Annotated in this window: 101 protein-coding genes, 2 tRNA genes, 1 pseudogene and 1 other annotated feature (2 of these 105 only partly in view); of the genes and pseudogenes, 62 read left to right on the forward strand and 42 right to left on the reverse strand. The window is 67.1% G+C overall.

Translation table 11 applies throughout. The features are described 5' to 3' along the window. On the reverse strand, positions 1-760 hold the 5' end (the start) of the coding sequence (locus JHW45_RS05005; protein ID WP_272859843.1) for a glycosyltransferase. 1364 nt of this gene lie to the left of the window's left edge; only the first 760 of its 2124 coding nucleotides appear in the window; the start codon lies at positions 758-760; the stop codon falls past the left edge of the window. Positions 761-837: 77 nt separating this feature from the next. Further along, complete coding sequence (gene carA, locus JHW45_RS05010) at positions 838-1986, reverse strand: glutamine-hydrolyzing carbamoyl-phosphate synthase small subunit (RefSeq protein WP_272859844.1); 1149 nt, start codon at positions 1984-1986, stop codon at positions 838-840. Between the two features lie 171 nt (positions 1987-2157). On the opposite strand from carA, the gene JHW45_RS05015 reads away from it, so the two are divergent. Further along, complete coding sequence (locus JHW45_RS05015) at positions 2158-2622, forward strand: GatB/YqeY domain-containing protein (RefSeq protein WP_272859845.1); 465 nt, start codon at positions 2158-2160, stop codon at positions 2620-2622. Between the two features lie 47 nt (positions 2623-2669). Beyond that, on the forward strand, positions 2670-2861 hold the full coding sequence (locus tag JHW45_RS05020; protein ID WP_272859846.1) for a DUF3008 family protein: 192 nt from the start codon (positions 2670-2672) through the stop codon (positions 2859-2861). Between the two features lie 97 nt (positions 2862-2958). Here JHW45_RS05020 and JHW45_RS05025 read toward each other — a convergent pair whose 3' ends face one another. From JHW45_RS05025 to lipB, 4 genes are all read right to left on the reverse strand, one after another. Further along, the gene (locus tag JHW45_RS05025; protein WP_272859847.1) at positions 2959-3453 is read right to left on the reverse strand and encodes a DUF2244 domain-containing protein; all 495 of its coding nucleotides are present in this window, start codon (positions 3451-3453) and stop codon (positions 2959-2961) included. Beyond that, entirely contained in the window at positions 3453-5129 is a 1677-nt protein-coding gene (locus JHW45_RS05030) for a cytochrome c oxidase subunit I (RefSeq protein WP_272859848.1), read from the reverse strand. Before JHW45_RS05030 ends, JHW45_RS05025 begins: the two co-directional genes overlap by 1 nt. A 195-nt stretch (positions 5130-5324) precedes the next feature. Further along, positions 5325-5759 (reverse strand): c-type cytochrome, encoded by a 435-nt coding sequence (locus JHW45_RS05035; RefSeq protein ID WP_272859849.1) that lies wholly within the window; start codon positions 5757-5759, stop codon positions 5325-5327. Positions 5760-5884: 125 nt separating this feature from the next. After that, positions 5885-6538 carry a lipoyl(octanoyl) transferase LipB gene (gene lipB, locus JHW45_RS05040; RefSeq protein ID WP_272860545.1) on the reverse strand — a complete coding sequence of 218 codons (654 nt, stop codon included), beginning with the start codon at positions 6536-6538 and terminating at the stop codon, positions 5885-5887. A 108-nt stretch (positions 6539-6646) separates the two neighbouring features. On the opposite strand from lipB, the gene JHW45_RS05045 reads away from it, so the two are divergent. Beyond that, positions 6647-6733: transfer RNA gene (locus tag JHW45_RS05045), tRNA-Leu, on the forward strand. Positions 6734-6811: 78 nt separating this feature from the next. On the opposite strand, the gene JHW45_RS05050 is transcribed toward JHW45_RS05045, so the two are convergent. Continuing rightward, positions 6812-7738, reverse strand: coding sequence for an isoaspartyl peptidase/L-asparaginase family protein (locus JHW45_RS05050; RefSeq protein WP_272859850.1), 927 nt, complete (start codon positions 7736-7738; stop codon positions 6812-6814). 178 nt (positions 7739-7916) lie between these two features. Between JHW45_RS05050 and JHW45_RS05055 the strand changes: the two genes are divergently transcribed. The 4 genes from JHW45_RS05055 (at position 7917) to JHW45_RS05070 (ending at position 14886) form a co-directional block, all read left to right on the forward strand. After that, positions 7917-8777 carry a cyanophycinase gene (locus JHW45_RS05055; protein WP_272859851.1) on the forward strand — a complete coding sequence of 287 codons (861 nt, stop codon included), beginning with the start codon at positions 7917-7919 and terminating at the stop codon, positions 8775-8777. Continuing rightward, positions 8764-11406, forward strand: a complete 2643-nt coding sequence (gene cphA / locus JHW45_RS05060; protein ID WP_272859852.1) for a cyanophycin synthetase — start codon at positions 8764-8766, stop codon at positions 11404-11406. The genes JHW45_RS05055 and cphA overlap by 14 nt, the downstream gene beginning before the upstream one ends. Positions 11407-11487: 81 nt before the next feature. Beyond that, positions 11488-12786 (forward strand): ATP-grasp domain-containing protein, encoded by a 1299-nt coding sequence (locus JHW45_RS05065; protein ID WP_272859853.1) that lies wholly within the window; start codon positions 11488-11490, stop codon positions 12784-12786. A gap of 81 nt (positions 12787-12867) precedes the next feature. Beyond that, positions 12868-14886: a CocE/NonD family hydrolase gene (locus JHW45_RS05070; RefSeq protein ID WP_272859854.1), complete on the forward strand. Its 2019-nt coding sequence runs from the start codon at positions 12868-12870 to the stop codon at positions 14884-14886. A gap of 47 nt (positions 14887-14933) precedes the next feature. Here the strand turns inward: JHW45_RS05070 and murJ are convergent, their stop codons facing one another. The 3 genes from murJ to JHW45_RS05085 are packed head-to-tail and all read right to left on the reverse strand — an operon-like array spanning position 14934 to position 20459. Continuing rightward, positions 14934-16460, reverse strand: a complete 1527-nt coding sequence (gene murJ / locus JHW45_RS05075) for a murein biosynthesis integral membrane protein MurJ (protein WP_272859855.1) — start codon at positions 16458-16460, stop codon at positions 14934-14936. A 4-nt stretch (positions 16461-16464) separates the two neighbouring features. Continuing rightward, entirely contained in the window at positions 16465-19221 is a 2757-nt protein-coding gene (locus JHW45_RS05080; protein WP_419181834.1) for a [protein-PII] uridylyltransferase, read from the reverse strand. A gap of 29 nt (positions 19222-19250) precedes the next feature. Continuing rightward, positions 19251-20459: a penicillin-binding protein activator gene (locus JHW45_RS05085; protein ID WP_272859856.1), complete on the reverse strand. Its 1209-nt coding sequence runs from the start codon at positions 20457-20459 to the stop codon at positions 19251-19253. 110 nt (positions 20460-20569) lie between these two features. On the opposite strand from JHW45_RS05085, the gene rsmI reads away from it, so the two are divergent. The 3 genes from rsmI (at position 20570) to gshB (ending at position 22961) form a co-directional block, all read left to right on the forward strand. Next, entirely contained in the window at positions 20570-21469 is a 900-nt protein-coding gene (gene rsmI, locus JHW45_RS05090) for a 16S rRNA (cytidine(1402)-2'-O)-methyltransferase (protein WP_272859857.1), read from the forward strand. Between the two features lie 158 nt (positions 21470-21627). Continuing rightward, on the forward strand, positions 21628-21951 hold the full coding sequence (locus tag JHW45_RS05095; protein ID WP_272860547.1) for a YraN family protein: 324 nt from the start codon (positions 21628-21630) through the stop codon (positions 21949-21951). Positions 21952-22013: 62 nt separating this feature from the next. Further along, positions 22014-22961, forward strand: coding sequence for a glutathione synthase (gshB, locus tag JHW45_RS05100; protein WP_272859858.1), 948 nt, complete (start codon positions 22014-22016; stop codon positions 22959-22961). A gap of 40 nt (positions 22962-23001) precedes the next feature. On the opposite strand, the gene JHW45_RS05105 is transcribed toward gshB, so the two are convergent. After that, entirely contained in the window at positions 23002-24516 is a 1515-nt protein-coding gene (locus JHW45_RS05105; protein ID WP_272859859.1) for a YifB family Mg chelatase-like AAA ATPase, read from the reverse strand. A gap of 125 nt (positions 24517-24641) precedes the next feature. On the opposite strand from JHW45_RS05105, the gene coaBC reads away from it, so the two are divergent. The 11 genes from coaBC (at position 24642) to uvrB (ending at position 36912) form a co-directional block, all read left to right on the forward strand. Next, on the forward strand, positions 24642-25874 hold the full coding sequence (coaBC, locus tag JHW45_RS05110; protein ID WP_272859860.1) for a bifunctional phosphopantothenoylcysteine decarboxylase/phosphopantothenate--cysteine ligase CoaBC: 1233 nt from the start codon (positions 24642-24644) through the stop codon (positions 25872-25874). Next, entirely contained in the window at positions 25871-26968 is a 1098-nt protein-coding gene (locus JHW45_RS05115; RefSeq protein ID WP_272859861.1) for a cysteine desulfurase family protein, read from the forward strand. Before coaBC ends, JHW45_RS05115 begins: the two co-directional genes overlap by 4 nt. Next, positions 26946-28466: a Fe-S cluster assembly protein SufB gene (sufB, locus tag JHW45_RS05120; protein WP_272859862.1), complete on the forward strand. Its 1521-nt coding sequence runs from the start codon at positions 26946-26948 to the stop codon at positions 28464-28466. The genes JHW45_RS05115 and sufB overlap by 23 nt, the downstream gene beginning before the upstream one ends. Further along, positions 28463-28798, forward strand: coding sequence for a response regulator (locus tag JHW45_RS05125; protein ID WP_272859863.1), 336 nt, complete (start codon positions 28463-28465; stop codon positions 28796-28798). Before sufB ends, JHW45_RS05125 begins: the two co-directional genes overlap by 4 nt. 97 nt (positions 28799-28895) lie before the next feature. Further along, entirely contained in the window at positions 28896-29651 is a 756-nt protein-coding gene (gene sufC, locus JHW45_RS05130) for a Fe-S cluster assembly ATPase SufC (protein WP_272859864.1), read from the forward strand. Continuing rightward, positions 29651-30991: a SufB/SufD family protein gene (locus JHW45_RS05135; protein ID WP_272859865.1), complete on the forward strand. Its 1341-nt coding sequence runs from the start codon at positions 29651-29653 to the stop codon at positions 30989-30991. The genes sufC and JHW45_RS05135 overlap by 1 nt, the downstream gene beginning before the upstream one ends. A 14-nt stretch (positions 30992-31005) precedes the next feature. Continuing rightward, positions 31006-31476 carry a hypothetical protein gene (locus JHW45_RS05140; protein WP_272859866.1) on the forward strand — a complete coding sequence of 157 codons (471 nt, stop codon included), beginning with the start codon at positions 31006-31008 and terminating at the stop codon, positions 31474-31476. Next, positions 31473-32066, forward strand: a complete 594-nt coding sequence (locus JHW45_RS05145) for a YIP1 family protein (RefSeq protein WP_272859867.1) — start codon at positions 31473-31475, stop codon at positions 32064-32066. Before JHW45_RS05140 ends, JHW45_RS05145 begins: the two co-directional genes overlap by 4 nt. Continuing rightward, on the forward strand, positions 32063-33274 hold the full coding sequence (locus JHW45_RS05150) for a cysteine desulfurase (RefSeq protein WP_272859868.1): 1212 nt from the start codon (positions 32063-32065) through the stop codon (positions 33272-33274). Before JHW45_RS05145 ends, JHW45_RS05150 begins: the two co-directional genes overlap by 4 nt. Positions 33275-33386: 112 nt before the next feature. Continuing rightward, complete coding sequence (locus tag JHW45_RS05155; RefSeq protein ID WP_272859869.1) at positions 33387-34610, forward strand: NAD(P)/FAD-dependent oxidoreductase; 1224 nt, start codon at positions 33387-33389, stop codon at positions 34608-34610. A gap of 115 nt (positions 34611-34725) precedes the next feature. After that, the gene (gene uvrB / locus JHW45_RS05160; RefSeq protein WP_272859870.1) at positions 34726-36912 is read left to right on the forward strand and encodes an excinuclease ABC subunit UvrB; all 2187 of its coding nucleotides are present in this window, start codon (positions 34726-34728) and stop codon (positions 36910-36912) included. 24 nt (positions 36913-36936) lie between these two features. On the opposite strand, the gene JHW45_RS05165 is transcribed toward uvrB, so the two are convergent. Next, entirely contained in the window at positions 36937-37179 is a 243-nt protein-coding gene (locus JHW45_RS05165; protein WP_272859871.1) for an I78 family peptidase inhibitor, read from the reverse strand. 201 nt (positions 37180-37380) lie between these two features. Next, positions 37381-40152, reverse strand: coding sequence for an aconitate hydratase AcnA (gene acnA, locus JHW45_RS05170; RefSeq protein ID WP_272859872.1), 2772 nt, complete (start codon positions 40150-40152; stop codon positions 37381-37383). A 254-nt stretch (positions 40153-40406) separates the two neighbouring features. Between acnA and JHW45_RS05175 the strand changes: the two genes are divergently transcribed. From JHW45_RS05175 to JHW45_RS05185, 3 genes are all read left to right on the forward strand, one after another. Continuing rightward, positions 40407-41372 (forward strand): DUF1223 domain-containing protein, encoded by a 966-nt coding sequence (locus JHW45_RS05175; RefSeq protein ID WP_272859873.1) that lies wholly within the window; start codon positions 40407-40409, stop codon positions 41370-41372. Positions 41373-41494: 122 nt separating this feature from the next. After that, the gene (locus JHW45_RS05180) at positions 41495-42394 is read left to right on the forward strand and encodes a DMT family transporter (RefSeq protein ID WP_272860548.1); all 900 of its coding nucleotides are present in this window, start codon (positions 41495-41497) and stop codon (positions 42392-42394) included. An 18-nt stretch (positions 42395-42412) separates the two neighbouring features. Further along, complete coding sequence (locus JHW45_RS05185; RefSeq protein WP_272859874.1) at positions 42413-43021, forward strand: inner membrane-spanning protein YciB; 609 nt, start codon at positions 42413-42415, stop codon at positions 43019-43021. Between the two features lie 36 nt (positions 43022-43057). On the opposite strand, the gene JHW45_RS05190 is transcribed toward JHW45_RS05185, so the two are convergent. Next, positions 43058-43951, reverse strand: a complete 894-nt coding sequence (locus JHW45_RS05190) for a DUF726 domain-containing protein (RefSeq protein WP_272859875.1) — start codon at positions 43949-43951, stop codon at positions 43058-43060. Positions 43952-44639: 688 nt separating this feature from the next. Between JHW45_RS05190 and JHW45_RS05195 the strand changes: the two genes are divergently transcribed. The 7 genes from JHW45_RS05195 (at position 44640) to JHW45_RS05225 (ending at position 52909) form a co-directional block, all read left to right on the forward strand. Next, positions 44640-47438, forward strand: a complete 2799-nt coding sequence (locus JHW45_RS05195; protein WP_272859876.1) for an Rne/Rng family ribonuclease — start codon at positions 44640-44642, stop codon at positions 47436-47438. Between the two features lie 109 nt (positions 47439-47547). Then, on the forward strand, positions 47548-48291 hold the full coding sequence (locus JHW45_RS05200; RefSeq protein WP_272859877.1) for a cytochrome c biogenesis CcdA family protein: 744 nt from the start codon (positions 47548-47550) through the stop codon (positions 48289-48291). Positions 48292-48441: 150 nt separating this feature from the next. After that, on the forward strand, positions 48442-49605 hold the full coding sequence (gene ftsW / locus JHW45_RS05205) for a putative lipid II flippase FtsW (RefSeq protein ID WP_272859878.1): 1164 nt from the start codon (positions 48442-48444) through the stop codon (positions 49603-49605). Continuing rightward, positions 49605-50690 carry a UDP-N-acetylglucosamine--N-acetylmuramyl-(pentapeptide) pyrophosphoryl-undecaprenol N-acetylglucosamine transferase gene (locus JHW45_RS05210; protein WP_272859879.1) on the forward strand — a complete coding sequence of 362 codons (1086 nt, stop codon included), beginning with the start codon at positions 49605-49607 and terminating at the stop codon, positions 50688-50690. The genes ftsW and JHW45_RS05210 overlap by 1 nt, the downstream gene beginning before the upstream one ends. Further along, on the forward strand, positions 50687-52114 hold the full coding sequence (gene murC / locus JHW45_RS05215; protein WP_272859880.1) for a UDP-N-acetylmuramate--L-alanine ligase: 1428 nt from the start codon (positions 50687-50689) through the stop codon (positions 52112-52114). The genes JHW45_RS05210 and murC overlap by 4 nt, the downstream gene beginning before the upstream one ends. Further along, positions 52111-52368: a DUF2484 family protein gene (locus tag JHW45_RS05220; RefSeq protein ID WP_272859881.1), complete on the forward strand. Its 258-nt coding sequence runs from the start codon at positions 52111-52113 to the stop codon at positions 52366-52368. Before murC ends, JHW45_RS05220 begins: the two co-directional genes overlap by 4 nt. A gap of 118 nt (positions 52369-52486) precedes the next feature. Continuing rightward, positions 52487-52909 (forward strand): DUF4177 domain-containing protein, encoded by a 423-nt coding sequence (locus tag JHW45_RS05225; RefSeq protein WP_272859882.1) that lies wholly within the window; start codon positions 52487-52489, stop codon positions 52907-52909. Between the two features lie 46 nt (positions 52910-52955). On the opposite strand, the gene JHW45_RS05230 is transcribed toward JHW45_RS05225, so the two are convergent. Beyond that, the gene (locus tag JHW45_RS05230; RefSeq protein WP_272859883.1) at positions 52956-54029 is read right to left on the reverse strand and encodes a hypothetical protein; all 1074 of its coding nucleotides are present in this window, start codon (positions 54027-54029) and stop codon (positions 52956-52958) included. 164 nt (positions 54030-54193) lie between these two features. On the opposite strand from JHW45_RS05230, the gene JHW45_RS05235 reads away from it, so the two are divergent. Both JHW45_RS05235 and JHW45_RS05240 read left to right on the forward strand, forming a co-directional pair. Then, entirely contained in the window at positions 54194-55819 is a 1626-nt protein-coding gene (locus JHW45_RS05235) for a glycosyltransferase (RefSeq protein ID WP_272859884.1), read from the forward strand. A gap of 3 nt (positions 55820-55822) precedes the next feature. Further along, the gene (locus tag JHW45_RS05240) at positions 55823-56725 is read left to right on the forward strand and encodes a glycosyltransferase family 2 protein (protein WP_272859885.1); all 903 of its coding nucleotides are present in this window, start codon (positions 55823-55825) and stop codon (positions 56723-56725) included. A gap of 16 nt (positions 56726-56741) precedes the next feature. Here the strand turns inward: JHW45_RS05240 and JHW45_RS05245 are convergent, their stop codons facing one another. Then, entirely contained in the window at positions 56742-57878 is a 1137-nt protein-coding gene (locus JHW45_RS05245; RefSeq protein WP_272859886.1) for a UDP-galactopyranose/dTDP-fucopyranose mutase family protein, read from the reverse strand. A gap of 346 nt (positions 57879-58224) precedes the next feature. Here JHW45_RS05245 and murB point away from each other — a divergent pair, with 346 nt between their 5' ends. The 8 genes from murB (at position 58225) to recN (ending at position 68295) form a co-directional block, all read left to right on the forward strand. After that, entirely contained in the window at positions 58225-59169 is a 945-nt protein-coding gene (gene murB / locus JHW45_RS05250) for a UDP-N-acetylmuramate dehydrogenase (protein WP_272859887.1), read from the forward strand. A gap of 191 nt (positions 59170-59360) precedes the next feature. After that, positions 59361-60251 (forward strand): D-alanine--D-alanine ligase, encoded by an 891-nt coding sequence (locus JHW45_RS05255; protein WP_272859888.1) that lies wholly within the window; start codon positions 59361-59363, stop codon positions 60249-60251. Continuing rightward, a complete protein-coding gene (locus JHW45_RS05260; RefSeq protein ID WP_272859889.1) occupies positions 60239-61204 on the forward strand; it encodes a cell division protein FtsQ/DivIB in 966 nt (321 codons plus the stop codon). The genes JHW45_RS05255 and JHW45_RS05260 overlap by 13 nt, the downstream gene beginning before the upstream one ends. A gap of 7 nt (positions 61205-61211) precedes the next feature. Further along, the gene (gene ftsA, locus JHW45_RS05265) at positions 61212-62546 is read left to right on the forward strand and encodes a cell division protein FtsA (protein WP_272859890.1); all 1335 of its coding nucleotides are present in this window, start codon (positions 61212-61214) and stop codon (positions 62544-62546) included. 223 nt (positions 62547-62769) lie between these two features. Next, positions 62770-64404, forward strand: a complete 1635-nt coding sequence (ftsZ, locus tag JHW45_RS05270; protein ID WP_272859891.1) for a cell division protein FtsZ — start codon at positions 62770-62772, stop codon at positions 64402-64404. A gap of 229 nt (positions 64405-64633) precedes the next feature. After that, positions 64634-65566, forward strand: coding sequence for a UDP-3-O-acyl-N-acetylglucosamine deacetylase (lpxC, locus tag JHW45_RS05275; protein ID WP_272859892.1), 933 nt, complete (start codon positions 64634-64636; stop codon positions 65564-65566). Positions 65567-65803: 237 nt separating this feature from the next. After that, positions 65804-66604 (forward strand): outer membrane protein assembly factor BamD, encoded by an 801-nt coding sequence (locus JHW45_RS05280; protein WP_272860549.1) that lies wholly within the window; start codon positions 65804-65806, stop codon positions 66602-66604. Positions 66605-66648: 44 nt separating this feature from the next. Then, the gene (gene recN, locus JHW45_RS05285) at positions 66649-68295 is read left to right on the forward strand and encodes a DNA repair protein RecN (protein WP_272859893.1); all 1647 of its coding nucleotides are present in this window, start codon (positions 66649-66651) and stop codon (positions 68293-68295) included. 8 nt (positions 68296-68303) lie between these two features. Here recN and JHW45_RS05290 read toward each other — a convergent pair whose 3' ends face one another. The 6 genes from JHW45_RS05290 to JHW45_RS05315 all read right to left on the reverse strand — a co-directional run bounded on the left by JHW45_RS05290 (position 68304) and on the right by JHW45_RS05315 (position 74683). Continuing rightward, positions 68304-68663, reverse strand: a complete 360-nt coding sequence (locus tag JHW45_RS05290; RefSeq protein ID WP_272859894.1) for an RcnB family protein — start codon at positions 68661-68663, stop codon at positions 68304-68306. 143 nt (positions 68664-68806) lie between these two features. After that, positions 68807-69694 (reverse strand): 3-hydroxyisobutyrate dehydrogenase, encoded by an 888-nt coding sequence (gene mmsB, locus JHW45_RS05295; protein WP_419181854.1) that lies wholly within the window; start codon positions 69692-69694, stop codon positions 68807-68809. Beyond that, positions 69676-70683: an enoyl-CoA hydratase/isomerase family protein gene (locus tag JHW45_RS05300; protein ID WP_272859896.1), complete on the reverse strand. Its 1008-nt coding sequence runs from the start codon at positions 70681-70683 to the stop codon at positions 69676-69678. The genes mmsB and JHW45_RS05300 overlap by 19 nt, the downstream gene beginning before the upstream one ends. 17 nt (positions 70684-70700) lie before the next feature. Next, positions 70701-71846 (reverse strand): acyl-CoA dehydrogenase family protein, encoded by a 1146-nt coding sequence (locus JHW45_RS05305; RefSeq protein ID WP_272859897.1) that lies wholly within the window; start codon positions 71844-71846, stop codon positions 70701-70703. A gap of 86 nt (positions 71847-71932) precedes the next feature. Beyond that, the gene (locus tag JHW45_RS05310; RefSeq protein ID WP_272859898.1) at positions 71933-73063 is read right to left on the reverse strand and encodes a carboxylate-amine ligase; all 1131 of its coding nucleotides are present in this window, start codon (positions 73061-73063) and stop codon (positions 71933-71935) included. Positions 73064-73180: 117 nt separating this feature from the next. Further along, entirely contained in the window at positions 73181-74683 is a 1503-nt protein-coding gene (locus JHW45_RS05315; RefSeq protein WP_272859899.1) for a CoA-acylating methylmalonate-semialdehyde dehydrogenase, read from the reverse strand. A 100-nt stretch (positions 74684-74783) separates the two neighbouring features. On the opposite strand from JHW45_RS05315, the gene JHW45_RS05320 reads away from it, so the two are divergent. The 4 genes from JHW45_RS05320 to JHW45_RS05335 all read left to right on the forward strand — a co-directional run bounded on the left by JHW45_RS05320 (position 74784) and on the right by JHW45_RS05335 (position 77723). Then, positions 74784-75695, forward strand: coding sequence for a LysR family transcriptional regulator (locus tag JHW45_RS05320; RefSeq protein ID WP_272859900.1), 912 nt, complete (start codon positions 74784-74786; stop codon positions 75693-75695). A gap of 55 nt (positions 75696-75750) precedes the next feature. Further along, positions 75751-76212, forward strand: a complete 462-nt coding sequence (locus JHW45_RS05325) for a CBS domain-containing protein (protein WP_272859901.1) — start codon at positions 75751-75753, stop codon at positions 76210-76212. A gap of 99 nt (positions 76213-76311) precedes the next feature. Then, a complete protein-coding gene (gene coaD, locus JHW45_RS05330; RefSeq protein ID WP_272859902.1) occupies positions 76312-76803 on the forward strand; it encodes a pantetheine-phosphate adenylyltransferase in 492 nt (163 codons plus the stop codon). 194 nt (positions 76804-76997) lie between these two features. Further along, complete coding sequence (locus JHW45_RS05335; RefSeq protein ID WP_419181855.1) at positions 76998-77723, forward strand: DUF2189 domain-containing protein; 726 nt, start codon at positions 76998-77000, stop codon at positions 77721-77723. Positions 77724-77728: 5 nt separating this feature from the next. Here the strand turns inward: JHW45_RS05335 and JHW45_RS05340 are convergent, their stop codons facing one another. From JHW45_RS05340 to pyrC, 9 genes are all read right to left on the reverse strand, one after another. Further along, a complete protein-coding gene (locus JHW45_RS05340) occupies positions 77729-78448 on the reverse strand; it encodes an SDR family oxidoreductase (RefSeq protein ID WP_272859904.1) in 720 nt (239 codons plus the stop codon). Positions 78449-78459: 11 nt separating this feature from the next. Further along, positions 78460-79311 (reverse strand): fumarylacetoacetate hydrolase family protein, encoded by an 852-nt coding sequence (locus JHW45_RS05345; protein ID WP_272859905.1) that lies wholly within the window; start codon positions 79309-79311, stop codon positions 78460-78462. A gap of 238 nt (positions 79312-79549) precedes the next feature. Further along, a complete protein-coding gene (locus tag JHW45_RS05350) occupies positions 79550-80056 on the reverse strand; it encodes a bactofilin family protein (RefSeq protein WP_272859906.1) in 507 nt (168 codons plus the stop codon). Then, complete coding sequence (locus JHW45_RS05355; protein ID WP_272859907.1) at positions 80046-81335, reverse strand: DUF5930 domain-containing protein; 1290 nt, start codon at positions 81333-81335, stop codon at positions 80046-80048. The genes JHW45_RS05350 and JHW45_RS05355 overlap by 11 nt, the downstream gene beginning before the upstream one ends. A gap of 196 nt (positions 81336-81531) precedes the next feature. After that, positions 81532-82929, reverse strand: coding sequence for a helix-turn-helix domain-containing protein (locus JHW45_RS05360; RefSeq protein ID WP_272859908.1), 1398 nt, complete (start codon positions 82927-82929; stop codon positions 81532-81534). Positions 82930-83099: 170 nt separating this feature from the next. Then, positions 83100-84242, reverse strand: coding sequence for a multidrug effflux MFS transporter (locus tag JHW45_RS05365; RefSeq protein ID WP_272860550.1), 1143 nt, complete (start codon positions 84240-84242; stop codon positions 83100-83102). Positions 84243-84371: 129 nt separating this feature from the next. Then, complete coding sequence (locus JHW45_RS05370; RefSeq protein WP_272859909.1) at positions 84372-85859, reverse strand: replicative DNA helicase; 1488 nt, start codon at positions 85857-85859, stop codon at positions 84372-84374. Positions 85860-85978: 119 nt separating this feature from the next. Beyond that, positions 85979-86650, reverse strand: coding sequence for an orotate phosphoribosyltransferase (locus JHW45_RS05375; RefSeq protein ID WP_272859910.1), 672 nt, complete (start codon positions 86648-86650; stop codon positions 85979-85981). Then, positions 86647-87690 carry a dihydroorotase gene (gene pyrC, locus JHW45_RS05380; RefSeq protein WP_272859911.1) on the reverse strand — a complete coding sequence of 348 codons (1044 nt, stop codon included), beginning with the start codon at positions 87688-87690 and terminating at the stop codon, positions 86647-86649. Before pyrC ends, JHW45_RS05375 begins: the two co-directional genes overlap by 4 nt. Before the next feature lie 146 nt (positions 87691-87836). Here pyrC and JHW45_RS05385 point away from each other — a divergent pair, with 146 nt between their 5' ends. Beyond that, positions 87837-88151, forward strand: a complete 315-nt coding sequence (locus tag JHW45_RS05385) for an antibiotic ABC transporter (RefSeq protein WP_272859912.1) — start codon at positions 87837-87839, stop codon at positions 88149-88151. A gap of 26 nt (positions 88152-88177) precedes the next feature. Here the strand turns inward: JHW45_RS05385 and JHW45_RS05390 are convergent, their stop codons facing one another. From JHW45_RS05390 to trpS, 3 genes are all read right to left on the reverse strand, one after another. Continuing rightward, complete coding sequence (locus JHW45_RS05390; protein ID WP_272859913.1) at positions 88178-89035, reverse strand: universal stress protein; 858 nt, start codon at positions 89033-89035, stop codon at positions 88178-88180. Between the two features lie 14 nt (positions 89036-89049). After that, positions 89050-90540 carry a SulP family inorganic anion transporter gene (locus tag JHW45_RS05395; RefSeq protein WP_272859914.1) on the reverse strand — a complete coding sequence of 497 codons (1491 nt, stop codon included), beginning with the start codon at positions 90538-90540 and terminating at the stop codon, positions 89050-89052. 70 nt (positions 90541-90610) lie between these two features. Beyond that, positions 90611-90666, reverse strand: a sequence feature (sul1 is cis-regulatory element that is thought to sense ions involved in sulfur or methionine metabolism; They are found in Alphaproteobacteria). An 86-nt stretch (positions 90667-90752) separates the two neighbouring features. Beyond that, on the reverse strand, positions 90753-91787 hold the full coding sequence (trpS, locus tag JHW45_RS05400; RefSeq protein WP_272859915.1) for a tryptophan--tRNA ligase: 1035 nt from the start codon (positions 91785-91787) through the stop codon (positions 90753-90755). 75 nt (positions 91788-91862) lie between these two features. Between trpS and JHW45_RS05405 the strand changes: the two genes are divergently transcribed. Continuing rightward, the gene (locus tag JHW45_RS05405) at positions 91863-92564 is read left to right on the forward strand and encodes a rhomboid family intramembrane serine protease (RefSeq protein ID WP_272859916.1); all 702 of its coding nucleotides are present in this window, start codon (positions 91863-91865) and stop codon (positions 92562-92564) included. Positions 92565-92739: 175 nt separating this feature from the next. Here the strand turns inward: JHW45_RS05405 and JHW45_RS05410 are convergent, their stop codons facing one another. Further along, positions 92740-93612: a hypothetical protein gene (locus tag JHW45_RS05410; protein WP_272859917.1), complete on the reverse strand. Its 873-nt coding sequence runs from the start codon at positions 93610-93612 to the stop codon at positions 92740-92742. Positions 93613-93836: 224 nt separating this feature from the next. Between JHW45_RS05410 and JHW45_RS05415 the strand changes: the two genes are divergently transcribed. The 4 genes from JHW45_RS05415 (at position 93837) to JHW45_RS05430 (ending at position 98386) form a co-directional block, all read left to right on the forward strand. Then, entirely contained in the window at positions 93837-95414 is a 1578-nt protein-coding gene (locus JHW45_RS05415) for an ABC transporter permease (RefSeq protein WP_272860551.1), read from the forward strand. 79 nt (positions 95415-95493) lie between these two features. Further along, positions 95494-95568 (forward strand) — tRNA-Thr (locus JHW45_RS05420). A gap of 103 nt (positions 95569-95671) precedes the next feature. After that, the gene (locus JHW45_RS05425) at positions 95672-96505 is read left to right on the forward strand and encodes a TIGR00282 family metallophosphoesterase (RefSeq protein ID WP_272859918.1); all 834 of its coding nucleotides are present in this window, start codon (positions 95672-95674) and stop codon (positions 96503-96505) included. Between the two features lie 93 nt (positions 96506-96598). Then, positions 96599-98386 (forward strand): SLC13 family permease, encoded by a 1788-nt coding sequence (locus JHW45_RS05430; RefSeq protein ID WP_272859919.1) that lies wholly within the window; start codon positions 96599-96601, stop codon positions 98384-98386. Between the two features lie 10 nt (positions 98387-98396). On the opposite strand, the gene JHW45_RS05435 is transcribed toward JHW45_RS05430, so the two are convergent. Then, positions 98397-100190 carry an SLC13 family permease gene (locus JHW45_RS05435; RefSeq protein WP_272859920.1) on the reverse strand — a complete coding sequence of 598 codons (1794 nt, stop codon included), beginning with the start codon at positions 100188-100190 and terminating at the stop codon, positions 98397-98399. Between the two features lie 119 nt (positions 100191-100309). On the opposite strand from JHW45_RS05435, the gene JHW45_RS05440 reads away from it, so the two are divergent. Further along, positions 100310-101053 (forward strand): YebC/PmpR family DNA-binding transcriptional regulator, encoded by a 744-nt coding sequence (locus JHW45_RS05440; RefSeq protein WP_272859921.1) that lies wholly within the window; start codon positions 100310-100312, stop codon positions 101051-101053. 104 nt (positions 101054-101157) lie between these two features. Here JHW45_RS05440 and JHW45_RS05445 read toward each other — a convergent pair. After that, a pseudogene (locus JHW45_RS05445) lies at positions 101158-102042 on the reverse strand (LysR family transcriptional regulator ArgP). Between the two features lie 81 nt (positions 102043-102123). On the opposite strand from JHW45_RS05445, the gene JHW45_RS05450 reads away from it, so the two are divergent. Both JHW45_RS05450 and JHW45_RS05455 read left to right on the forward strand, forming a co-directional pair. Next, on the forward strand, positions 102124-102717 hold the full coding sequence (locus JHW45_RS05450; protein WP_272859922.1) for a LysE/ArgO family amino acid transporter: 594 nt from the start codon (positions 102124-102126) through the stop codon (positions 102715-102717). Positions 102718-102755: 38 nt separating this feature from the next. Beyond that, positions 102756-103667: a DMT family transporter gene (locus tag JHW45_RS05455; RefSeq protein WP_272859923.1), complete on the forward strand. Its 912-nt coding sequence runs from the start codon at positions 102756-102758 to the stop codon at positions 103665-103667. 111 nt (positions 103668-103778) lie between these two features. On the opposite strand, the gene JHW45_RS05460 is transcribed toward JHW45_RS05455, so the two are convergent. Then, entirely contained in the window at positions 103779-104096 is a 318-nt protein-coding gene (locus tag JHW45_RS05460) for a DUF1476 domain-containing protein (protein ID WP_272859924.1), read from the reverse strand. Between the two features lie 127 nt (positions 104097-104223). On the opposite strand from JHW45_RS05460, the gene purC reads away from it, so the two are divergent. The 7 genes from purC (at position 104224) to JHW45_RS05495 (ending at position 110007) form a co-directional block, all read left to right on the forward strand. Further along, the gene (purC, locus tag JHW45_RS05465) at positions 104224-104985 is read left to right on the forward strand and encodes a phosphoribosylaminoimidazolesuccinocarboxamide synthase (RefSeq protein ID WP_272859925.1); all 762 of its coding nucleotides are present in this window, start codon (positions 104224-104226) and stop codon (positions 104983-104985) included. Positions 104986-105002: 17 nt separating this feature from the next. Next, complete coding sequence (gene purS, locus JHW45_RS05470) at positions 105003-105242, forward strand: phosphoribosylformylglycinamidine synthase subunit PurS (RefSeq protein ID WP_272860552.1); 240 nt, start codon at positions 105003-105005, stop codon at positions 105240-105242. Between the two features lie 83 nt (positions 105243-105325). After that, a complete protein-coding gene (locus JHW45_RS05475; RefSeq protein ID WP_272859926.1) occupies positions 105326-106126 on the forward strand; it encodes an ABC transporter ATP-binding protein in 801 nt (266 codons plus the stop codon). 65 nt (positions 106127-106191) lie between these two features. Beyond that, the gene (locus JHW45_RS05480) at positions 106192-106914 is read left to right on the forward strand and encodes a transporter substrate-binding domain-containing protein (protein WP_272859927.1); all 723 of its coding nucleotides are present in this window, start codon (positions 106192-106194) and stop codon (positions 106912-106914) included. Between the two features lie 62 nt (positions 106915-106976). Beyond that, a complete protein-coding gene (locus JHW45_RS05485; protein WP_272859928.1) occupies positions 106977-107855 on the forward strand; it encodes an ABC transporter permease in 879 nt (292 codons plus the stop codon). Next, complete coding sequence (locus JHW45_RS05490) at positions 107852-108676, forward strand: ABC transporter permease (RefSeq protein ID WP_272859929.1); 825 nt, start codon at positions 107852-107854, stop codon at positions 108674-108676. Before JHW45_RS05485 ends, JHW45_RS05490 begins: the two co-directional genes overlap by 4 nt. After that, on the forward strand, positions 108676-110007 hold the full coding sequence (locus JHW45_RS05495) for a glutamine synthetase family protein (protein ID WP_272859930.1): 1332 nt from the start codon (positions 108676-108678) through the stop codon (positions 110005-110007). Before JHW45_RS05490 ends, JHW45_RS05495 begins: the two co-directional genes overlap by 1 nt. Before the next feature lie 54 nt (positions 110008-110061). Here the strand turns inward: JHW45_RS05495 and JHW45_RS05500 are convergent, their stop codons facing one another. The 3 genes from JHW45_RS05500 to ssb form a co-directional block, all read right to left on the reverse strand. Continuing rightward, the gene (locus JHW45_RS05500) at positions 110062-111459 is read right to left on the reverse strand and encodes a dihydrolipoyl dehydrogenase (RefSeq protein ID WP_272859931.1); all 1398 of its coding nucleotides are present in this window, start codon (positions 111457-111459) and stop codon (positions 110062-110064) included. Positions 111460-111520: 61 nt separating this feature from the next. Next, positions 111521-113545 (reverse strand): DEAD/DEAH box helicase, encoded by a 2025-nt coding sequence (locus JHW45_RS05505; protein ID WP_272859932.1) that lies wholly within the window; start codon positions 113543-113545, stop codon positions 111521-111523. A gap of 189 nt (positions 113546-113734) precedes the next feature. Beyond that, positions 113735-114226, reverse strand: a complete 492-nt coding sequence (ssb, locus tag JHW45_RS05510; RefSeq protein WP_272859933.1) for a single-stranded DNA-binding protein — start codon at positions 114224-114226, stop codon at positions 113735-113737. Between the two features lie 280 nt (positions 114227-114506). Here ssb and JHW45_RS05515 point away from each other — a divergent pair, with 280 nt between their 5' ends. Then, positions 114507-115130 (forward strand): lytic transglycosylase domain-containing protein, encoded by a 624-nt coding sequence (locus JHW45_RS05515; RefSeq protein WP_419181835.1) that lies wholly within the window; start codon positions 114507-114509, stop codon positions 115128-115130. Between the two features lie 6 nt (positions 115131-115136). Here JHW45_RS05515 and JHW45_RS05520 read toward each other — a convergent pair whose 3' ends face one another. After that, a protein-coding gene (locus JHW45_RS05520) for a DUF6665 family protein (protein WP_272859934.1) crosses the window boundary here: on the reverse strand, positions 115137-115343 show its 3' portion. It continues 129 nt past the right edge of the window; the window shows 207 of its 336 coding nt (coding positions 130-336); its start codon lies beyond the right edge, outside the window; its stop codon occupies positions 115137-115139.

Below are 115343 nucleotides of genomic sequence, written 5' to 3' on the forward strand. Positions count from 1 at the left end.
TCCGGCGACTTTCGGCCCGGATGCGCAGCGCCGCGCAGAAGGCGCCCAGCTTCAGCCCGGTCTGCGCCACCAGCGTCAGCGCGGCCCAGCCGGTCAGCACCGACAGCACCCAGATCGGAACCAGCCACATGCCCAGCGCGACCGTCGCCATCAGCGCCAGTGCCACCTCACCGCTCCAGCGTTCGTTGCGGGTGCGGCAGCTTTCGCTTTCGGGGACGCGCAGTTCGGCCATGCGGATCATCGCGCTGCGCCGGGTGGCAAGGATCGCGTCCTGCACCTGCGCCTCGCTGCACAGCAACATGCGGATTTGGCCGAACCCGTCGGGCAGGGCGGGGCGCAGCGCCGCGAAATCCTCGGGGCGGGCGGTGGCGATCCAGGTGACGCCGCCAATCCGGCGCCAGGGCAGGATGCCGTTGGCGAGGCAGAAACCCGCGCCTGCGGCGTCGATCAGCCGGGGATCGGCGGGCGTGGCCGAGGGATCGACCGCAGTCGTGCGCCATTGCCGCGACAGGGCGCGCATCAGCGCGTCCTGCGTGACCCATCCCTGCGACAGAAGGATCTGGCCCAGCCGCGTCTTCTGCCGCTGCCGCATGACCACGGCCTTCAGCAGATGCCCGGGTTCGACCGCCCCATCCTCAAGCAGGATCTGACCCAGAGGCTGCGGATTGCGCGCCGCCAGCGCCACGGCCGCAGAATCCGGCGCAGAATCGGGCGCGGGGTGCGGGGGCGGGGTCGGGGTCGGCAATGCGGCTTTCAGCATGGGCGATTCCTTTCGGGAACGCCCAGTCTTGTCATGGCCGCAGTTAAGAAGAGGTTAAACGGAAAGAAACCGCCCGATCAGTCGCGGCGGGCGCGCATCGCGTCGGCGAAACGGTCGAACAGATAGCCGCTGTCCTGCGGGCCGGGCGCGGCCTCGGGATGATACTGCACGGAAAAGACCGGCTTGTCCGTGACCCGCAAACCGCAATTGCTGCCGTCGAACAGGCTGACATGGGTTTCCACGACGCCATCGGGCAGGGTCTGGCCGTCCACCGCAAAGCCGTGATTCATCGACGTGATCTCGACTTTGCCGGTATCGTTGTCGCGGACCGGGTGGTTCGCGCCGTGATGGCCATGGCTCATCTTGACGGTGCGGCCGCCAAGGGCCAGCGCCAGCATCTGATGGCCCAGACAGATACCGAAGATCGGCAGGTCGCGGCCCAGCAGGTCGCGAATCATCGGCACCGCGTATTCGCCCGTCGCCGCAGGATCGCCCGGCCCGTTCGACAGGAACACACCTTCGGGCTCGTGGGCCATCACCTCATCGGCGGTCGCGGTGGCGGGCAGCACGGTGACGTCGGCGCCATGCGCGACCAGCGAGCGCAGGATGTTGCGCTTGGCTCCGTAATCCAGCGCCACGACCTTGAACGGCCGGTCCTTGGTCAGGGTGCCGAACCCCTCGCCCCATTCCCAGGCGCCTTCCTGCCAGCGATAGCTTTGGGCGCAGCTAACCTCGCGCGCCAGATCCATGCCGACCAGACCCGGCCAGTCGCGGGCGCGCGCGATCATCGCCTCGATGTCGAAATTCCCGTCCGGATCGTGGGCCAGCACGACATGGGGGGCGCCCTGCCGGCGGATGGCGCGGGTCAGACGCCGGGTATCCACCCCGCCGATGCCGATCCGGCCGCGCCGCGCCATCCAGTCGGGCAGGTTTCCCGCCGCGCGCCAGTTCGACGGCTGCGTCGGGTCCCACCGCACCACGATGCCGCTGGCGACGGGATCGGCGGCCTCGTCATCCTCGGCGGTGACGCCGGTATTCCCGATATGGGGAAAGGTGAAGGTCACGATCTGGCCCGCATAGGACGGGTCGGTCATGATCTCCTGATAGCCGGTCATGGCGGTGTTGAAGACCAGTTCCGCCACCACCTCGCCCGTGGCGCCGAAACCGTGGCCGTGAAAGACGGTTCCGTCGGCAAGCGCAAGGCAGGCGGTCGGTTTCGTGGCCATGTCGGCACCTCTGGACTGAAATCAGCCGGTGAATAGGGGCGGCGGGGCGGAAGGTCAAGGCGGACGGGCGGCGCCTGCCGGCTTGATTTCGCGGCGCGTCGAGCTTAGATGGCCTGCTTTCCGGCGTGCGGGACCCTTCGTTGCGCCGCGGAACCTTCGGGAGAGTGTCTGATGGACCTGCGAGCCAGACTGCAAGCCGCCACAAAGGAAGCCATGAAAGCCAGGGACAGCACAAGGCTATCCACGCTGCGGCTGATCGGCGCGGCGGTAAAGGACCGCGAGATCGCGCTGCGCGGCGGCGACGGCGAGGGCGGAGAGATGACCGAAGCCGATCTGGTCGCGATCATGTCGAGGATGGTCAAGCAGCGCCAGGAATCGGCCAAGGCGTATGAAGAGGGCGGGCGGTTGGAACTGGCCGCGCAGGAAGAACAGGAAATCGCCATCATCCAGGAATTCCTGCCCCGGCAGCTGTCCGAGGCGGAATCCGCCGCCGCCATCGACGCCGCCATCGGCGATCTGGGCGCGACCGGCGTGCGCGACATGGGGCGGGTGATGGCGGAACTGCGCAGCCGCCATGCCGGGCAGATGGATCTTGGCGTCGTCGGCCCGATGGTCAAGCAGCGCCTGCTGCACTGAGGCAACCGGCCGCGCCCTGCCGGCGTTACAGCGGCAGGAGGTGCAACATGCCAGCAAAATCCAAAGCCCAGCAACGCGCCGCGGGCGCGGCCCTGTCCGCCAAGCGCGGCGACACCAAGGTCAGCGAATTGCAGGGCGCGTCGCGGCAGATGTATGACAGCATGTCCGAGGACGAGTTGGAGGATTTCGCCTCGACCGACCTCGATGGTCTGCCCGAACATGTCGACGGCGACGACTGAGTGTCCGAGGGCGCGGCGAAACGGATGAACGGCTTGCCCGCCTGACAGGGTGGACAGCCTCCTTCTGTTTTTGCTCAACCGGACGCGCCCACCCGGCCTATCGCAGACCGGCCAGCCTTTTCTGCACCTGATCGCACAGATTGCGGCGTTCTTCGGGGGTGAGGAACGCGCCCAACTCCACCTCGCGCTGCCCGTCGGTCAGGGTCAGGTAAGCCTCGACCGGGCCGTCGCGCAGGGCGGCGCGCACCCAGTAGGGGTTCGTCACCCACACCCGATCCGGGCTGCCCACATCCTGTCTTCGCAGGGCCAGCCGGTCGCGCGTGATGATCAGGTGTTCATGCGTCCTGCCGCTGCGATAGCTGCGTTGCAGGGCGAACCACAGCCCCCCGACGGAAAGCGCCATGAAGGGCAGCAACCCCCACAGGATCGTCGTGCCCAGCACCGCCAGCAACGGCAGCGCCAGCAGGCCGGCGGTCACGGCGATGAACCAGACAAAGCCTTTCACCGGCAGCGACCGATAGGGCCAGACATGCAGCTCATGTGAAACGGCCCCGGAATCGTCCGGGGCCGTATCGTGCCATTCATAAGGCATCAGTGGGCGTGGCCGCGATCCCAGTCGGACCGCTTCGGCAGCTGCTCGAACGTGTGTTCGGGCGGGGGCGAGGGCAGGGTCCATTCCAGGGTATCGGCATACTCGTTCCAGTAGTTCGGCACGTTGACGCGCTGTCCGGCGCGCAGCGTGTAGAACACCACGCCGATGAAGAACAGGAACGAGGCAAAGCTGATATAGGCCCCGATCGAGCTGACATTGTTCCAGAACGCGAACTCGACCGGATAGTCGATATAGCGGCGCGGCATGCCCTGACGGCCCAGGAAATGCTGCGGGAAGAAGATCAGGTTCGACCCGATGAACATGGCCCAGAAATGCAGCTTTCCGGCCCATTCGGGATATTGCCGGCCCGACATCTTGCCGATCCAGTAATAGATCCCCGCGAAGATCGCAAAGATCGCGCCAAGCGACATAACATAGTGGAAATGCGCCACGATGTAATAGGTGTCGTGATAGACGCGGTCCAGCGGCGCCTGGGCGATGACGACGCCGGTGACGCCGCCGACGGTGAACAGGAACAGGAACCCGAAGGCCCACAGCATCGGCGTCTTGAACTCGACGCTGCCGCCCCACATCGTCGCGATCCAGCTGAACACCTTGATGCCGGTGGGCACCGCGATGGTCATCGTCGCCAGCATGAAATAGCTTTGCTGCGTCAGCGACATGCCGACCGTGTACATGTGGTGCGCCCAGACGATGAAGCCCAGCAACCCGATCGCCGCCATCGCCAGAACCATGGGCAGATAGCCGAAGATCGGCTTTTTCGAGAAGGTGGCGATTACGTGGCTGATGATGCCGAAGCCCGGCACGATGATGATATAGACTTCCGGGTGGCCGAAGAACCACAGGATGTGCTGATACAGAATCGGATCGCCGCCGCCGGCCGGGTTGAAGAAGTTGGTGCCGAAATTGCGGTCCATCAGCAGCATGGTGATGGCGCCGGCCAGCACCGGCAGGGCCAGCAGGATCATCCAGGCGGTGATGAACACCGACCAGGCGAACAGCGGCACCTTGAACAGCGTCATGCCGGGCGCGCGCATGTTCAGGAAGGTGGTGATGATGTTGATCGAGCCCAGGATCGACGACGCACCCGAGACGTGGACGGCGAAGATCGCCAGATCCATCGAATATCCGCCCTCGGTCGTGGACAGCGGCGGGTACAGCACCCAGCCCACGCCCGACCCCATCTGCTGGCTGCCGCCCGGCGCCAGCAACGAGGCGATGCCCAGGCAGACGCCGACGACATACATCCAGTAGCTGAGGTTGTTCAGCCGCGGAAAGCTCATGTCCGGGGCGCCGATATGCAGCGGCATGAAATAGTTGCCGAAACCGCCGAACAGGGCCGGGATCACGACGAAGAACATCATCAGCACACCGTGATAGGTGATCATGACGTTCCACAGATGGCCGTTCGGCGTACACTCGGCGGTCGAATCGGCAATGAAGCGCGCGCCTTCAAGGCACATGTACTGCACGCCGGGATGCTGCAGTTCCATCCGCATGTAGACGGTGAAGCAGACCGAGATCAGACCGACCACACCGGCCGTGAAAAGATAAAGGATACCAATGTCTTTGTGATTGGTAGACATGAACCAGCGGGTAAAGAACCCGCGTTGGTCGTGATGGTCTTCGTGGCCATGAGCGGCTGCGTCTGCCATACCCGAACTCCCCTGTATGTCGTCGAGCCGGTCTGGCAGACCGGCGGTGTTCCGCGCTTCTTTTAGACCAGCGACGCGCACCGGGCAATGTGTCGCGCTGTCGCAAATTTGAACGCCTCCGCAAGAATATCAGATTCCGCGGAGGCGCCATCGTCACATGAATGCGGCCGATCGCCGCACCCGGTCGCGCGAGGATCAGTCCGCGGCCGGCGCGTCGGGCGAATGGCTGGCCAGGAACGCCGCGACGTCTTCCTGATTCTTGTTCAGCTTGAAGGTCATCTTGGTCCGGGCCGAATCGTCGCCAGTCTTTTCCTGAACGAACATGTTCGGATCGGTCATGTAGCCGACCAGATCCTCGGGCGTCCAGACCTCTCCTGCCTCTCTCAGCTCGATCAGCGCGTCGGAATATTTGAATCCTTCCTCGCTGGCGGCCTCGCGGCCGACGATCCCGTAAAGATTCGGACCGGTCCGGCCGCCTTTCACGATGTCCTCGCCGTCAGGCGACTGGATCATGTGACAGGCCTTGCATTTGCGGAATTCCTTTTCGCCGTTTGCGGCATCGCCATCCTGCGCAAGCGCCGGCATGGCCAGGGCGGCACCAAGAAGCGTGCCGATGATCGCGATTTTCATTCGTGTATCCTCGCTTGTTCAAAGACTGGATCTCTGACGACCTGTATATGGCGTGGACCCTCGAACTCCCAGACGCCTCAAGGTCGCACCGCAGATGTGACCATGTCCGGAACGCGGGCGCCAGATCAAATTTCGTCGTCGAATATCCGAGGGAAACAGTTCCTCAGCGCCGCATCCAGATCAGTCATCCCGACCGGAAGACCCAGATCGACCAGGCTGGTCACGCCGTGCCCGCTGATGCCGCAGGGCACGATGCCGCCGTAATGCGACAGATCGGGTTCTACATTGATCGCCATGCCGTGAAAGCTGATCCAGCGGCGCAGCTTGACGCCGATGGCGGCGATCTTGTCCTCGCGCGGGCTGCCGTCGGCCAGGGGCGGCTTTTCGGGCCGCGTCACCCACACGCCCACGCGCCCTTCGCGGATTTCGCCGGTCACGCCGAATTCCGCCAATGCGGCGATGATCCAGCGTTCAAGCCGCGCCACGAAGTCCCGCACGTCGCGCCCGCGCCGGTTCAGATCCAGCATCACATAGACGATCCGCTGGCCGGGTCCGTGATAGGTATACTGCCCGCCGCGCCCTGCCGCATGGACCGGGAACCGCGCGTCAAGCAGATCCGCGTCGCGCGCGCTGGTGCCTGCGGTATAAAGGGGCGGATGTTCGACCAGCCAGATCAGCTCATCCGCGGTGCCTGCGTGAATGGCGGCCACGCGCGCCTCCATGAACGCCACCGCATGCTCGTAATCGGTCAGGCCCTCGCTGATGATCCACTCTGCCATGGGCGCGATCTGACCGGAACCGGGGCTGCCGTCAAGCGGCGCGCGCGCCCCAAGAAAGGTCTTTTCATCCATCCCCGCCTCGGATAATAGCCGGCCTACTGCCCGGATGCGGTCGTGGCGGAATTGGTAGACGCGCAGCGTTGAGGTCGCTGTTCCTTAACCGGAGTGGAAGTTCGAGTCTTCTCGACCGCACCATCATCTTCCCGAAAATCAGGCGCGATGACGCCCTCTGACAGGCTCGCGTCTGGCGGGCCGGAACGGCCTGATGCGCCGTCAATAGATCGCGGTCTGCCGGTCGTGGCCTTCGACGATCCAGCCGCGATACATCCCCTCGCAGTTGAAGGGCATGGCAACGGTGCCGTCACGATCCACCGCAATCAGCCCGCCCGAGCCGCCGATGGCCGTCAGGTCGGTCAGCACGACCCGCTCGGCGGCGTGTTCCATCGACACGCCGGCAAGGCGGATGCGGGCGTCGATCTCGTGGGCCACGCACAGCCGCAGAAACATCTCTCCGTCGCCGGTGGCCGATATCGCGCAGGTCGCGTTGTCGGCGAAAGTGCCCGCGCCGATGATCGGGCTGTCGCCGACGCGGCCCGAGCGTTTCGCCGTCATCCCGCCGGTCGAGGTTGCCGCCGCAAGCGCACCGTGACGATCCCGCGCCACTGCGCCGACCGTGCCGTGGCGGCGTGCCGGATCGTCGTCCAGCGTGCCGGCCTGCTCCATGCGCAACGTTTCTTGCAGGGCGTCCCAACGCTCTGGCGTGCGGAAATAGTCGGCGTCGCGGAACGCCAGCCCCGCCTCGCGCGCGATGGACAGGGCGCCGTCGCCGATCATCAGCACGTGGCTGGTCCGTTCCAGCACGGCGCGGGCGGCCAGGATCGGGTTCTTCGGCCCGAACAGGCCGGCGACGGCGCCTGCGCTGCGGTCGCGGCCGTCCATCAGCGCGGCGTCCATTTCCTGCCGGCCGTCGCGGGTGAAGACGGCGCCGCGGCCGGCATTGTAAAGCGGCTCGTCCTCAAGCGCGCAGACCGCCGCCGTCACAGCATCCAGCGCCGTGCCGTCCTGCGACAGCACCGCCTCGCCCGCGTCCAGCACGCGGGACAGGGCGGCGTGATGCTGTGCCTCGCGCTGCGGGGTCATGCGGTCGCGCGGCATCACGCCGGCGCCGCCATGGATCGCAAGGCTGAAACCCTGTGTCATCCTGTCTCCGATCTGACGGCGCGTGACGACGCGGTGTCGTGAAAGTTGCGCCGATGACCCTGATGTGACCGATCGGCGGGGCGGCGTCAAACCCGAGCGCCGATTCCGGTCGATTGGCAGGGTGGCGATAGCCGGACATACCATATAACGTCCCCGCATGAGGAACGGAGCGCAGAAGATGAGCCTGCCCACCAAGTCTGGCACCAAGGGACCGCTTGTCGCGATCGGGGGGGCCGAGGACAAGACGTCCCGTGCCGACATCCTGCGCCGCGTTCTGGCGATGTCGGGAAAAGAGGCGCCGGTGGTCGGCGTCATCACCACCGCCAGCAGCATCCCCGGCGATGTCTATGAATCCTATCGCACCGTCTTTTCCGCCATCAGCGAAGCCGAGGTGCTGGATATCCGCATCCGCCAGCGCGAGGAGGCGGCGTCCGACGCCATCGTCGACATGATCCGGCGTTCGGATGTCATCTTCATCTCGGGCGGGGACCAGATGCGGCTGACCAACATTCTGGGCGCGACCGCCGCGATGGACGCGATCCGCGCGCGCCATGCCGAGGGCGCGGTGATCGCCGGCACCAGCGCGGGGGCGGCCTGCCAGTCGCAGACGATGGTTTATGGCGGGGCGGCAAACGATTCCCTGCGCAAGGGCGCGGTCCGGATGACCGCCGGGTTCGGGCTGGTGCCCGGCGTCATCATCGACACGCATTTTCTGGAACGCGGACGATTCTCGCGGCTGATGGAAATCGGCGCGACCAATCCCGAATATCTGGGCATCGGTCTGGGCGAGGATGCGGCCGTCCTGTTCGAGGACGACGTGATGCGCGTCTTCGGTCCGGGGCATGTGATCGTCGTTGACAGTTCGCAGGTTACCGGTTCGAATGTCTTCGATCTCGCAGACGGTGAGGCGGTCAGCGTCAACAACGTCATCATGCATGCGCTGGTCGATGGCTGTGGATACAGCCTGACGGACCGGCGAGTCCTGGGACCGGAAGAGCTCAGGGCCAAGAGCCTGGAGCATAAGATTGAATATTCTTGAACATCGCGCCCTGCGCGGCCCGAACTATTACAGCCGTTATCCGGCCATCTACATGCGGCTGGACATCGAGGAACTTGAGGACCGGCCCAGCGACAAGGTGCCGGGTATCGCCGAAAAGCTTCGCGACCTGATCCCCGGCATCTACGATCACCGCTGTTCGGTCGGAGAGCCGGGCGGTTTTCTGCAACGCGTCCGCAGCGGCACATGGGCCGGCCACATGGTCGAGCACGTGGCCATCGAGTTGCAGAATCTTGTCGGGTTCTCGGTCGGTTACGGCAAGACCGTCGACAGCTATGACCCCGGCATCTACAACGTCGTCTATCGTTACCGCGACGAGGCCAGCGGCATCGCCGCGGGCGAGGCTGCGGTGCAGGTGGTTCAGGATCTTTACGACGGAAAGGATGTCGATCTGGCGCCGATCATCGACCGCCTGAAACAGATCCGCGACGCCAATGCGCTTGGCCCCTCGACCGGGGCCATCGTCAACGCGGCGAAGGAGCGCAACATCCCCGCCTACAACCTGACTGAGGGCACCAGCTATACCCAGCTGGGCCACGGCATCAAACAGCGCCGGTTCCAGGCCACGGTCACCGATGCCTCGGGGATCATCGGCCACTCGATCGCGGACGACAAGGAATGGACCAAGCAGATCCTGGCCGATGCCGGCGTGCCGGTGCCGCGCGGGCAGGTGTGCCATTCGTTCGAGGACGCGCAGGCGGCCGCCGAGTGGATCGGCTGGCCCGTCGTCACCAAGCCGCTGTCGGGCAATCACGGGCGCGGCGTGACCACCGACATCGCCTCGGTCGAAGATCTCAGATCGGGCTATGACGCCGCCGTCGCGCGGGCGCGGGACGATTACGGCGGGGTCATCGTCGAAAGCTATATCAGGGGCGAGGATCACCGGATGCTGGTGATCGGCGGCAAACTGGTGGCCGCCGCGCGCCGCCGTCCCGCCCATGTGACGGGCGACGGAAAAAGCACGATCCAGCAGCTGATCGACGTCGAGAACAGCGATCCGCGCCGGGGCGTCGGCCACGAAAACCTGCTGACCCAGATCCATGTGGACGAACAGACCCACCGGATGCTGGAACAGGCCGGCCACGGGCTGGACACCGTGCTGCCCAAGGGCGAGATCGCGTTTCTGAAATCCACGGCCAATATCTCGACCGGCGGCACCGCGGCCGATCTGACCGACGAGGTGCACCCCGAGGTGAAATTCGCGATGGAACGGATCGCGCGGCTGGTCGGGCTGGACATCATCGGCATCGATCTGCTGGCCGAAAACCTGCATCTGCCGCTGGACCGGCAATCGGCCGGCGTGGTCGAGGTGAACGCGGGCCCCGGCTTTCGGATGCACATGTCGCCCACCCACGGCACGCCGCGCCCGGTGGGCCAGCACGTGGTCGAGATGCTGTTTCCCGATCCCACCGACGACGGCCGCATCCCCATCACCGCGATCACCGGCACCAACGGCAAGACCACGACCACGCGGCTGACCGCACATATCCTGCGGCAGGCCGGATGGTCGGTCGGCATGGGCTGCACCGGCACGGTCGAGATCGACAACAACGTGATCCTGCGCGGCGATTATTCCGGCCCGGCGGCGGCGCAGGCGGTGCTGCGCGAACCCACGGTCGAACATGCCGTGCTGGAGGTGGCGCGCGGCGGCATCATGCGCCGGGGGCTGGGCTTTGACGAATGCGATGTCGGCGTGCTGCTGAACATCGCCTCCGACCACCTGGGAGAGCGGGACATCCACACGCTGGACGAACTGGCCCGCTGCAAGACGGTCGTGGTCGATGCGGTCAAGCGCGAGGGCGGCTATTGCGTGCTGAACGCCGACGATCCGCTGGTGATGGAACACGGCACCCATTGGGCGCGCGGCGAGATCATCTATTTCACCATGGACCCCCAGAACCCGGCGCTGACGGAACATCTGGAAAATCTGGGCATGGTCCTGACCGTCAGGAACGGCAAAATCGTGCTCTTGCGCGGCAAGGTCACGGTCGAGATCGTCGAGGTCAACGATGTCCCCATCGCGTTCGAGGGTCATGCGCCCTTCAACGTGCAGAACGCCATGGCCGCCGCCGCCGCGGCCGTGGCCCACGGGATCGAGATCGACGATATCCGCGCCGGGCTGCGGACCTTCCATCCGACGCCGGCCCAGATGCCGGGCCGCACCAATTATTTCGAGGCGGACGGGGTCAAGTGCCTGATCGACTATGGCCACAACGTGCCGGCGCTGATCGCGCTGGAACCGTTGGTGAACGGGCTGGCCACGCAGCGCAAGATCGCGGTGGCGACCGCGCCGGGCAATCGCCGGGACGAGGATCTGGCAGCCCTGGGCGCGCAGCTGGCGCGGATGTGCGACACGATCTATGTCTATGAAACCGATGCGCGCGGACGCGCGCGTGGCGAGACCGCAAGGGTGATCCACGACGGCGCGGCGAATGCCGGCACCTCGGCGCAGGTGGAAACGATCATGGACGAACACGACGCGGTGGCGCAGGCCATCGGTCAGGCAGAGGCGGGCGATTTCCTGTTGCTGCTGGTCGACGACATCGAGGGCACGACCGAACGGCTGAAGGGGCGCAGCTTTCCCCGGCAGGCCGAACTGGCGCAGGCCTGACCACGCCACGACTGACGGTGCGGGGGCAGGGCGTGCGCCGCCGCCGCCGCGGCGATTGCCACGCGACAGGAAGGACAGTGAATGACCAGAAACGTGTTCGTCATCGGCCTGAACGAATTGAACGCCGACCGCCTCAGACGGCTGCGCGGGGTAGACGATGTGCAGTTCCACCCGCTGCTGACGCCGGCGCAGGTGTCGGAAACGCAGGAATTCGACATTCCCGCGATGCTGAAAGAGGCCGAAGACACGCTGGATGCCTTTGACGGGTCGATCGACGCCATCGTCGGCTATATCGATTTTCCCGTCTCGACCATGCTGCCGCTGCTGTGCCGCAAATACGGGGTGCGCAATTCATCGCTGGAAAGCATGTTGAAATGCGAACATAAATACTGGTCGCGCAAGGTCATGGCCGAGGCCATTCCCGACCACGTGCCCAAATTCACCGCCTTCGACCCCTTCGACGACGACGCCTTGTCAAAGATCGGCGAGGCGGATCTGCGTTTCCCCTTTTTCGTGAAACCGATCAAGTCGTCGGGCTCGCGTCTGGGCTTTCGCATCGACAGCCCCGAGGATTTCGACTACGCCACCGAAAAGCTGCGCGCCGAGATCGGCCAGATTTCCGAGCCGTTTAACTATGTCATGGAACAGGCGGATCTGCCCGACGACATCCGGGCGGTCGAGGGCCATTACTGCATGGCCGAGCAGGTGATCGGCGGGCGGCAATGCACGGTCGAGGGCTATGTTTACGAAGGCGAGGTCGTGCCCTACGGCACCGTCGATTCGATCCGCTATCCGCAGGTTCTCAGCTTCTTCTACTATCTCTATCCTTCCACGCTGCCCAGACGCGTGCAGGACAAGATGCACGAGATTACCCGCACGATCATGGGCCATATCGGCTATGACAACGCGGGCTTCAATATCGAGTATTACTGGGACGAGGTGCAGAACAAGATCTGGCTGCTGGAGATCAACACCCGCATCGCCCAGTCGCATTGCGATCTGTTCGAGATGGTGGACGGCGTCAGCCACCAGCAGGTGACCATCGACCTGGGTCTTGGGCGCAGACCGGACATGCCGCGGGGCGAAGGCCCGCAAGAGGTCGCGGCCGAGTTCTTTTACCGCGTGTTCTTCACCGACGCGACCGTGGCCCGCGTGCCGTCGCGCGCCGAAATCGAGGTCGCGGCCGAACAGGTGCCGGGGACGCGCATCACCTCTTACGTGTCGCGCAACATGAAGCTGTCGGAACTGCCCGAACAGGACGCCTACAGCTTTGCCGTCGCCTCGGTCTGGATGGGGGCGCACAAGACCTCGAAACTGCTGTGGAATTACGAGCAGGTGATGAAGCGGCTGAATTACGAGTTCACCGACATCGCGGAATAGTCCGGCGGGCCGGTGGACTTCGCCCGTTCCCGCGGCGATAAGCGGGCAGACAGCCATGTCCCCAAAGCATCGAGAGCCTGAATGAAGGTCGATACCGAACTGCCCCGCGATGTGCGGGAGATCGAGCATGTCGAAATCGCGATGCCCGATGGCACGCGGCTTGCCGCCCGCATCTGGATGCCCGAGGGCGCCGAGGCGCGGCCCGTGCCCGCGATCCTTGAATACATCCCCTATCGCAAGAACGACAAGACGCTGGAACGCGACCACGCCCGCGCGCCGTGGCTGGCCGCGCAGGGCTACGCCTATGTCCGCGTCGATCTGCGCGGCACCGGCGAATCCGAGGGCGTGATGGAGGACGAATACACCCCTATCGAATTGCAGGATGGCTGCGACGTGATCGCGTGGATCGCCGATCAGCCCTGGTGCGATGGCGGCGTCGGCATCGTGGGAATTTCCTGGGGCGGGTTCAACGGGCTGCAGATCGCGGCGCTGCGCCCGCCGGCGTTGAAGGCCGTGGTGACCATCTGTTCCACCGACGACCGCTATGCCGACGACATCCATTACATGGGCGGCACGCTGTTGTGCGAACAGCTGTCCTGGGCATCGGTGATGTTCGGCATCAACACGCTGCCCCCCGATCCCGCGCATGTCGGCGACCGCTGGCGCGACATGTGGACGGCGCGGCTTGACGGATCGGGCCTGTGGCTGGAAACTTGGCTTGCGCACCAGACCCGCGACGAATTCTGGCAACACGGCTCGGTCTGCGAGGATTTTTCCGCCATCGAGGTGCCGGTCTATGCCGTCAGCGGGTGGGCGGACGGATATTGCCGGTCGGTGTTCCGGCTTGTCCAGAACCTGAAAGGCCCGGTCAAGGGGCTCGTCGGTCCGTGGGCGCACAAATACCCCCATCTGGGCGAGCCCGGACCGGCCATCGACTGGCTGACCGAAGAGACGCGCTGGTGGGATCACTGGCTGAAGGGTCGCGAGACCGGCATCATGGACGAGCCGCCCCTGCGGCTGTATCTGCAGGATCACGCCGCGCCCCGCAGCCATTACGCGCACCGGGACGGACGCTGGATCACCGAACCCGCCTGGCCCTCGCCCCACGTGACCCGCACCGGCTTTGCCCTGGGATCGGACGGGCGTATGGCGGCCGAGGGTGCCGCCTTGCCGGACGCGGCCATGACCATCCGATCGCCGTTCTGGGTCGGCGTGCAGGGCGGCAAATGGTGTTCCTATGCCTTGCCCGGCGACCAGCCCGGCGATCAGCGGCGCGACGATGCCGGCAGCCTTGTCTTTGACACCGCGCCGTTGGACGCGGATGTGGACATTGCCGGCGATGCGTGCCTGACCCTGACGCTGCGGTCGGACCGGCCGGTGGCGCAGGTCGCGGCGCGGCTGGTCGATGTGGCGCCCGACGGGGCGGCCACGCGGGTCAGCTATGGGCTTCTGAACCTGACCCACCGGGACGGCCACGAAGATCCCGCGCCGCTGGAACCCGGTCGCGATTACGAAATCCGGGTTCCGCTGAAACACGTGGCGCAGACTTTCCGCGCGGGCCACCGGATTCGCCTCGCGGTCTCCAGCAGCTATTTCCCGCTGGCCTGGCCCACGCCGGAACCGGCGACGCTGACCGTGCTGCCGGGCCGGTCCCGGCTTGATCTGCCGATCCGTGCGGATGACGGCATCCGGGTGCCGGACTTTGCCCCGCCCCGCGCCGCCGCGCCGCTGGACGCCACCTATCACGTCACGCCGGCGGCGGAGTGGACGGTGGAAGAGGATCGCGACACCGGGCGGGTGACGGTCCTGATCCGCAATCACGAGGGGGCGGCCCTTATCGACGCGCATGATCTGTATCATTCGTCCGAGGGGCGCGAACGGTATTCCGTGCTTCCCGACGACCCCGTTTCGGCCGAGGGAGAGGTCGTCTGGACGCACGAGATGCGCCGCAACGATTGGTCGGTGAAGACGGTCACGACCACCCGCCTGACCGGCGACCGGAACACGTTTCGCATCGTCGCCCGGCTGCGGGCGTGGGAGGGTGAGGTGCTGGTGCGGGACCAAAGCTGGGACACGCCGATCCCCCGGCATCTGGTCTGATCCGCCCTTTCGGCGGACGCCCCGCTGCTGCGCGGGTGCCGCGCCCTTCAGCGTTTCACGGCTGCGCGCAATTCCGACAGCCGATAGGCGCCGGTGGCGAAGCTGAGCGTGAAATAGATCGCGGCCCCGCCGAAAACCAGGATGGCAAGGGCCGGAACGTCGCCAAGCCCGGTGGTGGCCAGCCAGCGCCGGATGAACCACAGCGCGACGGCCATCAGCGCCGCGTTCAGCACGATGCGCGGCCCGGCCCGGCGCAGCCTTGCATCGGCGCGCGCGGCCTGACCCATGGCGCGCGTGCCCCACCACAGCTGCGCGACCATGACCCAGGCGGCGACGGTGGTGCCGATGGCGGCCGCCAGAAAGCCGATCGCGCCCATCACACCGAACGCCACCGCTGCGTTCACCACCATCGACATGGCGGCAAAGCGGAACGGCGATTTCGTGTCCTCGCGCGCGAAATACAACGGTTGCAGGATCTTCTGAAGAACGAATGCGGGCAGGCCGAACGCATAGACGACAAGGGCCGCCGCCGTCTGGGCGGTGTCGTGGGCGGTGAACTGGCCGCGTTCGAACAGGGTCGCGACCATAGGCTGGGCGATCACGGCGATGGCGAAGGCGGCGGGCAGGGTCAGGAACAGCCCGAACTCGGTCGCGCGGGAATAGGCCGACTGGCCGCCGGCGTGATCCTCGGCCCGCAGCCGGCGGGCAAGTTCGGGCAGCAGAACGACGGCCACGGCGGCGCCCACGACACCAAGCGGAAGCTGATAAAGACGGTCGGAATAGGACAGCCAGGCAATCGCCCCCTCGAACCGCGATCCGACCTGCCGCCCGATCAGCAGGTTCAGCTGCACCACGCCGCCGGCAAAGGCCGCGGGCAGCGCGACGGCCAGCAGCCGGCGCATGTCGGGGGTCAGGCGCGGGCGGCGCGGCCAGAACGTCCAGCCGGTCCGATGCGCGTCCCACCAGACCAGCGCCAGCTGCGAGATGCCGGTAAGGGGCGTGGCCCAGGCCAGCGTCAGCCCCAGATCCCAACCGCGCCAGCGCCCCATCCCCATCGCGACGATGAACAGCAGGTTCAGCAGGACCGGGGCGGCGGCGGCGGCGGTGAAGCGGCCATTGGCGTTCAGCACCCCCGAGATCATCGAGGCCAGCGAGATCAGCAGGATATAGGGAAAGGTGATGCGGCCGTATTCGACCGCCAGCGCGAACCGCTCATCCCCCTGAAACCCTGCGGCCATCAGCCAGACCAGCCCCGGCATGAAGATCATCGCGACCGCCGACAGGATCAGCACCGCCATGAACAGTCCCGAAAACGCCTGAGCCGCAAAATTTTCCGCATCGCGCCGGTCTTCCAGCTTCTTGGAAAAGATCGGCACGAACGCGGTATTGAACGCGCCTTCGGCGAAAAAGCGGCGGAACATGTTGGGCAGCGACAGCGCGATCAGGAACGCCTCGGCCACGGGGCCCGTGCCCAGCCACGCCGCCATCAGGATGTCGCGCACAAAGCCCGACACGCGCGAGATGAACGTCCAGATTCCCACCGACAGGAATCCGCGCACCAGTCCCGATTTCATGGATCTATGCCTCTGCCCGTTTTGCCCCGTCGGCGATCGCCGCGCGCAGCTTTTTCTCAAGCGCCTCGCGCCTTGCATCGCTGTGCAGCTTCAGCCCGAACATGTCCTTGACGTAAAAGCTGTCGACGACCTGCGCGCCGAACGTGGCGATGACGGCGCTGACGATCTGGATATGGTTGGCGGCCATCGTGCGGGTCAGGTCGTAAAGCAGGCCGGGCCGGTCGCGCGTGTCCACCTCGATGATGGTATAGATGTCGCTGCCTTCGTTATCGAAGGTGATATGGGTGGGAAAGCGGAATTCTCGGTTGCGCTTTTTCGGCTTGTCGCGGCTGGCGAACGCCTCGCGCGCGACGATTTCGCCGTTCAGCGTGCGCAGGATGGTCTGGCGCAGCCGCGGCAGCCGATCCTCGCTGAACGGGCGGCCCTCGGCGTCCTGGATCCAGAACACCGCCGTCGCATAGCCGTCGCGGGTGGTATAGGTCCGCGCATCGACCACATTCGCGCCCATCAGCGTCAGCGCCCCGCACAGCCGCGAAAAGATGCCCGGATGATCGGCCAGCACGAAGGCCGCGCGCGTCGCGTCGCGATCCGTGTCGGCGCGCAGGTCGATGCGGATGTCGTCGGCCGCGATCTGGTGCAGCAGCGTGGCAAACACCGCCTGCGTCTCGGTGGGCAGGCTGGGCCAGTAGCTGTCATAGTGACGGCCCAGCTCGGCCCGGATTTCCTTCGCGTCCCATCCCTTGGCGATCAGCAGATGGCGCAGCGCGCGCTTGGCCTCGTTCTGGCGCTTGTCGCGGTTCAGCTCCTCAAGCCCGTTTTCCAGCGCGGCGGCGGTTTCCTGGTGCAGCTTGCGCAGCAGCGCCGCCTTCCAGTTGTTCCAGACGCCGGGGCCGACGCCGCGAATGTCGCAGACCGTCAGCACCAGCAGCAGATCCAGCCGCTTGCGGGTTTTCACTGCCTTGGCAAAATCGCGCAGCGTGCGCGGGTCCGAGATGTCGCGCTTCTGCGCCACGTCGGACATCAGCAGATGGTTGCGGACCAGCCATTCGACCGTCTCGACATCGTCCTGGCTGAAGCCGAAGCGGGTGGCGATGCGGCGGGCGATGCGGGCGCCCAGGATCGAATGATCCTCGGGGCGGCCCTTGCCGATATCGTGCAGCAGCGTCGCCAGATACAGCACCCGCCGATTGATCCCCGACCCCATGATGCCGTGCGACAGCGGCAGATCGTCGGAATGTTCGCCGCGCTCGATCTCGGCCAAGGCGGCGACGCACTGGATCGAATGTTCGTCCACGGTATAGTGGTGATAGACGTTGAACTGCATCATCGCGACGACCGGCTGGAATTCGGGGATGAAGGCGGCCAGCACGCCCAACTCATTCATGCGGCGCAGGCTGCGTTCAGGATTTCCGTGTTTCAGCAGCAGGCCCATGAAGATGCGGATCGCCTCGGGGTCGTGGCGCATCCGGTCGTCGATCAGGTCCAGATTGGCGGCGACCAGCCGCATCGCGTCGGGGTGGATCAGGATGCCCGTGCGCAGCGCCTCGGCGAACAGGCGCAGGATGTTCAGCGGGTCTTGCAGGAAAACGGCCTCGTCCCTGATCCCCAGCCTGCCGTGCTGATCGACGAATCCGTCCCTCAGCTTGCGGCGCCGGCGAAAGAAGCGGCCGAAAAACGGCGCGCTGCGGACATGGCGCGATTCCAGTTCGGTCAGGAACACGCGGGTCAGTTCGCCCACGCGGGTCGCGTGGCGGAAATAGTCCTGCATGAAATATTCGACCCCGCGCCGGGCGTCGCTGTCGGCATAGCCCATGCGCCGCGCAACCTCGACCTGCATGTCGAAGGTCAGCGCATCGACCAGCCTTCCCGCGATCAGGTGCAGATGGCAGCGCACCGCCCACAGGAAATCCTCGGCTTGCCAGAAGGCCAGATGTTCCTCGCGGCTGAACACGCCCAGATCGACCAGCTCGACCGCGCGTTCCACGCGGTGGATGTATTTCGCGATCCAGTACAGCGTCTGAAGATCGCGCAGCCCGCCCTTGCCTTCCTTGACGTTGGGTTCCAGCACGTAACGCTGGCCGCCCTGGCGCTGATGCCGGGCGCTGCGTTCCTCCAGCTTGGCCTCGATGAATTCGGGAACGGTGCGGTCGAACAGTTCGGACCACAGCCGGTCGCGCAACTCTTGCGCCAGCGGCGCGTGGCCGGTGACCAGTCGATGTTCGACCAGCGAGGTGCGGATGGTCATGTCGCCCTCGCCCAGACGCAGACAGTCGTCCACCGTGCGGATGGAATGGCCGATCTTCAGCTTCAGGTCCCACATCATGTACAGCATGGATTCGACCACGCTTTCGGCCCAGGGCGTGATCTTCCACGGGGTCAGGAACAGCAGGTCCACATCGGATGCGGGCGCCATCTCGGCCCGGCCGTAGCCGCCGACCGCCAGCACCGCCAGCTTTTCGCCGTCTGCGGCGCTGTGCTGGGGATGCAGCTTGACCGTGGCCACATGGTGCACCGCCGTCACGATGCCGTCGGTCAGCGCGGCGATGGCGCGCACCGTCTCGCGCGCGGCGCGGGGATGGCTGGCAAACCCGGCCTCGACATCGGCCATCGCGTCCTGCCGGGCGGTGGACAGGAACGCGACCGTCGCCGCGCGGATGTCGCGCGGATCGTCAAGCCCCTCCAGCCGCCGGTCCAGCGTCGCCAGAATGCTGTAGGGGTCGAACAATTCATGCGCCCCGGGCAGGGCCGGGGCGCTTTGCACGGTCGGCTCCGGCGGGCTTGCGGCCAAGATCAGAACCCGACGCCGCCAAACCCACGCGGCGCAGGATCAAGGATCACGACCTGATTGCCGCGGATCGTGGCGACGGCCAGCCCGCGCTGGATGGTGCCGTCGGGCCGCAGCCGGAAGACGCCGCCGACGCCCGAGAAGCCCGACCGCTGCGTCAGCCCCGATGTGGTCAGCGCGTTGCGCTTGCCCGCGCGCACCAGCGAGGCAATCGCCGCGACGCCGTCATAGGCCAGGCTGGCTAGTTCGTGCGGCTGCTCGCCATAGGCCGACCGATAGCGGGATTCGAACTGGCGTTGCAGGCTCTGGTCGGGAATCGCGAACCAGCCGTTCTGCAACTGCGGCAGCGACAGCCGCGACGCGGGCTGATCCCACCGCGTCAGCCCCATGAACTGCGTCACCTGCGAGGTGACCCCGGCCGCGGCCAGTTTTTCGGTCAGATAGGGCAGGACGGCCTGGTTGTTGGCGGTCATGAACACGGCGTCCACCCGGCCCGACTGCGCCGCCGCGACGATCTGCGGCGTGACCGCATCGACGCCGCTGACCGAGACGGGGTGGTTGCTGCGCCCGACCAGACGCGCGCCGTTGCGGGCGATGGCGGTCTCGATCGCGCGGCCGCCGATCTGGCCGGCCACGTCGTTTTCGGCCACGACATAGATGTTGCGCTTGCGGTTCCTGACGCCGAAGCCGACCAGCCGGTCGGCGACATTGGCAAAGCTGTTGCCAAGGATGAAGACGTTGCCGCCGGCGATCTCGGCGTTGTTCGAGAATGACAGCACGTTGATCTCGCGCGGGCGCATGGCGTGGCCGACGGCGTTGGCGGCCTCGGCGAACAGCGGCCCGATGATGATCTGCGCGCCGGCATCGGCGGCCGCATTGGCCTGCGCCACGGCCTGTTCGGTGCTGCCGCCGCTGTCATAGATGCGCAGGTCGATATTCGCACCCTGCGCGTCCGAGGCCGCCATGCGGGCGGCGTTCTTCAGGCTGCGGGCCAGCCATTCCAGGTTGGCCGAACCGCTGCCCCCCGGCGCCAGAAGCGCGACCTGCACCGGCTGGCCGGGGTCGATCAGCCGGCCGATGCTGGGCCCGGTGGCCTGCTCGCCCATCCCGACCGTGTCGCAGGCTGCAAGAAACAGGGCCGTGACCACCGCGCCGGTGCGGCAGATCGTGCGACGCAGCCTTGCGAAGGGCCGGGTTGTGGCAGATGCAAACATGTGAAACTTCCCTGCAGGATGATCGGATGGCGGCAAACTGGCCGCAGCCTATGAGCATCATGGCGGATTGGCAATCGGCGGCACCGCCGCCCACGGCAGGAGAACGCCCGATGAGCGAAAAAACGACCGCACCGCCGCAGCGCCTGCAGGCCCATGTCGCCGCCGACCGGCTGGAACCGGGCCTGTATCTGGTTGCAACCCCCATCGGGACGGCGCGCGACATCACGCTGCGGGCGCTGGACGTGCTGAATGCGGCCGATCTGCTGGCGGCCGAGGATACGCGGGTGATGCGCCATCTGATGGACATTCACGGCATTCCGCTGCGCGGGCGTCGGGTCGTGTCCTATCACGACCACAACGCCCCGCGCACCGGCCCGAAGCTGATGGAAGCGCTGGCCGAGGGGGCCAGCGTGGCCTATGCGTCGGACGCCGGCACGCCGCTGATCGCCGATCCCGGTTACCGTCTGGCGCGCGAGGCGGCGCAGGCGGGGGCGCGGGTGCATGTCGTGCCCGGCCCTTCGGCCGCGCTGGCGGCGCTGAGCCTGTCGGGCCTTCCCACCGACCGTTTCCTGTTCGCAGGCTTTCCGCCCGCGACAGCCTCCGCCCGCGCGACATGGCTGCGGCACTGGGCGCAGACGGATGCCACGCTGATCCTGTTCGAAAGCCCCAGGCGCGTTAACCAGACATTGAAGGAGTTGTGCGAGATTGATCCGAATCGCGTTACCGTGGTGGCACGCGAACTGACCAAGAAATTCGAGGAGGTGATTCGGGGCACGGCACAGGAACTGGCGCGCGATCCGCGCATCTCGTCGCTGAAGGGCGAGGTGGTTCTGCTGCTGGACCGCCCTTCGGCGGCCCGGGTCGAGCCGAGGGACGTGGAACACGCCTTGCGCGCCCGGATGGGCGCGATGTCGGTGAAGGACGCCGTGCGCGAGGTGTCCGGGGAACTGGGCCAAAAGCGGCGCGATGTGTATCAGATCGCGCTGTCGCTGACGAAACAGGACGATTGAGGGGCGCGGTCGGCCGGATGCCGGTCTGCGACCCCGGGCGAGGGACCATGACGTTTCACATCGACAGAGGAAATTGGCGCGCCGATCCGGTGAACGCGGTGGCGGGAAGTGCGACGATCCGCGCAAATCGCGGTCGGCGTGCCTGTCTTGCCGGCGCGATGGCCGAAGACGGCGTCGCCCGTCATCTGGAGGCGCGGGGCATGCGCGTGATCGCCCGGCGCTGGCGCGGCCGGGCAGGCGAGATCGACCTGATCCTTCGCGACGGCGCCTGCGTCGTGTTCGTCGAGGTCAAGCAGGCCGCCACCCATGCCGAGGCGGGTCTGCGTCTGCGGCGACCGCAGATGGATCGAATCTGCGCCGCCGCATCCGAATATTGCGGCACCCTGCCGCAGGGCCTGCTGACCGAGATGCGCCTTGACGTGGCACTGGTGGACGCGGCGGGGCGGATCGAGATGATCGACAATGCCTTTGCCGAAGCCTAGGCGCGGCACTTGCATCGCTGCCGGCGACGGGTAACAACCGGGCAAGCCTTCAGGAGTGCCCCATGAGCCTTTACGTCGCCCTGCAGATGGACCCGATCGAGGATGTCGCAATAAAAGCCGACAGCAGCTTCCGCATCGCGCTTGAGGCCGAGGCGCGCGGACATCGCCTGTTCCAGTATACCGTCGATCGGCTTCGCTATGACGAAGGAAAGGTGATCGCGCGGGGCCGCCCGGTCAGCGTGCAGGCGGTCGAGGGCGATCATGTCCGGTTCGGCGACTGGGCCGAGGTCGAGTTGACCGAATTCGACGTGGTCTGGCTGCGCCAGGATCCGCCGTTCGACATGGCCTATGTCACCTCGACCCATCTTCTGGATCGCGTTCACCCTGCCACGCTGGTCGTCAACGATCCGTTCTGGGTGCGGAACTTTCCCGAAAAGCTGATGGTGCTGGATTTTCCCGATCTGACGCCGCCCACGATGATCGCGCGCGATCTGTCGGCGTTCCGGCGGTTCCGCGAACGCCACGGCGAGATCATCGTGAAGCCGCTTTATGGCAATGGCGGGGCGGGCGTGTTTCATCTGCGGCCGGACGATCCGAATCTGTCGGCGCTTCTGGAAACCTTCGCCGACATCAACCGCGAGCCGATGATCGCGCAGAAATATCTGGCCGGGGTGACGCGCGGCGACAAGCGCATCATCCTGGTCGATGGCGACCCGGTCGGCGCGATCAACCGCGTTCCGCTGGAGGGAGAGGCGCGGTCGAACATGCATGTGGGCGGTCGCGCCGAGAAGATCGGACTGACCGAGCGTGAACACGAAATCTGCCGCCGGATCGGTCCGGTCCTGCGCGACAAGGGGCTGATCTTCACCGGGATCGACGTGATCGACGGCTGGTTGACGGAAATCAACGTCACCTCGCCCACCGGCATTCAGGAGCTTGAGCGTTTCGACGGCGTCAACGCCGCCGCGCTGATCTGGGATGCCATCGAACGCAGGCTGGCCGCGCGCTGAGACGCGCCAGCGGCCGGCCCGGCCGGGGGCAGGTCGGGCCTCAGCCGCCGGCGACGAAGGGCAGGCGATAGCTGATCGCCTCGGCCAGATGCGGTGCGCGCACATCCTCGGATCCGTCCAGATCGGCGATCGTGCGGGCGGTGCGCAGGATCCGGTGATAGCCGCGCGCGGTCAGCCCCAGCCGCTCGGCTGCCTTCACGATCAGCGCCCGCCCCTGACTGTCGGGCGCCGCGATCCGGTCCAGAACCGCGCCGGATGCGTCGGCATTGGCGCGGATGCGGGGCAGATCGCGGAAGCGCCGGGTCTGGATCTGGCGCGCCTCGGCGACGCGCTGGCCGATCAGGTCTGACGTTTCGCCGGTCCCCGGCAGTTCCAGATCGTGAAAGCTGACCGCCGGCACCTCGAACCGCAGATCGAACCGGTCCATCAGCGGCCCCGAGATCTTGCCCATATAGTCCGAGCCGCAGATCGGCGCGCGCGGACAGGCCTGGGCGGCATCGGCCAGATGGCCGCAGCGGCAGGGATTGGCGGCGGCGACCAGCAGGAAGCGGCAGGGATAGCGGATATGGGCGTTGGCGCGGGCCACCACGACCTCGCCCGTCTCGATGGGCTGGCGCAGCGTTTCCAGCACCTGACGCGAGAATTCGGGAAATTCGTCCATGAACAGCACGCCGTTATGGGCCAGGCTGATCTCGCCCGGCTTGGCGCCGCGGCCGCCGCCGACGATGGCCGCCATCGAGGCGGTGTGGTGAGGTTCGCGGAACGGCGCGCGGCGCGAGATGCCGCCATCCTCAAGCGTGCCGGCCAGCGAATGGATCATCGAGGTTTCCAGCGCCTCGACCGGGGTCAGCGGCGGCATCAGGCCGGCAAGCCGCGCGGCCAGCATGGATTTTCCCGCGCCGGGCGGCCCGACCATCAGCAGATGATGGCGCCCGGCGGCGGCGATTTCCAGCGCGCGCTTGGCACGCTCCTGCCCCTTCACGTCGGACAGGCAGCCGGCGGGCGGGGCCGCGCCGATGGTTCCGGGGCGGGCGCGCGCCAGCGGCTGGCGGTCGGTCAGGTGATCGACCACCTCGCGCAGGGTGGCGGGCGCGATCACCGGCACCGCCTCGACCCAGGCCGCCTCGGGGCCGCATTGCTGCGGGCAGATCAGCGCCCGATCGTCCTCGGACGCGGCCATGGCGGCGGGCAGGGCGCCCGTCACCGCGACCAGCCGCCCGTCCAGCGCCAGTTCGCCCAGGCAGACGCAGCGGGCGAGTTCGTCGGCCGGAACGATGTCCAGCGCCGCAAGCACGGCAAGCGCGATGGGCAGGTCGAAATGCGACCCCTCTTTCGGCAGGTCGGCGGGCGAGAGGTTGACGGTCAGCCGCTTGTTCGGCATCGCCACCGACAGCGCGCCAAAGGCCGCGCGCACGCGTTCGCGCGCCTCGCTGACCGCCTTGTCGGGCAGGCCGACGATGCCGAAGGTGGGCAGGCCGACCGAGACGGAGCACTGCACCTCGACCAGCCGCGCCTCGACCCCCTCGAAAGCGACCGAATATGCGATCGCGACCATTTGTCCCCCTTCGCCATCCCTGCCGATGGGTTAGCGTGCAAGGGCTTAAGGTTTGGTTAACGGCGCAATTCCTTGCGACAGGCGGTGTGCGCGTCTATCTGTCATGCAGGGTTTTCGGGGGCGACATGGACGGCAAGCGCATCCTTTTGATCGTCGGCGGCGGCATTGCCGCCTTCAAGGCGCCGGCGCTGATCCGGCTGCTGCGCGCCGAGGGGGCGGCCGTGACGCCGGTGCTGACCGCCGCCGGCGCGCAGTTCACCACGGCGATGACGCTGTCGGTGCTGGGCGGCGAGGCCGCGCATGAAGGTCTGTTCGACATCTCGACCGAGGCCGAGATCGGGCATATCCAGCTGTCGCGCAATGCCGATCTGGTGGTCGTGGCGCCCGCGACCGCCGATCTGATGGCCCGGATGGCGCAGGGGCTGGCCGGCGATCTGGCCACGACGCTGCTGCTGGCAACTGACAAGCAGGTGCTGATCGCGCCGGCGATGAACGTGCGCATGTGGCAGCACCCGGCGACGCAGCGCAATCTGGAATTGCTTCAGGGCGACGGCATCCTGACGGTCGGGCCGGATCAGGGCGACATGGCCTGCGGCGAATTCGGGCCGGGCCGGATGGCCGAGCCCGAGGCAATCATGGCCGCCATCCGCGGCGCCCTGCGCGACGAGCCGCTGAAGCTGACGCGCGAATCGCAGGTGTCGCGCGGCCCGCTGGAGGGACGGCACGTCCTTGTGACCTCGGGCCCCACGCATGAGCCGATCGACCCGGTGCGCTATCTTGCGAACAGATCGTCGGGCGCGCAGGGGACGGCGATTGCCGCGGCGCTGCGCGATCTGGGTGCGCGGGTCAGCTTTGTGACCGGCCCGGCCACGGTGCCGCCGCCCGAGGGCGTCGAGGTGATCGCCGTCGAAACCGCACGCCAGATGCGCGACGCGGTGCAGCAGGCCCTGCCGGCGGATGCGGCGGTGATGGCCGCGGCGGTCGCCGATTGGCGCGTCACCAATGCAGGCGCGCGCAAGATCAAGAAGGACGGGTCGGGCAAGCCCCCGGTGCTGGACATGACCGAGAATCCCGACATTCTGGCATGGGTCAGCGGGCTGACGGACCGTCGCCCGGCGCTGGTCGTCGGGTTCGCGGCCGAGACCGACGATGTGATCGAGAACGCCACCGCCAAACGCGCGCGCAAGGGCTGCGACTGGATCGTGGCCAACGATGTCAGCCCCGCGACCGGAATCATGGGCGGCACCGAAAACGCCGTGACCCTGATCCGCCAGGACGGCGTGCAGGAATGGCCGCGCATGGGCAAGGACGAGGTCGCGCGCCGGCTGGCCCGCGAAATCGCGAGGGCGCTGGCATGACCCGGCATTATCTGGACTGGAACGCCACCACCCCCGTCCGCCCCGAGGCGCGGGCGGCGATGATCGAGGCGATGGATCTGGCCGGAAACCCGTCCTCGGTCCATACCGAGGGGCGGGCGGCGCGGATGCTGCTGGAACGGTCGCGCGAACAGCTTGCCGCCGCGCTTGGGGCCGAGGGGGCGGATATCGTCTTCACCTCGGGCACGACCGAGGCGGCGACGATGGTGCTGGCGGGACGCGGCATCCGTTGCGCGGCGGTCGAACACAGTGCGGTCAAGGTCTGGTGCGATCCGGTGCTGCCGGTGGATGGCGAGGGCATCGTGACGGTGGACGACCCGGCGCGGGCCAGCCTGCAACTGGCCAACAACGAAACCGGCGTGATCCAGGACCTGCCGCAGGGTCTGGACAGCAGCGATCTCACCCAGGCTTTCGGCAAGATCCCGTTCGCCTTCAACTGGCTGGGCGTCACCGCGGGCTTTGTCAGCGCGCACAAGCTGGGCGGTCCCAAGGGCGTCGGCGCGCTGATCCTGAAGAAGGGCACCGACATGCCGGCGCTGATCCGGGGCGGCGGTCAGGAACAGGGGCGGCGCGCGGGCACCGAGAATCTGGTCGGCATCGCAGGCTTTGCCGCAGCCGCCAGCGCCGCACAGAAAGAGCTGGAGGCGGGGCTGTGGGACGAGGTCGCCGCGCGTCGCGACGCGCTGGAGGCGCGGCTGCTGGACATCGCCCCGACCGCGCGGATCGCCGGAAAGAACGCCCGACGCTTGCCGAACACCACTTGCATTCTTACATCAGGGTGGAAGGGCGAGACGCAGGTCATGCAGATGGATCTTGCGGGTTTTGCGGTGTCGGCGGGTTCGGCCTGCTCATCGGGCAAGATCCGGGCCAGCGGGGCGCTGCAGGCGATGGGGTTCAGCGACGGCGAGGCGCAGTCCGCGATCCGCATCTCGATCAGTCCGGCCGTGGGCCGGGACGAGGTGAACCGGTTTGCGGATGCATGGGAAAGCGCGTATTCACGCTGGCGCGACAGGAATGGCCAGGCGGGACGCTTGGCTGCAGGAAGGACACGAGATGACCGAGACCACCGATCTTGACGTGCGTGAAGGTGTCGACCGGGAAACCGTCGAGACCGTGCAGAACATGGGCAGCTATAAATATGGCTGGGAAACCGAGATCGAGATGGACTATGCCCCCAAAGGGCTGAACGAGGATATCGTCCGCCTCATCTCGGAAAAGAACGAAGAGCCGGAATGGATGACCGAATGGCGGCTGGAAGCCTATCGCCGTTGGGTCAACATGTCCGAGCCGACCTGGGCGATGCTGAACTATCCGGTCATCGACTATCAGGATCAGTATTACTACGCGCGGCCGAAAAGCATGGCGGTCAAGCCGAAATCGCTGGACGAGGTCGATCCCAAGCTGCTGGCGACCTATGAGAAGCTGGGCATCCCGTTGCAGGAACAGATGATCCTGGCCGGTGTCGAGGGCGCCGAGGCGGCCCCCGCCAACGCCCGCAAGGTCGCCGTGGACGCGGTGTTCGACAGCGTTTCGCTTGGCACCACCTTTCAGGACGAACTGGCCAAGGCCGGCGTCATCTTCTGTTCCATCAGCGAGGCGATCCGCAAGCATCCCGAACTGGTCAAGAAATACCTGGGCAGCGTCGTGCCGCAATCCGACAACTTTTTCGCCACGCTGAACAGCGCGGTGTTCTCGGATGGCAGCTTCGTCTATGTCCCGCCGGGCGTGACCTGCCCGATGGAGCTGTCCACCTATTTCCGCATCAACGCCGAAAATACCGGGCAGTTCGAACGGACGCTGATCATCGCCGACAAGGGCAGCTATGTCAGCTATCTGGAAGGCTGCACCGCGCCGCAGCGCGACACCAACCAGCTTCATGCGGCGGTGGTGGAAATCGTCGTGCTGGAAGATGCCGAGGTCAAGTATTCGACCGTGCAGAACTGGTTCCCGGGCGATGAGGACGGCAAGGGCGGGATCTACAACTTCGTGACCAAGCGCGCCGACTGCCGCGAGGCGCGGGCCAAGGTGATGTGGACGCAGGTCGAGACCGGCAGCGCGATCACCTGGAAATACCCGTCCTGCATCCTGCGCGGGGACGAATCGCAGGGCGAGTTCTATTCCATCGCCATCACCAACAATTGGCAGCAGGCCGATACCGGCACCAAGATGGTGCATCTGGGCAAGAACACCCGCTCGCGGATCGTGTCCAAGGGCATTTCGGCCGGTCAGGCGCAGAACACCTATCGCGGTCTGGTCAGCATGCACCCGCGTGCGACGAACAGCCGCAACTATACCCAGTGCGACAGCCTGCTGATCGGCGACAAGTGCGGCGCCCATACCGTGCCCTATATCGAGGTCAAGAACACCAGTAGCCGCGTGGAACACGAGGCGACGACCAGCAAGGTCGATGACGATCAGCTGTTCTACTGCCGCTCGCGCGGGATGGACGAGGAAGAGGCCGTCGCGCTGGTCGTGAACGGTTTCTGCCGCGAGGTTTTGCAGGCGCTGCCCATGGAATTCGCCATGGAGGCGCAGGCCCTGGTGGCGATCAGCCTGGAGGGATCGGTCGGATGACGAACGCAATGGCAGGCCAGAAGGCCGTCGTGCTGCTGGTGGGCAAGCTGCCCCACGTGATCGGCGGCATCGCGCAGGAACTCAGCGACATGCAGGTGGAATGGCTTGGCGCACATGACCGCGCCGAGGTGATCCGCCAACTGGACGCCGAACCGCGCATCGCCTGCGTGGTGATGGGTGCCGGGCTGGATGACGACATCCGGGGCGAGCTGATCGGCGTCATCGCGTCGCGCCGGCCCGACCTGACGATCCACCTGAAGGATCGCGATTCGGGCCCCGACGGGCTGGCGCCCTTTGTGCGCAAGGTCGTGGACGCGGTCGTCCTGGCCTGACACGGCGCAGGGAAACTGCGTGAAACGGGATCATGCGCCCGGTCCGGCCCCAGGGGTCGGACACGCGGCGGCAAAGAAAGTGCGAAGGGAATCGCGGATGCTTAAGATCAACAACCTGCACGTCAAACTTGAGGAAGAGGACAAGCGTATCCTGAACGGTCTGACGCTTGATATTCCCGCCGGTCAGGTCCATGCGATCATGGGGCCGAACGGGTCGGGCAAATCGACCCTGTCCTATGTGCTGTCGGGTCGCGACGGCTATATCGTGACCGAGGGCGGGGCGACGCTGCAAGGCCAGGATCTGTTGCAGATGGACCCCGAACAGCGTGCGGCCGCCGGTCTGTTTCTGGCGTTCCAATACCCGATCGAGATTCCCGGCGTCGGCAACATGACCTTTCTGCGCACTGCCGTGAACGCGCAGCGCAAGGCGCGCGGCGAGGACGAGATGTCCTCGGGCGAGTTTCTCAAGGCCGTGCGCCAGAAGGCCAAGGAATTGCAGATCGACGCCGACATGCTGAAACGCCCGGTCAATGTGGGATTTTCGGGCGGCGAGAAGAAGCGCAACGAAATCCTGCAGATGGCGATGCTGGAGCCGCGCATGTGCATCATGGACGAGACCGATTCCGGTCTGGACGTGGATGCGATGCGCCTGGTGGCCGATGGCGTGAACGCCCTGCGCGCACCCGATCGCAGCTTTCTGGTCATCACCCATTATCAGCGCCTGCTGAACCATATCCAGCCCGACGTGGTCCATATCCTGTCGAATGGCCGCATCGTGAAATCCGGCGGGCCGGAACTGGCCCTGCAGGTCGAGGATGAAGGTTACGGCGATCTGTTGTCGGAGGCCGGCTGATGTCGGAAGCTGCTGTCAAGACCAAGGATGTCACCCCGCAGGTCAGCGGCGCCGTAAAGGCCGCCGATGCGTTGCAGGCGCGGCTTGACGCGCTGACCTTGCCCAAGGGCGGGTTCAGCGCCGCCGCGCGCGCCGACGCGCTGGCGCGGCTGCGCGAGATGGGCCTGCCCGGTCCGCGCGACGAATACTGGCGCTATACCGACCCGCGGCCCTTCAACGCGCCCGACCCGCAGCCCATCCCGATCGAACGGAACGCGCCGGATTCGCCGCTGTTTTCCGATCTGGACCGGCTGAAGCTGGTCTTCGTCGATGGCGCCTTCGATGCCGCGGCTTCGGACGAACTTGCGCTGGAGGGAATCGAGATCCAGACGCTGGCGCAGGCCGACAGGTCGGGCGATCACTGGGCCGCCGATCTTTACGGCGTGCTGGAAGCCGCAGGGCAGAAGCCGGTCAAGCGTCCCTTTGCGGCGCTGAATACGGCGTCCGCTACGGACGGCATCCTGATCCGCGTCACCGGCAAGCCCGCAAAGCCCGTGCATATCATCCACCGCCGCGTGGCCGAGGATGCCGATGTCGCCTGGCATCACCTGATCCGGCTGGAGCCGGATACAGAACTGACGCTGCTGGAAACGGGGATGGTCGGTGCCCGCTCGAACGCGGTGATCGAGGCGGATCTGGCCAAGGGCGCAAGGCTGCATCACATCACCGCCAAGCGCGCGGGCCACCAGAAGCTGGGACTGTCGCATCTGTTCGCGCGCGTCGATGCCGAGGCCGAGCTGAAGGCGTTCAACCTGTCGGTGAACGGCACGCTGATGCGCTATGAATCCGTGATCGACATCGTGGGCGACGATGCAGTCGCCCATATCGCCGCCGCCGTGCTGGGCGACGGCAATGTCGGTCCGTTCCACCACGACGACACCGTGTTCATGACCCACGCGGCCGAGCGTGGCGAAAGCCGGCAGGTGTTCAAGAAGGTGCTGAAGAACGGGGCCGAGGGCGTCTTTCAGGGCAAGATCCTGGTCAAGCCGGGCGCGCAGAAGACCGACGGGTATCAGATCAGCCAGGCGCTGCTGCTGGATGAACGCAGCCAGTTCCTGGCCAAGCCCGAGCTTGAGATTTATGCCGACGATGTCAAATGCTCGCACGGCTCGACCACCGGCGCGATCGACGAAGAGGCGCTGTTCTATCTGCGCACGCGCGGCGTGCCCTATGACCGCGCGGTGGTGTTTCTGGTCCTGTCGTTCCTGGCCGACGCGCTGGCCGAGATCGAGGATGAGGAACTGCGCGGGCAGATCAACGATCGGTTGGAAGCGTGGCTGACCCGTCGCGCCCAACAGTGATGCGCGGCGGCATCGTGCCGCGTATTCTGCAAAGCTGGTGGGCTCCGCGCGATGTCGTGCGGGGCCTTTCCGACATGCCCGAACGGGTCAAGCTGGTGGTGCTGATGGCGGCGCTGCTGATCTTTCTGGTCGCGCAGGCGCCGCTGCGGGCGCGCGAGGCGCAGGTCGATCCCTCGATCCCGTTCGACGCGCGCATGGCCGGCGCCCTGCTGGCCGTGATGTTCGTGATGCCGCTGATCGCCTATGGCGTGGCGGCTCTGGTTCCGCCGCTGATGCGGCTGGCGTCCCGGCGCCTGACGGCCGAGGATTCGCGCCTGGCGCTGTTCTGGGCGCTGCTGGCGGTGGCGCCGGCAATGCTGTTATGGGGCATGGTGGCCGGTCTGGTCGGACCCGGCCCGGCGCAGGTGGCGACCCAGGCCCTGGTCGGGATCGGCTTTCTGGCGATCTGGGGGGCGGGGCTGTCCGCGCTGACGAGGAAAGCATGACATTCGACGATCTCAAGTCGCTGGTCGGCCTGACATTCCGCCACCCCGAAGGCGCGGCCCGCACCCTGATGGCGCTGAACCTGCCGCTGTCGGCGCGCTGGATGGCGTTGCTGCTGGCGGTGTCGGTGTCGGCCCTGCTGGCCTGGACCTCGGCGCAGATGTTCCCGCTGCCCGAAGGCGAGGCGGGCGGCGTTCTGGTCCTGACGACCCAGCCTCTGGCGATGGCCGGCATCCAGATGGCGGCCATCGTGCTGGCCGCCGGGCTGATGGCGGGGGTCGGCCGCATGTTCGGCGGCGAGGGCCGGTTCGAGGATGCGCTGCTGCTGACCGTCTGGATCGAGGTGGTGCTGCTGCTGGTCCAACTGGTCCAGCTTCTGCTGTCGCTGATCCTGCCGGGGCTGGCCGGCCTCCTTGGCATCCTGGCCATCGCCGTGTTCCTGTGGCTGACGGTCCAGTTCACCAAGGCGCTGCACGATTTCCGCAGCGGGCCCAAGGTGATGCTGGGCCTGTTCGCCACCGCGCTTGCCGTGGGCTTTGTTCTGTCCTTCCTGGCCGCCGCCTTCGGCCTTCTTCCCGAGGTGCCGCAATGAGTCTTGACGTTCCCGCCATCCGCGCCGATTTCCCGATCCTGTCGCGACAGGTGAACGACCGTCCGCTGGTCTATCTGGACAACGGCGCCAGCGCGCAAAAGCCGCGTCAGGTGATCGAGGCGATCACCCGCGCCTATGAGGGCGAATACGCCAATGTCCATCGGGGGCTGCATTACCTGTCCAATCTGGCAACCGACAATTACGAACGCGTCCGCGCGATCATCGCCCGGTTCCTGAACGCCCCGCGCGAGGACGAGATCATCTTCACCTCGGGCGGGACCGAGGGGATCAACCTCGTCAGCTATGGCTGGGCCGCGCCGCAGATGCAGCCGGGCGATGAGATCGTGCTGTCGGTTCTGGAACATCACGCCAATATCGTGCCGTGGCATTTCCTGCGCGAACGTCAGGGCGTCGTTCTGAAATGGGTGGAACCCGAACCCGATGGCAGCCTGCCCGCGCAGAAGATGCTGGACGCGGTCGGCCCGCGCACCAGGCTGATCGCAGTCACGCATATGTCGAACGTGACCGGCACCATCGTCGATGTGGGCGCGATCGCGCGCGGAACCGATGTTCCGGTTCTGGTCGATGGCAGCCAGGGCGCGGTGCACATGCCGGTCGATCTGGCCGCGTTGGGCGTCGATTTCTACTGCATCACCGGGCACAAGCTTTACGGCCCGTCCGGGTCGGGCGCGATCTGGATCAGGGCGGAACGGCAGGCCGAGATGCGGCCCTTCATGGGCGGGGGCGACATGATCCGCACGGTGGCGCGCGACGCCATCGACTATGCCGACCCGCCGCTGCGCTTCGAGGCCGGGACGCCCGGCATCGTCAACCAGATCGGGCTGGGCGCGGCGCTGGAATATCTGATGCAGCTCGGCATGGCCGACATCGCGGCCCATGAACGGACGCTGCGCGACCATGCCCGCACCCGGCTGCGCGAACTGAACTGGCTGAACGTGCAGGGCGACGCGCCGGGCAAGGGCGCGATCTTTTCCATGACCATGCAGGGCGCCCACGCCCACGACATCTCGACCATCCTCGACAAGCAGGGCATCGCGATCCGGGCGGGCAGCCATTGCGCCATGCCGTTGATGGAGTTCTATGGAATCAGCGCCAGCGCGCGCGCCTCGTTTGCGATGTACAACACCACCGCCGAGGTGGACGCGCTTGTCGAAGGTTTAAGCTTCTGCCGCGAACTTTTCGCCTGAATCTTGCAAAGATTCGGCCAATGACCGAAGAATGCCCGAAATCTCTTGCCGGATCGCGACGGAATCTGCATCCCTCGCGTTAACACGGATCGACAGGGGGAAGGGGGCGCGCATGTCCGAGATTCTGGTCCTTGGTGCGGGAATGGTCGGGGTCAGCACGGCGCTGGCGTTGCAGGAACGTGGCCATGACGTCACCATCATCGACCGCAATTCGCCGGGACGCGAGACCAGCTATGGCAATGCCGGGCTGATCCAGACCGAGGCGGTCGAACCCTATGCCATGCCGCTGGCGCCCGGCGCGCTGATGCAGATCGCCCTGGGGCGCGGCTATGACGTCAAGTGGAACATTCCGGGATTGTTGTCGCAGGCGGGGGCGGTCTGGGCCTATGCGAAGAACTCGCTTCCCTCGGCGCACCGGCGCGCGTCGCAGACCTGGGGCAGGCTGATCCGCCAATCGACCGAGCGTCACGGACCCCTGGTCGAGGCGTCGGGGGCCGACAACATCATCCGCCGCGACGGCTATGTCGAGATTCACCGTACGCCCAAGAAGATGGAAAAGGCGCGCAAGGCCGCCGAACGCTTTCGGACCGAATTCGGGGTCGAGGCGCGGCTGCTGGACGGCAAGGAACTGCGCGCGCTGGAACCCGCGATCAAGATCGAGGTCGAGGGCGCAACCCACTGGACCGACAGCTGGAACTGTTCGGACCCCGGCGGGCTGGTGGCGCGCTATGCGGCGCTGTTCGAACGCCGGGGCGGGCGGGTCCTGAACGGCGATGCGGGCGATCTGCATCGCAAGGGCGCCGCATGGGTGGCCGACGAGGCCGAGGCCGAACACGCCGTCGTCGCCCTGGGGCCGTGGTCGCCGATGATGCTGGGCCGGTTTGGACTGAACGTGCCGATGGTCTACAAGCGCGGCTATCACCGCCATTACCACATGGACGCGCCGCCGCATCACCCGATCGCGGATTTCGGCAACTCGGTCGTGCTGTCGCCGATGCGGCGCGGCCTGCGCATCGCCACGGCGGCCGAACTGACCCGCAATCCGCGCCTGACGCCCCCGCAGCTGAGCCATGGCGAGGCCGCGGCCCGCGAGCTGTTCGACATCGGCGCGCCGGTCGAGGCCGAGCCGTGGACGGGCCGTCGCCCCTGCATGCCCGACATGCTGCCGGTGGTGGGTCGCGTGCCGGATCAGGAAAACCTGTGGGCGCATTTCGGCCACGGCCATCAGGGCTTTACCCTGGGGCCGGTCACCGCCGAGATTCTGGCGGACGAGTTGGACGGCGGCGACGGCTGGCCGGAACTGCAACCCGACCGGCTGAAACGCGCGACCGGCTGACACGGCGGGGCAGGCCCAATTGCGCTTTGCCGGCCACGCGATCCTTCGCTGCGGCCGGTTGACTTTCGGGCCGCAGCCCACACCTTGGGGTCACCTTCGCCAGCATGGACACCTCATGGGTCACAACAACACCAACGCCCCGCTTGCACGCTTTCCCGAAGTCACCCGCCCCAAGCTTGAGGGTGGCAAGCGGTTCGTCATGCACAGCGAATTCAATCCCGCGGGCGATCAGCCCACGGCGATCGCGGAACTGTCGCAGGGCGTGAATCAGGGCGAACGCGATCAGGTTCTGCTGGGCGCGACCGGGACCGGCAAGACCTATACCATGGCCAAGGTGATCGAGGAGACGCAGCGCCCCGCAATCATCCTGGCGCCGAACAAGACGCTGGCGGCCCAGCTTTACGGCGAGTTCAAGGGCTTCTTTCCGGAAAACGCCGTCGAGTATTTCGTCAGCTATTACGACTATTACCAGCCCGAGGCCTATGTGCCGCGCAGCGATACCTATATCGAGAAGGAATCGCAGATCAACGAGGCCATCGACCGGATGCGCCACAGCGCCACGCGCGCGCTGCTGGAACGCGATGACGTGATCATCGTCGCCTCGGTATCCTGCATCTACGGCATCGGTTCGGTCGAGACGTATTCGGCGATGACGCAGGACATGGTCGTCGGCGAAAGCTATGACCAGCGGGAATTTCTGGGACAACTGGTCGCGCAGCAATACAAGCGGCTGGACGCGGCCTTCCAGCGCGGCGGCTTTCGCGTGCGCGGCGACGTGGTCGAGGTGTGGCCCGCCCACCTTGAGGATCGGGCGTGGCGGTTCGATTTCTTCGGCAACGAGCTTGAGAAGATCACCGAATTCGATCCGCTGACGGGCGCGAAAAGCGACACGTTCAAGCAGATCCGCATCTATGCCAACAGCCACTATGTGACCCCGCGCCCGACGATGCAGCAGGCGGTCAAGGGCATCAAAAAGGAGCTGGCCGAGCGGCTGAAGGTCCTGCAGGACGAGGGCAAGCTGCTGGAGGCGCAGCGGCTGGAACAGCGCACCAATTTCGACCTGGAGATGCTGGAGGCGACCGGCGTCTGCAACGGGATCGAGAACTATTCCCGCTATCTGACCGGCCGCGCGCCGGGCGAACCGCCGCCCACGCTGTTCGAGTTCATTCCTGACAACGCAATCGTCTTCGCCGACGAATCCCATGTCAGCGTGCCGCAGATCGGCGGCATGTATCGCGGCGACTTCCGGCGCAAGTTCACGCTGGCCGAACACGGGTTCCGCCTGCCGTCCTGCATGGACAACCGGCCGCTGAAATTCGAGGAATGGGACGCGATGCGCCCGCAATCGGTGTTCGTCAGCGCCACCCCCTCGACCTGGGAACTGGACCAGACCGGCGGTGTCTTCACCGAACAGATCATCCGCCCCACCGGCCTTGTGGACCCGCAGATCGAGATCCGCCCGGTCGAGATGCAGGTGGACGACCTGCTGGACGAGGTGCGCCGCGTCACCGCCAACGGATACCGCACGCTGGTCACGACGCTGACCAAGCGCATGGCCGAGGATCTGACCGAATATCTGCATGAACAGGGCATCAAGGTCCGCTACATGCACAGCGACATCGACACGATCGAACGGATCGAGATCCTGCGCGACCTGCGCCTTGGCGCCTTCGACGTGCTGGTGGGCATCAACCTGCTGCGCGAGGGGCTGGATATTCCCGAATGTGGGCTGGTGGCCATTCTGGACGCCGACAAGGAAGGTTTCCTGCGCTCCGAAACCTCGCTGATCCAGACCATCGGCCGGGCCGCGCGGAACGCAGATGGCCGGGTCATCATGTATGCCGACCGCATCACCGGCAGCATGGAACGCGCCATGGCCGAAACCGACCGGCGGCGCGAAAAGCAGATCGCCTATAATCTGGAACACGGCATCACGCCCCAGACCGTGCGCAAGAATGTCGAGGATGTGCTGGCCGGGCTGTGGCAGGGCGACACCGACCAGTCGCGGATCACCACCCGCATCGACAAGCCGATGGTCGGCGCCAATCTCCAGGCGCATCTGGACGCGCTGCGCACGCAGATGCGCAAGGCCGCCGAGAACCTGGAATTCGAGGAAGCCGCGCGGTTGCGCGACGAGGTCAAGCGGCTGGAAGCCGTCGATCTGGCCGTCTCGGACGATCCGCTGGCGCGGCAATCGGCGGTCGAACAGGCGGTCGAGGCGGCGGTGGGGTCCTCGGGTCGCTCGACCGCCGGACGTGCCGGGCAGCGGGGCGGAAACAAGCGGTCCAGGCGTCGTCGCTAGGGCCGCCGATGCTGCGGCCCTCCATCAGCCGCAGGTGACGCGCGCGATCCAGCCCTTGGGATCGACAAAGACATTCAGCCGGTCGGGATCGTGATCCTGCGTCAGCGTGTCGCCGGGGCTGATGATGCGCTGACGCAGATCGGCGGGCAGGGTGACCGCCCCGATATTCTGACCGACCAGCGCCTGATGGGCGACCTGATCGCAGCGCGCAACCGGCACCGATGTCGTCGTCGCGCAGGCGGCCAGCATCGCCGGCAACGCAGCCATGATCGCAAATCCTGTCAGTCGTGATGTCATCGGATTCCCTCTTTCCCTGCCTCTCGTCCCGCCAGCATGATCCGCCTTGGCCCGTGGTGCCAAGATGATTCCGATGAATACTGCGAATTTTCGCCGCGGGGCCGGATCAGGACAAAAAAAGACCCCCGGCGCACGTCCGGGGGTCTTTTCCGTGGCAGCGACCGGCGCGGATTACGCCGCGGCCAGGTCGCGCAGCACGTAATGCAGCACGCCGCCATTCTTGAGATAGTCGATTTCCACCTCGGTATCGACGCGGGCGCGCAGCTTGATCTCTTTCTCGGTGCCGTCGGCATAGGTGATCTTGCAGGGCACCACCGCCTGCGCCTTGAAGTCGCCCGCCAGCCCCTCGATCGAGATCGTCTCGTCGCCGGTCAGGTTCAGCGTGTTGCGGGTGTCGCCGTCGGTGAACTCGAACGGGATCACCCCCATGCCGACCAGGTTCGACCGGTGGATGCGTTCGAACGATTCCGCGATCACCGCCTTGACGCCCAGCAGGTTGGTCCCCTTGGCCGCCCAGTCGCGCGACGATCCGGCGCCGTATTCCACCCCGCCGATGACGACCAGCGGCGTGCCCTGTTCCGCATATTCCATCGCCGCGTCATAGATGGATTTCTGCTGCCCGTCCGGCCCCTTGGTATAGCCGCCCTCGACATCGTCCAGCATCTCGTTGCGGATGCGGATATTGGCGAAGGTGCCGCGCATCATCACCTCGTGGTTGCCGCGCCGCGAGCCATAGCTGTTGAACTCGCGCGGGGTCACGCCACGCTCGGTCAGGTAGGTCCCGGCCGGGGTGGTGTCCCTGAACGACCCGGCGGGCGAGATGTGGTCGGTGGTGATCATGTCGCCCAGCAAGGCCAGGATTCGCGCCCCCTCGATATTCTCGATCTTGCCCGGCTTCTTCGACATGCCCTGGAAATAGGGCGGGTTCTGGATATAGGTCGAGCTTTCCGGCCAGTCATAGGTTTCGCTGTCCGTCACCTCGACCGAACGCCAGCGTTCGTCGCCCTTGAAGACATCGCCATATTTGTCGATGAACATCTCGCGCGTGACGACGCTGCCGACCAGATCGGCCACCTCCTGGGTCGTCGGCCACAGATCCTTCAGATAGACATCGTTGCCGTCCTTGTCCTGACCCAGAGGATCGCGGGTCAGGTCGATATTCATGTCCCCGGCCAGCGCATAGGCCACCACCAGCGGCGGGCTGGCCAGATAGTTGGCGCGCACGTCCGGGCTGATCCGGCCCTCGAAGTTGCGGTTGCCCGACAGGACCGACACCGCGATCAGGTCGTTATCGGCGATGCATTTCGAGATTTCAGGCTCCAGCGGGCCCGAATTGCCGATACAGGTGGTGCAGCCATAGCCCACCAGATCGAACCCGATCGCGTCCAGATCGTCCTGAAGCCCGGCGGCTTCCAGATACTCGGACACGACCTGCGATCCCGGCGCCAGCGAGGTCTTGACCCACGGCTTGCGCGTCAGGCCGCGTTCGCGCGCCTTGCGGGCGACCAGCCCGGCGGCCATCATCACCGACGGGTTCGAGGTGTTGGTGCAGGACGTGATCGACGCGATCACGATGCTGCCGTCATGAAGCTTGTAGTCCTGGCCTTCGACCTCGCCCTCGGCAAAGCCCTGATGGCGTCCGCCCGGCACATAGCCCGGTTCGCGTGCGCCGCCCTCGGCCCGCCATCCGGCCTCGTCCTCGTCATCGGCATCGGGGAACCGCACGCCGCGCACCATCTTCAGGAAGGCATCGGCCGACTGGTCCAGCGGGGTGTGATCCTGCGGACGCTTGGGGCCGGAAATCGCCGGCACCACGTCCGCCAGATCCAGATGCAGGGTCGAGGAATAGACCGGCTCGTAATCCTTGCCGCGCCACATTCCGTTCTCGCGCGCATACGCTTCGACCAGCGCGATCCGGTCCTTGTCGCGGCCGGTCTGTTCCAGATAGCGCAGCGTTTCCTGGTCGATGGGGAAAAAGCCGCAGGTGGCGCCGTATTCGGGCGCCATGTTGGCAATGGTGGCACGGTCGGCCAAGGGCATGTTGTCCAGCCCCTCGCCATAGAATTCCACGAACTTGCCCACGACGCCGTGCTTGCGCAGCATCGCCACGACCTTCAGCACCAGATCGGTGGCGGTGACGCCTTCCTTCATCGCGCCGGTGATCTTGAAGCCCACGACCTCGGGGATCAGCATCGAGATCGGCTGTCCCAGCATCGCCGCCTCGGCCTCGATCCCGCCGACGCCCCAGCCCAGCACGGCAAGGCCGTTGACCATGGTGGTGTGGCTGTCGGTGCCGACCAGCGTGTCGGGATAGGCGACCTGCTTGCCGTCCTGATCCTCGTCGGTCCAGACGGTCTGCGCCAGATATTCCAGGTTCACCTGATGGCAGATGCCGGTTCCGGGCGGGACGACGCGAAAGTTGCGGAACGCCTTCTGGCCCCATTTCAGGAACTGGTAACGCTCGATATTGCGTTCGTATTCGCGATCCACGTTGAACTGGAACGCGCGCGGCGTGCCGAATTCGTCGATCATCACCGAATGGTCGATGATCAGATCGACCGGGTTCAGCGGGTTGATCTTCTGCGCATCGCCGCCAAGCGCCACGATCCCGTCGCGCATCGCGGCCAGATCGACCACCGCGGGGACGCCGGTGAAGTCCTGCATCAGCACGCGGGCGGGACGATAGGCGATCTCGCGCGGGTTCTGGCCGCCCTTGTCGGCCCATTCGGCAAAGGCCTTGATGTCGTCGGTGCTGACGGTCTTGCCGCCATCCTCGAAGCGCAGCATGTTCTCCAGCACGACCTTCAGCGAGGCGGGCAGCTTCGAGAAATCGCCCAGACCCGCATCGGTGGCGGCGGCGATCGAGTAATAATCGACCTTCTGGTCGCCCACGCTCAGCGTGCGGCGCGTCTTGGCGGTATCTGTTCCGGTCTGAATCGGCATCAGGGCCTCCCTGTCTGCAAGATGGATGGGTCGGGCATGCGTCTCTCCTGCTTTGCCCCAAGCCGCTGCACTGTGCAAGTGCGTTGGGCAGGGGCGTCGGCGCATGATTGTATGCAAATGCATACCATTTCCGGCGCTGTTGCTCAAGGGGCACTGGCGCGAAATCACGCGGCGGCTAACAAAGCCTTGATTTGTTCCCGCCGTCCCGCAGCCGCTATGCAGAGGGACGTCACGGACAAAAGCTGGACGAATACATGCTTGGCTTGGCAGAACATCGGCAGGGCGGACACTGGTGCCGCGCGATTGCGGGGGCGGCGGCGGCTGCGCTTGTCGGCCTGCTGATCGCGCCGGGTCTGGCGGCTGCCGACGATGCGGCCAGCGGATCGGAGGCGGCTGCGGCCGGAACCGGCGCGCCGGTGATCGCCGCGCCTGACGATCCGGGGCGGGCGCCGCCGGGCCTGGCCGACATCGTGCGGTCCGAAAGCGCCGGGTTCAACAGCTTTGCGCCCGCCGATGCGCCGCTGCCGCCGGACAGCTTTTCGCCATCGCAACTGCCGGTCGTGGTCGAGCTGTTCACCTCGCAGGGGTGTTCGTCCTGCCCGCCCGCCGATGCGATGCTGGCCGGGCTGGCCGGGGCGCCGGGCGTGCTGCCCTTGTCCTATCACGTCGATTACTGGGATTACCTGGGCTGGGCCGACAGTTTCGCCAAACCCGAATTCACCCGCCGGCAAGAGGATTATGCCCGCGCCGCCGGCGAACGCGCGCTGTATACGCCGCAGCTGATCGTGGACGGGCAGGACACCGCCGTGGCACCCGGACCGGCGCAGCTGATGGCGCTGATCGACGCCAACCGCCTGTCCCCCGCCATGCTGGGCGTCCAGCGCGAAACGACCGACAAGGGCGAAGAGATCGAGCTGACCCCCCTGTCCGACATGGAGGCCGAGGTCGGGATCGTGCTGGTCCGCTATGCGCCCGAACGCAAGGTCAAGGTCACGGCGGGCGAGAACCGGGGCCGCACCGTGACCTATGTGAACGTGGTGCTGGCCGTGGACCCGGTGGCCGACTGGGACGGCGCAAAGCCGCTGCGCCTGACGATCCGGCCCGATGGCGAGGCCGATGACAGCTTTCCCGCCGATGCGCGTCATGTCCTGCTGGTGCAGGCCGAACGGGCGGGCAGCGATCTGCCGGGCCGCATCCTGGCCGCGATCCGGCTGGACTGACCGCCGCGATCCACCGGGGCCACGCGCGCAGCCGCGCACCCCGAATCATGCCCCGCGCCTGATCCCGCACCTCCGCCCCGGCTGCACTTGCAGATTCTGCAATGCTGCGCCATCACGCCGGGATGAGCGACTGGATCATCTCGATCGCCGGCACGCCCGAGGGCGCGCGCATCGCCTCGATTCTGGCGCTGTCGGCGGCGTTTCTGCACGCGATCTTCGGCGCGTTGCAGAAGGGGCGGCACGATCCGTGGCTCAGCCGCGCGGCGATCGACCTCAGCTATGGGCTGATGGCGCTGCCCGTCGCGCTGTTCGTGGTGCCGCCGCCCTCGGCGCAGCTGTGGCCGGTGCTGCTGGGCGCAATGGCCATCCACATCGCCTACAAGGTGGCGCAGGCGCTGACCTATTCGCGCGGCGCCTATACCGTCGTCTATCCGGTCGTGCGCGGCAGCGCGCCCCTGTTCGCGGTGATCGCCGCCGGCGTGGTGTTTCACGAACATTTCAACGCGGTGCAGTGGGGCGGAGTGCTGCTGCTGACGGGCGGGATCTTCGGGCTGGCGGCCTATAACCGGTCGCGCCTGATCGTGGGGCGCGAGACGCTGGGCCCGGCGCTGGCATGGGCGCTGGTGACGGGCGCGTTCGTGGCGCTGTATACCACCTATGACGCGTGGGGCATCAGGCTGGCCGCGGACCCGTTCACCTTTCTGGCGTGGTTTTTCGTGCTGGATTCGATCTTCATGCCGATCTGGAACCTGCCCCGCCTGATCCGCCTGCGACCGCCGCAGATCGCGCCGCTGGCCGCGCGCGGCGTTCTTGGCGCGCTGGTGGCCTTCGCCAGTTTCGGCGCGATCATGCTGGCCACGCGGATCGACGATGTCGGGCGCGCGGCGGTGCTGCGGGAAACCTCGACCGTGTTCGCGGCCCTTGTGGGCTGGCTGATCCTGGGCGAAAAGGTGGGGCCGGCGCGCGCGGCGCTGATGGCTCTGATCGCGGCGGGCGCGGTGGTGGTGGAATTCGCCGCCTGACACGGCAGGAGAGACGCGATGAAAGACACGAAACCCTGGCTGAAACCGGCGCTGGAGCTTGGCCCCGTGCTGGTGTTCTTTCTCGTCTTCATCCTCAGGCGCGGCGAAACCACCGTGATCGCGGGCCAGGAATACAGCGCCTTCATCCTGGCCACGCTGGTCTTCATTCCGGCGCTGGCGCTGACGACGGCGATCCAGTGGCGGCTGACCGGCCGGCTGGCGCCGATGCAGGTCGCCACGCTGGTGCTGGTGATCGTGTTCGGCGGGCTGTCGGTCTGGCTGAACGATCCGCGCTTCTTCAAGATCAAGCCGACGATGATCTATCTGCTGTTCGCGGCAATCCTTGGCTACAGCCTGATCGCGCGGCGCAACTGGCTTCAGGCGGTGCTGTCCGAGGCGTTGCCGATGGACGCGCAGGGCTGGCGCAAGCTGACCTTCCGGATGGTGATGCTGTTTCTGGCGCTGGCCGCCGCGAACGAGATCGTCTGGCGGACGATGTCCGAAACCTCATGGGTCTATTTCAAGACCTTCGGCCTGCCGGTGATCCTGTTCGTCTTCCTGATGGCCAATGCCGGGCTGTATCGCGCCCACGCGACCGAACCTTCCGCCGATGACAAGGGGGAATAGCCGGTCGCAGGATCGCGCGGCTTCGGACGCGTCGCCTCAGCCGCGCGCCAGGCCGAATGGCGCGGGCCCCGCCAGCAGCCGCGACCAGCGCGGCTCGATCCGTCCGGGCAGGCGGGCATGCAGCATCCCGATGGGCAGCGCCCAGGGCTGGCACAGCGCGGTGCGATAGAAATCGAACAGACCCTGCCGCAGATAGGGCGTCCAGTGCGACAGCCGCAGCGGACAGCGTTCGGTGGGAAAACCCAGCATCTCCAGCGCGGCCAGCGTTTCGACGTGATCGATCTGCACATCGACCCAGTTGCGGGCAGGCGTATCCAGCCCGAAACCCAGCGTCTGCCGCCGGCCCAGCGCCAGCCATTGTTCCATCGCGAAATCGAACAGATCGTTTTCGCGCGACATGACATTGATGATCTCCGCACGCCGCCCGGCGGGCGCGGCCAGCGCGGCGGCGGCCGCATCGCGGAACTCGGCCCCCGTCAGCAGGATGACGCGCCCGATACTGCCCGGCTGCGCCCGGTGCAGCGCCTGCAGGGCGACCCGCGCGCCCAGCGAATGACCGATCACCGACACCGGCCGCCCGGCCCGGTCCGCCAGTTCCGACAGGATCGCGGCCAGCGATCCGCCGGCCTCGCTTGCGCGGCCATAGGCGCGGCGCAGACCGCCCCGCGCCTCCCAGCCGAAGGCCAGGGCCAGCCCCTCACCCGGCTGGCCGGTGCCAAAGCCAAGCCCGCGCGGCCACGACCGGGCCCGGCGGCTGCGATCGGGGTCCAGCGACAGGATATGGCGATGCGGGTCATGGCGGGGATCGCGCGGCGAATAGCGGTATCCGTGGACCATCGCAACGATGGGTGCGCCGGCGGGAAGGCTGGCCGCTATCTGCCACAGCCGCTGCGGCGGGGCCTGATGCGCATTGACCTTGACGACGGGCATTCCGATTCTCCTTCGCGTTCCCGTTCGGATGGAACAGTGCCCCGATGTTGCAACAGGGGCGTGAAAGAAGCGTTAAGCCGGCGTGAAGCAGGCGCGCCGCGCGGCGCTTAAAAATAAAAACTGTTTTCAAATCATATGCGTGTGACGATTTCCTCAACGCCGCCGCAGCTTCCGCGCCAGTCCCGTTACGCGCCCACACCCGCCCGACACAGCCATCCCCCGCATCGCCCGCGCCACGGGCGGACCGCCGCCTGCCGCCGCCTCGATTCGGACGGCACACGTTTTGGCATTGAATTTTCCCCGCTTCAGCCTCTATGTTGCGCCTATGCGTCGCGCGGCCTCAACTTGGGGTTGCGACGCCCACAGTTTCGCAGCGCGGCACCTCTGGTCCCGGCCCGACGGGCAGGCGGCATGTGCCACGCGGAAAAACCGCCCGGGGTCCGCGATCCGTCGCGACCGGGGCAATGTCAGACAGCGGCCCGGCCGGTCATTTCGGCCGACGGGTCTTTACAAGGAACAGACGCGATGACGCGCGCGACGGACGGACAGGTTCACGGAGGGCAGGCCACAGGCCGCGCCGGGCCGGCCACCGCTGCCATCGCCGCATCCGCGTCCCCATCATCCAGCAGTCGCGTTCGGGTCAGGCCATCGGCGCCGCCCGGATTCCGCCTGCGCGAAAGATATAAAAATGGCAAAGAAAATGCTGATCGACGCCACCCATCCCGAAGAGACTCGGGTGGTCGTGGTCGATGGAACCAAGGTCGAAGAATTTGATTTCGAGACCGCAAACAAGCGCCAGATCTCGGGGAACATCTATCTCGCCAAGGTGACGCGGGTCGAACCCTCGCTGCAGGCGGCGTTCGTGGATTACGGCGGCAATCGCCACGGCTTTCTGGCGTTTGCTGAAATCCACCCCGATTATTACCAGATCCCGGCCGCCGATCGCGCGGCGCTGATGGCCGAGGAACGCGCCCACGCCGAGGCGCAGGAGGCCGAGGAAGAGAGCGGCCGCCGCCGCAAATCCTCGCGCGCGGCCTCATCCGGCAACGGCGAGCGCAGCTCGGACGACGGCAACGGCGAGAATGGCGGCGACAACGGCAACGGCCGGAACGGCGATGCCAATGGCAGTGACGAGTCCGGCAGCAATGACGACAGCATCGAGTCGGTCGCCGATGAATGCGTGACCGAAGAAATCTCGCCGCCGCGCAAGCCCCGCTCGCGCCGCTACAAGATCCAGGAGGTGGTCAAGGTCCGCCAGATCATGCTGGTCCAGGTCGTCAAGGAAGAACGCGGCAACAAGGGCGCGGCGCTGACCACCTATCTGTCGCTGGCGGGCCGCTATTGCGTGCTGATGCCCAACACCGCGCGCGGCGGCGGCATCAGCCGCAAGATCACCAACGCCGCCGACCGCAAGAAGCTGAAGGACATCGCGGGCGAGCTGGACGTGCCCAAGGGCGCCGGCCTGATCATCCGCACCGCCGGCAGCCAGCGCACCCGGACCGAGATCAAGCGCGATTACGAATACCTGCTGCGGCTGTGGGAACAGATCCGCGAACTGACCTTCAAGTCGGTGGCGCCCGCCCCGATCTATGAAGAAGGCGACCTGATGAAGCGGTCGATCCGCGATCTTTATTCCAAGGAGATCGACGAGGTGCTGGTCGAGGGCGAACGCGGCTATCGCACCGCCAAGGACTTCATGAAGATGATCATGCCGTCCCACGCCAAGAACGTGAAGCACTATACCGACCAGATGCCGCTGTTCGCGCGCTATCAGGTCGAAAGCTATCTTGCCGGCATGTTCAATCCCACGGTGCAGCTGAAATCGGGCGGCTATATCGTCATCGGCGTGACCGAGGCGCTGGTCGCCATCGACGTGAACTCGGGTCGTGCCACCAAGGAAGGCAGCATCGAGGAGACCGCGCTGAAGACCAACCTGGAAGCCGCCGACGAGGTGGCCCGCCAGCTGCGCCTGCGCGACCTGGCCGGTCTGATCGTCATCGACTTCATCGACATGGACGAGCGCAAGAACAACGCCGCCGTCGAAAAGCGCATGAAGGACCGGCTGAAATCGGACCGCGCGCGGATCCAGGTCGGCCGCATCTCGGGCTTTGGCCTGATGGAGATGTCGCGCCAGCGCCTGCGCCCCGGCATGCTGGAATCCACCACCCAGCCCTGTCCGCATTGCCACGGCACCGGCCTGATCCGCAGCGACGACAGCCTTGCGCTGACCATCCTGCGCGCGATCGAGGAAGAGGGGACGCGCAAACGCTCGCGCGAGGTGCTGGTGCGGGCGCCGGTCGCGGTGGCGAATTTCCTCATCAACGCCAAGCGCGAACATGTCGCCCGCATCGAGGCGCGCTATGGCATGTCGGTGCGGATCGAGGGCGACCCGTCCCTGATCTCGCCCGATTTCACGGTCGAGAAGTTCAAGACCGCGACCCGTGCGGTTCCCGACGCCGCGCCGTCGGTCCTGTCGGTCGATGCCAGGCTGATGGCCCAGATCGACGACGAGGACGACGATGACGACGACGTCACCGACGACGACGCGACCGATGAGGGCGACGAGGGCACGACCCAACACGACGCGGCCCACGACGCTGCAGACGACACCTCGGACGACAGCGACGACGATGACTCGCAGGACCGGGGCGGGAATGGCGACGATGCGGGCGACACCGCGTCGTCGGACGACGAAGGCGGACGCGGCCGCCGCAGGCGCCGCCGCCGCCGCCGGAAATCCGGCGACCGGGGCGAGGATCAGGACGGCGGCGACAACGGACAATCCGGCGACAACGAGGCGGCCGCCTCGGCGGATGACGCGCAGACGGACGACGCGCAGACGGACGACGCGCAGACGGACGATGCCCAGCCTGACGACGACGACGCCGCAGAACTGGCCGCAGCCTCGGGCAATGGCGGGCGCAGATCGCGTTCCCGCTCTCGCGGGGGGCGGCGTGGCGCGAAATCGTCGGGCGATCGGGATGCCGATGCCGGCGCGCTGCCCGAGGTGGTCGATCTGGACGACCGGTCCGACGACGACCGCGCCGAATCCCTGCCGGGGGTGAACGCCGCCCCCGACAGGCAGGCGGATCGCGACCACCGCGAACCGCGCGCCGCGGAAACCCCCGCCGCCGAACCTGCGCCGCAATCCGACGCGCGGGCCGACACCGCCTCCGGTGACGACCACGCGGACCACGCGCAGCACCAGCCGGAACCGGGCCACACGCAAGCCCCGGTGATCGCCTCGGAAGATGCGGCCCCCGGCCCCTCATCCGAGGATGCCGCCGCGCTGGACACCGCCGATGCGCAACCGGAGCCCGCTCCGGCAGCGGCAGACACCGCGCCGACCAGGGCCGAGGCTGAACCCGCGGCCGAACCGGCAGCCGAACCGCGCAAGCCCGAGATGGCCGAAGCCGACAATGCGGCGGACGACCCGGACGAGGCCGACCGGCCCAAGCGTCGCGGCTGGTGGTTGCTGGGCCGCTAACCCGTTCCCCGCGTGGCGGGCGGCCCAACGGCCCCCGCCACGCGCGACCCCACGCAACCGTGAGAACCGGGCGGCTGTGCCCGCCGCGTTCCGGCGCTAAGGTCCCGCCATGCTTGGAATCGAACTTGCCAGTGCCGCCTTTCTGCCCGCCGCCTTCGTGGCCATGCTGGCGGGGCTGCTGTCGTTCCTGTCGCCCTGCGTTCTGCCCATCGTGCCGCCCTATCTGGCCTATATGACCGGGGTCGGGCTGAACGGGCTGAAGACCGGCGAACGCAGCGCCGTCCTGCCGGCGCTGTTCTTCGTCATGGGCCTGTCCACGGTGTTTCTGGTCATGGGCTTCGCCGCCTCGGCCTTCGGCCGCGCCTTCCTGCAATATCAAGAGGTGCTGGCCCGCATCGCCGGCGTGACCGTGATCGTCATGGGCCTGCATTTCCTGCATGTCTTTCGCATCCCGATCCTGGATCAGGAGGCGCGGATCGACGCCGGCCAGCAGGGCGGCGGCGCGTTGGGCGCCTATGTGCTGGGGCTGGCCTTCGCCTTTGGCTGGACGCCCTGCATCGGCCCGCAGCTTGGCATGATCCTGTCGCTGGCGGCCACGGGCGGCGAATTGTCGCGCGGCACGGCGCTGCTGGCGGTCTATGCGCTTGGCCTGGGCATCCCGTTCCTGCTGGCCGCGCTGTTCATCCGCCGCGCCATCGGCCTGATGAACCGCATCAAGCCCTATCTGAAGACGATCGAGCGGGCGATGGGCGCGCTGCTGGTCGTCGTCGGGGTGATGCTGCTGACGGGCGCATTCTCGTCCTTCGCCTATTGGCTGCTCGAGACGTTCCCGGCGCTGGCCCTGCTGGGCTGACCGGCCGCGCTGTCCGGCGCGATACGGGTGCGCGAAGGTTTTGCAGGCCAGGGCAGAATCGGGCCGTGACACGCGGGTGGAAATTGCGTTATCCTTGCCCGCAGATCCGGATCAACCGGACAAGGCAGAGGCAGTGACGGCGGTATTCCCATGACCGAGATGGTCTTTGGCGCCGCGCCCGCAAGGGCGGGCGACCCGATTCTTCCACGCTGGTGGCGCACGCTGGACAAATGGTCCTTGGCCTGCGTGCTGGGGCTGTTCGCCATCGGCCTGTTGCTGGGGCTGGCCGCCTCGGTTCCGCTGGCCGAAAAGAACAACCTGCCGCGCTTTTACTATGTCCAGCGTCAGGCGTTTTTCGGCGGCGTCGCGATCTGCGTCATGCTGGTGATGTCGATGCTGTCGCCGCGCCAGATCCGCCGGCTGGGCGTGCTGGGTTTTCTGGGCGCGTTCCTGCTGATCCTGGCGCTGCCGTTCGTCGGCACCGATTTCGGCAAGGGCGCGACGCGCTGGCTCAGCCTGGGCTTCGTCTCGATCCAGCCCTCCGAATTTCTCAAGCCCGGTTTCGTGGCGCTGTGCGCCTGGTTCATGGCCGCCAGCCAGGAGGTCGGCGGCCCGCCGGGCCGGCTGTATTCGTTTCTGGCGGCGGTCGTGATCGTCCTGCTTCTGGCCTTTCAGCCCGATTTCGGTCAGGCGTCGCTTGTGCTGTTTTCCTGGCTGGTGATGTATTTCGTGGCCGGCGCGCCGCTGATCCTGCTGATGGGCGTGGCCTGCATCGCCGTGGCGGGCGGCGTCTTTGCCTATGGCGCCTCCGAACATTTCGCCCGCCGCATCAACGGTTTCCTCAACCCCGAGATCGACCCGCGCACCCAGATCGGCTATGCCACCAACGCCATCCAGGAGGGCGGGTTCTTCGGCGTCGGCGTGGGCGAGGGGACGGTGAAATGGTCGCTGCCCGACGCGCATACCGATTTCATCATCGCCGTCGCGGCCGAGGAATACGGCACCATCATGGTCCTCGCGATCATCGCGCTTTACTGCACCATCGTCGTGCGTTCGCTGCTGCGGCTGCTGAAGGAACGCGACCCGTTCACCCGCATCGCCGGCACCGGGCTGGCCTGCGCCTTCGGCGTTCAGGCGCTGATCAACATGGGCGTGGCGGTGCGGCTTCTGCCGGCCAAGGGCATGACGCTGCCGTTCGTCAGCTATGGCGGCAGTTCGGTGATCGCCTCGGGCATCGCGCTTGGGATGCTGCTGGCGCTGACGCGCACGCGTCCGCAGGGCGAGATGGCCGAAATCCTGCGGCGGGCGCGCTGATGGCGGACAGGCTTGCACTGATCGCGGCGGGCGGCACCGGCGGACACATGTTCCCCGCCCAGGCGCTGGCCGAGATGCTGCTGGCGAAGGGCTGGCGGGTCAAGCTGTCCACCGACGACCGCGGCGCCCGCTATGCCGGCGGCTTCCCGGCGGGGGTGCAGCGCGCGGTCGTCAGATCGGCCACCACCGCCCGCGGCGGGCTGGCGGGCAAGCTGACCGCGCCGCTGAAGATCGCGGCGGGCGTCATCGCCGCGCGCGCCGATTTCCGCCGCGACCGCCCCTCGGTCGTGATCGGCTTCGGCGGCTATCCCACCATTCCGGCGCTGTCGGCCGCGCGGACCATGCGTCTGCCCTGCATGATCCACGAACAGAACGGCGTCATGGGCCGCGTGAACCGCATCTTCGCGCCGCGCGTCCGGCGCGTGGCCTGCGGCACATGGCCGGCCGATCTGCCCGACGGGGTGCGCGGCGTCCATACCGGCAACCCGGTCCGCGCCGCCGTGCTGGACCGTGCGGGCGCGCCCTATGCCGCGCCGGGGCAGGGCGATCTGCACCTGCTGGTCATCGGCGGCTCGCAGGGGGCGCGGGTGCTGTCGGATCTGGTGCCCGCCGCCATCGCCGCGCTGCCGCAGAAGATCCGCGCCCGGCTGCGCGTCAGCCATCAGGCCCGCGCCGAGGATGCGGATCGCGTCACCGCCGCCTATGCCGATGCCGGCGTTGCCGCCGATGTCCAGCCTTTCTTTGCCGACGTGCCCGACCGGCTGGCCCGCGCGCAGCTGGTCGTCAGCCGCGCCGGCGCCTCCTCGATCGCCGACATCACCGTGATCGGCCGCCCCGCAATCCTGATCCCCTATGCCGCCGCCACCGGCGATCACCAGACCGCCAATGCGCGCGCGCTGGCGGAGGCCGGCGCGGCGCTGCTGCGTGCCGAATCGGAACTTGACGCCAGCGGACTGACGCGCGACATCGGCGCGATCCTCACCGACCCCGCGCGCGCCGCCGCCATGGCCGCCGCCAGCTTGAAACTGGGCCGCCCCGACGCGGCAAGCCGCCTTTACGACCTTGTCACGGAGATCGCCGCATGAACGCCGCCACCAAACTGCCCGGAGAGCTGGGTCCGATCCATTTCATCGGCATCGGCGGCATCGGCATGTCCGGCATCGCCGAGGTGCTGCTGACCCTTGGCTATCAGGTGCAGGGCAGCGACCTGAAGCGCAGCAAGATCACCGACCGGCTGGAAAGCCTGGGCGCCACCGTGTTCGAGGGGCAGCGCCCCGGCAATATCGGCGCGGCGGGCGTCATCGTCGTCTCGACCGCGATCCGCAAGGACAACCCCGAACTGACCGAGGCGCGGCGGCGCGGCCTGCCCGTGGTGCGCCGGGCCGAGATGCTGGCCGAACTGATGCGGATGAAATCCAATATCTGCGTGGCCGGCACCCACGGCAAGACGACGACCACCACCATGGTCGCCACGCTGCTGGACGCGGGCAACCTGGACCCCACCGTCATCAATGGCGGCGTCATCCACGCCTATGGCAGCAACGCGCGCGCGGGCGAGGGCGAATGGATGGTGGTCGAGGCCGACGAATCCGACGGCAGCTTCAACCGCCTGCCGACCGACATCGCCATCATCACCAATATCGACCCCGAACACATGGAACATTGGGGCGATTTCGATGCGCTGCGGCAGGGTTTCCTGAACTTCGCCAGCTCGATCCCGTTCTACGGTCTGGCCGTCTGCTGCACCGACCACGCCGAGGTGCAGGCGCTGGTCGGCAAGCTGACCGAACGCCGCGTCGTCACCTTCGGCTTCAACGCCCAGGCCGATGTGCGGGCGATGAACCTGCGCTATGCCGGCGGGATCGCGCATTTCGACATCGCCCTGCAAGGCGAGGGTCCGTCCGAGACCGGCGATGTCGAGATGATCGAGGATTGCACCCTGCCGATGCCCGGCGATCACAACGTCTCGAACGGCCTTGCCGCCGTCGCCGTGGCCCGCCATCTTGGCATGAAGAAGGCCGAGATCCGCGAGGCGCTGGCGAAATTCGGCGGGGTCGGGCGCCGTTTCACCCGCGTGGGCGAGGTGAACGGGGTCACCATCATCGACGATTACGGCCACCACCCGGTCGAGATTGCCGCCGTGCTGCGCGCCGCCCGCCAGGCGACCGAGGGGCGCGTCATCGCCGTGCACCAGCCGCACCGCTTTTCCCGCCTGTCCACCCTGTTCGAGGATTTCTGCACCTGTTTCAACGAGGCTGACGTGGTCGCCATCGCCGATGTCTATGCCGCGGGCGAAGACCCGATTCCCGGCGCGACCCGCGACGATCTGGTCGCCGGCCTGATCGCGCATGGCCACCGCCACGCCCGCGCCATCCTGTCCGAGGACGATCTGGAACGGCTGGTCCGCGAACAGGCGCGGCCCGGCGACATGGTCGTGTGTCTGGGCGCCGGCACGATCTCGGCCTGGGCCAACGCGCTGCCGGCGCGGCTTCAGGGAAAGGCGGCGTGACCGGGCTGCCGATCCTGACGCTGGCCGTCTCGGCCTGCTGGCTTCTTCTGGCCTGCCTGCTGCCCTTCTTTCGCCCCCATCACCGCCCGCGCGCCTTCTGGGCGCTGGTCGCGGTGGGCGTGCCGGTGCTGGGCTGGCTGACCCTGAACTGGGGTCCGATGCTGGGCGTCGCGGGCTTTGCCCTGGGGCTGGCGATCCTGTTCTGGCCGCCGCGACGGCACCCCGACGATCCGGCGCTGCCGCCGGTGGAGTGACCCCGCCGCCCACCCGCACACAGCCTTGCGCCGCGCCATGACCATCCCGGCCGCGCGCACTTTTCATGGCCCGGCTTCTGCTTTATCTGTCGGGGCCGGGATCAGTCAGGACAGCAAGATGCGTTATGAATACTCTGCCATTCCCGCCCCCTCGCGCGGCGAAAAGGCCAAGGACGCCAAGACGCCGACGCAGCGTTATGCGCTGGCGCTGACATGCGAACTGAACCGGATGGCGGGCGAAGGCTGGGAATATGTGCGCGCCGACGTGCTGCCCTCCGAGGAACGCAGCGGCATCGCCGGACGCGCGACGATCTATCACAACCTGCTGATCTTTCGCCGCGTGGTGAACGAGGAACAGACCAGCGTGGCCCGGACGCAGGACCGCCCGCAGCCCGAATACCCGGCCGCCGCCGCCCCCGCACCGCCCCCGCGCCCCGAACCCGTCCTGCCCGAGGCCGCATCCCCCCAACGCGCCCGGATTCCCGACACCGGCCCCACGCCCCCCGCGCCGGAAAAGGACGGAGCGGCCCCGAAGGGCTGAGACGGTCGGCACGGCCGGCAAAGGGGAACGTCGGTGGCGCGGCGGCTCAGGACAGCTTGTCCAGATATTCCGCCACCTTGCGGTTGATCAGCTTGCCGTCCGGGCGGATCACCTGCGCCGCCTGCATCAGCGCGCGCGCCAGCCCGATATCCACGTCTTCCGCCTTCAATGCCAGATCGCGCAAATTCTCGGCCTCTTTCTGGTTCAGCGTCTCGGTCTGCTGCAACGGCCGCAGCAGGCGCGCATAATGGTCGATCACGGCCTCGGCTGTCAGTTGGCTGGGGCGGGGTTCGTCCGCATGCTGCGCCACCTGGTCATAGGCCGAGCCGATCCGCGCCGCACGGCGATGAAATCGCGCGACATCGCCGATCGCGGTCACCGTGTGATCGTCCAGCGTGCCGGGACGCTCCTTGGACAGCCGCGTCAGCTCCAGCGTTTCCTCGGGCTGCGCCTGCTGGACCAGATCGGCCTGCTCGGGCGGCGGCATGGCGCAGCCGACGACCGACAGAAACTCGGCCAGATGGGCGCTGCCGACATTCTTGTAGGTGACAAGACGCACGTTCTCGGTCCCGAAATGACGCGCATAGACCGCCCAGATACGCTGCTGCGACAGGAAAACCTCGTTCAGGTTCATGAAGAACACCGGAAAGGTCTTGGTCGGGACCGGCCCCTTGTTCACCTCGTTGAACCAGCTTTTCAGCAGGGACAGCGGCTCCCGGATGAAGAACACCACGGTCACGCGATGGGCGGCAAGCCGGTGTTTCAGATCCTGCACGGCCGCATCGGGGTCCTTGCGCATGGCAAGCTGCACGAATTCCTCGCTGGACAGGATGACGCGGTCTTCCGGCGCGCCGGCCAGCGTCTCGTCCAGATCGGCAAAGGCCGCATCGGCCGACATTTCCTCGCGATACCACGGCGGCGGGCGAAACCCGTGCGCGCGCGCAAGGCTCAGCGACAGGTGGCCGTGATTGGTCGGGTTGTTGCGCGGGCGCGCGCAGGCGGGATACAGGAACCCGTATTCGCGCAGCCGGTGGGCATTTCCGCTGAGAAAATCCTGGATGGCCGAGGTTCCGGTCTTGTAGTGCCCGATATGCAGGAAAATCTGTTTCGCTTCGCTCATCACCACCATCGGGCCAACAGGAACCGCGCCGGTCTAGCGTCATCGGGAACGCAGGGTCAAGCCGCCAGCACGCCGCCGCACCCCCACACACGGGTTTGCGCTTTCCCGCGTTATGTGTTTCTTGCGCGCGAACTGCGTCGCTAAACCAGAGGATGATCGCGGACATGCTGCAACACGCTTCTGACAGGCCGCTTGTCCCCGCCACAGCCCAGCGGCTGGAAGGCGAGGTGAACGAGATCCGGGCGATCTATGACCGGCTTTATCCGCAACACGCGCTGACCCTGGTGCTGCTTCAGGGCGACGATCCGATCTGGGGCGCGCCCGAGGTGTTCGAAGGCCCGGTCAGCCTGGGCCCGCAGCACGTGCCGGGCAGGTTCCTGGGCATCGTCCGCCGCCCCGGCCCCCGTCCCGACGCCGCCGAGGTCACGGTGGTCCTGTCCGTGCCCCGCCCCCCGACCGAGGGCGAGATCCGCCACGCCGAAGCGCCGTGGCAGCCCGTGCGCCCGCTGGCCCCGATCTTCCGGATGCAGCCGATCCTGTACGAAGACATCCGCTACCGGTTCGAGATGCGGCGCAAGGCCAAGGCACCCGCCCGGCACGCCCACCGGCCGCTGCCCTTCGGCAAGGGCGTGGCGATCCTGTCGCCGGACCTGCCGCAGCCGCCGGCCGACCGTCCCCGCCCCGCCATCCTTATCGGCGTCCACTGGCTCGAGGTCGGGGGCGCCGAGAATCTGGCCTTCGATTGCGCCGCCTGGGCGGTCGAGGCGGGGTTGCGCGTCTTCGTCGTCGCCTCGACGCCGTCGCTGCAACGGCTGGCGCACCGGCTGCCCGGCGGCGACGATGTGCAATTCATCCGGCTGGACCGCTATCTGCCGCCGAAATTGTGGCCCCGGTTCGTGGAACGGCTGGTCACGCAGGAAAACATCCGCCTCGTCCATATCCACCACTGCGCGCCCCTGTATGACTCGCTGCCGCAACTGCGCGTCTTCGCGCCGCAGGTGCAGGTGATCGACAGCACCCATATCGTCGAATACGCCGATGGCGGCTATCCGCGCATGTCCGGCGTCTGGTCGAACTTCATCGACATCCACCACGTCATCAGCACCGGTCTGGTCGATTATTTCCGCGACCGGTTCGGCATCCTGCACAATGTCCGTCTGGGCCGGATGATCGAACGGCACGACGACCCGGCGGCGCTGCCGCGGCCAAACCTGACGCCGGGGCAGAAAACCCTGCATGTCGCCTTCATCGGCAGGCTGTATTACCAGAAACGCCCCGTCGTGCTGGCGCTGACCCTGCGGGCGCTGGATCGGTGGGCGCGCGCCAACGGCGTCGAACTGACCGCCTCGATCGTGGGCGAGGGTCCGTTCGCGCCCGCCGTGGCGCGGCTGCTGGCGCGGTTCGGGCTGCGCGAGCGGGTGACGATGCTGCCCGGCAATGCCGATGTGCCCGCGCTTCTGGGCCGCTCGGACATCCTGTTGCTGCCCTCGAACAACGAAGGTCTGGCGCTGGTCTGCTATGAGGCGATCCGGCATGGCTGCATCCCCGTCGGCACCGATGTCGGCGCGCAATCCGAAATCGTGCCCGCCGATCTGCTGGTGCCGCTTGCCCCGCGCCGCACCGTGCGCGAAACGGTCCGCCGCGTCCGCCGCCTGTGGCAGGACGCGGCGTTCCTGGACCGCCAGCACGCGGCGATGCGCGCCGCCTGGTCGCGCATCGCCGCCGATCCCACCGCGCGAGAGGTTCTGATGCCGATCTATGAACAGGCCGCCCGGCAGGCCAGGGACTAGGCGATGCAGACCCTGACCAGCACCGCCGCCGTGATCGTGACCTATAACCGCTCGGACAAGCTGATGCGGGTTCTGGATGCGCTTGCGGCGCAGACCCTGATGCCCGACCTGATCTTCGTGGTGGACAACGCCTCGACCGACGATACCCGCGAACGTGTCACGGCGCGGGCGCGCACGATGCCCAATCTGCGCTATCTGGGCCTGCCGAAGAATGTCGGCGGCGCCGGCGGGTTCCACGAGGGGATCAAGGCCGCCTATGCCGCCGGGTCAAGCTATCTGTGGGTGTCCGACGACGACGCCTATCCGCAGCCCGACGCGATCCAGAAACTGCTGGACGCCATCGGCGCGTTCGAGACGGAAAACGGCTGGCGTCCCAGCTTTGCCTGTTCGCGCGTCGAATGGATCGACAACACCATGTGCGAAATGAACACCCCCGGCCCGGCCTGGGACTGGCCGCGCTTCGTGTCGCCGGGCAAGGCGTGGGCGCTGGTCAACAGCTGTTCCTTCGTGTCGGTGCTGATCCCGCGTTGGGCGGTGGCCGCGCACGGTCTGCCGATTGCCGAGTATTTCATCTGGTTCGACGACGCCGAATATACCCGCCGCCTGTCGCGGTCCTATCCGGGGATCTTCGTGCCCGAAAGCCGGGTGATCCACGACACGCCCGAAAACAAGGGCGTGAATTACGGGCTGGTGACGCCGAAAAGCCTGTGGAAATTCGAATACGGCGCACGCAACGAAACCTCGTTCCGGCGGCGCGAACAGGGTCTGCCGGGGGTTGCGGCGTTTTTCTGGGGCGTGCGGTCGCAGATGCGGGCGGGGCAGGTTCCGGGCAGGCTGCGGCGCCGGATCTATGCGGCGATCCTGCGCGGGCTGACCTTCCGGCCCGCCATCGCGCAGGTCGACTAGGGGCGCATCACAGCGGCTAACGGGCAAAGGCCGGCATGTCGCCGCCGCCGGCGGCGCGGTCAAGGAACAGATCGGCCGTGTCCAGCGCCTCGCGGATGGTTACATCCATGTCCAGATAGCGATAGGTGCCCAAACGCCCCACAAAGGTCACGCCGCGGGTCTTTTCGGCGCGGGCGACGTAATCGCCCAGCAGCGCCTTTTCCTCGACCAGCCGGATCGGATAATAGGGGATGTCGTCCGGCCCGCAGGCGCGGCTGTATTCGCGGTAACAGACGCTGCCCGGAGGGCTTTCCCACGGGCTGAAATGCTTGTGTTCGGTGATCCGGGTCCAGGGCACGTCGCGGTCGCCGTAATTCATCACCGCGCAACCCTGATAATCGCCGTCATGGGTGAAGCGTTCGAAATCCAGCGTGCGGTATCCCAACCGCCCCAGATCATAGCCGAAAAACCCGTCCAGCGGCCCGGACCAGAAGACATGATCGGCGGCACCTGCCATGTCGGGCGCGTATGCGGTGCCCAGCTCGACCGTGATGTTCGGATGATCCAGGATCGCCGCGATCATCGGCGTATAGCCGTCGGTCGGCATCCCCTGAAAGCGGTGGAAGAAATAATTGTCGTCGTAATTGAACCGCAGCGGCAGACGTTTCAGGATCGAGGCGGGCAGTTCCGTGGGCGAACAGCCCCACTGCTTTTCGGTATAGCCCTTGAAGAACGCCTCATACAGCGCCGGCCCGACCAGGCGCAGCGCCTGTTCCTCGAAATTCTGCGGATCGGCGATGGATGTGTCGGCCTGTGCTGCGATGAACGCGCGCGCCTCGTCGGGACGCATCGTCTTGCCGAAGAACTGGTTGATCGTCAGCAGGTTCACCGGCAGCGAATAGACCGCGCCCTGCGTCGTGGACTTGACCCGGTTCTGGAACGGCATGAAATCCGAGAAGCCGTTCACATACTCCCAGACCTCGGCGTCGTCGGTGTGAAAGATATGCGGGCCATAGACATGCACCATCACCCCGGTATCGGCGTCGCGTTCGGTAAAGCAGTTGCCGCCGACATGGTCGCGCGCGTCGATGATCCGGCAGCGATGGCCGGCCTCGGCCAGCCTGCGTCCGATGACCGCGCCGGACAGCCCCGCGCCAACCAGAAGAATCTCCATTCCGTCCTGCCTTCTGCCTCACATGCACCGCCGCCGCCGGTGCATAGCCGCCGCGCCCGGCGACGACAAGCGGGCAGGGCGCACCCGCCTTGCGGACCCGGACGGGGGCGCGGTCGGGCGGCCGTTTCCTGACCGTTTCCAGACGCAACGCGCGCAAGCGGTGTACGCGCTGTGTCTGCGCGGTGCCGCCCCGGTGCACGCCATGTGCGGCCAAAACCCCAGCATTTGCTGGCCGCCACGCCCCGCCGCCCGCCGCCCCGCCGTTGCGCAACGCGCGCAGCCGTTGCCGGACCTGCGCAAAGCCGCGATATTGACGCCTTGCGCCACGGTGGCTACCAGCTTGGCCATGACGTTCGATCTTCCCAGCCCGCGCGGCATGCTGACCCAAAACCGTCCGCTTGACAGCCTGACCTGGCTGCGCGTCGGAGGCCCGGCCGACTGGCTGTTCCAACCCGCCGATCCCGCCGATCTGGCCGATTTCCTGGCCGCGCTGGACCCCGCCGTGCCGGTGTTTCCCATCGGCGTGGGCAGCAACCTGATCGTGCGCGACGGCGGCATCCGCGGCGTCGTGATCCGGCTGGGCCGCGGCTTCAACAGCATTGAAATCGAAGGCGAAACCGTGATTGCCGGGGCCGCCGCGCTGGACGCGCACGTGGCCCGGCGCGCCGCCGATGCCGGGCTGGACCTGACCTTCCTGCGCACCGTTCCGGGCAGTATCGGCGGCGCCGTGCGCATGAATGCGGGCTGCTATGGCAGCTATGTCGCCGACCATCTGGTCCGGGCGCAGGCGGTCACCCGCGACGGCCGCCGGATCGTGCTGACGCCGCAGGATCTGAACTTCGCCTATCGCCATTCCGACCTGCCCGAGGGCGCCGTCGTCACCGAGGCCGTGTTCCGCGCCGCGCCCGGCGATCCCGACGCGCTGCACCGCAAGATGGCCGACCAGCTGGCCCGCCGCGACGAAAGCCAGCCGACCCGCGAACGCAGCGCCGGCTCGACCTTCCGCAACCCCGCAGGCTTCAGCTCGACCGGCCGCGACGACGACGATCACGACCTGAAGGCATGGTCGCTGATCGACCGCGCCGGCCTGCGCGGACACAGCTGGGGCGGTGCGCAGATGTCTGAAAAGCATCCCAATTTCCTGCTGAACGCCGGCGGCGCGACCGCGGCCGAGCTTGAGGCCCTGGGCGAACTGGTCCGCCGCCGCGTGCACGAGGACAGCGGCCACGATTTGCAGTGGGAGGTGATCCGCGTGGGCGATCCGCTGCCGGACGACGCCGACCGCCCCTAGGCCGACATTCTGCGCCGGCAGACAAAATTGCCCTTTTGCGATCGGGGCTTTGCGGCTATCGTGCAGGAACAGGCGCAGGATCGGGACGAACCCGGCCGCGCATCTACCAATCAAGCCCGGAAAAACCGGGCGAACGAGGCGAAAACGTGGCGGGCAGGTCGAGCAGGACAGCCCATACCGTAGCCGTTCTGATGGGTGGCCCCTCGGCCGAGCGCGAGGTGTCACTGTCATCGGGCCGCGAATGCGCGGCGGCGCTGCGTGTGGCGGGCTATGACGTGATCGAGATCGAACTGGGACCGGACCGGGGCGACGATGTCGCAGCCCGGCTGACCCGCGTTGCCCCCGACATCGTCTTCAACGCGCTGCACGGAAAGTGGGGCGAGGATGGCTGCGTGCAGGGCATCCTTGAATGGCTGGGTCTGCCCTATACCCATTCCGGCGTTCTGGCCTCGGCCATGGCGATGGACAAGACCGCCGCCAAGCAGGCGTTCCGCGATGCCGGACTGCCGGTCGTTGCCAGCGTGATCGCCGAGGCCGCCGATGTGCGCGCCGGCCACGTCCTGCCGCCCCCTTATGTGGTCAAGCCGAATGACGAAGGCTCCAGCGTCGGCGTCTATATCGTCCACGAGGCGGCGAACGGCCCGCCGCAACTGGCCGAAACCATGCCCGCGCGGGTCATGGTCGAAACCTATGCGCCCGGCCGCGAACTGACGACGACGGTTCTGGGCGACCGCGCGCTTGGCGTGACCGAGATCGTCACAGACGGCTGGTACGATTACGACGCCAAATACACGCCGGGCGCCTCGCGCCACGTGATCCCGGCCCGGATTCCGGCCCAGATCGCGAACGCCTGTCTGGATTATGCCGTGCGCGCCCATGCGGCGCTTGGATGCCGGGGGCTGACCCGCACCGATTTTCGGTGGGACGAGGCGCGCGGTCTGGACGGGCTGATCCTGCTGGAGGTGAACACCCAGCCCGGCATGACGCCCACCTCGCTGGCGCCCGAACAGGCCGCACATGCCGGGATCGGCTTTCCCGACCTGATGCGCTGGATGGTGGAGGATGCGCTGTGTCGGACGTGATCGATCACCGCCCCGCCGCACGCGCCGAGGCACGCAACGACGCGCCGCAGCGGCACCGCGCCCGGCGCGACCCCGCGCCGTCGCGGCTGAAATACCGGCTGGAACGGATGTGGCTGCGCCCGTTCTATCGCCGGCTTGTGCGCGTGGGCGCGCCGGCCTTTCTGATCGCGATGACCGCGGGGCTGTGGCTGTCGGATCAGGATCGTCGCGCGGCGCTGACCGGCGGCGTCACAGCACTGGTCGACAAGGTGCAAAGCCGCGAGGAATTCCAGGTCCGCATGATGACGGTCGAAGGCGCCTCGCCGGTGGTGGACAAGGCGCTGCGGGCGATGCTGCCGGTCGATCTGCCGGCTTCCAGCTTCGATATCGACCTGCCGGCGCTGCGGTTGCAGGTGATGCAGCTTGACGCCATCGATTCGATCGACCTGCGGATCAAGCCGGGCGGCATCCTGTCGGCGGTGGTGACCGAACGCGAACCGGCGCTGCTGTGGCGCCATGCGCGCGGGATCGAGATCCTGGACCGCGGCGGCCACCGCGTCGCCAGCGTCACCTCGCGCGAGGTGCGGCCCGACCTGCCGCTGATCGCGGGCGACGGCGCCGATCTGATGACGGCCGAGGCGTTGCAGCTGATCGACGCGGCCGGGCCGATCCTGCCGCGGCTGCGGGGGCTGGTGCGCCGCGGCCTGCGCCGGTGGGATGTGGTGCTGGATCACGGCCAGCGCATCATGCTGCCCGAGGAGGGCGCGGTGATCGCGCTGGAGGCGGCGATCGCGCTGGACCGGGCGCAGGACATGCTGGGCCGCGATGTCAGCGTGGTCGATCTGCGCGATCCGACGCGGCCGGTCCTGCGACTGGGGATCGACGCGCGCAACACGATCCGGCAGGCGCGCGGCAAGCCCTTGCTGGGGCCGGACGGGAACATTCTTGAGGAAAAAGACAGGAAGGGGGGCTGAGACGGCGATGGCGGAATTGTATCAGACGCAGCGGGCGATGCGGAACATGCGCCGGGCGGCCCTGCAACGGGGCGTGATCGGCATTCTGGACATCGGCACCTCGAAGATCGCCTGTCTGGTGCTGAAATTCGACGGCACCGGCACGTTCCGCGAAACCGACGGTGTCGGGCCGATGGCGGGGCAGGCGAATTTTCGGGTGATCGGCGCCGCCTCGACCCGTGCGCGCGGCATGCGGCGCGGCGAGATCGAGACGATGGCCGAAACCGAACGCGCGATCCGCACCGTGGTCGCCGCCGCCCAGAAGCTTGCCGGCGTGCGGGTGGATCACGTGATCGCCTGCCTGTCGGGCGGTCGCCCCGCCTCGTACGGGCTGGCCGGAGAGATCGTGCTGGAATCGGGCAAGGTGGCCGAACACGACGTGGCCTCGGTGCTGGCTGCCTGCGACACGCCCGATTTCGGCCGCGGTCGCGAGGTGCTGCATGCCCAGCCCGTGAATTTCGCCGTCGACAACCGCAGCGGTCTGGCCGATCCGCGCGACCATGTCGGCAACCGGCTGGCCTGCGATCTGCATGTGCTGACCGTCGATGGCGACATGCTGGGCAATGTGGTCCAGTGCATCCGCCGCTGCGATCTGGAAGTGGCCGGCATCGCCTCGGCGTCCTATGCCTCGGCCCGCGCAAGCCTTGTCGAGGACGAACAGGAACTGGGCGCGGCCTGCGTGGATTTCGGCGGCGGCGGAACCGGCGTTTCGATTTTCGTTAAGCGTCACATGATCTTCTCGGACAATGTTGGAATCGGCGGGGCCCTGGTCACGCAGGACATCGCGCAGGGTCTGCGGGTTCCGCTGCCGGTGGCCGAACGGCTGAAGACACTGAATGGCGGGGTCGAGGCGACCGGCCGCGACGACCGCGACATGATCGAGGTGGGCGGCGAGACCGGCGACTGGGAGGCGGATCGCCGCGTCGTCAGCCGCGCCGACGTGATCGGCGTGATGCGGCCCCGGATCGAGGAGATTCTGGAAAACGTGCGTCAGGTGCTGGATGCCGCGGGGTTCGACTTCATGCCCAGCCAGCAGATCGTGCTGACCGGCGGCGGCAGCCAGATCCCCGGACTGGACGGGCTGGCGGCGCGCATCCTTGGCCCGAATATCCGCTGCGGCCGGCCGCTGCGAATCGACGGGCTGGCGCATCAGCTGACCGACCCCAGCTTTTCCAGCGCGGTCGGGCTGGCGCTGTTCGCCGCGCATCCGCAGGACGAATGGTGGGACTTCGAGATGCCGGCCGAGGCCTATCCGGCGCGCAGCCTGCGCCGCGCGTATCGCTGGTTCCGCAACAACTGGTGATCGCGGGATTCTTTCGCTATGGGGGTGCCTTGCCGCGCCCACCATATTCAGCGCTGTTGGCAAGATACCGCCGAGACAGCGCGACCGCACCGCCAGATTTTGCGGTTGCGGCCAGTTTTTCGGGTGACGCGAGGGCCGTCAGCCGTTACGATTGCAGCTAATACGGGGGATTCGAGCGGGCAGCCCGGCCCGCCGGGAACATCGAATAAGACAGGCGGACACCATGAACCTCAATCTGATGATGAACGACGAAGACGAGCTGAAGCCCCGCATCACGGTATTCGGCGTGGGCGGCGCAGGCGGCAACGCGGTCAACAACATGATCGAAAAACAGCTCGACGGGGTCGAGTTCGTGGTTGCCAACACCGATGCGCAGGCGCTGGCCGGCTCTCGGGCGACCAGCCGGGTGCAGATGGGGCCCAAGGTGACCGAGGGGCTGGGCGCGGGCGCCAAGCCCTCGATCGGGGCCAAGGCCGCCGAGGAGACGATCGAGGATATCGTCGATCACCTGATGGGCGCGCATATGTGCTTCATCACCGCCGGCATGGGCGGCGGCACCGGCACCGGCGCCGCGCCGATCATCGCGCAGGCCGCGCGCGAGATGGGCATCCTGACCGTCGGCGTCGTGACCAAGCCCTTCCAGTTCGAGGGCACCAAGCGGATGCGCCAGGCCGAAGAAGGGGTCGAGGCGCTGCAGAAGGTCGTCGATACCCTCATTATCATTCCCAACCAGAACCTGTTCCGGCTGGCCAACGAAAAGACCACCTTCACCGAAGCCTTCGCGATGGCCGACGACGTTCTGTATCAGGGCGTCAAGGGCGTGACCGACCTGATGGTCCGTCCGGGCCTGATCAACCTGGACTTCGCCGATGTGCGCGCGGTCATGGACGAGATGGGCAAGGCGATGATGGGCACGGGCGAAGCCGCCGGCGACAACCGCGCCCAGGAAGCCGCCGAGCGCGCCATCGCCAACCCGCTGCTGGACGAGATCAGCCTGAACGGCGCGCGCGGCGTGCTGATCAACATCACCGGCGGCTATGACATGACCCTGTTCGAACTGGACGAGGCCGCCAATGTCATCCGCGACAAGGTCGACAGCGATGCCAACATCATCGTCGGCTCGACGCTGGACCCCGAGATGGAAGGCAATATTCGCGTCTCGGTCGTGGCGACCGGCATCGACGCCAGCGCCGGGGTCGAGGATGCTCCGGCACCGCGCCGCAGCATGGCCGAACCGCTGACCCAGAACCCGCAGGTGGCGCGCAAGGACGAACCCGCCGCCGCGTCCGAAGACGACATGCCGGTTCCGCCGCGCCGCACCCCAGCCACTGCCGACGCGCGTCCGGCCCAGGGTTCGCAGCCGGCGGCCGCGCGGTCCGAAGAGGACATGCCGCAGCCCGCCTATCAGCCGAAAGAGGCTGCGCGCCCCGCCGCGGTCCGGATCGAGGACGATGCGTCGGACTTCGTCGCGCCCCGCGCGCCGGCAGGGGGGCGCGGTCAGCCCGCGCCCGAGGTGATGGAACGCCTGCGCCGCGCCGTCGAACATCACGGCGAAGGCCGTCCGCAGCAGCAACCCGCCGCCCGCGCGCAGCAGCCGCAGCGGGGCCCCGAGGCCAGCCGCAACCAAAGCCGGATGAGCGGTCTGGGCCGGATGCTGGAACGGATGGCCGGACATGCGGGCGATCAGGGCGGCCAGCCCGCCGCCAAGCCCGCCGCCGGGTCGATTGCCGAACGGGTCAGCGACCGCGTCGCCGCCCGCGCGCGCCAGCAGGACACCGATTTCGACGATCTGGCCAATCCCGACAACGGCCAGGACAATGTCGAGATCCCCGCCTTCCTGCGCCGTCAGGCAAACTGAGCCGATCACGAAATCGTCAGCAACACTGACCTGAAGGGCCGCCCCGTGCGGCCCTTTTTCATTGTGGAATCAACGCCTTCAGCCTTCGCCACCTGAGGTTGCAGATGGGAGCGGGTCGATTGTTTCACCCCGTTACAATTCGTTAATTGAACGCTCATGCGCTTGTGCCTAGCTGATCCCATACCAGAGCGCTGAATTCTGGAAGGAACGGACGAAGGCAGGAACGATCATGCAGGCAACGCTGAAAAAAATGGTGACATTCGCGGGTGTGGGGCTGCATTCCGGCGCCCCTGCGCGTCTGGATGTGCATCCTGCGCCGGCCGGTCATGGTATCGTGTTCCGCCGGACGGATCTTGACCCGGCGGTCGATATCGCCGCGCGGTGGGACAATGTCGTGCCGTCGCGGCTGTGCACGCTGCTGATGAACGATCAGGGCGTCACGCTGTCCACCGTCGAACATATCATGGCCGCGCTGGCCGGCACCGGCATCCATAACGCGCTGCTGTGCGTGGACGGGCCGGAAATCCCGATCCTCGACGGATCGTCGGCCCCCTTCGCGCGCGGCATCCTGCGTGCGGGCATCGCGCTGCAACCGGCCGATCTGCGCGCCATCCGCGTGCTGCGCCCGGTCGAGGTGCGCGACGGTCAGGCCTTTGCGCGGCTGACCCCGGCCGATCATCTTGAGATCGAATTCCAGATCGATTTCGTGGACGCCGCGATCGGTCATCAGCAGAAGCGTCTGGACATGGCGAACGGCGCGTTCCTGCGCGAACTGGCCGACAGCCGCACCTTCTGCCGCCAGTCCGATGTGGACGCGATGCGCAAAAGCGGGCTGGCCCTTGGCGGCACCTATACCAACGCGGTCGTGGTCGATGGCGCCGATGTGCTGTCGCCGGGCGGTCTGCGCCACGCGGATGAGGCTGTGCGCCACAAGATGCTGGACGCCATGGGCGATCTGGCGCTGGCCGGTGCGCCGTTGCTGGCGCGCTATACCGGGCACCGGGCGGGTCACGCCATGACCAACAAGCTGCTGCGGGCGCTGTTCGCCAATCCCGCGAACTGGACCTGGGAAACCTGTTCGCCGGCGCTGGCGGATCGTCTGCCGGGGGCGGGTGTCGCGCATTACGGCGATCTGGCCGGGCTTGAGGTTGCCGCGCTGTAACGGCGCGGAGGCCGGGCCCGAGTCGCGCGACCGCGACCGCCGCCGTACGATCTTTGACCCCATGGAAATCAGGCGTGAAATTCAACGCATTGCCATTTTGCGCCCTCTGATGTTCTGTGCTAGGACGTGCCGGCAGCACGGCCTGAAACGGGCGGCCGCACGTCAGAATCGTAGGGCAGGGTAAAGATGGCGCGCTCGAAAATCTCGGCTTCCATGATGGCTGCGGTGCTTGCAGGGATGACGCTGGCGGGATGTTCCTCGCTTGGTTCGGACGATGGCGACAAGACGAATCTGGACCGTTTCACCGCCGAACAGATCTACAAGCGCGGCGAATACGAACTTGAAAACAGCCGCAAGCCCGAAGATGCCGTCTTCTATTTCAGCGAGGTCGAGCGTCTTTACCCCTATTCCGAATGGGCCAAGCGCGCGCTGATCATGCAGGCCTATTCGAACCACCGCGCCCGGAACTATGAGGAGGCGCGCGGTGCAGCGCAGCGGTTCATCGACACCTATCCCGGCGACGAGGACGCGGCCTATGCCCAATACCTGCTGGCGCTGTCCTATTACGACCAGATCGACGAGGTCGGGCGCGATCAGGGGCTGACCTTTCAGGCGCTTCAGGCGCTGCGCGCGGTGATCGAGCAATATCCCGACAGTGAATATGCCCGCAGCGCGATCCTGAAATTCGATCTTGCCTTCGACCATCTGGCCGCCAAGGAGATGGAGATCGGGCGCTATTACCTCAAGCGCGGACACTATGCCGCGTCGATCAACCGTTTCCGCGTCGTGGTCGAGGAATTCCAGACCACCGGACAGACCCCCGAAGCCCTGCTGCGCCTGGTCGAGGCGTATCTGGCGCTTGGCCTGACCGACGAGGCGCAGACGGCGGGCGCGATCCTTGGCTATAACTTCCGTTCGTCGCCCTTCTATGACGACGCCTATCGCCAGCTGCGCGGGCGCGGTCTGGCGGCCGAGGCGCAAGGCGACAACTGGCTGACCAATGTCTATCGGCAGATGATTCAGGGCCGTTGGCTTTAATGGTAATCGATCATGGCGCGCTAGGACGCGCCGGGTGATGCGCGATGCTGCGAAGCCTTGAAATCCGCGACATGCTGCTGATCGACCGGCTGGACCTGCGGTTCGGGCCGGGCCTGAACGTGCTGACCGGCGAGACGGGGGCGGGCAAATCCATTCTGCTGGATTGCCTGGGCTTCGTGCTGGGCTGGCGCGGGCGCGCCGATCTGGTGCGGCAGGGCGCGCCGCAGGGCGAGGTGACAGCCGTGTTCGACCTGCCCGCCGACCATCCCGCGCGCGAAATTCTGGCCGAAGCCGCCATCGCGACCGAAGACGACGAACTGATCCTGCGCCGGGTGAACGCAGGCGACGGGCGCAAGACCGGGTTCGTGAACGACCGCCGCGTCGCGGGCGATGTGCTGCGCCGCCTGTCCGATGTCATGGTCGAACTGCACGGCCAGCACGACGATCGCGGTCTGCTGAACCCGCGCGGCCATCGTGCGCTGCTGGATGCGTTCGGCGCGCTGGATCTGTCGCCGGTCCGCCGGTCCTGGGCGGCGCGGCGCAAGGCCCGACAGGATCTTGCCGACGCCGAAGCCGCGCTGGCCGCCGCCCGCGAGGAAGAGGATTTCCTGCGACACGCCGTGGCCGAACTGGACGATCTGGCCCCCGAACCCGGCGAAGAGGCGGCGCTGGACACCAGTCGCCGCGCCATGCAGGCCGCCGAACGCATCCGCGACGATGTGGTGCGCGCGCTGCAATTGCTGGGGTCCGAGGGGGCCGAGGGCGCGATGCTGGACGCAAGTCGCTGGCTGGAAACCTCGGCCGAGCGTGCGGACGGGCGGCTGGATGAACCCATCGCCGCCCTGTCGCGCGCCCTGATCGAACTGGGCGAGGCGCATCGCGGGGTCGAGGATGCGCTGACGGCGATGGAGTTCGACCCTGCCGCGCTGGAGGCGACCGAGGAACGGTTGTTCGCCCTGCGCGGTCTGGCCCGCAAGCACAACGTCCTGGCCGACGATCTGGCCGGGCTGGCCGATGAACTGCGCGCCCGCCTTGGCCGCATCGATTCGGGCGAGGCGCAGATCGTGGACCTGCGGGATGCGGCGCAGGCGGCCGATGCCGCCTATGACCGCGCCGCCGCCGACCTAAGCCGCTCCCGGCAGGAGGCTGCCGGCCGGCTGGACAGGGCCGTCTCGGCCGAGCTTGCGCCGCTGAAGATGGACCGCGCGGTGTTCGAGACGCGGCTGACCCCCGCCGACCCCGGCCCCGACGGGCGGGATGCCGTGGCCTTCACCGTCGCCACCAATCCCGGCGCGCCGGCGGGCCCATTGGACAAGATCGCGTCGGGCGGCGAATTGTCGCGTTTTCTGCTGGCGCTGAAGGTCTGTCTGGCGCGCAGCAACGATGCCTTGGTGATGATTTTCGATGAGATCGACCGCGGTGTCGGCGGCGCGACGGCGGATGCGGTGGGCCGGCGGCTGAAGCGTCTGGCGGATGAGGCGCAGATCCTGGTCGTGACCCATTCGCCGCAGGTCGCGGCGCAGGGCGCGCATCATTTCAGGGTCGCGAAAAGCGTGTCGGACGGCATGACGACCTCGACGGTCGAGGCGATGTCCCCGTCCGAACGGATCGAGGAAATCGCGCGGATGCTGTCGGGCGACCGGATCACCGATGCCGCGTCGCACGCCGCGCGCGCGCTGCTGGACGGCTGACGCCGGGATCAGTCCAGCACGTTGATCGCGCGCAGGACGGACATGATCTTGCCGGTCTGCGCGTCGATGCGGACCAGATTGCCGTTCACGATGGCATAGCGATGGCCGCTTGGCGCGTTGCTGAGACCGTAACGCCCCGGATGCGTCACCAGATGCACGTTTTGCGGATCGACGATATCGCCCACGGTGACGGCAGCGGCTGGCACCGGTTCAGGTGCGCGGCGCTCGGACTGGGCGACGATGGCTGCCGCCGGCGTCAGTTCCGGCTCGGGCGTCTGCGACGGGCCGGGCGCGGCAAGAGGTGCAGCAGGCGACAGGACCAGCACCAGTCCTGCCGCCGCGGCGGACAGAAAGTGATGCGTCTGCATGCTCGTATCCTCGGATCATGTGCCGACGGAACAGCATGGCTGGCCGGACGGTTCCGGATTTCCGCGATGCCGGCATCAATCCGCCGTGACCTGTGGCCGCAACGCCACATCCCACACTGCCGCCACCGGGGCCGCGTCGGCGATCAGGCGCGGCTGCGGCCCACAAAGCGCGGCAGCATGGCGGAAAAATCCCGTCCCTTGCCGCCCTCATCCTCGACAAAGCTGCGATACAGCCGCGTCGCCAGCTCGCCCATCGGCGTGTCGGCATCCGAACTTTCGGCGGCTTCCTGCGACAGACGCAGATCCTTCAGCATCAGTTCGGCGGCAAAGCCCGGACGATAATCGTTGTCCGCAGGCGATTGCGGCCCGACGCCGGGGGCCGGGCAATAGGCGTTCATCGACCAGCTGTAACCCGAACTGGTCGAGACGACGTCGAACATCTTCTGCCGGTCAAGGCCCAGCTTGTCGGCCAGCGCGAACGCCTCGCATGTGGCGATCATGGTGACGCCAAGGATCATGTTGTTGCAGATCTTGGCCGCCTGACCCGCCCCCGATTCGCCGCAATGGACGGCCTTCTGGCCCATGATGTCGAACAGCGGCTTTACCGTGTCGAAGGCCGGTTCGTCGCCGCCCACCATGAATGTCAGCGTGCCGCCCTGCGCGCCGCCGATCCCGCCCGACACCGGCGCATCCAGCGCGCCCAGACCGGCCTTGCTGGCCTGTTCCGCCACGGCGCGGGCGCTGTCCACATCGACGGTGGAACAGTCGCAGAAGACGGCGCCGGACCGCATCGCGGGAATGATCTGGTCGGCGACCGAACGCAGGATCTGACCGTTGGGCAGCATGGTGATGACGACATCGGCGTCGGCGGCCGCCTCGGCCGCGCTGGCGGCGGCGATGACGCCTTCGGGTTCCGGCGCGGCGGTGTCGTAACCCAGAACCTCGTGACCGGCCTTGGCCAGATTGGCGGCCATCGGCGCGCCCATGTTCCCCAGACCGATGAAACCGATCTTCATGCCTGTTCCTCCCAGTGCAGTTCGTTTTCGCCAAGCGGCGCCAGCAGCGCCTTGACATGCTCGGCCGAGGCGTCGGCCGTCCAGTTCGGGTTGCGGTCCCGGTCGATCAGCTGCGCCCGCACGCCTTCAAGGAAATCCGTCTGGGCGGTGGCGCGATAGGTAAAGCGGTATTCGCGGCTGAGCGAATCCTGAATCCGGCGGTCGCCGCGCGCGGCGCGCACCAGTGCCAGACCGGCGGCCATCGACAGCGGCGAGTTGCGCCGCAGCACCTTCAGCGTCTCCTCGTCCCCGGCCTGTTCCAGCGCGGCGCGGATCTGGGCGACGTCGCGGCCGCCAAAGGCCGACAGATCGCGCGTGGCCAGCGGGGCAGGGGGCGGGGTCACGCCCACGATGCGGGTGGCGTCGCCGGTTTCTTCAAGATCGGCGATCACCGCCGGCCATTCGGATTCGGGCAGATAGCTGTCGGCAAATCCGGCGTGGATCGCGTCGCCCGCCCCCATGCGCGCGCCGGTCAGCGCCAGATATTCGCCGATCCGCCCCGGTGCGCGGGCCAGCAGCCACGTGCCGCCGACATCGGGGATCAGGCCGATCCCCGCCTCGGGCATCGCGATCTGGGTCGTGTCGCCCACGACGCGATGGCCCGCATGGCCGCCGACACCGACGCCGCCGCCCATCACGAAGCCTTGCATGAAGGCCACGATCGGCTTTGGATAATCGGCAATCGCCGCGTTCATCCGGTATTCGTCGTGGAAAAAGCTGCGGCCTTCCTGGTGATCACCCTCCAGCCCGGCGCGATAGACCGCCGCGATGTCGCCGCCCGAACAGAAGGCACGCTCGCCCTCGGCGTCGATGATGACCAGCTTGACGTCCGGATCGTCGCGCCAGTCGTCCAGCGTGGCATGGATCGCCCTGGCCATCTCGTGGGTCAGCGCGTTCAGCGCCTTGGGCCGGGTGAAGGTGATGCGCCCGGCGCGGCCCGATTTGCGGATGTTCAGATCGTCCATGCGTGTCCCCCGGTGGTTCAGCCGCGTTCGGCCAGCAATGCGCGACCGACGATCAGCCGCATGATTTCGTTCGTGCCTTCCAGAATCTGGTGCACGCGCAGGTCGCGCACGATCTTCTCGATCCCGTAATCGGCCAGATAGCCGTAACCGCCATGCAGTTGCAGGCACTGGTTGGCGACGTCGAAGGCGCGGTCGGTGACGTAAAGCTTGGCCATCGCGCAGAACTTGGAGGCGTCGGGCGCGCCGGTGTCAAGTTTCCACGCCGCCTGCCGCAGAAAGATGCGCGCCGATTGCAACGCGGTTTCCATGTCGGCCAGACGGAACTGCAGCGCCTGGAACTGGTCCAGCGATTTGCCGAAGGCGCGGCGTTCGCCCATATAGGCCAGCGTCGCATCCAGCGCCGCCTGCGCGCCGCCAAGCGCACCGGCCGCGATGTTCAGCCGGCCGCCGTCAAGCCCGGCCATGGCATAGGCAAAGCCCCGCCCTTCCTGGCCCAGAAGGTTTTCGGACGGGATCACGCAATCGTCGAACTGCACCTGCGAGGTGGGTTGCGCGCGCCAGCCCATCTTGTCCTCAAGCCCGCCAAAGCTGAGACCGGGGGTGCCGTCCTCGACGATCACGGTGCTGATTCCGCGGGGTCCGTCCTCGCCCGTGCGGACCATCGCGATATAGACGTCGGAATAGCTGCCGCCCGAGATGAACGCCTTTGTCCCGTTCAGCCGCCAGCCCTGGTTCGTCTTTTCCGCGCGGGTCCGCAGCGCCGCCGCGTCCGAGCCGCTGCCCGGTTCGGTCAGGCAATAGCTGAAGACCTTTTTCATGCTGCACAGATCGGGCAGCCAGCGGTCCCTGTCCTCGGGCTTGCCGAACTTGTCGATCATGCCGCCGCACATGTTGTGGATCGACAGGAACGATCCCACCGCCGGGTCGGCCATCGCCAGCGCCTCGAACACCAGGGCGGCGTCCAGCCGGCTGAGGCCCGATCCGCCATGATCCTCGCTGACGTAAAGCCCGCCAAAGCCCAGTTCGGCGATCTCGGACCACAGGTCTTTTGGAATCGTGCCCGCCGCCTCCCATTCGCGGGCGTGGGGGGCGATTCGGGTCTGGCCGAAATCGCGGGCCATGTCGAAGATGGCCTGTTGTTCCTCGGACAGTGCGAAATCCATCTGGCGGTCCCCCTGCGGCTGCGTTCACCCGAACGACTGTCTAATCGGCGAATCTTGCGACATTGTTACAAGCATCGTCTGCCGGATCACAGGTCACGGCGAAATTCCTCGATCAGGTCCATGACGACGGCGCGCATCGCCTGATCCTGCGTCGCGCCGGCGGCCAGCGCCCCCGATCTCAGCCTGCGCTGACGGTCGGCCGAGGTGCCGGCGGCCACCATGTCGCGCAATCCCGCGATGGCGTGCTGGCTGTCCAGCGCATCGGCGTCCTCGGCCACAAGCGCGATCCAGTCCTCGGTCAGCCGGTCGAAGGGCAGGATGCGGTGATCGCCGAAATCGATCATGCCTTCGGCGGTTCCATACCGGATCGCACGCCACCGATTCTCGCCCAACAGGAAATTGTCGTATTCGCGCCAGCGCGTGTTTCCCCGCGACAGCCGCCACAGCATGCGCATCGTCGCCTGGATCAGCGCGGCCAGCGTGATCGTGTCGCCAAGGCGCGGACAGGCGTCGCAGATGCGGGTTTCCAGCGTCGGAAACTTGGCGGACGGCCGCAGATCCCACCAGATCTTGCTGGCGTCCTCGATGATCTCCAACTCGGTCAGCGCCGCGACCGAGCGTTCGAATTCGCCCCAGCTTCGCATCCGGGGCGGCAGCCCGGTGCGCGGCAGATCGCCGAAAATCGTGCTGCGATAGGATGCAAGCCCGGTATCCTCGCCCTGCCAGAACGGGCTGGATGCCGACAGCGCCAGCAGATGCGGCAGGAAATAGGACAGCTGGTTCATCAGGTCGATGCGCATGGCCGGGTCGGGCAGCCCGACATGCACATGCATCCCGCAGATCAGCATCCGCCGCGCCACCGCCGCCATGTCGCGCGACAGGACGTTATAGCGTTCCTTGTCGGTGTGGTGCTGGTCGCGCCAGTCCGCGAACGGATGGCACGAGGCCGAAATCGGCGCCAGCCCGTATTCTGCGGCGATCCGGGCGATGGTGCCGCGCAGATGCAACAGCCGCTCGCGCGCCTCGGCGATGTCGCGGGCGACGGGCGTGCCCACCTCGATCTGGCAGCGCAAGAATTCCGGGCTGACCTGATCGCCCAGCTCGGCCTTGCAGGCCGCCATCATCGCATCCGGCGCCTCGGCCAGATCGCCGGTTTCGGGATCGACCAGAAGATATTCCTCCTCGATCCCAAGGGTAAAATCGGGTTCTGCGTTCATCCGGGCCCCTTTGCCGACAGGCACGGCGCGCAACAATGCCGCGCGCCGCCGGGTCTTGCGACAGTCCGGGACCAGCCTGCCCCGGACCGCCGTCTATCTGGACGCGAAGGCCCGGATCTAGTCCATGGCCTTGAAATACAGCCCGCCGCCTTCGTCCTTGATCCCCGAGAACCAGCGTTCTGTCACCGTCTTCGTCTTGGTGTAGAAACGGAAGGCGTCGGGACCGTACTGGTTCAAATCGCCGAAGCCCGACTTCTTCCAGCCCCCGAAGGTATAATAGCTGAGCGGGACCGGGATCGGAAAGTTCACGCCGACCATGCCCACATTGACCCGGCTGGCGAAATCGCGCGCCGTATCGCCATCGGCGGTATAGATCGCGGTGCCGTTGCCATATTCGTTGTCCATGACCAGTTTCAGCGCCTCGTCATAGTTCTGGGCGCGGACGGTGGACAGGACCGGGCCGAAGATCTCTTCCTTGTAGATCTCCATGTCCGGCGTCACCCGGTCGAACAGCGACGGGCCGCAGAAGAACCCGTCCTCGTATCCCTGGATCTTCAGATCGCGGCCGTCGACGACCAGTTCGGCGCCGGCATCGACGCCCGAGGCGATCAGCCGGTTGATCCGCTCTTGCGCGGCCTTGGTGATGACCGGGCCGAAATCGACGTCATCGCCCGCCGTATAGGGGCCGACCTTCAGCTTCTCGATCCGGGGCACCAGGCGTTCGATCAGCGCGTCGGCGGTCTTTTCGCCGACCGGCACCGCGACCGAAATCGCCATGCAGCGTTCGCCCGCCGCACCGAAACCCGCGCCGACCAGTGCATCCGCGGCCTTGTCCAGATCGGCGTCGGGCATGATCAGCATGTGGTTCTTGGCGCCGCCGAAACACTGCGCGCGCTTGCCGTTCGTCGCCGCGCGGCCATAGATATACTGCGCGATCGGCGTCGATCCGACAAAGCCCACCGCCTGAATGGTCGGATGGTCCAGAATGCCGTCGACAGCCTCCTTGTCGCCGTTGACCACTTGCAGCACGCCATCGGGCAGACCCGCCTCTTGCGCCAGTTTCGCCAGCGCGATCGAGGTCGAGGGGCAGCGTTCGGAGGGCTTCAGGATCATCGCGTTGCCGGCCGACAGCGCCGGCCCCATCTTCCACAGCGGGATCATGGCGGGAAAGTTGAACGGGGTGATGCCCGCGACCACGCCAAGCGGCTGGCGCATCGAATACAGGTCGATGCCGGGGCCGGCGTTGTCGGTGAACTCGCCCTTCAGCATCGCCGGCGCACCCATGCAAAGCTCGATCACCTCAAGACCGCGCTGCACGTCGCCGCGCCCGTCGGGCAGCGTCTTGCCGTGTTCCGAGCTGACCAGTTCGGCCAGCATGTCCATGTTCTCGTTGATCAGCTGTCCGAACTTCATCATCACCCGCGCACGGCGCTGCGGGTTGGTGGCGGCCCATTCGACCTGCGCCTTTTCGGCGCTGGCGATGGCCGCATCCAGCTCGTCCCGGCTGGCCAGCGCGACGCGGGCCTGAACCTCGCCGGTGGCGGGGTTGTAGACGTCGGAAAAGCGGCCGGACGTGCCCTTGACCTCTTTGCCGTCGATCCAGTGGTGAATCTCTTTCATCGTTTCCTCCTTGGCGGTTGGTTGCACCATAGCCTTGCGGAAATGTCGGCAAAAGAGGCAGTGTGGCAAAAGGGTTTTGCGTTTTTGCAAGGGCGGCGCGATGGATTGGGATGATCTGCGCATTTTTCTGGCCGTCTCGCGCGCGGAAAGCCTGTCGGGGGCGGGGCGGCGACTGGGCATGGACGCCTCGACCGTGGGGCGGCGGATCGCGCGGCTGGAACAGGCCGTCGGCGCGGTGCTGTTTGCCAAGACGCCGCAGGGTTACGCGCTGACGGCCGAGGGCGGGCGGCTGATCGTTCCGGCCGAGGCTGCCGAAAAGGCCGCGCTGACCGTGGCCGAGGCCGCACGCCGCGACGAGGGGATCGGCGGGCAGCTGCGCATCGGGGCGCCGGACGGGTGCGCGAACTATCTGCTGCCGCAGGTCGCGCGGCGTCTGGCCGAGGCGCATCCAAAGCTGGAAATCCAGATCGTCTCGCTGCCCCGCGTCGTGAACCTGTCCAAGCGCGAGGCGGACATGGCGATTGCCGTCTCGCCTCCGGATACGGGCCGGCTGACCGTGCAGCGGCTGTCGGATTACCATCTGCATCTGGCGGCGCATCGCGACTATCTGGCCGCGCGTCCCCCCATCGGCGATCTGGCCGACCTGAAGGCGCATCGCATGATCGGATATATTCCCGACATGATCTTCGACCGCGAACTGGATTACCTGTCCGAAACCGGGGTCGAGACGGCGGCGATCAGTTCCAATTCCGTGTCCGTCCAGATGCAGGCGATTCGCGCCGGCGCAGGGATCGGCATCGTCCACGACTTCGCGATCCCGTTCGTGGACGGGCTTCGGGTCCTGCTGCCCGACCGCATCGCGCTGCGCCGCAGCTTCTGGCTGTTGCGACACGCCGACGACCGCGATTCGCGACGTCTCAGCGTTCTGGCCGACGCGCTGGCGCAGGGCGTCCGGGCCGAAATCATCCGACTGGAATCGCAGGTTTTCGCCGCAGCGGACCGTTTCGCTTGACGCGGGGCGATTCGGGTAAAATGATGAACGCAACCATGCCGCGAAGGAGAATGTGATGCTGGTCAGACAGTTGCTTTCGATGAAGCGGGATTCGGGCAAGCCCGGAATCGAGGCCGACAACATCATCACCATCCGCCCCGAGGCGACGCTGGCCGAGGCCGCGCAGCTTCTGGCAAAGCAACGGATCGGCGCGGTCGTGGTGTCCGCGGACGGAAAGACCCCCGACGGCATCCTGTCCGAACGCGACGTCGTCCGGCAGATGGCCAAGGGCGAGGCCGACATGCTGTCCACGCCCGTGTCCACGGTGATGACGCGCGAGGTGCAGACCTGCAAGACCGGCGATGACGCGCTGGCAATCCTGGAACGGATGACGGCGGGACGGTTCCGCCACCTGCCGGTGGTCGACGATCAGGGCCACATGCTGGGCGTGGTCTCCATCGGCGACGCGGTCAGCGGCAGGCTGAAGGAACTGGCGGCCGAAAAGGACGCCCTGACCGGCATGATCATGGGCAGCTGATCCCGGCCGTTTTCGGGGCGGTTTTTTGGGACATGCGCTTGCAATCCGGTGCCGGATCGGATTTTTCTTGGGCGTGACCATGCACAAGGACGGTTGAAGATGCGCATCGGCCTTTATCCCGGCACCTTCGACCCGATCACTTTGGGACATGTCGATATCATCCAGCGCGCCATGGCGCTGGTCGATCGGCTGGTGATCGGCGTCGCGATCAACCGCGACAAGACGCCGCTGTTCGATCTTGAGGATCGGGTGGCGATGGTGCGCCACCAATGCGACGCCATTGCCGCCTGCGCCGGCGGCGAGATCCTGGTGCATCCGTTCGAGAACCTGCTGATCGACGCGGCCCGCGACGTGGGCGCGACGGTAATCGTGCGCGGGCTGCGCGCGGTGGCGGATTTCGAATACGAATTCCAGATGGTCGGCATGAACCGCGCGCTGGACGCCAGTATCGAGACGGTGTTCCTGATGGCCGATGCCCGCAGGCAAGCCATCGCGTCCAAGCTGGTCAAGGAGATCGCCCGGCTTGGCGGCGACGTGTCGCGCTTTGTCCCGCCCGAGATTGCGCACGCCCTGCGCGAACGCTTTGGCTGAATAACCTGCTTTTCGTTGCGCGGTCCGCGATTCCGCCCTAATCTGCCGCTGAGGGAGCGCGCGCGAGATGGGAGTATATGTTGACCAGATCACACGCGACCGAGCCTCGGCCGATCCCCGAACCGCCGCGCCGTCCGCTGCCAGACCCGGCGCCGGACATTCCCGACGAACTGCCTGATCCCGCCCGGATCGAGATGACCGATATCGCCGCCGCCCTGTCGGCGGGCTGGAACGATTTTCGCCGCGCGCCGGCCTTTGGCCTGCTGTTTTCCGCCTTCTACGTGCTGGGCGGGCTGGTGCTGGCGGCGGTCGCGCTGGCCTCGGGGCGCGAATGGTGGCTGATCCCGTTCATCCTGGGATTTCCGCTGATCGCGCCCTTCGCGGCCATCGGGCTTTACGAGGTCAGCCGCCGGATCGAGGCGGGACAGCCGCTGGACTGGCGCGCCGTGCTGGGCGTCGTCTTTGCCCAGAAGGACCGGCAGATCCCGTCCATGGCGATGGTGATCCTGCTGCTGTTCATGTTCTGGGTGTTCGTCGCCCACACGGTCTTTGCGCTGTTCATGGGCGTGTCGGCGATGACCAACATCACCAGTTCGGCCGAGGTGTTCATGACCGCGCGCGGGATGATGATGCTGACCATCGGCACGCTGATCGGCGGCGGGTTTGCGGCCGTGCTGTTCGCGTTCACCGTCGTCGGACTGCCCGTCCTGCTGGAACGAGAGGTCGATTTCATCACCGCGATCATCGTCTCGGTCCAGGCGGTGGCCGAAAATCCGGTGGTGATGGCAGCATGGGCCGCCATGATCGTGATCCTGCTGGCGATGGGGATCGTGCCGTTCTTCCTTGGCCTGCTCATCGTGCTGCCGGTGCTGGGCCATGCCAGCTGGCATGTCTATCGCCGGCTGATGCCCGATGACTGAAGGGTTCAGCCGCGCCCGATATAGGGCATGTTGGTGGCCATCACCGTCATGAACTGCACATTGGCGCCCCGGGGCAGGCGCGCCATGTGCAAGACGGCGTCCGCCACGATGGATACGTCCATCATCGGCTCGGCCGGCGCCTCGCCCTGGCTGACCTCGGCCAACAACTCGGTTCCGGCATTGCCGACGTCGATCTGGCCGCAGGCGATGTCGAAATCGCGCCCGTCCAGCGACAGGCTGCGGGTCAGGCCGGTGACCGCGTGTTTCGAGGCGGTATAGGCGATCGAGCCCGCGCGCGGGACATGGGCGGCGATCGAGCCGTTGTTGACGATCCGCCCGCCCTGCGGTCGCTGCGCGCGCATGACCCGAAAGGCGGCGCGGGCGCACAGGAACATGCCGGTGACGTTCACGTCGATGACGGCGCGAAACGCCTCCGGCGACAGCTGATCGGGCGTGGCCGGTGCGACGCCGCGCCCGGCATTGTTGAACAGCACGTCCAGCCGTCCCCATTCCGACACGATCCGGTCGAAGGCCAGATCGACGGCGGCATCGTCGGTCACGTCGCAAGGCAGGATCAGCGCGGGCTGACCGTCGGCGGTTTCGTGCAGCGCGTCTTCGCGCCGCCCGATCAGCGCAGTGCGCCAGCCGTCCTTTAGGAAACGCCGCGCAGTGGCGCGGCCGATGCCGCTGCCTGCGCCGGTGATGACGATGCCCGCCCGGTCCATGAATGCCCCCTTCAGCCCTGGATCCGCTGAGTTTGCACCCCCAAACCGTCGATGCCAAGCCGCATCACCTGACCGGGTTGCAGATAGACCGGGGGTTTCTGGCCCATGCCGACGCCCGGCGGGGTGCCGGTGGTGATCAGATCGCCCGGCTCCAGCGTCGCGAAGCGCGAGCAATAGGCAACAAGCTGCGCCGGCCCGAACACCATGGTCGCGGTCGTGCCGTCCTGATGCCGATGTCCGTCCACCTCAAGCCACAGATGCAGCCCGGCCGGATCGGCGATTTCGTCGGGGGTGACAAGCCACGGGCCGACCGGGCCGAAGCCGTCATACCCCTTGCCCTTGTCCCAGGTGCCGCCGCGACGGATCTGCCAGTCGCGTTCGCTGATATCGTTGATCACGCAATAGCCGGCGATGTGATCCAGCGCCCGATCCTCGGGAATGTCCCGACCGCCGGCGCCGATCACGATGCCCAGTTCGACCTCCCAGTCGGTGGCGGTCGAGCCGGGCGGCAGTTGCAGATCGTCGTCAGGCCCGGCGATGGAACTGGTCCATTTGGTGAAGATGATCGGCTCGGCCGGCACGTCCATCCCGGCCTCGGCGGCGTGATCGGCATAGTTCAGGCCGATGCCCAGGAACTTTCCGACCCGCCCGACGCAGGCGCCAAGGCGCAGATCCTGCTGCGGCCGGCCATCGATCAGCGGCAGCGATTGCGGGTCCAGTGCGGCCAGATTTTTCAGCCCCTCGGGCGTCAGCACCGCGCCCGCGATATCGTCGACATGGGCCGACAGGTCGCGTACGCGGCCTGACCGATCCAGAATTCCGGGCCGTTCGCGGCCGCGCGGGCCGTGGCGGACAAGTTTCATCTTCCCTCCGTTATCGTTGTGTCATGCACGCACCGCCGCGCGGCGAACCCGCCTGACGTCGCGTCAGCGCAGACCATAGCCCGAAACCGCCCGGATCGTTTTCGCCGATCCCTGCATGCTGAATGCTGCGTGCGGCGATAATACAATCCGCGATCCGCAGCGCCCGCCAAAGACGCGAACGGCCCGCGCGATGGCGGGCCGGGTGCTGTCGGGCCGGGTGGTGCGCGAGGCGGCCGTGTCAGCCGGCCTGCGGCGCGGCCAGTTTCTTGGGGTTGCCGTTGGCCAGCGGATCTTCCTGCCGCTGGACCGATCCTTCGAAATGGGCGCCGGATTCGATGGCGATGGTCTTGTGGATGATGTCACCCTCGACCCGGGCGGTGGCCGACAGGCGCACGCGCAGGCCGCGGACGCGACCGACGACGCGGCCGTTCACCACCACCTCGTCGCCGACGATTTCGCCCTTGATGGTCGCCGTCTCGCCGATGGTCAGCTGATGGGCGCGGATGTCGCCTTCGACATTGCCCTCGATCTGGATATCGCCTTCGGTCCTGATATTGCCCGCGACGGTCAGATCCGACGACAGAACCGACGGCGTGGCGCGCCGGGTGGGCGCCGAGGCCGAAGGCTGCTCTCTGGTCCGTTCGGCGGCGGCGGGCTGCTGCGCGGCAGGCTCGGCCGCGGGGGCGGACGAGGACGCGGGTTGCTGCGAGGGACGATTTTCGGTCACGCGGGTCTTACTGAACATTGCTTGCTGCCTTGATGAAGCTCATCGGGTCGACCGCCCGGCCTTTCATGCGCACCTCGTAATGCAGATGCGGCCCGGTCGAGCGTCCGGTATTGCCCATATCACCGATCAGATCGCCTTGCGACACCCTTTGTCCCGTCTTCACGCGGATTCGCGACAGATGTCCGAACCGCGTCTCGACGCCCAGCTCGTGCTGGATCTTGATCAGGTTGCCGTATCCGCTTTGCCGACCCGCGAATGTCACGACGCCGTCGCCGGTCGAATAGATCGGGGTGCCGACGGGGCCGGCCAGGTCCACGCCCTCATGCATCCGGCCCCACCGGCGCCCGAAGCCCGAGGTATAGCGGAACGCGGATTTCACCGGCATCGCCAGCGGCAGTTTCTCGATCGCGATGCGATAGGTGTTCATCTGGTCCAGCGTGACGATGATCTGGTTCGCCTTCGTCTCGCCCTGCGTCAGCGCGGCGTTGCCGCGGGTCGAATAGGACAGCGGCGTCAGCGGCCCGCCATGCCCCGAAAAGCCCTGGCGGATCGTCTTCAGCACCTCGTCGGGGTTCATCCCGACCGAGCGGAACACATCGTCCAGCGGCTCGACCGAGATCGTCACCGCATCCTCAAGCCGGGTCAGGATCTCGTCGTTGCGGGCGATGATCTGGTCGCGCTGCGTTTCCAGATCGGCCGCCGCGGTGCGCGCCGCCTCGGCCTGTTGCTGCGCCTCGCTGCGTTCGGCCGCGGCGTCGCGCAATTCACCCGACAGGATGTCCAGCGCGACCGACACCTCTTGCGTGCGATCCGGGTCCTGCGCATCGGGGCCTTGGACCAGTTCGACCGTCCGCTGCGCGTCGTCGCGTTCGCTGATCGCGTCGCGCAGCGTCGATTGCACGACGTTCAGCCCGGTTTCCAGCTCGCGACGGCGTTCCTCGGACGACAGCAGCTTGGTCTGCATCTCGGACACCTGGTCCAGCGCGACGGCAAAGCGGTTCTGGGCGGCCAGCGCCTCGGCGGCGCGGGCGTCGCGTTCGGCGGACAGCTGGCTCAGCCGGGCTTCGAAATCGCCCTGCGCCTGCACCATCCGGTCGCGCGAACTGCCCGAACTGACCGCGTCGATCACCAGGATCGAGCTTGCGATCAGCATCCAGCCAAAGCCAAGCGTGATGCCGCCGATCCCCAGAAGCTGCGTCACCGGTCGCAGCCGAACGAAGCGCGTGGCATCGTCGGACCGCAGGAAAAGACGCTGTTCAGGCAGAAAACGCTCAAGCGAGCTGTTCAGTCGGTTCATCACGTTCAGTGGCAAGTCCTGTCCCCCGGTGACACTTACCCGTTGCGCGCGGGTTGTGTTGGTTCCGTTGGTCATGCGGTAAACAAGACCTGTGCCTTCATGGCAACATGCCAGATGCCGGGCCCGTGCCAGATGCGCGGATACATGCCTTTGCGGGCGAGTTTCCGCCGAAACGGGCCGGATATGGGTCATGGGGTCACGCGATCTCGTAGGGAAGCGGGCCGTTGCGGTCCGCGGGAATGCGCAGGGGCCGGTCGATGGGCGGCACCGAACGCTGATGACAGTCGGGGCGCGGGCAGATCCGGCAGGAGATGCCGATCGGCTCGAACGCGCGGGGTTTCGTCAGGTCCAGCCCGTCGGCATAGACCAGCCCTTCGGCATGCGCGATCTCGCACCCCAGGCCGATGGCAAAGCGGCGCACCGGCGCGTTGAAGGCGCCGGCATGTTTCGACACGTCGCGCGACAGCAGCAGATAGCGCACGCCGTCCGGCGTCTCGGCCAGCTGGCGCAGGAAACGGCCGGGCTGCTCGAACGCGCGATGCACGTTCCACAAGGGACAGGCCCCGCCGAAACGGGCGAATTGCAGCCGCGTGGCGGAATGGCGTTTGGTGATGGTGCCGGCCTGATCGACGCGCACGAAGAAGAACGGCACCCCCTTGGCGCCGGGCCGCTGCATCGTGGACAGGCGATGGGCGACCTGTTCCAGCGACGCATCGAACAGATGCGCCAGACGTTCCAGATCGTGCCGTTCGGCCCGCGCCGCCGCCATGAACGCGCGATAGGGCATCAGCGCGGCCCCCGCGAAATAGTTTGCCAGCCCCAGACGCGCGATCTGGCGCGCGCTGTCGCTGCGGAAACGCGCCAGATCCAGCGTCGCCTCCAGCAGGTCGGATTGCCGTTCCAGCGCGACCAGATGCAGCATCTGGAAAAGCCGCGTCGGCGCCTCGGCCGCGGCGTTGACCTGCAATTCGTCGCCGCTGCGCCGGAAGACGGCATTGGCGGGCAATTCCATCAGCGACACGCGGATGCCCTTTTCGGCCAGTGCCCGCGTCGCCTGCTGCCACGGATCGGCGCGCTGCCCGCCCGGACAGGCAAAGCGTTCCGCCGCCCGGTCCACCGCGTCAAGATAGTTGTCGCAGTAGTGAAAGAAGTCGCGCACCTCTTCCCAGGGCGTGGACAGGGTGTTCTGCCCGGCCGCGCCGATGGCCTCGTCCAGCGCGGCCAGGCGTTCCTGCCCCTGCCGATGCGCGCGGTAGAGGTCGAGGAATGCGCGCGCCAGGATCGGCGTGTTGGTCGCGGCCAGCCGCAGATCGGCCAAGGGCGGGGTCGCGTCGAACAGCGGATCGGCCAGCGCCTCCTGCATGTCGATGACCATGCGGTCGGCGTCGCCCGCCGCCAGCGTCGTCAGATCGACGCCGAATTCCTGTGCCAGACGCAACAGCACACCGGCCGAGATCGGGCGGTGGTTATTCTCCATCTGCGACAGATAGGGCAGGGACACGCCCAGCCTTTCGGCAAACCGCCTTTGCGTCAGCCCCGCCCGCGCCCGCGTCTCGCGCAGCGATGTGCCCGCATAGATCTTCTGTGTCGCCATGACCGCCCCCGAGTTTTGCAAATCCGCGTCTAGCGTTTGCAAAGCCTGCGGGGCAAGTCTCGTCGCGCCGGCGTGATGCGGCAAGGGCAGGATGGAGGCTGGCAGGACAGGACAGGTCATGCAGAACAACATGACCCAAATGCGTTAAGATAAGTTTTCCAGCCGCCGCGTCAGCCGGCCCTTGCCAATTGCCGTTCGCGGCGCAGCACCCATAGCACCGCCAGCAGCGATCCCGCGGCCGAGGCGCACATGATCACCTGCAACGGCGTCGAGCCCGATCCCGGTTGCAGCAGCGCACCGGCCAGCGCGGACAACGCGGCACCGCCCGCCACCGCCAGCGCACCGCCCAGACCGCTGGCCGTTCCGGCCAGTTCGGGACGCACGCTCATCATGCCGATATTGGTGTTGGGCAGCACCAACCCGTTGCCCAACCCCATGAAGGCGATGGCGCCGAAAAAGATCAGCGGGGTCATCGCCCCCCACAGCGTCGTCAGCAGCGACAGCGCAAGTGCCGCGAAACAGACGACCGCGCCGATCAGGATCATCCGGTTCAGCCCGATCTGCGCGGTGTAGCGGCCAGACAGGAAGTTTCCCGTCAGATAGCCAAGCGAGGGGGCGGCAAAGAAGTAACCCACCTGCGCCGGCGTCAGGCCGAACACCCGCTCGCCCACGAAGGGCGCACCGCCCAGATAGGCGAAGAAACAGCCCGACGACAGCGTCGCGGCCAGGCAATAGCCCCAGAACCGGTGCGAGCGCGCAAGGACCGGATAATTCTCGATCTGCCGGCGCATCGGGATGCCGCCGCCGCGCACCGTTTCGCCCATGTCCTGCCAGGCCAGCGCCAGCGTCATCAGCCCCAGAACGCCCATCATCGCGAAATTGGCGCGCCAGCCGAACGCCTCGTCCAGCACGCCGCCGATCACCGGCGCCATCATCGGCACCACCGCCATGCCCATCGTGACATAGCCGATCATCGAGGCGGCGCGGGCATCGTCATAGATGTCGCGCACCGCCGCGCGCGACAGCAGCATGCAGACCGACACCATCGCCTGGATCATCCGGAACAGCAGGAAGATGGCGACATTCGGCGCGATCAGCGTGCCGACCGTCGCCAGCGCAAAGATCGCCAGACCGGCCAGCGCGACGGGCCGGCGCCCGAACCGGTCGCTGACCGGACCGGCCAGCAGCTGGATCACCGCGCTGGCGCCGATATAGGCCGACACGGACAGCTGCATGATCGCGTAATCGACGCCGAAATCGCGCGCCATGCCGGGCAGCGAGGGCAGGAACACATTCATCGACAGCGCGCCCATCCCGGACAGCGCCACCAATGTCAGCGGGTGCGGCGGCGTCCTAGCGGCCCGCAACGCACGCGCGCCCCGTCGCCCGCAACCGGGTGCCGTGAGATGTCGGGCCGGACACGGGGAACAGTGCCACCTGGCTCAGTCCCATTGGCTCTGGCGGTCCCGGGCGAGGTTGCCGAACCGGGTGAACTGCCCCTCGAAGGACAGCTCGATCGTGCCGATGGGGCCATGGCGCTGCTTGCCCAGGATCACCTCGGCCTTGCCGTGGACCTGTTCCATGATCTGCTGCCATTTGGCCATCGCGTCCAGATCGCTGTCCGAGGGTTTTTCGCGTTCGCGGTAATATTCCTCGCGGAAGACGAACATGACGATGTCGGCGTCCTGTTCGATCGACCCCGATTCGCGCAGATCGGACAGTTGCGGGCGCTTGTCCTCGCGGTTCTCGACCTGACGCGACAGCTGCGACAGCGCGATGACGGGGATGTTCAGTTCCTTGGCGACGGCTTTCAGCCCCTGCGTGATCTCGCTGACCTCGTTGACGCGGCTATCCTTGGCGCTGGCGGCTTTCAGAAGCTGAAGATAGTCCACCATCAGCACGTCCAGCCCGTGCGTGCGCTTCAGCTTGCGGGCGCGGGCGGCCAACTGGTTGATCGGCAGGGCGGGCGTGTCGTCGATATATAGCGGGCAGTTCTGCAGGGCGTGCGCGGCCTCGACGAAGCGGCGGAATTCGGCCTCGTCCATGTTGCCGCTGCGGATGCGCTCGGACGGCACCTCGGCCGCCTCGGACAGAATGCGCGCGGCCAGCTGTTCGGCGGACATTTCCAGGCTGAAGAACCCGACCACGCCGCCCTCGACCGTGCCCTGGGTGCCGTCGGGACGCTCGCCCGTTTTGTGGGCCTTGGCGATGTTGAAGGCGATATTGGTCGCCAGCGAGGTTTTCCCCATCGAGGGCCGGCCGGCCAGGATGATCAGATCGGAATTGTTCAGCCCGCCCATCTTGCCGTCCAGATCCACCAGCCCGGTCGAGATGCCCGACAGCTTGCCGTCGCGCTGATAGGCGGCATTGGCGGCCTGCACCGCGCCGGTCACGGCCTTGAGGAAGGACTGGAACCCCCGCTCGGCCACGCCCTGTTCGCCCAGCTTGTAAAGCGTCTGTTCGGCGGCCTTGATCTGTTCCTCGGCGTCGTCGCCCACCTCGACGCTGGAGGCGCGGGCCGAGATGTCCTGACCCAATCCGATCAGTTCGCGCCGCAGGGCGAATTCGCGGATCATCTGCGCATAGTCGCGCGCCGCATAGGCCGAGATCGCCGCCGCCGCCAGCCGCGCCAGATAGGGGGCGCCGCCCAGCTCCTTCAGCCCCTCGTCATTCTCCATGAACGCCTTGATGGTGACGGGGCTGGCCAGCGCGTTCTTGCGGATCCGTTCGGAACAGATCTCGAAGATGCGGGTGTGGACGGGGTGATAGAAATGTTCGGGCTTGATGATCTGGCTGACGCGGTCGAACACGTCGTTATTGGTCAGAAGCGCGCCCAGCAATTGCTGTTCCGCCTCAAGCGAGAAGGGCACCGCCTGCTTTTCGTCGTCCTGACCTTCCTGTCCCGGAATGATCGCGCGCAAGCTGCTCATCTGTTCCCCGTCCCGTCTGTGGTTCCGCCATCCTTCTAGCCCAAGCCGCCGCGCCGGGGAATGCCGTGGCGGCCGAAAACGGTGCGTGAAACTGTGGACAGGCTGTGGATAAGCCGGCGTCAGCCGTTTGCCGCCTGCCAGCCACGCGGGTCGGTCAGGAAGGTGCGCACCTCGGTCAGCGTCCTGTCGTCAAAGGCTTGCTGGACCCGCGCCTCTTCCAGCACGTCCCACCAGGTGCAAAGATGATGCAGCCGCACGCCGTGGTCGGACAGGCGCTGCGTCGTTTCAGGGAAGATGCCGTAATAGAAGATGACGGCGGTGTGGGCGCAGGTCGCGCCGGTGTTGCGGATCGCATCGACAAAGGACAGCTTGCTGCCGCCATCGGTCGTCAGATCCTCGACCAGCAGGACGCGCTGACCTTCGGTCATCACGCCCTCGATCCGTGCGTTGCGGCCGTAGCCCTTGGGCTTCTTGCGCACATAGGTCATCGGCAGGCCCAGACGTTCGGCCACCATCGCGCCGAAGGGGATGCCCGCCGTCTCGCCGCCGGCGACGTTGTCGAACGCCTCGAACCCCGCGTCGCGCAGGACCGTGGCCGCCAGAAAATCCATCAGCGTCCGGCGCACGCGCGGAAAGCTGATGATGCGGCGGCAATCGACATAGGTCGGCCCCTTCAGGCCCGAGGCATAGGTGAACGGCGTCTCGGCGTTGAAATCCACCGCCCTGATTTCCAGCAGCATCCGGGCGGTCAGGCGGGCGATTTCCTCGCGCGCGGGAAAGGGCAGGGTCATGCGTCCTCCAGATGCCAGAACAGCGGAAATCCGGGATCGAAAAGGGTCACGCTTTCGTCCCCGGCGGCGATCTGGGCCGGATAGGCGGCGGGCGTGTTGCGCCGGGTCAGGCGCACCCGGTCCTCGTTGGGCGGCATCCCGTAAAAGGACGCGCCGTTCAGGCTGGTGAACGCCTCCAGCCGGTCGAGTGCGTCCTCTTCCTCGAAGACATGGGCCAGGATCGACATGGTGTTCGGCGCGGTGAAACAGCCCGCGCAGCCGCAGGGTTGCAGCTTGTCGCGGTCGGGATGGGGGGCGCTGTCGGTGCCCAGAAAGAACCGCGCCTCGCCCGATGTCGCGGCCTCGCGCAGGGCCAGGCGATGGGTTTCGCGCTTGGCGACGGGCAGGCAGTAATAATGCGGGCGGATGCCGCCGGCCAGGATGGCGTTGCGATTGATGACCAGATGATGGGTGGTGATCGTGGCGCCCAGATCGTCGCCGCCCGAACGGGCATAGGCGACGCCGTCCGCGGTGGTGATATGTTCCATCACCACGCGCAGCCCGGGCGTGGCACGGCGCACCGGGTCCAGCACCCGGTCGATGAACACGGCCTCGCGATCGAAGATGTCCACCTGCGGGTCGGTGACCTCGCCGTGGACGCAAAGAGGGATTTCCGCCTCGGCCATCGCCTCCAGCACCGGGCGGACGCGACCCATGTCGGTCACGCCGCTGGCGGAATTGGTGGTCGCACCCGCCGGATACAGCTTGACCGCGCGGATGATGCCGTCGCGATGCGCGGCGATCACGTCGGCGGGATCGGTCGTGTCGGTCAGATACAGCGTCATCTGGGGCCGCAGCGCCGCGCCTTGGGGCAGTGCGGCCATGATCCGGTCGCGATAGGCGGCGGCCTGCGCGCCGGTGACGACCGGCGGCACCAGGTTGGGCATGACGATCGCCCGGCCGAAGCCGGCCGAATGTCGCGCCACCGCGGACAGCATCGCACCGTCGCGCAGATGAAGATGCCAGTCGTCCGGACGGCGGATGGTGATGCTGTCGGTCATGGCCTGCCTCTTGGCATGGCGGCCCGATCTTGCCAAGGGTCACGATTTATTATTGACCAACTGTTCAAAAGTTTCACTTGCAACCATATCTGCAATGAGGGAAAACGGCATTGTCGGGCTTGGCCCGCGACATCAAGGACAATTTTATGACACAGAAGATCAACCTCATCTCGACCGTCGGGGCGCCCTATCGCGTCTGGGCGCAGATGGCCCGGATTGCCTTTGATTCGCAGATGGTTATCGGTTTCCGCATGGCGGGAATGATGGGCATGATGGCGCAGTCGCCGGGCGAGCCGTTCCGCATGATCGCCGAAAAGCAGGCGGCGGCGTCCGAATCGCTGTTCGCCACGGTGCAGGCCGCCGGGCGCGGCGTGCGCGCCGATCGTGTGGTGTCGGCCGCGCTTCGCCCCTATGGCAAGCGCACGCGGGCCAATTCGCGCAGGCTGTCGCGCAGCAGCTGAGCCGTCGCGCGGCTCAGGGCCGCAGCCTAGCGGAACAGCAGCAGCGGCACCTTGCATGACCGGATCATCTGCGTCGTGGTCGATCCGATCATCAGGCTGCGGATGCGGCTGTGGCCATAGGCGCCCATCACCAGCATGTCGAAACGCTCGGCCTCGACCAGCTGTTTCAGCGCGGCGTCGGGCTGGCCCTCGACCCGGCGCGTCTCAACCGACAGGCCGGCATCGCGCAGCACCTGCGCGGCCTGATCCAGCCGCGCCTGCCGGTCCGCGTCCGGTGCGCCGACCGTCACCAGTTCCAGCGCCAGATCGCGATACAGCGGACTGCCGGACATGTAATCCACCGCCTTGCGCGACGAATTGCCGCCGTCGAACGCGATCAGCACCTTGTGGATCGGCCGAAAGGCGCGCGAAGCGACCAGAACGGGTTTCTGGCTGATGCGCACGACCCGTTCCAGATTGGACCCCAGATGGCCCTTGGCGAAATCGGCCGCCTCGCCGCGCTTGCCGATCAGGACCACGCGGGTTTCGGGTTGCAGCGCGGCCACCGTCTCGATCAGGTCGCCATGCATCAGCCTTGTGGTGACGCTGGACGCGCCGGCCCCTTCGGTCAGCGCGCGGGCGTCGTCCAGGATCGCGCGCCCGTGTTCGTTGCCGATCCGTGCGCGGCGTGTATCCAGCTCCGCCAGCTCCTCCAGCAGGCGCGTGCGCGCGCCCAGGCGGATAGACCCCGACAGGTCCTGCGGCGCGGCCGCGCCCTCGCGTCGGCCCAGCACATGCAGCAACTCGACCGGCGCGCTGGTGCGCTGCGAGATCCAGGCCGCATGTTCGCAGACCGAGGCCGCGTAAAGCGAGGCATCCACCAGTGCGACGATCTTTTCTGCCATCTTCCGTTCCCCCTTCAATGCGCGGCAAGCCGGTCCATCGCATCCGGCTTGTCATGGATGGCAAGCTTGTCGACGATGGTTTCCGATGCCTCGTTCAGTCCGACCAGCTCGACCTCGGCCCCGTCGCGGCGGAATTTCAGGATAGCCATGTCCAGCGCCTGCACCGAACTTATATCCCAAATATGGGCGCGGCTGACATCGATCACGACCCGCTCCAGCGCCTCGCGGAAGTCGAAGGCGGCCATGAAATCCTCGACCGAGCCATAGAAAAGCTGCCCCTGCACGACATAGCGCCGCTCGCGCCCGTCGGCCGAGATGGTCGAGGTCACGCGGAACAGCTGCGCGATCTTGGCGGCAAAGAAGATGCCCGACAACAGCACGCCGACCAGCACGCCGATGGCCAGGTTGTGGGTATAGACCACGGTGGCCACCGTCGCCAGCATCACCACCGACGAGGATCGCGGATGGGTGCGCAGGTTGCGGATCGAGGACCAGGAAAACGTGCCGATCGACACCATGATCATGATCGCGACCAGCGCCGGCATGGGGATGCGGCTGACCAGATCGCCCAGCCCCGTGACCAGGATCAGCAGGAACACGCCCGCCACGAAGCATGACAGCCGGCCGCGCCCGCCGGATTTCACGTTGATCATCGACTGTCCGATCATTGCGCAGCCCGCCATGCCGCCGATAAAGCCGGTGGCGGTGTTGGCCAGACCCTGACCGATACATTCCTGATTGCGGTCGGAGCTTGTGTCGGTCAACTCGTCCACCAGGTTCTGGGTCATCAGGCTTTCCAGCAGCCCGACCACGGCGACGGCCACCGAATAGGGCAGGATGATGCGCAGCGTTTCCAGGTTCAGCGGCACGTCGGGGATCAAAAACACCGGCAGCGAGTCGGGCAGCGCGCCCATATCGCCCACCGTGCGCACATCCCATCCGAAGATCAGGCTCAGCGCCGTCAGCACGACGATGGTGACCAGCGGCGAGGGGATGCTGCGGGTGATGCGCGGAAACAGATAGATGATCGCCAGCCCCGCCGCCACCAGCACGAAGGTCAGCGGCGGCACCTGTCGCGGGTCCAGTTCGGGCAGTTGCGCCATGAAGATCAGGATCGCCAGCGCGTTCACGAACCCCGTCATCACCGATTTCGACACGAAGCGCATCACGAAGCCCAGCTTCGCGATGCCGCAGCCGATCTGGATCAGCCCGGCCAGCACCGTCGTCGCCAGCAGGTATTCCAGCCCGTGATCGCGCACCAGGGTCACCATCAGCACCGCCGTCGCCGCCGTCGCGGCCGAGATCATGCCGGGCCGCCCGCCCGCGATGGCGGTGATGACGGCGATCGAGAAGCTGGCGTAAAGCCCGACCTTGGGATCGACGCCGGCGATGATCGAAAAGGCGATGGCTTCGGGAATCAGCGCAAGCGCGACCACCAGACCGGACAGCAGATCGGCGCGAACATTGCCGGTCCACTGGCGTTTGTAGGCGTCGAGTGAAAACATGAAATACCCATCCCTGACCGGCGGCGGCCCCTGCAACCGGCCTCGGCGTGTTCCTGTGCGTGTCTGTTCGGGTTGTCCGGCGGATCAGCGGCCGGAAGAGCCACCCGGACTTGCACCGGGTCCATGCGTTGCGCGCCTGATAGGCGGAAATGCCCCCGGATCGCAACCCCGGCCGGGGATTTGCGTCCGGCCTGCGCGCGCAGCCCGTGCCGTCAGGGTCGGCTGCGCAAGAGGCCCATGATCTCTTTCGTGCGATCGAGGATCGGGGTCGCGACCTCGTCGGCGCGCGCGGCGCCGTCGCCCAGGATGCGGTCGATCTCGGCCGGGTCGTCCAGATATTCGGCCATCCGGCGGGTGATCGGCGACAGGGTCTCGACCGCCAGATCGGCCAGCGCCGGCTTGAACGCGCCAAAGCCCTGACCCTCGAACCGGGTCAGCACCTGATCGGGCGTCTGGTCCGCCAGCGCGGCATAGATGTTGACCAGGTTGCGCGCCTCGGGGCGGTCCTTCAGCCCCTCGACGCGCCCGGGCAGGGGGTCGGCGTCGGTGCGGGCCTTGCGGATCTTCTGGGCGATGGCGTCGGCGTCGTCGGTCAGGTTGATGCGGCTGGCGTCCGAGGGGTCGGATTTCGACATCTTGCGGCTGCCGTCGCGCAGCGACATGACGCGCGTCGCCACACCCTCGATCAGCGGTTCGGTCAGCGGAAAATGGTTCACGCCGTAATCGTGGTTGAACTTGGCGGCGATGTCGCGGGTCAGTTCCAGATGCTGTTTCTGATCCTCGCCCACCGGCACGCCGGTCGCCTGATAGGCCAGGATGTCGGCCGCCATCAGCGCCGGATAGGCCAGCAGCCCAAGGCTGGCATTCTCGCTGTTCTTGCCGGCCTTGTCCTTGAACTGGGTCATCCGATACATCCAGCCAACCCGCGCCACGGTGTTGAAAAGCCACGCCAATTCGGCATGTGCGCTGACCTGGCTTTGATTGAACAGGATGGATTGCGCCGGATCGACGCCCGAGGCCATGAAGGCGGCGGCGGCCTCGCGGATGCGGCCGCGCAGGATCTGGGGGTCCTGCCAGACGGTGATCGCGTGCAGATCGACGATGCAATAGACCGTCTCGGCGTCCTTGCCCTGTAACGCCGCAAAGCGTTTCAGCGCGCCGAGATAGTTCCCCAACGTCAGCCCGCCCGAGGGCTGGATGCCCGAGAAGATGCGCGGGGTGAAGCCCTTGTTGGTCGTCTCGCTCATGTCTGGCCTGCTTGGATTTTCGGTGGCGCTGGCTTAGCTGTTGGCCGCAGCGTCCGCAACCGCGAAGGAAACAGCATGCGCGAAGGCCTGAACGAATCGCCCCTGAACCCGTTGCCGCCGGCCGTCTGGCTGCTGGTGCTGCCGATCGTGGCCAGCGAGGCGGTGTTCGGGCTGGGCCAGCTGGGGCTGATCGGGGGCGCGCAGGGCGTCGGGCTGCGGCTGTCGGGGATGCAGATCGCCGCCTTTGCGCCCGAAATGGTCAGCCGCATGTGGCAGCTTGGCGTCATCGACTGGGACCAGCTTTACCGCCTGATTACCTTCAGTTTTATTCACAGCTCGCTGACCCATGCGCTGTTCGTTCTGGCCTTCACGCTGGCGCTGGGCAACCTTGTCGCGCGCGAGTTCCGGCCCTGGGCGGTGATCGCCCTGTTCCTGGGATCGGCCATCGGCGGGGCGCTGGTCTATACGGCGGCGATGGCGGTGCTGCCGGGGCGGCCCGCGCCGCTGATCGGCGGGTATCCGGCGGTCTACGGGCTGGTGGGCGCTTTCACCTTTCTTCTGTGGGCAAGGCTGGGCGCGCTGAACGCCAACCGGATGCGGGCTTTCACGCTGATCGGGATGCTTCTGGTATTCCAGCTTGTCTTCGGGATCGTCTTCGGCGGCGCAGGCTATGGCTGGATCGCGGAACTGGCCGGGTTCGCGACGGGTTTCGGGCTGAGCTTTCTGCTGGTCGATGGCGGCGTGGCGCGGGCGTTGCGCCAGATCCGGCAGCGATAGGGCAACGGGCGCGCGCGTTGCAGGGGCGGTGCGCGCAACGGCTGATGTCGCCAGACGTTGTGAGGGCGAGCAAATGCTGGGTTTTCCGCCGCACAGGCGATGCACCGGGGCGGCACCGCATGGTCACAGCCTGTACACCGCTTGCGGGCGTTGCGCGGCTGTCCCGCGCGCCGGGTCAGGGCATCACGAATTCGACGCCCGGCAGCACCGCGATCTCGGCCAGGTCGGCGTGATAAAGACCCGTCACCTCGTCCACGGTCTGCTGCGTCCAGCCGGGCAGGACGATGTTCTCGTCCAGCCGGTCGGGGCGCATGTCGGATTGCAGGACGCGGGCATAGATCTGGCGGCGCTGCTGGATCGACAGCTGGTCGCGTCCGGCGAGTTCGGTTTGCAGCCGGGCCAGCCCGGCCTCGCCCAGCAATTCCTGCATATAGATCATCGCGCCCGACAGCGGCGCGTCGGGCGGCATGTCGCCCGCCAGACGCGCCAGTTCGGGCCAGATCAGCGGCACATCCTCGTGGCACCAGACGACCACGCGCCGTCCCTGCGCCGCGCCGACCAGCCGGCGGATCGTGTCGCGCCAGCGCAGCTGCGTCGGCTGACAGCCCTGCATCAGCGATTCGTAGCTGCCCGAGTTGAGGTGATCGAGCTTGGACAAAAGCACCGCAGGGTTGCGCACGGCCACGAAGAATTCGGCCTGCGCGTCGGGGAACAGGTTGGCCAGCGCGGCGGCGCGCGTGCCGATCTGCGGATAAAGCCCGTCGCGGCCGATGGCGCGGCCCGGCGCGCCCAGAAGCGTGGGGGTGGACATGACCACCCGTTCCGGGGCGTCGCTGTCCAGCATCGCGTCCAGCATGATCTGCTGCATCTCGGGCGTGGCGGGGCCGCCGTTCAGGGCCATGATCGCCTCTTCGAACAGGCCGCGATGGCGCGAGGGGACGACGATCTCGGTCCGGTGCCGGGTCAGCCATGCCCGGTTCGCAAGCAGGGTCTTGAGCAGGCGGTCGCCGTCCGTGCCATGCACCCCGAGGTGGAAAACCATCTGCATCTGTCCTGCCTCGTCCGTTCTTTCTGCAACCATCGGGTGTGGCGCCGGCACACTAGCCGCCATTCGTGGACAGTCAATTCGCTTTGCAGTATCGCCTGAGCATGAGCGTCACCGACAGCCCGCGGCGGTCCCCGCGCCGCCGCCGCATCCACGATCACGCGCTGCGGCACGGCGGCGGTCCGGCCTGGTCGCTGGCCGCCGTCGCCATCGCGGCGCTGGTGCTGATGCCGGTGGGCGCGGTGTTCTGGCTGGCGCTGAACCCGGTCGAGAATATCTGGCCGCATCTGCTGTCCACGGTGATGCCGCGCTATACCATCAACACCGTCGTTCTGGCGGCGGGCACGGGCGCGCTGGCGGCGGCGATGGGGACGGGTGCGGCGTGGCTGGTCAGCATGTACGATTTCCGCAGCCGGCGCGCGCTGGAATGGCTGCTGCTGCTGCCGCTGGCGGTGCCGGCGTATATCGGCGCCTATGCGCTGGCCGATTTCCTGGATTACAGCGGGCCGGTCCAGACCGCGCTGCGCGGCTGGTTCGGCTGGTCCAGCGCGCGCGATTACTGGTTTCCCAATATCCGCTCGATCGAGGCGGCGATCCTGGTCCTGGCCTCGGCGCTGTATCCCTATGTCTATCTGCTGACGCGGGCGGCGCTGCACGAGCAATCGGGCAGCGCATACGAAGTCGCGCGCGCCCTGGGCACCGGGCCGTGGGCGGTGTTCCTGCGGCTGGGCCTGCCGCTGGCGCGGCCGGCCATCGTCGCGGGGTCGGCCATCGCGATGATGGAGGCGGTCGCAGATTACGGGGTCGTCAGCTATTTCGGGGTGCAGACGCTGAACACCGGCATCTTCACCACCTGGCTGGAACGGCGCAACGCGGGCGGGGCGGCGCAGATTGCCTGCGTCATTCTGCTGGTGGTCGTGATCCTGGCGCTGTGGGAACGGTTCGGCCGGCGCAACGCCCGCTATCATCAAAGCGCGCGCCAGCCGCGCCCCATCGTGCGCCAGCGGCTGCACGGGATGCCCGCTCTGCTGGCGGCGCTGGCCTGCGCGCTGCCCTTCGGGCTGGGCTTCGTGCTGCCGGTGGCGGTGATCCTGAACTATGCGCTGGCCTATCCGCAGGGGTGGGTGACGCCGGGGCTGGCGCAGGCGGCGTGGCACACGGTCAGCCTGGGCGGGGTGGCTGCGGTGCTGACGGTGGGGCTGGCGCTGATCATGGTTTACGGCGTGCGCCTGTCGGGGCGGGCGATGCCGCGTCTGTTGCTGCCGGTGACGACGGTCGGCTATGCCGCGCCGGGGGCGGTGCTGGCGGTCGGTATCCTGATCCCGCTGGCGGCGCTGGACCACCGGATCGCGGATGGCTGGCTGGTGCTGACCGGGACCGATCCGGGGCTGATCCTGACCGGCAGCGGCGCGGCGATCGTGTTCGCCTATCTCGTCCGGTTCTTTGCCATCGGGCAGGGCGCCATCGACGGGGCGTTCACCCGCGTCCCGCCCTCGTTGCCGATGGCGGCGCGGTCGCTGGGGCGGGACAATGCCGGCGTGCTGCGCGACGTGTTCCTGCCGCTGATGCGCGGTTCGGTCGGGTCGGCGCTGCTGCTGGTCTTCGTCGATTGCTGCAAGGAACTGCCGGCGACGCTGCTGCTGCGGCCGTTCAACTATGAGACGCTGGCGACGCGGGTGCACGAAAAGGCCAGTCTTGAGGATCTGGGCAACGCCGCCCCCGCCGCGCTGCTGGTGATGGGTGTCGGGCTGCTGGCGGTCGCGCTGCTGGCGCGCGCCAATCTGGGGCCGCGGCGCAGGACCTGAGGCTGCGGACCTGAGGCTGCGGGCCTGCGTCCGAGACGCTTGCGGCGCGGCGCGCGGGCGTGATAGAAACCCGCACGGCGCCCCTATAGCACAGCGGTAGTGCAGCGGTTTTGTAAACCGAAGGTCGGGAGTTCAAATCTCTCTGGGGGCACCATTTTTTTACGTCGGGCGGGGTGCGGGACCGGGGCGTGGTTTTCGGCGTGCCGGCCACGCGATCCCGCTTGAGCGTGTGCGGGCTTTGGCATAGTCAGGCGGGCATGCGTATTCTGTTTCTTGGTGACGTGATGGGCCGGGCGGGACGCCGGGCGATCACCGAGCGTCTGGCCGGGCTGCGCGACCGGCTGAAGGCGGATTTCGTCATCGTCAACGCCGAGAATGCCAGCGGCGGGCGCGGGGTGACGGCGGGTCACGCGCAACTGCTGCTGTCGTCGGGCGCGGATTGTCTGACGCTGGGCGATCATGCGTTCGATCAAAAGGACATGCTGGCCTTTATCGACCGCGAACCGCGCATCCTGCGGCCGCTGAACTTCGCCAGGGAGGCTCCGGGGCGCGGTGCGGGCGTGTTCGCCGATGCGCGCGGACGCAAGATCCTGGTGACGCAGGCGCTGGGCCAGGTGTTCATGTCGCGGCCCTATGACGATCCGTTCTCGGCGCTGGATGCGGTGCTGCGCGCGCATCCGCCCGGCGGCATGGTGCAGGCGGCGGTGGTGGACATCCATGCCGAGGCGACCAGCGAGAAGATGGCCTGCGGGCATTTCTGCGACGGGCGGGCCAGCCTGGTCGTGGGCACCCACACCCATGTGCCGACCGCGGATGCACAGATCCTGCGGCGCGGCACGGGGTATCTGTCGGATGCGGGCATGTGCGGCGATTACGACAGCGTCATCGGCATGGAGAAGACCGAACCGCTGCGCCGCTTCATCACCGGCATGGCGCGCGAGCGGTTCACCCCCGCCCAGAACGAGGCGACGCTGGCCGGGGTGCTGGTCGAGACCGATGACCGCACCGGGCTGGCGCGCAGCATCCGGCCGGTGCGGCAGGGCGGCAGGCTGGCGCCGACCGAGGCCGAAGACGGGGCCGGCGGTGGCTGAGGAACATGCGCCATGTGCCGCCTTGCGGCGTGGCGCGAAATCGGCGCAAGATGCGCGGGTTGGCCGCAGGGCAGTCGGAATCGCGAGATGTGAATGTTCGGAATTGAACTGACCGGAACCGTGGCCGCGGTCACGACGCTGTTCATCATCATCGGCATGCTGACCCTGTTCGTCCGCGAGACCTATCCGCCCGAGGTCACGGCGATTCTGGGCGCGGTCGTGCTGCTGGGCCTGGGGATTCTGGATGTCGATCACGTCGGCGGGGTGCTGTCGAACCCGGCGCCCTGGACCATCGCGTTCATGTTCATCATCGTGGGCGGGCTGGTGCGGACCGGGGCGCTGGACTGGATCGGTCAGCGCGCGGCGCGCCATGCGGGCGGCCATCCGATGCTGACCCTGGGGCTGGTGTCCTGCGCGGTCTGCGGGATGTCGGCCTTTGTGAACAACACGCCCTTGGTCGTGGTGATGATGCCGATCTTCATGCAGCTGGCCAAGGAGATGGGAAAATCCCCATCCAAGCTGTTGATCCCGCTGTCCTACCTGTCGATCCTCGGCGGCACGATGACGATGATCGGCACCTCGACCAACCTGCTGGTTGACGGGGTCGCGCGCAGTTCGGGGCTGGCGCCGTTCAGCATCTTCGAGATCACGCCGGTCGGTCTGCCGATGGCGCTGGTGGGCATCGTCTATCTGCTGCTGTTCGCGCCCCGGCTGCTGCCCGATCGCGATTCGATGTCGCAGCTGATGTCGGGCCGCTCGAAGATGAAATTCTTCACCGAGGTGGCGATTCCCGAGGATTCGGCCCTGATCGGCAAGGGGCTGGACGAGGTGGACATCTTCAGCCGCGACACCGCCCGCGTGATCGACGTGCTGCGCGGCGACGCCTCGTTGCGGCGCGACCTGCCCGCCGTCCGGCTGGAGGCGGGCGACCGCGTGGTTCTGCGCACGCCGATGTCCGAGGTTCTGGGCCTTCAGAGCCACAAGGATCTGCGGATGGTGGACAAGCTGAGTTCGGTGCAGACCTCGACGGTCGAGGTGCTGATCACGCCGGGCTGCCACATGGTCGGGCGCAGCCTGGGCTCGATGCGGCTGCGGCGGCGTTACGGCGTCTATGTGCTGGCCGCGCATCGCAAGAACCAGAATATCGGCCGCCAGCTGGACGATCTGGTGGTGCGCGTCGGCGACACGCTGCTGCTGGAGGGGGCGCCCGCCGATATCCAGCGTCTGGCCGGCGAGATGGACATGGTCGAGGTCAACGCGCCCTCGGACCGCGCGTTCCGGCGCAAGCACGCGCCCATCGTGGTCGCCACGCTGGCCGCCGTGGTGGTGCTGTCGGCGTTCGAGGTCGCGCCGATCCTGCTGCTGGCCTTCATCGGCGTGGCGGTGGTGCTGGGCACGCGCTGCATCGACGCCGACGAGGCGCTGAGTTTCGTCGATGGCCGGCTGATGGCGCTGATCTTTGCGATGCTGGCCGTGGGGGTCGGGCTGGAAAATTCCGGCGCGGTCGAACTGATCGTGACGCGGGTGGCGCCGTGGCTGGCCGAGATCCCAAGCTGGGGGCTGGTGCTGGCCGTGTATCTGCTGGCGATGGTGCTGACCGAGACGGTGACGAACAACGCGGTGGCGGTGATCGTGACGCCGGTGGCAATTTCCCTGGGCAACCAGCTGGGGGTCGATCCGCGCCCGTTGGTGATCGCGGTGATGATGGGCGCCTCGGCCAGTTTCGCCACGCCCATCGGCTATCAGACGAACACGCTGGTCTATGGGCCGGGCGGCTATCGTTTTGCCGATTTCATCCGCGTGGGCCTGCCGCTGAACCTGCTGATGGCGATCACGGCCGCGACGGTCATTCCGATCTTCTGGCCGCTGACGGGCGGCTGAGGGGCCGCGGTTACAGCGGCCAGACGATCAGCAGCAGCGGCACCCCCACCGCCAGCACGATGATTTCCAGCGGCAGGCCCATGCGCCAGTAATCGCCGAACCGGTAATCGCCGGGGCCGAGGACCAGGGTGTTGTTCTGGTGGCCGATGGGCGTCAGGAACGCGCACGAGGCCGAGACGGCCACCCCCATCAGAAACGCATCGGGCTGCACGTCAAGCTGCTGGGCCAGCCGGATGCCCACCGGCGCGGCGACGATGGTGGTGGCGTTGTTGTTCAGCACGCTGGACAGAAGCATGGTCGCCACCATCAGCAGCGTCAGCCCGACCCATGCCGGATAGCCCTGCGTCGCGCTGGCCAGAAGCGCCGCGATCAGCGCCGTGCCGCCGGTCTGGTCCAGCGCCAGACCCAGAGGGATCATCGAGCCAAGCAGCACGATCACCGGCCAGTCGACGTGATCGTAAAGCTCGTTGATCGACAGCACGCCGGTCAGCACATAGGCGACGATCACGCAGCCAAGGGCGATCGACATGCTGACCCAGCCCAGGCTGGTGACTAGCACGGCGGCGGCGAACAGCAGGATCGCGGTCAGCATCCGCCCCTCGCGCTGGACCGGCAGGCTGCCGCGATCCAGACGCAGGATGTCCGAGGCGGCCAGCACGTCATCGACCCGGCTTTCGGGCACCAGCAGCAGCAGCATGTCGCCGGCCATGATCTCTTGCCGGGGCAGGGCCGCGCGCATGGCGATGCCGCGCCGGCGCATGCCGATCAGCACGCTGTCATAGCGGTTCACGAGGCCGAAGGACTGCGCCGTGCGGCCGATGATGGCGGCCTTGACCGGCACCAGGCATTCGATCAGGCTTTGGCCCTCGACATCCTTGCGGGCGCGCGGCTCGACCCGTCCGTCGGGAAAGGCCAGCTTGCTGTTCGAGCGGTATTCGTCCAGCGCCGCGGGGTCGGCGCGCAGCAGCAGCACATCGCCCGGTTCCAGGATCTGGCTGTCCAGATCCTGTTCCACGACATGGCCGTGCCGCATGATGCCGATCAGCCGCACCCCGGCGGTCTGCGCGACCTTGCGCGCATCGGCCATGGCCTCGCCGTTCAGGTCGCTGGTCTCGGTCACGACCAGCCGCGCCAGATAGCGGCGCGGGCGGCCGGCGCCGCCGCTGCCGCCGCCGCCCTTGACCGGGATCAGCCGCCAGCCGACCAGCGCCACGAAGGCGATGCCGGCGGCGGCCACCGCCGCGCCGACGGGCAGGAAGTCGAACATGCGGTAAGGCTCTCCCAGGACCTGGTTGCGATAGCTGGACACGATCAGGTTCGGCGGCGTGCCGATCAGCGTCAGCATCCCGCCCAGGATCGTCGCGAAGGCCAGCGGCATCAGCGTCAGCCCGGCGGCGCGCCCGACCTTGCGCGCGGCCTGCATGTCCACCGGCATCAGCATGGCCAGCGCCGCGATATTGTTCATGAAGCCCGACAGCACCCCGCCGACCCCGCCGAACAGCAGGATATGCCCGGTGGTCGAGCGGGTGTCGCTGGCCAGCATCCGGCTGAGCCGCGAGACAGCCCCGGTGCGGGTCAGCCCGGCCGTGGCGATCAGCACCAGCGCCACGATCATCGTCGTCGGGTTGCCAAAGCCGGAAAACGCCTGATCGGCCGGCACCACCCCGGCCAGCACGGCGGCCATCAATCCGCCGAAGGCCACCAGATCGTGTCGCCAGCGCCCCCAGCACATCAGCACCATCATCAGCGTGAAGATCGAGAACAGGATGATCTGGGCAAAGTTCAGCATCAATCTCTCGCGCATGGGACGGTGGGCGCCGGGTCAACGTCCGGGCGGCGGTTCGGGTCCGTCTTGCGATGGGGCGGGTCGCTGGACTAAAAGCGCGCGAATCCGGATTTCACGACATCGAAGGACGACCGACCATGGCAGGTCATTCCAAATGGGCCAATATCCAGCATCGCAAGGGCCGGCAGGATGCCGCGCGCTCGAAGCTGTTTTCCAAGCTTTCCAAGGAGATCACCGTCGCCGCGAAGATGGGCGATCCCGATCCCGAAAAGAACCCGCGCCTGCGGCTGGCGGTGAAGGAGGCCAAGTCGAATTCGGTCCCCAAGGACGTGATCGACCGCGCGATCCGCAAGTCGCAGGGCGGCGACGCCGAGAATTACGAGGAAATCCGTTACGAAGGCTATGGCCCGAACGGGATCGCGCTGGTGGTCGAGGCGATGACCGACAACCGCAACCGCACCGCGTCGAACGTGCGCAGCTATTTCACCAAGTCGGGCGGCGATCTGGGGCAGACGGGGTCGGTCAGCTTCATGTTCGACCGGGTGGGCGAGATCGTCTATCCGGCATCGGCGGGCGATGCCGACACGGTGATGCTGGCGGCGATCGAGGCCGGCGCGAGCGACGTGGAAAGCGACGCGGACGGGCACTGGATCTATTGCGCCGACACCGACCTGAACGAGGTCGCCGGCGCGCTTGAGGCCGCCCTGGGCGAATCCGAATCGACGAAGCTGATCTGGAAGCCGCAGGCGCCGACCGAGATCACCGATGTCGAGACGGCGCAGAAGCTGATGAAGCTGATCGACACGCTGGAAGACGACGACGACGTGCAGAACGTCACCGGCAATTTCGACTTGTCCGAAGAGGTCGCCGCACAGCTGTAAGCTGCGCGGTTCCCGGCCGGGGGCGGTGGCGGGGGGCGTTGCCCCCCGGTCGCTGCGCGACTCCCCCCAAGGTATTTGGAAAGAGGGCGAGGGGCGGGGTGTCGTCAGTTCGGCTGCGGCCCGGCGGGCGGCAGCAGGTGGGTGCGGGCGGAAGCCACGATCGAGCGGGTCAGGGCGGCGATGGCGGGGGCGGTGATGCGCGCCGTCTGCCATGTCAGCGTCACATCCAGCGGCAGGTCGGGCGACAGGTCGATCAGGGAACCTGTGGCAAGATCGTCGGCAATCGTCATTTCGGGGTTGAGACCCCAGCCCATCCCCAGCCGCGTCGCCTGCGCGAAGGCCTGCGACGAGGGCAGCTGATGGATCGGCAGGGCGATGCGGCGGCCGGTCAGGGCCCGCACCCACCGATCCTGCAACCCGTCCTTGGCGTTGAAGCGCAGCGAGGGCGCGCGCGCGAGGCTGGCCGGGGTGACGCCGTCGGGAAAGTGCCTTTGCACAAAATCCGGGCTGGCCGTCGCGCGATAGCGCATGCGCCCCAGCACGACGCAGTCGCAGCCGCCGACCGGGCGCGTGTCGCCGGTGATGGCGGCGGCGACCCGGCCGGTTTTCAGCCAGTCCTGGGCGTGGTCCTGATCGTCGATCACCAGATCCAGCAGGCCGGGCGCCGCCGCCAGCGGCGACATCGCTCAGCTTGCGAGGCTGTCGGCGTTGACCGCGATGCGGATGACGGGCGGGGCGCCGTCGGCGGGGCCGGGCAGGGGGCTTTCCAGCAGCCGCACCCGGTCCAGATGCGCGGCAAGGCGCAGCCCGGTGGGCGTGGCGCGCAGCGGCGGGCCGCGGTCGATCAGCACGCAGCCCATCCGGTTTTCCAGCGACCGGATCCGCTGCGAGATGGCCGAGGGCGTGACCGACAGCGCATGGGCCGCCGCCTCGAACGAGTTGCGGCGCAGGATCTCGGCCAAGGCCAGCAGGGCGGGATAGTCCTGCATCAGTCGCGCTTCATCCGCATCAGGACAATTCATTTCAGTTAATCCGTGCGCCATGCCATCCACAAGGCCGGAGGTGCGGCCATGACATCCTTTCTGGCGGGTCTGGGAACCGGTCTGTCGCTGATCGTGGCGATCGGGGCGCAGAACGCGTTCGTGCTGAAACAGGGTCTGCTGCGGCGTCACGTGCTGGCGGTCTGCCTGTTCTGCGCCGCGTCGGACGCGCTGCTGATCGCGCTGGGCGTGGGCGGCATGGCCGCGGCGGGCGCGCGGTTTCCGTGGCTGGTTGCCGCGATGCGCTGGGGCGGGGTGGCGTTTCTGCTGTGGTACGGGCTGCGGTCGTTCCGCGCCGCGCTGCGGGGCGGCGACGCGCTGCGGCCGGCCGGTCGCGGCGACGGGCTGGCCGCCACGCTGCTGACCGCCGCGGCGCTGACCTGGCTGAACCCGCATGTCTGGCTGGACACGGTGGTTCTGCTGGGGGCGGTGTCGTCGCAATGGCCGGACCGGCGCGGCTTTGCCGCGGGGGCGATCTGCGGATCGTTCCTGTTCTTCTTCGCGCTGGGCTATGGTGCGCGGCTGCTGGCGCCGGTCTTCGCGCGGCCTCGCGCCTGGCAATGGCTGGAGGCCGGTGTGGGTGCCATCATGTGGGCCATCGCCGCGCGTCTGGCGCTGGGCTGACGGGGCTTGCGGCGGCGCGGGAAAGCGGTCATTTGCAGATGATGCAAATCCACCACGATACGCGCCGTGATCTTATGGGAATCGGCTGGATGCTGGCGACGGGGCTGTGCTTTGTCGCCGTCAACGGGATCGTGCGCGGGCTGGAGGGCGCGCTGCCCGCGCCGCAGGCCGCGTTCATCCGGTTCGTGTTCGGGCTGGCATTCCTGATGCCGGTGCTGGTGCCGGCCCTGCGGCGCGGCTTTGCCGCCCCGGTCTGGGGTCTGTTCGTGATGCGCAGCGTGTTGCACGTGGTCGCGGTGATCGCCTGGTTCTATGCGATGTCGCGGATAACGGTGGCCGAGGTCACGGCGATCGGCTTTCTCAATCCGATCATGGTGACGGTGGGCGCGGCGCTGTTTCTGGGCGAGAAGCTGGCCGCGCGCCGGATCGCGGCGGTCTGCATCGCCCTGCTGGGGGCGTTGATCGTGTTGCGGCCGGGGATCCGGCCGTTGGATCCGGGGCATCTGTCGCAGGTCGGCGCGGCGATGGCGTTCGGGGCCTCCTATCTGATGGCCAAGCGGCTGTCGGAACGGGTGCCCGCCTCGGTCGTGGTGGCGATGATGTCGCTGACCGTGGCCGTCGGTCTGGCGCCGCTGGCCGTTGCGGTGTGGGTCACGCCGACGCCTGCGCAGGTGGCGTGGCTGGGCCTGGTGGCGGTGTTCGCGACGCTGGGCCATTACACGATGACGCGCGCCTTTGCCGCCGCGCCGCTGACGGTGACGCAGCCGGTCACCTTCCTGCAACTGATCTGGGCCAGCATGCTGGGCGTGTTCGTCTTTCACGAACCGCTGGACGGCTGGGTGCTGCTGGGCGGGGGGATGATGATCGCGGCGATCAGCTATATCACCTGGCGCGAGGCCAGAAAGCGCGCGGAAACCCGCACGCCGCCGATCAGCGCGACGCGGGCCTGACCGGCGCCGCACCCGCATCGGCAGGCAGGGGGCAGGCGCGCGCGGGGATGCGGGAATGATCCGCGGGCGGGCAGGTTGAGGGGCGGGCAGGCGGGGCCGGCGCCCGCCGGATCACTTGACCTCGTCGATGATCTGCCGGCGCGCCTCGACCATCATTTCCGACATCTTGGCGCGGATCGTGGCGGAATCGACCAGCCCTTCCAGATCGCCGGCCAGCTTGCGATACACATCCTCGTCCCCCGCCTCCTCGAAATCCGAGGTGACGACGGTCATGGCATAGGTGCGGACGTCTTCGCCGGTCTTGCCCAGAATGTCGGCGGCCCATTCGCCCAGAAGACGGTTGCGCCGGGCCTCGGCCCTGAAGCGCAGATCGGCGTCGTGGGCGAATTTCGCCTCATAGGCGCGTTCGCGGTCGTCGAAAGTGGACATGCAGAGCCTCCTGTTGCGGTTGCGGTCTGATATGCCCATTGGAGTGGCTTGCCGCAACCCTGTATTGCCCCAGACCCCCGTTCTGGGCTAAGGGCCGATGCAGTCAGATGCGAAAGGACGGCCCGTCATGGCTCCGCGGCGCAAGAAAGTTTACGAAGGCAAGGCCAAGATCCTTTACGAAGGCACCGAGCCGGGCACGCTGGTCCAGTATTTCAAGGACGACGCGACCGCCTTCAACGCCCAGAAGAAGGCGGTGATCGAGGGCAAGGGCGTGCTGAACAACCGCCTGTCCGAGTTCTTCATGAACGGGCTGACCAATATCGGCGTGCCGAACCATTTCATCCGCCGCATCAACATGCGCGAGCAGCTGATCCGCCAGGTCGAGATCATTCCGCTTGAGGTGATCGTGCGCAACTTTGCCGCCGGATCGCTGAGCAAGCGCCTGGGGCTTGAGGAAGGCACGCTGCTGCCGCGCCCCATCGTCGAATACAGTTTCAAGAACGACGAGCTGGGCGATCCGATGGTGTCCGAGGAATATATCGTCGCCTTCGGCTGGGCCACGCAGCAGGATCTGGACGACATCGTCAGCCTTGCGCTGCGGGTCAACGATTTCATGTCGGGCGTGCTGTATGGCGTCGGCATCAAGCTGATCGATTTCAAGATCGAGATCGGGCGCGTCTGGGACAACGATTTCATGCGCCTGATCGTCGCCGACGAGATCAGCCCCGACAGCTGCCGCATGTGGGACATGAAATCGGGGCAGAAGCTGGACAAGGACGTGTTCCGCCGCGATCTGGGCAATCTGACCGACGCCTATACCGAGGTGGCGCGCCGTCTGGGCCTGATGCCCGCCAACACCACCAGCCTCAAGCCGACCGCGATCAACTGAAGGACGCCGCGATGACAGTGAAGGCCCGTGTCACGATCATGCTGAAGGACGGCGTTCTGGACCCGCAGGGCGAGGCGATCCGCCACGCCCTGGCCGGATTGGGTCACAAGGGCGTCGCGGGCGTCCGCCAGGGCAAGGTGATCGAACTGGATCTGGACGCAACCGACGCCGAGGCCGCCCGGTCCGAGGTCACGCGCATGTGCGAGGGGTTGCTGGCCAACACCGTGATCGAGAAATATTCCATCGAGATCGCCTGACGTCGCGGCGCGCGCGCCCGCGCGCGCGGCGGCATCGCGCAGAAGCCGTTGCAATCGTCGCGTAATTGTCGCCCAATGCACGGATGGACAGTCAGACCCAACCCGCCACGGACGCCACGCCGCCGGTCATCAGGATCAGCGGGCTGCACAAGGCCTATGGCCAGCTTGAGGTTCTGAAGGGCGTGTCGTTGACCGCGCCGCGCGGCCATGTCATCAGCCTGATCGGGTCCTCGGGGTCGGGCAAGTCCACCTTGCTGCGCTGTTGCAACCTGCTTGAGAACAGCCAGCAGGGCGACATCCTGTTCGACGGCGAGGCGGTGCGCTGGAAGGGGCGCGGCAGCAACCGCGTGCCCGCCGACCGCGCGCAGGTGACGCGGTTCCGCACCAATCTTGCGATGGTGTTCCAGCAGTTCAATCTGTGGTCGCACATGACGATCCTGCAAAACGTCATGGAGGCGCCGGTGACCGTTCTGGGCGAGGATCGGGCCGCGGTCGAGACCCGCGCCCGCGCGCTGCTGGCCAAGGTCGGCATCGGCGAGAAGGCCGAGGCCTGGCCCGCGCAGCTGTCGGGCGGCCAGCAGCAGCGGGCCGCCATCGCCCGCGCGCTGTGCATGCAGCCGCGCGCCTTGCTGTTCGACGAACCGACCAGCGCACTGGACCCCGAACTGCAACAGGAGGTGGTCCGGGTCATCAAGGATCTGGCCGCCGAACACCGCACCATGCTGATCGTCACCCACGACATGCGGCTGGCCGCCGATGTCAGCGATCACGTGGTCTTTCTGCACAAGGGCGTGATCTGCGAAGAGGGGCCGCCGGACAGGCTGTTCGGCGATCCGCAGACCGACCGCCTGCGCCAGTTCCTCAGTGCCACGATGGCGGCCTGACACGCCGGGCATGACAGGACCGAAACACCGATCAGGAAAAAAGACGACCAACAGGAGAAAACGACATGAAGACACTGATCCTTGCCGCCGCCGCGCTGGCGCTGACCGCCGGGATGGGCATGGCCCAGACCGTGCGCATGGGCACCGAAGGCGCCTATCCCCCCTATAACTTCATCAACGATTCGGGCGAGATCGACGGGTTCGAGCGCGAGTTGGGCGACGAATTGTGCAGGCGCGCCGAGCTGGACTGCACCTGGGTCAAGAACGACTGGGATTCGATCATTCCGAACCTGGTGTCGGGCAATTACGACACGATCATCGCCGCGATGAGCATCAACGACGAACGCAAGCAGGCCATCGCCTTCACCCAGAACTATCTGCCGCCGGCACCATCGTCCTATGTGGCGCTGAACGACGATGTCAGCCTTGAGGGTGCGGTGGTCGCGGCGCAGACCGGGACGGTGCAGTCGGCCTATATCGCACAGACCGACGCGACGCTGCTGGAATACGCCACCATCGACGAGGTTCTGGCCGCCGTCCGCAACGGCGAGGCCGACGCCGCCTTCGGCGACCACGAGGTCGTGCGCCCCTATGTCGAGGAAAGCGAGGATCTGACCTTCATCGGCGATCAGGTCAGCCTGGACGAGGGCATCGGCATCGGCGTGCGCCAGTCCGACGACGAGTTGCGCGAAAAGCTGAACGCGGCCATCGCCTCGATGAAAGAGGATGGCAGCCTGAACGAGATGATCACCAAATGGTTCGGGGAAGACGCGCAGACCCATGAATAAGCCCGTCCCCGGCCCCCGTGCGCGGATCGTCCGGCAGCGCGGGGGCCGGGGGGTGACCGACGATGTTCGCCCAATGCTCTGATCCCGCCGCGCTTGAGGGGATGACCTGGCTGGTGTGTTACCTCACATCGGGCAAGCATCTGCTGTTCTATGCCAGCTTCGGCACGGTGCTGCTGTTGCTGGCGATCACAGCGCCGGTGGCGCTGCTGTTCGGCTTTGCCGGCGCGATGGCGTCGCGGTCGCGGGTGCTGCCGCTGCGCTGGCTGGGGCGGATCTATACTTCGATGGTGCGCGGCGTGCCCGACATCATCTTCTTCCTGTTCGTGCCCATCGCGCTGGATCAGGGGCTGGAATGGCTGCGGTTCCAGTATCTGTGCGACAGCGACGGCCCGGTCCGGCGGGGCAACGAATTCCTGGTCTGCGCCGCCGCCAAGCTGCCGCAATCGACCAGCCCGCAATGGGTGCACGAGGCCTATGGTTTCGGTCTGGCGGTCGTCGCGTTCTCGGTCGTGTTCGGCGCGTTCGCCGCCAATGTGCTGCAGGGCGCGATGCAGGCGGTGCCGCGCGCCCAGCTTGAGACCGCCGAAGCCTATGGCATGACTTCGGGGCAGGTGGCGCGGCGGGTGCTGATCCCGCAGATGTGGTCCTATGCGATACCGGGGCTGTCCAATCTGTGGATGATCCTGGTCAAGGCCACGCCGCTGCTGTTCCTGCTGGGGGTCGAGGACATCGTCTATTGGGCGCGCGAACTGGGCGGGGCCAAGACCAGCGCCTTTTCCTATCCCCATCCCGACTGGCGGATCTATTACTTCCTGGCGATCCTTGTCTTCTATCTGCTGATGACCTGGGTGTCCGAGACGGTGATCGGGCGGCTGACCCGGCGCCTGTCGGCGGGTCAGGCGACGCTGGCGGGCGAAGCCATGCGCAAGGGGGCCGCATGATCTGCGCCCAGGCCATCACCGATTACGGCCTGCGGTCCATCGGGATCGGGGAACGCATCCTGCCGCGCACCGATTTCGATCTGTGCCAGCAGGTCGTGCTGATCGGATCGGGCCTGATCTGGAACCTGTATTTCGCAAGCTTCGCGCTGTTTTTCGGCTTTTTCCTGGCGACGGCGCTGGCCATGGCCAAGGCCGGGCGCAATCCGTGGCTGCGCAGGCCGGCCGATGCCTTCATCTTCATCTTTCGCGGCAGCCCGCTGTTCATCCAGTTCTTTCTGGCCTATCAGGCGCTGGTGATGCTGCCGCGTGCGGGCATTGAGCTGTTCGGCCTGACCGTCGCGACAAGCTGGCTGACCAAGGCGTGGGCGGGCGCGCTGATCGTGCTGATCCTGAACACCGCCGCCTATTCGGCGCAGATCTTTCACGGCGCGCTGATGTCGGTGCCGCGCGGCGATCTTGAGGCGGCCGATGCCTATGGTCTTGCCGGCTGGACCAAGTTCCGCCGCGTCGTGTGGCCGACGATGCTGCGGCTGGCCTGGCCGTCCTATACCAACGAGGCGATCTTTCTGTTCCACGCGACGACGCTGGTGTTCTTTTCGGGCTTTCCGGCGTTCCAGCAGCGCGGCGACAGCCTGTATTACGCCAGCTATTTCGCCGACAAGACCTTCAACCCGTTCGTCGCCTATCCGATCGTGGCGGGTTATTTCGTCCTGTTCACATTGATCCTGATCGTGCTGTTCGGCATGGTGAACCGGCGCCTGAACCGGCATCTTCCGGGCGCGGCCGGGCGCCTGAAATACCGACCGCAACTGGTGAGATAATGGACTGGCTGAGAGAGCATCCCGACGTCAAGACGATCCGCGTGGCCGCCGCCGACCTGAACGGCGTGGCGCGCGGCAAGCGCATGCCCGCGCGATCCGCGCAGAAACTGTTCGAAGAGGGCACCAAGTTCCCCTTTTCGGTGATGAATCTGGACATCTGGGGCGAGGATATCGAGGACAGCCCGCTGGTCTTCGAATCGGGCGATCCCGACGGGCTGCTGATGCCCACCGATCGCGGCTTCATGCCGATGCCGTGGCTGGAGGCGCCGACCGGGCTGTTGCCGCTGTGGATGTTCCATCCCGATGGCCGCCCCTATGAGGGCGATCCGCGGCAGGCGCTGGCGCGGGTCGTGGACCGCTATGACGCCGCCGGTCTGAAGGCGGTGGTGGCGACCGAGCTTGAGTTTTTCCTGATCGACGATTCCGGCCGCACGCTGCGGGTGCCGCCCAGCCCGCGGTCGGGCAAGCGCCGCACCGGCGGCGAGGTTCTGTCGCTGCGGGCGCTGGACGCGTTCGACCAGTTCTTCTCGACCCTCTACGAGGCGTGCGAGATGATGGACATTCCCGCCGACACCTCGATCTCCGAAGCGGGGCCGGGGCAGTTCGAGATCAACCTGATGCACCAGGCCGATCCGCTGAAGGCCGCCGACGATACCTGGCTGTTCAAGATGCTGGTCAAGGGCGTGGCGCGATCCTATGGCTTTGCCGCCAGTTTCATGGCCAAACCCTATGATGCCTGGCCGGGCAACGGGATGCATATGCATTTCTCGGTCCTGACCAAGGACGGCGACAACATCTTCGACGATGGCGGCGAGATGGGGACCGATGCGTTGCGCCACGCGGTCGCGGGCTGTCTGCGCGCCATGCCCGGATCGACGCTGCTGTTTGCGCCGCACGAGAATTCCTATGACCGGCTGGTGCCGAATGCGCACGCACCCACCGGGATCGGCTGGGCCTATGAGAACCGCACCGCCGCAATCCGCATCCCGTCCTCGGGGCCGAAGGCGCGGCGGATCGAACATCGCGTGGCCGGCGGCGACGTGAATCCTTATCTGACGGTCGCGGCAATCCTGGGCGCGGCGCTGAACGGGATCGAGGATCGGCTGGAGGCGCCGCAACCGTTCAAGGGCAACGCCTATGATCAGAAGCTTGCGCAACTGCCCGAAAGCTGGGGCGCGGCCATCGACGCCTTCGATCAATGCCCCGAGATCCGGCGCATCTTTCCCGACCATCTGGTGACGAACTACCTGATGACGAAACGGCAGGAGCTGCACTACATGGCCGAATTGTCGGACGAGGAGACGGTCGAGCTGTATCTGGACACGGTGTGATCGCGGGCAGGGCTGCGCCTGCCGGTTAGTCGAAGCGGCGGGGGTGCCCGCCGGTCAGCTTCCGGGCGGGTCCTTCAGGTCGCGGTCTGCGGGAATCTCGGTCTCGCTGGCCTTGCAGATCTGGCGCAGCGCCGATTTCAGCCCTTCCTCAAGCGTGGGGTGATAGAAGGGCCGGCGCAGGAAATCCGCCGCCGTCACCCTGTCCATCACCGCCCAGACCAGATGATGCGCCAGGTGATCGCCCTGCGGCGCGCACAGATCGGCACCGATCAGCCGCCCGTGCCGGTCCGCGTGGATCTGCACAAGCCCATGCGCCACGGCATCGACCTTGGCGCGCCCCTGATCGGAATAATCGGCCGTCCCGCTCAAGCTCTGCGGACCCGGCCCCTCGCCCAGGCTGGCGACGGGCGGATCGGTGAAGGTGATGGTGAAATGCGGCGTCCGGTCCAAGGATCGCGGGTCGGGGTGGTGGGCGGCGTTGCGCCCGGCCACCGCGCCTTCGGTCGATGCCTCGTGCAGGATCGGACGGAACCCGTTCGAATCGCCGGCGATATAGATCGGCAGATCCGCGATCTGCAACGTGTCGCGGCTGAAATCGGGCATCCCCTTGTCGTCCAGCGACGCGCCGGTCTTTTCCAGGTCCAGCCCGTCGATCTGCGGCGGCCGCCCCACCGCCAGCAGCACCCGGTCGAAGTGCTGCGACTGGCCATCGCCCCAGTCAAGGCGGACGCGCTCGCCCTCGCGCCTTGGTTCGGGCGAGGTTCCCATGCGCAGCGTCAGATCGCGTTCCAGCGCGGTGCGGATGGCCTCGTTGACCTCGTCCGACCGAGAGATGCCAAGCGTGTCGCCCCGGTCGAACACCGTCACCTGCACCCCAAGCCGGGCCATCGCCTGCGCAAGTTCCAGCCCGACATTGCCGGCCCCGATCACCGCAAGGCTGTCGGGCAGGGTTTCCAGTTCAAAGATGTTGCGGTTGGTCAGGCACAGATCGCCCAGATCGCGATAGGGGTCGGGAATCGCGGGTGCCGATCCGGTGGCGATCACCGTCGCGCGTGTCGTGACCCGCCGGCCATCGTCAAGCCGCAATGCGGTCGGACCTTCGAACCAGGCGCGCGCGCGGATCGCCACATCCGGGGGCAGGCGGTCAAGGCTGTTCTGGACGCCTGCCACGAAGCGGTCACGCTCGGCCCGGACGCGGCGCATGACGGCGGCGCCGTCGATGACCGGGTCGGTGGCGATGCCGAATATCTCGGCGCGGGCCGCGTCATGGGCCGCGCGCGCGGCCGCGATCAGCAGTTTCGAGGGCATGCAGCCCACCGACGCGCATACCGTCCCCGCAAATGCGGGGTCGATCAGCAAGGTTCGCGCGCCGGCCTTTCGCGCGGCGTTTTCGGCCGTCATCCCGGCGGTTCCCGCGCCGATCACCGCGACATCGCACGTCAGATCGCTCATCTCATCCCTCGTTCGTCATGTTCCGTGGGGAAACTGGCGCGACGAGGGAAATGTTCCGGCATCAGCCTGCCGCGCAGATCACGCCCGCGCCCGGCGGGGGCCGGGGCAGGGTGGACGACCGCGTGCCGGCGCCGTTATTTGCGGCGTTTGGGCCGGTGCGGCGTCGCATCGCCGCCGCGGGCGCGCCGGGCTGTCGGGGCCTTGCCGGCCGGCTTGGCGGGACGACCCTTGGCGGCGGCGGGTGCGGCGGGCGCATCGCGCCGCGCGGCGGGTTTCTCCTTGGCCGCCATGCGCAACTTCTGCGCCTTCTCGGCCTTTTGCGCCGCGCTCCAACGCGGTTTCGGACGCGGTTTGCCGGTCGCGGAAAGTTCGCCCTCGGGCGCGCCTTGCGGCGTGGGCACGGGGTCGGGACGCGGCGCGGCGGCAGGTTCGGTGCGGTCCTGGCCGGGCCGGGGCGGTTTCGGCGTGCGGGGCTTGGGGCCGGGGCGCGGCCGGGGGCGGGGTCCTGTCCCGGCTCGGTCTGCATCCGCTGCATGGTCAGGCCGGGCTCGATCTCGATCCCGTCGCCGAAACGGGCGGCGTCGGCGGCGGCGATCTGGACATGGGTCTGGTGTTCGCGCACCCGGATCGCGCCGATGCCGTCGCGGGTGATGCCGCCGGCCTCGCAGATCTTGGGCAGCAGCCAGCACGCCTCGGCCCGGCCGGTATGGCCGACCGACAGGCTGAACCAGATCGAGTCCCCGAATTCGCGCGGCGGACGCGGCGCGGCGGCGGAAGGCGGCGGCGTGTCGGCCAGTTCCTCGGGCGGCGGGCGGCCTTCGCGCCACAGTTGCACGAAGGCTGCGGCGATCTGTTCTGGCCCGACCCGCGCCAGCAATTCCCGGGCGACCGCCGTGTCTTCCAGCGTGGTGCGCAGCGCCGGGTGGTCCAGCATACGGATGTCGTCCTGCGCCCGCACCTCGTCGGCCGAGGGCGCCTTGCCCCATTCCGCCGCCACCTTGGCACCCTGCAACAGGCGCTGCGCCTTCTTGTAGTCGGCCGGTGTCACGATCAGGGCCGAGACGCCCTTGGCGCCGGCGCGCCCGGTCCGGCCGGACCGGTGCAGCAGCGTTTCGGAACTGCCCGGCAGATCGGCATGGATCACCAGTTCCAGCCCCGGCAGATCGATCCCGCGCGCGGCGACGTCGGTCGCGATGCAGACGCGCGCGCGCCCGTCGCGCAGCGATTGCAGCGCATGGGTGCGTTCCTGCTGGGACAATTCGCCCGACAGCGCGACCACGCGAAAGCCGCGATTGCCCATCCGGGCCAGCAGGTGGTTGACGTTGGCGCGGGTCTTGCAGAACACGATGGCGGTGCGCGCCTCGTAGAACCGCAGCAGGTTGAAGATCGCGTTCTCGCGGTCGCGCACGGCCACCGACAGGGCGCGATAGGCGATGTCGCCGTGCTGGCGCGCCTCGCCCATCGCCGCCACGCGCAGACCGTCGCGCTGGAAATCGCGGGCAAGCTTCTCGATCGCGGCGGGCACCGTGGCCGAAAACATCAGCGTCCGGCGGCTTGCGGGCGCGGCCTGAAGGATGAATTCCAGATCCTCGCGAAAACCCAGATCCAGCATCTCGTCGGCCTCGTCCAGCACCGCGACGCGCAGCTGCGACAGATCCAGCCCGCCGCGTTCGATGTGATCGCGCAGCCGTCCCGGCGTGCCGACGACGATCTGCGCACCGCGCGCCAGCGCGCGCCGTTCGGTGCGGTAATCCATGCCGCCCACGCAGGTCGCGATCCGCGCGCCGGTCGCGGCATAAAGCCAGTCCAGCTCGGATGCGACCTGCAACGCCAGTTCGCGCGTCGGCGCGATGGCCAGCATTAGCGGCGCCGTCCCCTCGGGCAGCGAAAAAGCGGCGTCCAGCAATTCGGGCGCGGCAGCGATGCCGAACGCCACGGTCTTGCCCGACCCGGTCTGTGCCGAGACCAGCAGATCGCGCCCGCCGGCATCGTCGCGCAGCACCGCCTCTTGCACCGGGGTCAGGGTGTCATAGCCGCGTCCGGCCAATGCTGCGGCCAGCGGCGCGGCAATTTCGTTCTGGGTCATTCTGTTCGCCTGATCGTTGTCTCGGGCCGATACACGGCCCGGTGCCGGTCACGGGAAGTCGCGGACCGGGCAGCCGATCCGGGGCCTAGCCTGTGGCACGGTCAAAGTCAAAGCAAGACGATCCGGCCGGCCGCCGCGCGCCGCCGGTGTGACGTAACGGAGAGGGGGTCCGGCGCGGTCCGGGCGGGATCAGAACGGGATTTCGTCGTCGTAATCGCTGCGCCCGCCCCCGGATGACGTCCCGCCTTCCGGCGCCGAACCGCCGCCGCCTCTGTCTTCGTAACCGCCGCCGCCGAAGCCGCCCGAATCGCGGCCGCCGCCGCCGTCGCCGCGGCCGTCCAGCATCTGCAACGTGCCGTTGAAGCCGCGCAGCACCACCTCGGTCGTATAGCGGTCCTGGCCCGACTGGTCCTGCCATTTGCGGGTTTCCAGCTGGCCTTCGACATAGACCTTGCTGCCCTTTTTCAGATACCGCTCGACCACGTTCACCAGCCCTTCGGACATGATCGCCACCGAATGCCACTCGGTCTTTTCGCGACGCTCGCCGGTGTTGCGATCCTTCCACTGGTCCGAGGTCGCGATCCGCAGATTGGCCACCTTGCCGCCGTTCTGGAAGGTGCGGATCTCGGGGTCGCGACCCAGATTGCCGATCAGAATGACCTTGTTGACGCTGCCTGCCATGACGGGGTTTCCCTGCTTCGATGTCCTGCGGCCGGTCTATCCCAGCCCGGCCGTCCCGTGCAAGCCATTCGCCTGCCGGCAGCGGCGCGCGCGGGCCGGTCGCCTGCGGCGCGGCACCGGGCGCGATCGGCGGGTTCCCGCCGACGCGGCAGCTGTCGAAAAGCCGTCTTTTCGCATGGCTGGCGACGAGGCGGTTTTTCTGTATAGTTGCACGACAACGCGATGGCAAAAATCGCGGCGCCGCCTGGCGCAATTTCCGACAAGAACGAGGGGCGGAAAGATGCAGATCATTCCAAAGGCGAAATTCGTGCTGTGCGCAGCACTGGTTGCGGCGATGGCCGTTCCGGCGGCGGCAGACGGGCTGCGGCTGTCGGGCAGTTCGTCCAAATCGCGGGCCGATCAGTTCGCCCGCCAGACGCGGCTGATGGATTCGCGGCTGGCCGGGCAGTATCAGCAGTCGGCGCGGCTTCAGCCCGGCGGCGGCAATCGCAGCGTCGTCGACATCCAGCTGTCGCGCAACATCCCGGCCTATCGCGGCAAGCGCAGCGATTTCATGCCGCAGGCGCGGGCGGCGGCGCGCAAATACGGGGTGCCCGAGGATCTGTTCCTGCGCCTCGTGCAGCAGGAATCGGGGTGGAACCCGCGCGCGCGCTCTCACAAGGGGGCGACGGGTCTGGCGCAGCTGATGCCCGGCACGGCGGCCAAGCTGGGGGTGAACCCGAACGATCCGGTGCAGAACCTGCATGGCGGGGCACGCTATCTGCGGATGATGTACAACCAGTTCGGCAACTGGCGGCTGGCGCTGGCGGCCTATAACGCGGGTCCGGGCGCGGTGTCGAAATATGGCGGCATCCCGCCCTATCGCGAAACGATGAACTATGTCCGCGTGATCGCGGGCAGCTGAGGCCGGTCAGCCGCCGGGCTTCTGCCGGATGGTCGCGGCCGCGCCCATCCGGTGCAAAACCTTTTGCGGGATGGCATAGATGCGCACCACCTGCGGCCAGTCGCGCAGCCCCGCCATTTCCCGCATCACCATGAATTCCCACGCAATGCGACCGGCGCGGTTCAGCCGGTCCTCGGTATCCGTGTCCGGATCGCGCGCGAGATCGGCCAGCGC

Origin of the sequence: Paracoccus stylophorae (assembly GCF_028553765.1) — a bacterium.
Lineage (GTDB): Bacteria > Pseudomonadota > Alphaproteobacteria > Rhodobacterales > Rhodobacteraceae > Paracoccus > Paracoccus stylophorae.

Bases quoted from the DNA above. Each gene is read 5' to 3' on its own strand.
- JHW45_RS05235 (WP_272859884.1), top strand. From the start codon at position 54,194: ATGCTGCAACACGCTTCTGACAGGCCGCTTGTCCCCGCCACAGCCCAG.
- JHW45_RS05070 (WP_272859854.1), top strand. From the start codon at position 12,868: ATGAAGGTCGATACCGAACTGCCCCGCGATGTGCGGGAGATCGAGCAT.
- lipB (WP_272860545.1), bottom strand. From the start codon at position 6,538: ATGGCAGAGTGGATCATCAGCGAGGGCCTGACCGATTACGAGCATGCG.
- JHW45_RS05460 (WP_272859924.1), bottom strand. From the start codon at position 104,096: ATGTCCACTTTCGACGACCGCGAACGCGCCTATGAGGCGAAATTCGCC.
- JHW45_RS05050 (WP_272859850.1), bottom strand. From the start codon at position 7,738: ATGACACAGGGTTTCAGCCTTGCGATCCATGGCGGCGCCGGCGTGATG.
- JHW45_RS05200 (WP_272859877.1), top strand. From the start codon at position 47,548: ATGCTTGGAATCGAACTTGCCAGTGCCGCCTTTCTGCCCGCCGCCTTC.
- purC (WP_272859925.1), top strand. From the start codon at position 104,224: ATGGCTCCGCGGCGCAAGAAAGTTTACGAAGGCAAGGCCAAGATCCTT.
- JHW45_RS05350 (WP_272859906.1), bottom strand. From the start codon at position 80,056: ATGTTCAGTAAGACCCGCGTGACCGAAAATCGTCCCTCGCAGCAACCC.
- JHW45_RS05500 (WP_272859931.1), bottom strand. From the start codon at position 111,459: ATGAGCGATCTGACGTGCGATGTCGCGGTGATCGGCGCGGGAACCGCC.
- JHW45_RS05485 (WP_272859928.1), top strand. From the start codon at position 106,977: ATGTTCGCCCAATGCTCTGATCCCGCCGCGCTTGAGGGGATGACCTGG.
- pyrC (WP_272859911.1), bottom strand. From the start codon at position 87,690: ATGACCGACAGCATCACCATCCGCCGTCCGGACGACTGGCATCTTCAT.
- JHW45_RS05165 (WP_272859871.1), bottom strand. From the start codon at position 37,179: ATGGCTGCGTTGCCGGCGATGCTGGCCGCCTGCGCGACGACGACATCG.
- JHW45_RS05185 (WP_272859874.1), top strand. From the start codon at position 42,413: ATGAAAGACACGAAACCCTGGCTGAAACCGGCGCTGGAGCTTGGCCCC.
- JHW45_RS05375 (WP_272859910.1), bottom strand. From the start codon at position 86,650: ATGACCCTGCCCTTTCCCGCGCGCGAGGAAATCGCCCGCCTGACCGCC.
- coaBC (WP_272859860.1), top strand. From the start codon at position 24,642: ATGGACGGCAAGCGCATCCTTTTGATCGTCGGCGGCGGCATTGCCGCC.
- JHW45_RS05345 (WP_272859905.1), bottom strand. From the start codon at position 79,311: ATGAAACTTGTCCGCCACGGCCCGCGCGGCCGCGAACGGCCCGGAATT.
- JHW45_RS05125 (WP_272859863.1), top strand. From the start codon at position 28,463: ATGACGAACGCAATGGCAGGCCAGAAGGCCGTCGTGCTGCTGGTGGGC.
- JHW45_RS05030 (WP_272859848.1), bottom strand. From the start codon at position 5,129: ATGGCAGACGCAGCCGCTCATGGCCACGAAGACCATCACGACCAACGC.
- JHW45_RS05210 (WP_272859879.1), top strand. From the start codon at position 49,605: ATGGCGGACAGGCTTGCACTGATCGCGGCGGGCGGCACCGGCGGACAC.
- JHW45_RS05320 (WP_272859900.1), top strand. From the start codon at position 74,784: ATGGATTGGGATGATCTGCGCATTTTTCTGGCCGTCTCGCGCGCGGAA.
- gshB (WP_272859858.1), top strand. From the start codon at position 22,014: ATGAGCCTTTACGTCGCCCTGCAGATGGACCCGATCGAGGATGTCGCA.
- ftsA (WP_272859890.1), top strand. From the start codon at position 61,212: ATGGCGGAATTGTATCAGACGCAGCGGGCGATGCGGAACATGCGCCGG.
- lpxC (WP_272859892.1), top strand. From the start codon at position 64,634: ATGCAGGCAACGCTGAAAAAAATGGTGACATTCGCGGGTGTGGGGCTG.
- JHW45_RS05155 (WP_272859869.1), top strand. From the start codon at position 33,387: ATGTCCGAGATTCTGGTCCTTGGTGCGGGAATGGTCGGGGTCAGCACG.
- JHW45_RS05505 (WP_272859932.1), bottom strand. From the start codon at position 113,545: ATGACCCAGAACGAAATTGCCGCGCCGCTGGCCGCAGCATTGGCCGGA.
- JHW45_RS05515 (WP_419181835.1), top strand. From the start codon at position 114,507: ATGCAGATCATTCCAAAGGCGAAATTCGTGCTGTGCGCAGCACTGGTT.
- murB (WP_272859887.1), top strand. From the start codon at position 58,225: ATGACGTTCGATCTTCCCAGCCCGCGCGGCATGCTGACCCAAAACCGT.
- JHW45_RS05335 (WP_419181855.1), top strand. From the start codon at position 76,998: ATGACCGATATCGCCGCCGCCCTGTCGGCGGGCTGGAACGATTTTCGC.
- JHW45_RS05055 (WP_272859851.1), top strand. From the start codon at position 7,917: ATGAGCCTGCCCACCAAGTCTGGCACCAAGGGACCGCTTGTCGCGATC.
- JHW45_RS05280 (WP_272860549.1), top strand. From the start codon at position 65,804: ATGACGCTGGCGGGATGTTCCTCGCTTGGTTCGGACGATGGCGACAAG.
- JHW45_RS05150 (WP_272859868.1), top strand. From the start codon at position 32,063: ATGAGTCTTGACGTTCCCGCCATCCGCGCCGATTTCCCGATCCTGTCG.
- JHW45_RS05355 (WP_272859907.1), bottom strand. From the start codon at position 81,335: ATGAACCGACTGAACAGCTCGCTTGAGCGTTTTCTGCCTGAACAGCGT.
- JHW45_RS05240 (WP_272859885.1), top strand. From the start codon at position 55,823: ATGCAGACCCTGACCAGCACCGCCGCCGTGATCGTGACCTATAACCGC.
- JHW45_RS05425 (WP_272859918.1), top strand. From the start codon at position 95,672: ATGCGTATTCTGTTTCTTGGTGACGTGATGGGCCGGGCGGGACGCCGG.
- JHW45_RS05340 (WP_272859904.1), bottom strand. From the start codon at position 78,448: ATGGACCGGGCGGGCATCGTCATCACCGGCGCAGGCAGCGGCATCGGC.
- JHW45_RS05435 (WP_272859920.1), bottom strand. From the start codon at position 100,190: ATGCGCGAGAGATTGATGCTGAACTTTGCCCAGATCATCCTGTTCTCG.
- JHW45_RS05495 (WP_272859930.1), top strand. From the start codon at position 108,676: ATGGACTGGCTGAGAGAGCATCCCGACGTCAAGACGATCCGCGTGGCC.
- JHW45_RS05115 (WP_272859861.1), top strand. From the start codon at position 25,871: ATGACCCGGCATTATCTGGACTGGAACGCCACCACCCCCGTCCGCCCC.
- JHW45_RS05385 (WP_272859912.1), top strand. From the start codon at position 87,837: ATGACACAGAAGATCAACCTCATCTCGACCGTCGGGGCGCCCTATCGC.
- ftsZ (WP_272859891.1), top strand. From the start codon at position 62,770: ATGAACCTCAATCTGATGATGAACGACGAAGACGAGCTGAAGCCCCGC.
- JHW45_RS05310 (WP_272859898.1), bottom strand. From the start codon at position 73,063: ATGAACGCAGAACCCGATTTTACCCTTGGGATCGAGGAGGAATATCTT.
- rsmI (WP_272859857.1), top strand. From the start codon at position 20,570: ATGAGCGAAAAAACGACCGCACCGCCGCAGCGCCTGCAGGCCCATGTC.
- JHW45_RS05025 (WP_272859847.1), bottom strand. From the start codon at position 3,453: ATGCCTTATGAATGGCACGATACGGCCCCGGACGATTCCGGGGCCGTT.
- JHW45_RS05245 (WP_272859886.1), bottom strand. From the start codon at position 57,878: ATGGAGATTCTTCTGGTTGGCGCGGGGCTGTCCGGCGCGGTCATCGGA.
- JHW45_RS05390 (WP_272859913.1), bottom strand. From the start codon at position 89,035: ATGGCAGAAAAGATCGTCGCACTGGTGGATGCCTCGCTTTACGCGGCC.
- JHW45_RS05315 (WP_272859899.1), bottom strand. From the start codon at position 74,683: ATGAAAGAGATTCACCACTGGATCGACGGCAAAGAGGTCAAGGGCACG.
- ftsW (WP_272859878.1), top strand. From the start codon at position 48,442: ATGACCGAGATGGTCTTTGGCGCCGCGCCCGCAAGGGCGGGCGACCCG.
- JHW45_RS05190 (WP_272859875.1), bottom strand. From the start codon at position 43,951: ATGCCCGTCGTCAAGGTCAATGCGCATCAGGCCCCGCCGCAGCGGCTG.
- coaD (WP_272859902.1), top strand. From the start codon at position 76,312: ATGCGCATCGGCCTTTATCCCGGCACCTTCGACCCGATCACTTTGGGA.
- JHW45_RS05035 (WP_272859849.1), bottom strand. From the start codon at position 5,759: ATGAAAATCGCGATCATCGGCACGCTTCTTGGTGCCGCCCTGGCCATG.
- JHW45_RS05440 (WP_272859921.1), top strand. From the start codon at position 100,310: ATGGCAGGTCATTCCAAATGGGCCAATATCCAGCATCGCAAGGGCCGG.
- JHW45_RS05020 (WP_272859846.1), top strand. From the start codon at position 2,670: ATGCCAGCAAAATCCAAAGCCCAGCAACGCGCCGCGGGCGCGGCCCTG.
- JHW45_RS05410 (WP_272859917.1), bottom strand. From the start codon at position 93,612: ATGCAGATGGTTTTCCACCTCGGGGTGCATGGCACGGACGGCGACCGC.
- JHW45_RS05095 (WP_272860547.1), top strand. From the start codon at position 21,628: ATGGCCGAAGACGGCGTCGCCCGTCATCTGGAGGCGCGGGGCATGCGC.
- murC (WP_272859880.1), top strand. From the start codon at position 50,687: ATGAACGCCGCCACCAAACTGCCCGGAGAGCTGGGTCCGATCCATTTC.
- JHW45_RS05480 (WP_272859927.1), top strand. From the start codon at position 106,192: ATGAAGACACTGATCCTTGCCGCCGCCGCGCTGGCGCTGACCGCCGGG.
- JHW45_RS05180 (WP_272860548.1), top strand. From the start codon at position 41,495: ATGAGCGACTGGATCATCTCGATCGCCGGCACGCCCGAGGGCGCGCGC.
- ssb (WP_272859933.1), bottom strand. From the start codon at position 114,226: ATGGCAGGCAGCGTCAACAAGGTCATTCTGATCGGCAATCTGGGTCGC.
- JHW45_RS05015 (WP_272859845.1), top strand. From the start codon at position 2,158: ATGGACCTGCGAGCCAGACTGCAAGCCGCCACAAAGGAAGCCATGAAA.
- recN (WP_272859893.1), top strand. From the start codon at position 66,649: ATGCTGCGAAGCCTTGAAATCCGCGACATGCTGCTGATCGACCGGCTG.
- JHW45_RS05370 (WP_272859909.1), bottom strand. From the start codon at position 85,859: ATGAGCAGCTTGCGCGCGATCATTCCGGGACAGGAAGGTCAGGACGAC.
- JHW45_RS05430 (WP_272859919.1), top strand. From the start codon at position 96,599: ATGTTCGGAATTGAACTGACCGGAACCGTGGCCGCGGTCACGACGCTG.
- uvrB (WP_272859870.1), top strand. From the start codon at position 34,726: ATGGGTCACAACAACACCAACGCCCCGCTTGCACGCTTTCCCGAAGTC.
- JHW45_RS05405 (WP_272859916.1), top strand. From the start codon at position 91,863: ATGCGCGAAGGCCTGAACGAATCGCCCCTGAACCCGTTGCCGCCGGCC.
- JHW45_RS05300 (WP_272859896.1), bottom strand. From the start codon at position 70,683: ATGGACGATCTGAACATCCGCAAATCGGGCCGCGCCGGGCGCATCACC.
- JHW45_RS05455 (WP_272859923.1), top strand. From the start codon at position 102,756: ATGATGCAAATCCACCACGATACGCGCCGTGATCTTATGGGAATCGGC.
- JHW45_RS05175 (WP_272859873.1), top strand. From the start codon at position 40,407: ATGCTTGGCTTGGCAGAACATCGGCAGGGCGGACACTGGTGCCGCGCG.
- JHW45_RS05475 (WP_272859926.1), top strand. From the start codon at position 105,326: ATGGACAGTCAGACCCAACCCGCCACGGACGCCACGCCGCCGGTCATC.
- JHW45_RS05145 (WP_272859867.1), top strand. From the start codon at position 31,473: ATGACATTCGACGATCTCAAGTCGCTGGTCGGCCTGACATTCCGCCAC.
- JHW45_RS05325 (WP_272859901.1), top strand. From the start codon at position 75,751: ATGCTGGTCAGACAGTTGCTTTCGATGAAGCGGGATTCGGGCAAGCCC.
- JHW45_RS05490 (WP_272859929.1), top strand. From the start codon at position 107,852: ATGATCTGCGCCCAGGCCATCACCGATTACGGCCTGCGGTCCATCGGG.
- acnA (WP_272859872.1), bottom strand. From the start codon at position 40,152: ATGCCGATTCAGACCGGAACAGATACCGCCAAGACGCGCCGCACGCTG.
- JHW45_RS05395 (WP_272859914.1), bottom strand. From the start codon at position 90,540: ATGTTTTCACTCGACGCCTACAAACGCCAGTGGACCGGCAATGTTCGC.
- JHW45_RS05195 (WP_272859876.1), top strand. From the start codon at position 44,640: ATGGCAAAGAAAATGCTGATCGACGCCACCCATCCCGAAGAGACTCGG.
- JHW45_RS05135 (WP_272859865.1), top strand. From the start codon at position 29,651: ATGTCGGAAGCTGCTGTCAAGACCAAGGATGTCACCCCGCAGGTCAGC.
- JHW45_RS05085 (WP_272859856.1), bottom strand. From the start codon at position 20,459: ATGTTTGCATCTGCCACAACCCGGCCCTTCGCAAGGCTGCGTCGCACG.
- JHW45_RS05255 (WP_272859888.1), top strand. From the start codon at position 59,361: ATGGGTGGCCCCTCGGCCGAGCGCGAGGTGTCACTGTCATCGGGCCGC.
- carA (WP_272859844.1), bottom strand. From the start codon at position 1,986: ATGGCCACGAAACCGACCGCCTGCCTTGCGCTTGCCGACGGAACCGTC.
- JHW45_RS05305 (WP_272859897.1), bottom strand. From the start codon at position 71,846: ATGGATTTCGCACTGTCCGAGGAACAACAGGCCATCTTCGACATGGCC.
- JHW45_RS05225 (WP_272859882.1), top strand. From the start codon at position 52,487: ATGCGTTATGAATACTCTGCCATTCCCGCCCCCTCGCGCGGCGAAAAG.
- trpS (WP_272859915.1), bottom strand. From the start codon at position 91,787: ATGAGCGAGACGACCAACAAGGGCTTCACCCCGCGCATCTTCTCGGGC.
- JHW45_RS05290 (WP_272859894.1), bottom strand. From the start codon at position 68,663: ATGCAGACGCATCACTTTCTGTCCGCCGCGGCGGCAGGACTGGTGCTG.
- murJ (WP_272859855.1), bottom strand. From the start codon at position 16,460: ATGAAATCGGGACTGGTGCGCGGATTCCTGTCGGTGGGAATCTGGACG.
- JHW45_RS05365 (WP_272860550.1), bottom strand. From the start codon at position 84,242: ATGGGCGCGCTGTCGATGAATGTGTTCCTGCCCTCGCTGCCCGGCATG.
- JHW45_RS05360 (WP_272859908.1), bottom strand. From the start codon at position 82,929: ATGGCGACACAGAAGATCTATGCGGGCACATCGCTGCGCGAGACGCGG.
- JHW45_RS05230 (WP_272859883.1), bottom strand. From the start codon at position 54,029: ATGAGCGAAGCGAAACAGATTTTCCTGCATATCGGGCACTACAAGACC.
- JHW45_RS05450 (WP_272859922.1), top strand. From the start codon at position 102,124: ATGACATCCTTTCTGGCGGGTCTGGGAACCGGTCTGTCGCTGATCGTG.
- sufC (WP_272859864.1), top strand. From the start codon at position 28,896: ATGCTTAAGATCAACAACCTGCACGTCAAACTTGAGGAAGAGGACAAG.
- sufB (WP_272859862.1), top strand. From the start codon at position 26,946: ATGACCGAGACCACCGATCTTGACGTGCGTGAAGGTGTCGACCGGGAA.
- JHW45_RS05105 (WP_272859859.1), bottom strand. From the start codon at position 24,516: ATGGTCGCGATCGCATATTCGGTCGCTTTCGAGGGGGTCGAGGCGCGG.
- JHW45_RS05065 (WP_272859853.1), top strand. From the start codon at position 11,488: ATGACCAGAAACGTGTTCGTCATCGGCCTGAACGAATTGAACGCCGAC.
- JHW45_RS05415 (WP_272860551.1), top strand. From the start codon at position 93,837: ATGCCGGTGGGCGCGGTGTTCTGGCTGGCGCTGAACCCGGTCGAGAAT.